The sequence below is a fragment of the Actinomyces glycerinitolerans genome, assembly GCF_900098745.1.
Lineage (GTDB): Bacteria > Actinomycetota > Actinomycetes > Actinomycetales > Actinomycetaceae > Actinomyces > Actinomyces glycerinitolerans.
In genome coordinates this window covers 379910-478744 of sequence record NZ_FQTT01000010.1, presented here as the reverse complement: position 1 = coordinate 478744, position 98835 = coordinate 379910, and the positions used below count along the sequence as shown (strand labels likewise).

Sequence of the window (98835 nt, the reverse complement as noted above, 5' to 3'; positions counted from 1 at the left end):
GGGGTGGTGCTCGGGTGAGGTGGCTGGGGTGGGGGGTGGTGCTCGGGTGAGGTGGCTGGTGGGGTCGGGGGTGTCATTGGATGCACCACTTTCATCTCTGTGACCGCCGCCCGCGTCAGCTGCGTCCGCGGATTTCCGCGGTTTCGGTATGTTCCTGGCAGTGACGCGGTCTGAAAGTGGTGCATTTTGTGACAGGTGCGGGGTGTGTATCGGGTGGAGGCGGCGGCGTGCGTGCGGCGGCTCGGGGAGGCAGGCCCGTCGCCACGCTGAGGGTCGTGGCTCCGGAAGAGCGTCGTTCCTTCGGGGTGCACCCCGATCTCAAGGTTCCCGATGAGTTCTTCTTCGCGCCTCTGGCGGAAGGCAGGGGCGCGAAGGTCAATCTGGCTCGTTGTCCACGTTACCTACGCCGACGATGACGTTCTCGGGACCAGGCTGACGGTCGGCCTGGTCCGGTATCCCACGTGACCTCGGATCACGTCGTTGTAGCTGTCTGCAACGAGTTTGCGCTGACGGGGATTCATGTGAGGAGTGCTCGCGCCGATCCACTTCGGCTCACGGGGCCGAAATGAACTCCACACCCGGTGCTCGCCGGGTAGCCGGGTGTCGGTACGCGCTTGGTGCCCGCCGCGGCCGACAGGCCCGCCGCTGGCCTCGCTCGCCCGTTCCCGATACGCTGCGTGAGACTGGCGGTGCACGGTCGTCTGGGCGCACCGTGACCGCGCCGCTCGGCAGCTTGTCGGCGCGATAGCGGACCGCTGGTGTCATGAGACTCAGCAACTCAGCCAATACCGGACCCCAGGGAGCGCATCCATGAGCCCACGCCGCGAGAACGACGACCATCACGAGCCCGACGATCCCGACATTGCCGAGGCGATGCGGGAGCGCCGACAGGAACTGGGGCTGAGCGTGCCGGTGATGGCAGCACGCGCCGGCGTTTCCGAGCAGACCTGGCGCAACTACGAGGCCGGTCGCACCCAGGTGCGCGGCGACAAGCAGGCGGGCGTGTGGGAAGCCCTCGAATGGGAGCCGCCCGCCCACGTGGCCGCACTGGACGGCCTTCGCGCCTACCTGCAAAGCGGCGCAACGCCAATGGGCATGGCTGGTGGCCCCGGCGACCTCGGCACCGCCTTCGGCGTCCCTGGATACGACATCCCTGACGAAGCCTACGACGCCTTCGAAGGCCTAGACGCCGAGGACCTGGTCGCCCAGGCCGCCGCCGAGCTCCCCATCCCCGACTGGGATGACATCCCTACGGTGTTTTCCGAGGTCTACTCCCCGCGGTTGGCCCGCATGCTCGGGGAGGACGCCGCCCGCTGCTTCGCCCTGGGGACCTTCCTGTTCGACATGTCCGTCGCCGAGGACCTCGAGGGCCTGGCATCGCTTCCCCGCGGCGCCCACCTGGGCCAGCTTGACGAGACCCACATCGGCTCCACCCTGCCGCAGTTGTGGCTGACCCGCTACGACTACGAGTTCGTCTTCCAGTTGCGCGGCACCGCCCGGGACATGACCCTGCGTTTGACCGACGCCGGCCCTACGGACGGTGAGCCGCTGGTGCGCAACCTGGCCGACGCCCTCGTGCTCCACGACATCTTCAACCTCGGCGGCGTCATCGCCGACTCGCGCGGCGCCGACATCGACGAGGACCGTTGGGAGGGCTGGGTGGACGCCCTGTCCGGCCCCGACCAGCCCGCTCACGCGCTGATCGCCATGGGCCTGGTCCCGGCCGCCGACGCGCCCGATCACTTCGACAACTGGTTCGCGCCGCTGCCGGCCCCCTTCAGCCCCGACTGGGACAGCCCATCAGAGGGCACCGGGTCGACGACGGCGACCGACCGGGGCGACGCCACCGTCACCTCGCTGCGCCGCAGTCACTGACGGCGTCGATGGTGGAGTCGCATACCCGCAGGGGCGGCGATGGGTACCACCACCCGCCCTCAGGCCTCCAGCGCCGGCGCTTCGCCCGCGCCGGGCACGTCCCCGCTACGGCGGGCGTGGATCTTGGCGGCCTGCCGCAGCGTCAGCTGCCGGGTCAGTGTCATGACGGCGCCGGAGATCACCGCGAATGCGACCACTTCACCCAGGCGGTAGCTGAGCACCTGGTCCTCCTCCCGCGGAGCCGGCTTGCCGGTTACGGCCTTCCACCCGGCGGCCACGGCCTTCTCGGCAACAGCGCCGGAGACCAGGAGTGACAGGGCGGAGGCAACCGTCCAACCGAGACTGTTCTTCATGGTGGTGACTTCCTGAGATCTGCTTGATGACTGGACACCTGTCGGCGACGTCGGCGCTGTCGCTGGTCGCCGACCCCGCCCTGATCCTGTCACATGCATCGGGCGGGCGGTGCGTGGACGCACCCGGACCAGTGCATTACACGGGCAGTCGGCAGCGTTTTCACAGTTGCCCGTCGGCGGCGCAACGGGACGTGGCCACCGCTGCGCCGCCCGCATGAGTGCCACGCGGGCAGACGCGCCTGGTGCCGCCCGGGCCGGTGCGGGATGTCGGGCGAGCATCGTCGTCGCGGTAGGCTGTTCCCGCAACGACAGGGGAGCGCCCGTCGTCGGCGGGCTTGCCCGCCTGCGGCCACGGCGCTGAGAGTGCGGGCAGCCGCAGACCCTCGAACCTGCCCCGGTTCGCACCGGCGAAGGAAGTCGAGAATCTCCCCGGGCGCACCGGCTGCGCCCGGGCCCTCCGGAGAGCCCATCCAGGAGGACCATCGTGAACACCAACCAGATTGACGGCGCTGCCTCGACGCGCAGCGCCCGGTCGCTCACCACCATCCGCCCCAGCCGCCGCGCCCTGCTCACCGGGGGCGCCGCCACCGCCGTCGGCCTGGCGCTCGCGGCCTGCGGCTCCGGGAACAACGGCCCGAGTACGGGAGGCACGGCGGCGGGCGGTGACACCGTCACCGTCGTCACCTACGACTCCTTCGACCTGCCCGACGAGCTCATCACCGCCTTCAAGGACGACACCGGCTACACCCTGGAGATCGCCCGCTCCGGCGACGGCGGCGAGGTCGCCAACAAGCTGATCCTCACCAAGGACGCCCCGCTCGGCGACGCCGTCTTCGGCATCAACAACACCATGGCCTCCCGCATCCTCGCCGAGGGCGTCATCGACACCACCACCGCCCTGAACCTGCCCGACGGCGCCGCGGACTACCTCGCCCCCTACATCGTCGACGACACCCCGGCGCTCGTGCCCATCGACTTCGGGGAGGTGTGCGTCAACGTCGACACCTTCTGGCTCTCCGACCGCGGCCTGGAGATACCCACCGTCTTCGAGGACCTGACTGACCCGGTCTACAAGGACATGTTCGTCGCCATCAACCCCACCACCTCCTCCACCGGCATGGCCTTCCTGCTGGCCACCATCGGCCACTTCGGCGAGGACGGCTTCGCCCAGTACTGGAAGGACCTGGTCGCCAACGGCACCAAGATCGACGAGGGCTGGTCGGACGCCTACTACACCGATTTCACCGCCGGCGGCGGCGATGGCGCCTACCCGATCGTCGTCTCCTACTCCTCCTCGCCCGCCGCCACCCTCAACGACGACGGCATCCCCACCACCGCCGCAATGTCGCGCACCGCCACCCGCCAGGTCGAGTACGCGGGCGTGCTGGCCGGGGCCGCCAACCCCGACGGCGCCGCCGCCTTCGTCGCCTGGATGCTGTCGCGCCAGGTTCAGGAGGCCATCCCCGACGCCATGTACATGTACCCGGTGGACCCCGATGCCGCCCTCGCGGACGACCTGGCCGATTTCGGTGCCACCGCTGAAGATCCGATCGTCGTCGACTCGGCGGACATCGCCGACCACCAGCAGGAGTGGCTGACCACCTGGGCGGAGGCCGTCGGCCAGTGACGGTGGGAACGGAGGGCTGCCAGTGACAACGGTGGTGGCCGGACCGAGTGCCCGGGGCCCGCGGGCGACAGCGGGGGAGCGGATCGGCTGGACGCTCGCCGTCGCCGCCCCGCTTGCCTTCCTCGGCGTGTTCTTCGCCTGGCCCGTGCTGACGCTGCTGGCCCGCGGCCTGGCCCCTGACGGCACCCTCGACCTGGGCGGCTTCGGCGAGGTGCTGTCCCGGCCGCGCACCTGGCGGATCATCGGCCAGACCCTCATCCAGGCCACCGCCGCCACCGTCATCTGCGTGGCGCTCGGCATCCCGGGGGCGCTGGTGCTCTACCGGCGCCGCTTCCCCGGCCAGGGCCTGCTGCGCGGCGTGGTCACGGTTCCCTTCGTGCTGCCCAGCGTCGTCGTCGGCACCGCATTCCACGCCCTGGTGACCACCGGCGGGCCACTCGGCGGGCTGCACCTGGACGGCACCCGCACCGCCGTGATCGCCGCCCTGGTGTTCTTCAACTACGGATACGTGGTGCGCAACGTCGGCACCATGTGGTGCCGGCTCGACCCGCGCGCCGTGGAGGCGGCCCGCACCCTGGGCGCGTCGGCGTGGCGGGCGTGGCGCACCGTCACCCTGCCGAGCCTGCTGCCCGCCGTCGCCTCCGCCGCCGCGACCGTCTTCCTGCTGTGTGCCACCGCCTACGGGGTGGTGCTGGTGCTGGGCGGCACCGGCGCGGGCACCATCGAGACCGAGATCTATCAGCTCACCGCCCGCTACCTGGACCTGCGGGCCGCGGCCGTGCTGTCGGTGGTGCAGCTGGTGGTGATTGCCGCCGCCCTGTGGGTGGGGGAGCGGGCCCGCCGTGCCCGCCAGGCCCACCTGGCGCTGCGCACCGATGTGCCCGCGACGCCGCTGCGCGCCGCCGACGCCCCGGCCCTGGCCGTGACCGCCCTAACCATCTGTGGTCTCCTGGTGATGCCCATGGCGGTGCTGGTGATCCGCTCGCTGCGCCGGGCCGGGCACTGGACGCTCGCCAACTACGCCGACCTGTCCACCACCGGCGGCGACAACGCCCTGCTGGTATCGGTGTGGGAGGCGGCCGGCAACTCCCTGCGGGTGGCCGTGGCCGCCACGGTGATCGCCCTGGCGGTGGGGGTGGCCGTGTGCCTGGTGCTGTCCCGCAACCCGCGCTCGCGGCTGCTCAGGCGCGGGATCGCGCTGTTCGACGCCGTGTTCATGCTGCCGCTGGGGGTGTCCGCGGTGACGGTGGGCTTCGGCTTCCTGATCACCCTGGCCCCGACCGGGTTGACCCGCAGCTGGTGGATTCTGCCGCTGGCACAGGCCGTGGTCGCCGTGCCACTGGTGGTGCGCACCCTGCTGCCCGGCATGCGGGCGATCGACCCGCGTCAGCGGGAGGTCGCGGCCACGCTCGGCGCCGGTCCGGGCCGGGTGCTGGCCGGCGTGGACGGGCCGCACCTGCTGCGCGCCGGGGGGTTGGCCGCGGGATTCGCCCTGGCCACCAGTCTGGGGGAGTTCGGGGCGACGTCGTTCCTGGCCCGCCCGCAGGGACCCACCCTCCCGGTGGTCGTCTACCGGCTGGTCGGCTCCCCGGGCGCGCAGAATCAGGGCATGGGGCTGGCCGCCGGGGTGGTGCTGGCGGTCGGCGCCGCCGCCCTCATGCTCGCCTGCGAGCGTCTCCAGACCTCCGCGGCGCTCTCCCGTCCCGCCCCTCCCCACCGAGACCGCACCGGTAACACGCTGCGACCGGCACAAATGATGCCCGCACACAACCCAGGAGAATCCGCATGACCGTTGCCCCTGCGGTTCCCGCCCCCGCATCCGAACCCGCGCCCGCCACCTCGGGTCTGTGTGTGCGCGGCCTGCGCGTCGTCTACCCGGCCACCCGCGGCGCGGCACCCCTGACCGCCGTCGACGCCGTCGACCTCGACGTCCCCCGTGGACAGATCCTCGCTCTGCTGGGCGCCTCCGGCAGCGGGAAGTCCTCCCTGCTGCGCGCCGTCGCCGGCCTGGAGGACATCGCCGCCGGCACCATCACCTGGGACGGCGACGACGTCGTCCCGGTGCCCGTGCACCGACGCGGCTTCGGGCTGATGTTCCAGGACGGACAGCTGTTCCCCTTCCGCGACGTCGCCGGCAACATCGCCTACGGGCTGGCCGGCCTGCCGCGTCCCGAGCGGGCGCGCCGGGTGGAGGAGGTGCTCGACGTCGTCGGGCTGCCCGGATACGGGGACCGGGCGGTGACCACCCTGTCGGGCGGGCAGGCGCAACGGGTCGTGCTCGCCCGCGCCCTCGCGCCGCGCCCGCGGCTACTGCTCCTGGATGAGCCGCTGTCCGCCCTCGATCGCGCCCTGCGCGAGCAGCTCGCCACCGACCTGCGCACCATCCTCAAGACGCAGGGCACCACCGCCCTGTATGTCACCCACGACCAGGACGAGGCCATGACCGTCGCCGACCGGGTCGGTGTCATGGCCTCCGGCCGGCTGCTGCGTCTGGACACCCCGGAGCGGCTGTGGGCCAACCCCGGCAGCGCGCGTGTCGCCCGGTTCCTCGGCTTCGCACCGCTGCTCGACGCCGACGCCGCCGCCCACCTCGGCTGGGCCGACCTCCTGGCGGGGCGGCCGGGGGAGCTTCTGGCGCTGGCGCCCGGTGCGCTAGCGGTTGCGCAGGGCGACGCCGGGAACGCGGACGACGGCGGGACTCCAGGTGGTGGGCCCGCCACCTCGGGACCGGCCGGCTACGAACTCAGCGCGCGGGCGCGGGTGGCCGCGGTGCGCATGCGCGGCGGACGGCGCGTAGTGGAGGTCGAAATCGCCGGCGAGCCCGCCATGGCCGTGCTCGCCGATGGCGATGCGGAGCCGGTGCGGGCGGGGCAGGAGATAACCGTTCGCCTGGACCGGCGTCGCGCCGCCGTGGTGCGGGCATGAGCATGAGCCCCGTCATAACTACCGATCTCGGTACGTAACTTCCACCGATCTCGGTACGTAACGTCCACCGATCTCGGCACGTAACGTCCACCGATCTCGGCACGTAAGAGCCACCGACCTCGGTGAGAGGGGCGGGGTGGGGGGCAGGTGAGAGGCTGGTCTCACAATGCCGTGGCGACTCGCGTGATCGCTCTGCACGCTGCTAGCGTCACGCCCCGACGCCGACACCCGGCGGCGACGGTCGAACCGGCTCCCCGGAGCACGTCGACCGCAACCCGATCCCCGGAGGAACCACCTCACATGCTGGCCACGCGAATGTGTTGTTGCTGTCGCTGACGACAGCTCTACGCCCATTCGCCGTCCACTCCGAGCGCTGACGCGTTCCCCAGCCCTTATGTGAGGTTCCCCGTGCACACGTCCACCCGGGACGCCCGTACTCTCTCCGCCGCCACGCCCGCAGAGGGCGCGCCCCTCACGCCCCCGACGCCGCTCGGCCCGGCGGCCCCCTCCACCTCCCGGCAGCTGTTGAACCGCCTGCGCGCCGACCGGGCCGCCACACTCGGCGCGATCATCGTCGCCCTGACCACCCTGGTCGCCTTGTTCGCGCCGTGGATCACGCGTGCCTTCGGCGTGGACCCCTACACCTACGACCTCGACGCGCTGGACGCCTCCGGCCTGCCGCTCGGCCGCTTCGGCGGCATCAGCGCCGCCCACCCCTTCGGCGTGGAGCCGCAGACCGGCCGGGATTTGTTCGCCATCGTCGTCGAGGGCACCCGCACCTCCTTCTCCATCGGCATGGGCGCCACCGTCCTGTCCATGGTCGTGGCCATCGCACTGGGCGTGTCCGCCGGCTACTTCGGCGGCTGGTGGGATGCCCTGGTCTCGCGCCTGACCGACATCACGCTCGGTTTCCCGCACCTGGTGTTCATGATCGCCGTCTCCGCGATCGTCCCGGCCACCGCTCCGCGCGTGCCCATCATGATCCTCATCATCGGGATCCTGGGCTGGCCGTCGACCGCCCGCGTGCTGCGCAGCCGCGCCCTGTCCCTGCGCTCACGCACCTACGTCGGAGCCTCCCGCGCCATGGGCGCTTCTCAATGGCACGTGGTGACCCGGCAGATCCTGCCCGGCCTGGTGGCCACCATCATCGTGTTCACCACCCTGTCCATCCCCGGGAAGATCACCGCCGAGGCGGCCCTGTCCTTCCTCGGCGTCGGCGTGAGCCCACCGACCCCGTCCTGGGGGCGGGCCATCGGCAGCGCCGTCACCTGGGTGAGCACCGACCCCTGGTACCTGCTGTTCCCCGGGGCGGCCCTGTTCCTCGTCACCCTCGCCTTCAACCTCTTCGGTGACGGCCTGCGCGACGCCCTCGACCCCAGGACTGGTGAGGCCCGATGAACCGCCTGCGCTTCCTTGCCTCCCGCACCGGCCAGACGCTGCTGGTGCTGGTGGTGATCGCCTTCATCACCTTCGCGATCTTCTCCCTGTGGCCCTCCGACCCCGCCGCCCTGGCCTGCGGCAAGCCCTGCACACCGGAGAACCTGGCGCGTGCCCGCGAGTTCATGGGATACGACCAGCCCTGGTACACCCAGTTCTGGCACTACCTGACCGGTATCGTCACCGGCCGTACCTTCGGCTCCGGTGCCGCCGCCATCACGTGCGCCGCCCCCTGCCTGGGCTACTCCTTCCGCCTGTCGACGCCGGTCACGGAGCTGATCGCCTCACGGCTGCCGGTCACCGCCTCCATCGCGATCGGTGCGGCGGTGCTCTGGCTGGTCATCGGCGTGGCCGCGGGCGTCGTGTCCGCGCTGCGGCGCGGCACCCGACTGGACCGCACCATCATGGCCGGAACCGTCCTGGGTGTCTCGGCGCCCTCCTACCTGCTCGGTCTGCTGGGCATCCTCCTGTTCGGCTTCACCCTGGACATGGTGCCCGTATCCGGCTACGTGCCCCTGAGTGAAAGCCCCCTCGACTGGGCCTGGCACCTGATCCTGCCCTGGTGCGTGCTGGCCCTGATCTCCGCCGCCGTCTACGCGCGCATGGTGCGCGGAGAGATGCTGGAGAACCTCGGTGAGGACTATGTGCGCACGGCCCGCGCCGTGGGCCTGCCCGAGCGGCGCGTCATCGGCCGCCACGTCATGCACAACGTGTCTCTGCCGGTGGTCACCTATTTCGCCCTCGACCTGGGCGGCATGCTCGGCGGCGCCGTCATCACCGAGCGCGTCTTCTCCATGCAGGGGCTCGGCGCCCTGCTCATGGACGCGGTCAGTACCACCGACCTGCCCGTGATCATGGGGGTCACGCTCGTGGCCGCCGCCTTCGTGATCGTCGCGAACCTCCTGGTTGACGCCTTCGCGGCCGTCATCGACCCGCGGGTCTGAACCCGCCCATTCCCACGCCCTTACTCGCTCTGCGCTCGATTTCTACCCGAAAGGAACACCCATGTCCTCCACCCGCCCGACGACGACGCAGCCGGCCTCCACGCGGCACCCCGAGACCCGGCCCGCCGGCCATGGACGCTTCGCCGTGTCCCGCCGCGGCCTGCTGGCCGGCGCCGGCGTCTCCGGTCTCGCCCTGGCGCTGGCCGCCTGCGGTGCCAACTCCCGCTCCGCGGCCACCGCCACCGCCGCCACGGCCTCCGCCGGCGGCACCCTGTACGTGCTCAGCACCGACACCGACATCAACTGGGACCCCGCCAAGAGCCAGTCCCTGGCCATCACCTCCCTGGGTCTGGTGCACCGCCGCCTGACCACCTGGGACATCACCGCCGACGGCGTCCCCGCCGTCGTCCCGGACCTGGCCACCGACACCGGCACGATCTCCGAGGACGGCCTGACCTGGACCTACACCCTCAAGGAGGGCATCACCCTCGAGGACGGCACCCCGATCACCTCCGCCCACATCAAGTACGGTCTCGAACGGTCTTTCGCCTCCGCCCTGTCCGGCGGACTCGGCTACCACAAGACCCTGCTGGCCGACGCCGAGGGCTACGCCGGCCCCTACGACGGCGAGCACCTGGACTCCATCGAGACCCCCGACGAGCGCACCATCATCTTCCACCTCGACCACCCCTACGGCGACTGGCCCTGGATCGTCTCCCTGCCGGCCTTCGCACCCGTCCCCGAGGACAGCGACGACCCGGCCACCTACGCCCAGGCCCCCGTCGCCTCCGGCCCCTACCGGGTGGAGTCCTACCAGCAGGGCAACTCCGTGACCCTGGCCCGCAACGAGAACTGGTCGGCCGCCACCGACGAGGTGCGCACCGCCCTCCCGGAGCAGATCGTCTTCTCCCTGGGGCAGGATGAGGACACCGTCAGCCAGCGGCTGATCGCCGACTCCGGCGACGACCAGAACGCCTTCTCCGCCCAGCTGCTGACCGCCTCCAAGCTGGCCCAGGTCAGTGCCGACGACGCGGCCTCCGCCCGCCTGGCCACCTCCGACCCCGGCCCGCTGCTGTACCTGGCGATCAACACCGAGCGCATCACCGACCCCGAGGTGCGCCAGGCGATCGCCTACGCCGTGGACAAGACCGCCGTGCAGCGGACCCTGGGCGGGGAGCTCGGCGCCGGGATCGCCACCACCTACATCACCCCGGGCATCCCCGGCCAGGAGGACTACGACCTCTACCCCACGGACCTGGAGCAGGCCAAGTCCCTGCTGGAGGGCAAGGACGTGCCCGAGCTGGTCCTGCTGTCCCAGAACAACGAGGCCCGCCTGGCGATCTCCGAGGCCGTGCAGCAGTCGCTGACCGAACTGGGGCTGAAGGTCACCATCGATCCGCAGTCCTCCGACGCCTACACCGAGCGGGCCACCCAGGGTGACGGATCCACCTACGACCTGACCGTCGTCTCCTGGAACCCCGACTACCCCTCGGCCAACGCCAACATCCAGCCCCTGTACGCCTCCTCCGAGATCGGCCAGGGCGGCTACAACATCTCCCGCTACTCCGACCCCGAGGTGGACCAGCTGATCACCGAGGCCTCCCAGGAGAGCGACCCGGAGGCGGCGGCCACCAAGTGGGCGGCCCTGGACCGGCGCATCGCCGAGGACGTTCCCGCCGTGCCGCTGGTGAACCGCCGCAACTCCTTCCTGCCCGGATCGAAGGTGACGGGGTTCTTCGTCGCGCCCTTCCCGGCCTACCCCAACTACCTGGTGCTCGGGGTGAGCGAGTAGTGCGCGGCGGGGAGCAGCAGAGCGAGTCCGGCCGGACGGCGCCGACCCCCGCGCTGTCGCTGCGCGGCCTGGGCGTCTCCTTCGCCGGCACCGTTGAGCACGCCAGCGCCGACATCGACCTGGATCTGGTGCCCGGTCGGGTGCTCGCCCTGGTCGGGGAGTCCGGTTCGGGCAAGTCCGTGACGGCCATGGGGGCGCTCGGCCTGCTGCCGGACACCGCCGTCGTCATCGGCTCCGCCGTCGTGACCGACCCGCGCCCGGGCGCCCCCGACGCTCCGGGCACGCAACTGGTCGGGGCACCCCGGCAGGTGCTCGACGACGTGCGCGGGCGCCTGGTGGGCACCATCTTCCAGGAGCCGACGACGGCGCTGGACCCGCTGGAGACCATCGCCTCCCAGATCGGCGAGGCGATCCGCGCGCACGCCACCGACCGCCCCCGCCGTCGCCGGGTGTACGCCCGGGTGCTGGAGCTGCTGGGGCGCGTGGGTCTGGGCGAGGGCGAGCAGGTCGAGCGGGTCGCCCGCTCCTACCCCCACCAGCTGTCCGGCGGGCAGCTCCAGCGCGCCTGCATCGCCCTGGCCATGGCCGCCGACCCGCCGGTGCTCATCGCCGACGAGCCGACCACGGCCCTGGATGTGACCGTGCAGGCCGGCATCCTTGACCTGCTGCGAGAGCTGACGGACTCCGGCGTCGCCGTCCTGCTGATCACCCACGACATGGGCGTGGTGGCGGATGTGGCCGACGACGTCGCCGTCATGCGGCAGGGGCGGATCGTGGAACGCGGCGGCACCCGTGAGCTGTTCGCCCACCCGCATCACCCCTACACCCGCGCCCTGCTCGACGCGGTGCCGCGGCTGGAGTCCCTGCGCCGGGCGGCCCCGGCCGACGGGGCGTCACAGGACGAGGCGACCGCGGCGTCGCCCGCCACGACCGCGCCCGACGCCGGAGCTGACATTCCGACGCCCATCACCGGTGCGGCCGCTGACCACGCGTCGCAGGCCGAGCCCGTAGTCGAGATTGATGGCCTGAACGTGGTCTACCGCAGTCACCGACACCGGGTGCACGCCGTCCGGGACGTCTCCCTGCGCATCGGCGCCGGCGAGGTGCTCGGGCTGGTGGGCGAGTCCGGTTCCGGCAAGTCCACCATCGCCGGCACCCTGACCGGGCTGGTGCCGATCGCGGCCGGGTCGGTGCGGGTGTGCGGCGTGGAGGTGGCCGGAGCCGGCCGACGTGCCCTGCTGCCGGCCCGCCGCGCCACCGGCGTCGTCTACCAGAATCCCGCCTCCTCCCTGAACCCGCGGCGCACGGCGGGTTCGGCCATCGCCGAGCCGATGGTGGTGCATGGCGGGTACGACTCCGGGGCTCGGCGGGCGCGGGTGCGTGAACTGCTGGAGGCCGTGCGCCTGCCGGCCGATCTGGCCGACCGCTACCCGCACGAGATGAGTGGCGGGCAACGCCAGCGCGTCGCCATCGCCCGGGCGCTGGCGCTGGAACCGCGCCTGGTGATCGCCGACGAGCCGACCAGCGCCCTGGACGTGTCGGTGCAGGCGGTGGTGCTGGAGCTGCTGCGCGAGCTGCAGTCGGAGCTGGGCTTCGCCTGCCTGTTCGTCTCCCACGACCTGGCCGTGGTCGACTCCCTGGCCACGCGGACCGTGGTGCTGTCGCAGGGGCGGGTCGTTGAGCAGGGCGCGACGGCGCAGGTGCTCGCCCACCCACGCCAGGAGTACACGCGCCGCCTGGTGGCGGCGGTGCCCGTACCCGACCCGGACGCGCAGGCCCGCCGCCGCGCCGCCCGCCGACAGGCCGCTTGAGCGGACGGCCGCCGGGCGGGGAACTGGAGGGGCGGGGCGTTATCGGCCGGGCGCCGGGCGGGTGGGGTACCGGATGAGTGGAGCGTCGGATGGGCCAACCGTCCCGGTCTGTTCACCGAGGTCGGTTGAAGTCACGCGCCCAGTTCGGTTGAAATGGCTCATCCCGGGCCCGGTAGTGCAGTAATCTCACAATGTGGGTTCGCCTCCGGTGAAGGGGCTGACGGGAGGCGGGCACAGGGGCCACCATTGGGTTGAGCCCGTATGACGTTCGTTTCCATGCCCCGGGAGGCACCCATGGCTCTTGCCCACTCGCACCGCTTCACTGAAGGTGATCTGCCGGTAGAGGCCGGCCGCTACCGGCTGGTCGCCTCCGCCTCCTGTCCGTGGTGCCGTCGCGTCCTCATTGCTCGTCGGCTGCTGGGCCTCACGGAGGCGATTCCCGTCTCCTGGAGCTACGGTCGCGGCGCCGACGGCTTCTGGGAACTGACCGGCCCCGACGGCGAGCCCGGCCCCGACCCGGCCCTCGGCGGCGCCACCTCGATCGCCGAGGTCTACGCCGGCACCCCCGGCTATACCCCGCCGCCCACGGTCCCGGCGCTGGTGGACACCACCACCGGGCACGTCGTCGTCGATGACTCCGGGGACCTGCTCTTCGACCTGGCCACCGCCTGGAAGCCGCTGCACCGCGCCGGCGCCCCCGATCTGTACCCACTGGACCGGCGTAACTCCACCGACGCCTGGGACAAGTGGATCGGCGAGCACATCAACCGGCCGCACGCCACCGCCACCCACTCCAAGGACACCGAGGAGGCGACGACGGCCGCCAACAATGTGTTGCTGGCCTTCGACGTGGTCGACACTCTGCTGGCCCGCGCCACCAAGATGGAGGCCTCCCGCGAGGCGGCCCTGACCGTGCAGGATGTGCCGCCGCTGTCTGCCGTGGTGTCCGTGGAGCAGTTCCTGTGCGGCGCCGCCCCTACCGGAAGCGACATCCGTCTGTTCACCACCGTGCAGGCCTACGAGTACGGCGGGCGCGCCTACTACCCCGGCGGCGAGGCGCCGTCGATCGCCTTCTGGCCGGCGCTGGCCCGCTGGTTCCGGGCGTTGGAGGGACGCGTCGGCTGGGTCGGCACCGAGGAGCGCAGCGCGCTCGGACTCTGAGGTGGTGGCGTGCCCGCGCCATTGGCGGCGGGCCATGCGTAATCAGGGGCTATCCATCGCCGTGAATGGCGGACGACGCTGAGGCGCCACGCCACCGACCACCCGAAGACGGGTCACCGGCTTTTGCCGTTGCGCGGGTGGCTATGGGCAGACCTGCCCATTTGATGGATGTACTTGTCCACGTACTCTCCTATGCATACATGATCCTGCATGTATCCGACATTAGGAGAGAACGTGAAACATGTATCCGACCGACGTTCTTACCCGAACGAGCGCGCTCGTAGTCGAGGCGTGCCGCTGGCGCCAGTGCGCGTCTTCGCGAATACACACGAAGCGGCCATGGCGGTCCGGACTCTCGAGCCAATGAACGCGTCCGCCTGCACCGGAAACAGGGGCTAGTCCGATGGCGGAGAATCTGCGGCGTCAGGCGCTCGGACGCCTGTGCGAGTATGTGTCCAACCAGAACACGAGGCTTGGGTTTGACGGCACCTTGGTGCCGCGCTACGCGGGGCCCTCAAAAGGCGCGGAAATAATGGCGACGGTTAATGCGTCGGACACCTGGACGGGGCCGTTGGCGGATGAGATGGCCGAAGACGCCAAGGCGGATGTGGACGCGGTTGATGCCGTATTCAGCAATCTGTTCCGGGATGTCCGGAATAAAAGGGACGCCCTGGAAATGGAGGTGGAGGAGGACGATCCGGACGCCAACTGGCCCAATGGCGGCGTTTAGGTGCGGCGCCGCAACCAGACTGACAGTCCAACCCGAAGGAGGGTAGCAACAAATGGCCGTGCTACATATGGATCCCAGTAAGCTGGAATCAGTGATACAGAATATCCGCAATCTAGCGGACGAGTGTGACGCCGCCAAGTCGAGGATCGATAGCGAGTTCGAGGCGGAGAATGATCCGGAGCCCATCGACTACTTTCCGCCCGCCGCCGATAAAGCGATCGGTAACCTCAACGGCAGGGCAGAAACGTTGGAGGAGGCCAAGAACGCCATCGTGGCTGTCAACGAGTCCGGCGTCGGCAGCATGAACGCGGAAGGAGTGATCAGCTGCGATATCCCCGATAGTGTTAGCATCAACAATGTTGAGCAACTAGTTTCTTGGTCGGATGGCACAATTGATGCGCACGATCTGCAGAACATCGTTGAAACCGGACGCAAGTCCAATGGGCGTGACTACGACCAAGTGATAGCTTCCATGCGGGAGCACGCGGACGACTCCGTGTACGCGCAGGCCTATATCGAGTGCGTGGGCCCGGAGAACCTCACCCAATTGCCCCTGAATGTGGAAGAGCGCGTGTGCACGCACTTCGACGGTATCGATTCCGGTGACGTATGCACAACATTGCTGGACCAAGACGCGGCCGGGGAACTTTCTGAGCTCCAGGGCACACTACTTGCGTCGGCATCTAAAAGGTGGGACGATGACAAATGTCGTTCTGTCGCAGAAGCTATTTCGGAATCTGTTGATGACGAGGCAGGGCGGGGACGGGCCACGGTCCTGAACGCCATGCTCGACGGACACGATGAGAACGGCGATCACGTTAATGACCTGGAGTTCAACGACGCCTTCCTGACTTCTTTGGCGGAGCGCCTTGACGATATCAACTGGGATTGGGATGTCCTGCCGGGCGATCGGTTCCTGGTCGGACAATCGATCGACCCGATGGCCGGCGTGCTTGATGCCATGGGCAACAATCCCGAGGCTGCGCTCGATTATCTAGCCCCTGCGTCTACTGGCGGCGACTTCGATACGACACGGCTGGAGGAGCTGTCGAAGCGCGAGTGGGATGAGCAGGGATTTGCAGGATTCACCGCCGCGGCGGCTGCGGCTTCGAGTTTGCGTTCCTCGAATGCTCCAGATGTGCGAGATCGAGCGAACGCTCTGACGGACAACAGCATTCATTTGCTTGCAGTTAATACCGATGAGAGTATGTACGACGATGATGCGAAGGCTCGCATCGGCCTTCTGCTGGCGAACTGTCCCGGAGAACTGACCAATGCTTGGAACGATGGTATATCTCTGCGAGACAATATGTATTCCAATGCCAAGTTCTCAGTTGCCACGGTCGAAGATGCGAATACCTTGGTATATCGCATTGCTGACTCGACGGATGCCTTGAGTACTATCGCAAGTCAAATTACCAGCTATGCACATGATCGCGGAACATTTGAGGCGATGGAAAATGGCGGCGACCGAGAGAGTCAGATTGAGGTCCTTAATAAGCCATATCGGCAGAGTTATGGGGCGATAGGATTCTTGGTTGGTGTTGCGGACAGTAAAGCGGGGATCGCGAACGCGAATGCAGCGGAGCGGATAGAGCGTGGGAATCGTAACTTCGAAGCAGTCAACTTGGGTGTTGTTGCGGCAATTACTGCGGTGAGTGGTCCGTTCGCGCCGGTGACTCTGCTGACTGAAGCACAGGGGCTGCTAATCTCGACCGGCTACTCGGTGGTTACAACTCTTAGTAAACCGTTGTCCGCAGACATTGAGTCTGTCGATTCTGCTGCTCCTCAAGGCGTTCGAGAAGCGCTTTGGGCTGGATCTATACAGGATGCATCGGAGTTGGGTCTTATCGATCAGAGCACGTATACATATAATAATAAGGACGAGGCGTATACCTGGATAGTTCACGACCCTGATGGTAACTGCAGTATTATGCTGAGCAACACCAATTCAGACGAGGACGGAATCGGTCAACTTAAGGAGTGGTATAATGGCCTTCCGGGCGACTCTGAAGTTGACGACGTCGTTGAAGACTTCGAGGATAACTACGATGATGGTTATAACTCGGCGTTAGAGACTGTGGCTGAGCTGCCAGAAGCTAAGAAGTAGTGATGTACCTTCTATGTGGCCTTAAAGGTTCCGCGTTGTCACCGGGGCGTGCTGGTGCGGTGGAGTCCGGGTCGTTGAGGGATCTGTCAGGATCTGGGTGTTGTGGAGGCTCGTTTGTCTGGTTGCTGTGGTTTGGGAGTACGGGCGGTTCGACGCCCTCGATGACCTTGAAGCCATGCTCGGTCCCGCGGGCGCGTTCGTGTTTGTCTGGGGGAGAGTAACCAGATCGTGGAGTGGGGCCGCACCATGTAGTGCCAGCGGACCCACCCGGCGGTGGTGACCTCGACGCTATCGATGGATGTCCAGGGCCCGCTGTTTCAGATGAGCTTCGCCGTGTACAAGGAGTACAGGGCTTCGGCCAGGGCGAAGCCGAAAGGAGGCCGAACTCGGGGACCCGCCGAGGCGACCGCGTCGGCTTCGGCGCCGCCTACCCGCACGCGGATGGCCTGGTACAGCGGCCCTGCGGTTGGAGTGGCGGGGTCGCGGCAAGGGCTGGCGTCCTCGGTGCTGCCAGATTCCGATTCTCGGAGCACGCTCCGTCAAAACAGGGACGATTCAATACGGGAAATGAGTGATATGAACGGGTGGCCCCTGTCTTCGAAGGTGCGGCTAGGCGGTTGGTGAATTCCTGATCGCCTTCATGGACAGCAGCAGTTGCATGTCATCGACGGGTGAGACGACGAAGTCGCCGTTGGCCAGGTAGAAGGACTTGGCCGCCTCGTCCCGGCAGTGGATCAGCAGGGCGCGAGCTCCCACGATCTCGCTGACCTGGAGGGATCTCAGCATGGCGTCTTTCAGAAGTGCGGCGCCGATGCCCAGACCTTGCGCACGCCGATCAACCGCGAGACGTGCGAGCAGTATGCAGGGAATCTCGCGCGGAGCCTGCTTTGCAATACTGGCCGGAGCGTCTGTCTTCACGATGCAGGCAGTTGCGAGTGCGTAGTAGCCGAGTATCTGACCGTCCTGGACGGTCACGTACGTGACCGCGTTGTCCGCCTTCTGGTTCTGCCATGCGAAACGGTGCAGCCAGTCATCCAGCTCCTCGGCGCCGCTGTGGAATTCGCTTCGGGAGTCGCCGCGGCCCAGGCGCCGAGGAGCCTCGAGGACGCCGCCGACACTCACGCCTCCTCCGGATCCTCTGAAAGCGCAATGCGGGTCCCGAAGGGTGACGGACGGTTCCAGAGCCGTTCGAAGCGTGAGGTGTCGGTCAGGGGAGCGTCGAGCACCTGCATGACTCGCTCGAATGTGGCGTCGTCAACGGTGAACCAGCGGCGGTTCGTCATGACTCGCTCGGCTTCCATGGTTGCGGACGAGAGTATGAACTCGCTGACGTTGCGGTCCGTTTGGGCCGCGGCTTGTTGGATCAGGGCCTCTTGGCGCGGTGTGGCGCGCAGGTCGATCCGCTGGGTCTTAGCTGGCGGCATGATGGTTCCTCCTCGTACGGAAAATGTACGTACGGAGGCCCCACTTGGCAATAGCTGGGCCTCAACGCGTCAGCACCGGGTTGTACAGCAGCCGGTTCGGCGTCGTCGGGCACTCCTCGCCCACCGCCATCGGGGCGATCAGGCGGTCGGCCCGCAGGTCCTCCAGGCGGGACACCACGCGGTCGCGCAGCGTCCACGGGTCGATCGTGTTGAGGTACACCTTGGTGCCGCCCTCGAAGCCAGCCAGGGTGGACACCCGCCACTTCAGGGTGATGTGCCAGGGCATCGGCTGGTCGACGTCGATCGGCTTGTGGTGCCACTCCTCGTTGCTGGGCACGTCCGCGCCCGTAGCCGCATGCAGCGCGTGCAGCAGGTCGGAGACGGCATCCACCTCATCCCGACTCATTAGCCACGGCTCGCAGGTGGGCGACGTCGAATACACCTCCAGCGTCGGGTAGCGGTGCCCGAAGCCGGCGAAGGCCACCGCGTGTTCATTGGACGCCACCAGCAGGCCCCGGTAGGCGGCGTAGTCCACCCCCATCTCGTTGTACAGGTTCGGGTTGGCGCGCACCCGCTGCAACTCCAATTCGGAGGACACGCCCCGCTCGTCGATGCCCACCAGCTGCTTGTGCAGGTGATCGAAGGACGCGCCGGCCGGGCGCAGCCAGTTCTGGAACACCGCCACATAGCGAACCCAGCGGTTGGCCTGATACAGGTCGTGCGTGGCCTGGACGGCCAGGCGGATGTAGGCGCGGTGCTCGGCCGGGGTGAGGGTGCCCGAGCCGGCCAGGGAGGAGGAGTCGACGGCGTCGTCGGTGTAGTGCCGCCGCGCCACGATCACGTCGTGACCGCCGGCGAAGAATGCCGCCAGGTACTGTCGGCGAGCGTCCGCGTCCATGGTCTCCCAGGTGTCGGGGTTCTGGCCGGAGGCGCGCAGCTTGGCGCGGGCCACCCGGGCCACGTGGTCGGCGCCGGCCGGATCGGCCAGGTAGGCCTCCATGCGTTCCCGGGCGGCGTCGGGCACTTCATAGCCGTGGTTGGCGTGCCAGTAGTCGTAGGACAGGATCTCGAACAGGTTCGGGATGCGGCGGAACTCGGCGACCGTGTCGAACAGCTCGGCGGCGGGCAGGGCGTCGATCCGCTCGAAGCCGCCGTCGGGCGTGGCCACGACGCGGGACTTCTCCGGCGGAGTCTCGGTGTAGTGCGCCGGGCAGAACTTGCAGGCGCGAGTGCGCTCGGCCTGCGTGAGCGTGTGGACCTCGGCGGCGGGGTGGGAGATGGGGCGGTTGCCGCGTCCGGGTACGGTCCACACCTCGGTGCCGGTGAAGGGACTGATCTGCTTGACGGTCCCGTCCGCCATGCGGGTGAGTGGTTCGGCGGAGGGGGAGTACGGCTGGAGCATGATCCCAAGTATCGCGCCGTCACGGCCCCGACCGGGCCGATATCGGCGGCCCATCCCCGGCGGCTTGCCCGCACCTCGGCGCATACACGCGTCAGTGGCGGCTCGGCCGGCGCGTCACTGCGCCAGGGTGATCGACGCCGGCAGGTCGGCCTGCCTGGCGAGGAGGACGACGTCGTAGTCGGTGTGTCCGATGACGTACAGGCCCGGCCAGGAGCCGACGGCCGTGTAGTACAGGACGAGCACCTTGCCGGGTTCGTACCAGCCGATGTCGCCCGGCTGCGGGGCGCCGGCGCTCATGCCCGTGGTGTCCAGGTCCTGCGGCAGGGAGGCGGTCAGTTCCTGGCCGCCGTAGTCGGAGAAGCTGAGCTCCAGTGGTAGCTGAGCGAGCAGGGAGCGGGTGGCGGCGTTGTCGTCGAGAGTCGCCTCCATGACGGTGCCGTCGAGGGCGCCTCCGAAGGTGATGCGGATCGAGGCGGGTTGTGTTGCGGGCATGTTGGTCTCCTGGGTGGGTTGTGGGCTGCCGGTGGTAGGGCCGGGGTTTGTGGCTGTCGGGGAAACCGTCGCCGGCGACGCGTTGGTGCCTTCGCCGGAGGCGCATGCCGCCAGCGCCAGGCCGGTCAGGGCGACGGGCATACCCTGCAGTAGACCACGGCGAGAGAGCGAGTGAGCAGAGACGTGCATGACGATCCTTTCGGCTGTGCGCGGTGTCGAGATGGGAGGTTCGCAGCTACTGCGTCTTGCCCAGTCTGGACTCGAGGATGCCGACTCTGGGAGGCACGGGTAGGGCCATCTGGACGCATGGGAGGCGGGAGAAGGCTCTATCGCATGTCCTGCCGGGCTGATGATGGCGTCCTGGTGAGCTTCAAAACGCCGACTCGATTTCGTGTGCCGCGTTACTCGCAGGCGATTCCGTCATTGTCGCGATCAAGTGCGCTGCGGTAGCCGGGTTCGCCGGCATAGATCGGTGCGGCGCCCGCTGCCCTGGCCTCGCTGCAATTCTGGTAGTACGCCGACGTGTCCTGCTGTGGCATCAGAGGCGCTGGCGCGGGGGCGGCTTGTTCGGCCTGTGCAGCCTCTTGAGTGGCTTGTTCGGCCTGTCGTGCTGTTTCTTCCTGGGCGGCCTTCTCGGCCGCAGCAGCGGAGGCCGAGGCCGCGGCGGAAGCGGAGGCTTCTGCCTCGGCCGCCGCTGCCGCGGAGGCTGACGCAGAAGCGGCCGCATCGGCGGCGTCGTGGTTCACCGTGAGGGTGATTACCTGGTCGGCGGTAGCCGTTGTCCCGGCGGCGGGGTTTTGCTCCCTGACCGACCAGTTCTCGGGGATGATGACCGTCTCCTCACCGTCGATGTCGGTGAAGGTAGGCCTTTCGATGAATCCTGCCCGTTCGAGTGCTTCCGCAGCCTCCTTCCCATCCATCCCGACCAGGTCCGGGATAATCAGGGCGGCGGCGGTGGTCTGTGTCGGCTGCGCTTCGGATTCGGGGGAGACGCCGCAGGCCACTAGCGTCGGGCCGGCTAGGAACAACGCGGCAATAGCAGCAAAGAATGCGGCTCGGCAACGTTCACGAAGAAGGACGTGCGGGAACCGGGCCGAAGGGGAGTGGGCGGACACTGCCGACATGGAGACTTCCTGTGGATGGGATTCATGGGAGCTGAGGGGAACTCAGGCGATCAGCACCGTACCGGCCTGTGCACCGGCCGTTGCCCAGAAGCATGGAATCGCAATCGCTCATCAACCCGATGTTGAGAATCGTGATCGGCATGTAGTGCGCCCGGAAAGGTGCATGCCGACACCGCCAGTGTCCACAGGTGCGGTTCGTGCACCCCTAATCCACAGAGATCAAAAGGCCCAGATGCGCCGCCGAGGCGGGTGTCTGACGCTGGTGACGCGGGCACGGCGCCCGCGGGCGCGGCCAACGTCGGCCGGCCCTAACCCCTCCAGGAGGAGATCATGAAGCACACCTTGTTGACCTTGCACAACGCGTGGGTCCTCGCCCACGGCACCCCGCCCGGCTTGAACGAGGCCGACGCCGCCGACCGGGATGGTGAAGCGGGCATGGCGACCGCCGAATACGCGATCGGTACTCTGGCGGCGGCGGCCTTCGCCGGCCTGTTGTTGGCGATCATGCGCTCGGGGAGCCTGACCGGCGTCTTGCAGGGCATCATCGAGTCCGCGCTGTCGGTGGGCTGAGGCGGTCATGTGGACGCCGCAACGCCCAGAGGGAGCCGCGCCCGCGAACCGCCCGCGTGACGCCGCAGAACGGGATCAGGCCGAGCCGGTCGGCCGCGGACACCCCGCGGAACGATGCTGCGAAACCTGCCGCCGGCGCCGCGGCCGTCACTGCTGCCATGGTCCGAGAGGCTGTCGTGGACGCGGACCCCGTGGCGGCGAGTGCGGCATGGTGACGGCAGAGCTCGCCGTGACCATGCCGGCCGTTGTGCTCGTCCTGCTGCTGGTGCTCGCCACCGTCAACGCCGGTGTCACCCAGCTGCGGGTCACCGACGCCGCCCGGGTTGCCGCACGCCAGGCCGCCATCGGGTCCAACGACGTCGCCAGCGCCGCCCAGCGCGCGGGCGGACCGGTGACGGTGAGCGTCGAGACCGGCGACCTCACCTGCGTGACAGCGAGCCGTCGGGTTCCGGGACCGCTGGGCGGCCTGGGCCTCACGGCCCGCTCCCGGGCCTGCGCCTACACCGAGCCGACCTGGGGCGAGGCAGGTGCGCCATGAGTCGGGCCGAGACACCGCCGCCGTCCACCGGCGTCGGCGGGGGCGGTTCGGAGATGAACGGCGCCTGCTCCCGCCGGCCCTGCCTGGGCCACTCGGTGGCCGGACCCGAGCAGGCGGGCGACGCCCTGGCGCGGGCGCCTGATCGTGGCTCGGGCACGGTCATGGTGCTCGGCATCATCGCCGTCGCCCTGTGCCTTGCGCTCGGTGCCACCGGGCTGATTCAGGCCCAGGCCGCCGGCGGTCGGGCCCGGGCGGCCGCCGACCTGGCCGCACTCGCCGGGGCGACGGCGCTGACCTCCGTGGTCGCACCGGCCGACCCCTGCGCCACCGCCCAGCGAGTGGCCCGGGCCAACGGCGCCGAACTCGCCGCCTGTACCGTCGACGGCGAGGACGTCACCGTAGCGGTCGGGGTGCCCACCCGGATCCTCGGAGTTCCACGCCGGGCCGACGCCGCCGCCCGCGCCGGACCGGTCAACCCGCTATGACCGGCGGCCGGGCGGGTGCGTCACGGTGGCGACCCTCGCCCGGTTGACGGTTGGGCGCGCCTCGTTGGTACCCGGCCGGGTTCGCCGGGTGCCGGAGGACCGGCCGACCGGTGCCGGCTGGCTCATAGCGGGCACCGAGCGGCGCAAAACCGTCGCGTCGGTGGTGGCATACCGTGGGTGCCGCCACCGACGCGGGCGGGTTTTGGGGCGAATGCCCCGAGAGATTGGGGCGCAGTGGGGCCGTGCCAGGGCGTCGTGACATGAGAAGGTGGGACGGTGAACGCAACTGCCGTGTTGCCCGTGGTGGCGGTCTGTCTCATGGCCGTCGCATCCGTAGGAGTGGCCGTCTGGCCTGCCTCCGGCTTTGCTCGGGGCTACGTCGACCGGTTGGAACAGGCCTCAGAAGAGGACGCCGGTCGGAGCGACGCTGCCACCGGCGGTGCCGGCGGCAGCGGAGCCGACGAAACCGCCGGCGAGGACGGTCGCGCTGAAGCCGGGGGCGCCGACGGGCGAAGCGCCCAAGCGGCCGGCGCGGAGGCCGAGCCCATCGGCGCGGGTGGGATGACGGATGTGACTGCTGTGCGAGTCCGCTCCCGGGGTCTGCTGGAACGCCGTCCCCAGGGCGTGTTGGCGGCGATCCTGTGCGCGGTGACCCTGGCTTGGGGACTTGGCCACGGGGCGGTGGGCTACACAGCCCTCGCCCTGCCGGTGGTGGCCCTGCTGGGTGTGGCCGGCAGCGTCGACGCCGTCTGCCACCGGCTGCCCAATCGCCTGCTCGGTACCGCCGCGCTCTGGCTACTGGCGGTCATGGCTATACGAGCCCTGGGAAACATGGCCTTGATTGCACCGTCAGCTGCGGAACCATGGACGGTGGGGCGGGCGGTGCTGTGCGCATTCGGAGCCGGGGCCGCCGTCTTCGCGATGTGGCTGATTCCCGCCTCCGGCATGGGACTCGGGGACGTCAAACTATGCGCCTTACTAGGGCTGTGGCTGGGCTACATCGCGGTGGATTGGGTGGTCGCCGGCCTGCTGCTGGGCTTCATACTCGCCGGGCTGGTGGCCATCGGACTCTTGGTCACGCGCCGGGCCGGGCGCAAGGACACGCTCGCCTTCGGGCCCTACCTGGCCGCGGGCGGCTGGCTCGCCTGGCTGCTGGCCGTGGCCTGACGCCGCGTCGAGCGCAGGGTTCCCGACGCCGCCGGGCACTTCCATGAGCTCAGCGACCTGACGCCGAACCGGGCACGGGACGCCGTTCGAGGCGGCCGGGCCAATGCCACCGGCGCTCTACGCCGCCGTCATGACGGCGGCGTTTGCGAGCGCACAACCCGGGAGCAGCATCTCCGCCACCGCGTGAACGAACCCCGACGGAATTACGCGGCCGCGACGTCGTCGGGGATCGCATCCAGCAGCAGTTGCAGCAGTGCGATCGCGCCCGCCTTGTCCAGCGGCTCGTTGTTGTTGCCGCACTTCGGTGACTGCACGCAGCTCGGGCAGCCGGCGGTGCACGAGCACTCGGAGACCACTGCGAGCGTCGCCTCCAGCCAGGCGCGCCCCGCCCTGAAGCCGCGCTCGGCGAAGCCTGCGCCACCGGCCTGGGCGTCGTGCACGAACACCGTGGGCGTCAGCGTCTGCGGGTGCAGCGCCGTCGACAGCCCGCCGATGTCCCAGCGGTCGCAGGTGGCCAGCAGCGGCAGCATGCCGATCATGGCGTGCTCCGCAGCATGCAGGGCGCCCGGCAGCTCCGCGGCCTCCAGCCCCGCGCGGGCGGTGAGCTCCACCGGCACCGTCCACCACACCGACGCCGTCGGCAGCACATGCTCGGGCATGGACAGCGGATGCTGAGAGACCACCTCCATGCCCGGCAGCGCCAGCTTGTTGTAGCCGACCACCTGGCTGGTGACCTCCACCGAGCCGAAGGCCCACACCACGCCGTCGGCCCACTGCTGCCGCTCCCGCTCGGCGACTATGCGCACCGAGCTCTGCTCGCGCGCCCGCGTGCGATACCCGACCGCCGTCTTGCGGCTGACGACGGCCGCCTCCTCGGTCAGCTCCTCCACCAGGTAGGTGCGGCCCTGGTGGATGTAGACCGCCCCGGGATGGACGGTGGAGTCCGCGGACGACCCGGACACGGTGCCGACGACGGCGCCGGTCGACTCCTCCACCACGGGCACGTCCGCCGGCCCGTCGCCGCGCAGGGAGGTCAGGTCCTGCGCCCGGCCCGGCAGGTTGGTGTTCCAGAACCAGCCGGTCGGGCGGCGTCGCAGCGCCCCGCGGGCGGCCAGCTCCGTCAGCAGGGAGTCGTCGGGCAGGCCGAACAGAGGCAGGTCCTCCTCCCGCAGGGGCGACTCCGAGGCCGCCGCGCACAGGTGCGGGGCCAGCACGTAGGGGTTGGCGGGGTCGAATACGGTGGCCTCCGGGGCGGCGAACACATCCTCGGGATGGTGGACCAGGTAGGCGTCCAACGGGTTGTCGGAGGCGATCAGCACCGCCACGCCGCGGCCGCCGGCGCGCCCGGCCCGACCCGCCTGCTGCCACAGGCTCACCCGGGTGCCCGGCCAGCCGGCGATGATCACGGCATCCAGGCCGGTGACGTCGATGCCCAGCTCGAGGGCGTTGGTGGTGGCCAGCGCCCGCAGGCGGCCGCGGCGCAGATCCTGCTCCAGGGTGCGGCGCTCCTCGGGCAGGTAGCCGCCCCGGTAGGCGGCGACCGTGTCGGCCAGCTCCGGTTGGGACAGGCCCAACGTGTGCCGGGCACGCTCGGCCACGATCTCCGCACTGCGGCGCGAGCGCACGAACACCAACGCCCGGGCGCCCACACTGAGTAGGTCCACGAGCAGCTCGGCGGCCTCAACCACCGCGCTGCGCCGCGCCGCCGGATCCTCCGTCGGATCGTCCGTGTCCGGGCCGACGGGCGCGGCGGGCCGGGAGGCGGGGGATGGCGCCGGTGGGCGCGGCGGGCCTGCCTGGCTGGTCGGCGTCTGCGCCGAGGAGGGATCGCCCTCCACCGAAGATGCGGTTACGCCGCCCGGGCGGTTCAGGAAGGGATCGGCGGCGGCGGGGAAGTCACTCGCCTGCGCCAGGGCCGCCACCGAGTTCTCCCAGGCCGCCCAGGGATCCAGCAGGGCCGGCTGCCAAAGGGCGAGGGTGTGCTCGCCGGTGGGGGCGGCGTCGTCGGCGATGGCGGTGATGGCCTCGGGATCCGCCCCGATCAGGCGGGCGGCCGTGAGTGCCGGCTCGGCCGCCGTCGCCGACGCGCACAGCACCACGGGCTCGGGGCCGTGCGGGCGCAGGCGGCGCACCAGCCGCAGCAGCCTACGCAGCACCAGGGCCACGTGGGCGCCGAGAATGCCGCGGTAGGCATGGCACTCGTCGACCACCACGTAGCGCAGCGAGCGCAGCAGGCGGTTCCAGCGCTCGTGGCCGGGCAGGAGCGAGAAGTGCAGGAAGTCGGGGTTGGTGAGTATGACGTCGGCGTGGGCGCGGGCCCAGTCGCGCTCGGGCAGAGGCGTGTCGCCGTCGCAGGTGGCGGCGTGCACAGTGCGCAGTGAGCCGCCCGGGACGCCCGCCTCGCGCTGAACCGACTCCAACTCGGTGATCAGGCGGTCCAGGGCGGCGGACTGGTCGGCGGCCAGTGCCTTGGTCGGGGACAGGTACAGGGCAGTGGGACGACGCCCGTAGGCGGAGATACGGGCATCGGTGTCTGCGCGTTGGGCGGCCAGGACCTCCGAGAGGACAGGTAGCCAGGCGGCCAGAGACTTGCCCGAGCCGGTGCCGGTGGCGAGCACGGTGTGCCGGCCCGCATGAATGGACTCGGCGGCGGCAACCTGATGCGTCCAGGGGCGGTCTACGCCCAGGCGGGTGTAGGCGGCGATCAGGTCGGGGTCCGCCCAGGCGGGCCACTCGCCGTGGCGACCGGGGCGGGCCGGGGTGCGCTGTAGGTGAATCAGCCGGCTGTCGCGCGCGCCGATGCTTTCGAGCAGATCGGTGAGGTTGCGCGCGGGCGAGTGCGGCTGGGTGGTCATGGGGCAAGTGTGCCGCAGGGGTACGACGGGAACCGTCAGCCGGGTGGTCGGGCGGGGTGAGACTGGCTTGGCGGAGATGCGGGGAGAGCGGGACGGGCCCCGAGTGGAGCCGGTTCCAGGCTGGGGCGGCCCCGGGTGGAGCCGGTGCGGGTTGCACACTGGAGCTGTCAGGACAAAGTCGGCCGATCGTGTCTTTTCGTTGAAATCACGCGGAAGTGGTGGCCGGGGCGGAGTTTGGTGTTGACGCTCCAGTGTGCAACGAGGGCCTCGTTGCACACTGGAGGTGTTCTGCCGCCGAGGCTGTTTCAGTGAAACCGCGGAATCATGCGCTTTTTGGTGTTGATGTCGGAGCGGTTGCGTGCAAGTCGGAGCCTTAGGGGCATATACGTGATCGGCGACCGCAAGGCATGGGCGCGATGCCGGTACGTCCGCGACCTCGGCGGCGTCACCGAGTCGTAGCCGGGCGCAGGGCTGTACTTGTGAGCGAGGTAGCCTGACACGCCATCCCGGGATGGGATCCCGGCGATCGTGGGACTGCGTGAACGAGAGCGCCTCCATCGGTTTGAGGAGACGCTGCCGCCGGTCTTCAACGACAGGGGTCTCCCCGTTCGGCAATGCTGCCGCAATCGCGTGTCCGCGGCTGCAGGCGCAGGCTGCTGAAGACCGTACCCCGCTGGCGACGCACTCGCTTATTGGACAATCGGCGCACTCGCGGATGTCGGTGAGCCTTTCTCAGTAGGGGAGGCTGTTGTTCAGGTTGAGGATGACCAGGGCGGCGGTGGTGTCGACGCTTGTGCCCTTGACGGGTGTCTTGATTCCGATGCCGGCGTCCACATCCTGAACCCGATGAGAAGAGTTCAATGTCCATCGGTGACCACTTTGAGTGACGGCCCACGCGTTGCTAGATGAGCAAGTGGCGCCAGAATGGGGAAAGCTCGACATTGCCGATCGGCTTCTGAGCTCACCTTGGACCAAAGTGGTCACGGATGGACAGATTTGGGTTCGCTGGGCGACCTCTGGTGCAGTCCCGGTTGCACCTTGACCGGCCTTTGGCACGATAGGCGTATGCGCATCGAATCACTCGGCTCGCTTACTGAGGCGGCCCTGGCCACGGCCGCTGACGGGGCCGTCTACGGGCGCGGCCAGGGCCTGGTGGACGCGGTCGGCGAACTCCGAATCGCCGACGGCGAGGCTACCGCCACGGTTTCCGGCACCTTCCCCTATTCGGTTCGGCTGACCTGGCAGCAGGATGAGGATGGCGGGGTCGCGGGCGATTGCAACTGCCCGCACCACGCCTCGGGCGCCTTCTGTAAGCACCTGGTGGCCGTCGGCCTGGCCGTGCTGCAGGCGGCCGAGCGTTCCGGTGCCCTGGTGCAGGCCGAGCCCGTGGGGGTGGAGGAACCAGCCCCTGAGGACGAGGCGGCCACCGCCGTCGAGGCCTATCTGAATGGCCTGGATGCGGACCAGCTGCGCGAGCTGATCCTGAATCTCGCCGACTCCAATGCGGAGGTGTTCCGCTCGCTGAGCACGACGGCGTCCCTGGTAGGCGGGGACGTGGAGGCGGTTGCCGCGGACCTGATGGCGCAGGCTAAGTCTGTCACCGGAGTGCGCCGCTTCCTCGGCTACCGGGACGCCATGGACTACGGCAAGGACGTGGGCGACGTCCTGAACGAGCTAGAGCCCCTGCTAGATACTGCCGACGGCGCTAAGGCAGCGGCGCCCGCACTGCTCCACATCACCACCCGCCTGCGCAAGCAGATGGAGAGGAATATTGACGACTCCAGTGGCGTGGTCGGTGATGTCTGCCAGCGCGCTGTGAGGCTCTACGCCCGCGCCTGCTGCGCAAGCCCGCCCGAGCCGGGCAAGCTCGGGCGCTGGCTGGCGAAGTTCCGCCTGGACTCGCCCGGTTGGCCCTCGGTCACCCTGGCGGAGTTCCTGCCGGCACTGGGGAATAAGGGCCTGAACGTCTACCGGCGTGCGGCGGCCAAGGCGGAGGCGGCCGCCGACGCCGAGGGGAAAGACCCGGACTTCGAGCTGAAGCAGATGCTGCTGGAGCTTGCCGATCACGACGGCGACGTCGACCGCGCCGTCCAGCTGCTGAGCCTGGGCGAGCACGCCCAGTACGGGGCGATCGTTGAGCGGCTGCTTGCGGCGGATCGTCGTCGGGAGGCGATGGCCTACCTGGACCGGGCGGTAGCCGAGAAGCGTGTGTCCACCAGCAACCTGGACTACTGGCGCAGACGAGGTGGCGGGTACTGGATTGATCCGCTGCGCGCGGCCGAGCTGTACCGCGAGGACGGGAGCGACGAGGACGCGCTGGACATGGCTCGCGCCCTGTTTCGTCGCGCGCCCACGCCGGAGATGCTCGACGTGCTCACCACGGTCGGCGCCTGGACGGGCCGTGGGAATGCGGAGCGGGATGAGGCGCTGGCCTGGGCCGAGCAGCAGTCCTGGCGCAGCGGCGACCCGATGATCGAGCTGGCACTGCATGTGGGTGACGTCGAGCGGGCCTGGGCCGCCGCCGACCGCTGGGGCGTCGGCTACGCCTGGCGGCAACTTGCCGACGTCAGCCCGCAGCCGCGCCCGGACGACGCCGTCGCCCTGTACCGCCAGGCCATCGAGGAGACGCTCATTCCGGTCGGGCGGAAGGCAGCCCGCGAGGCGGCGGCGCTCGCCACCCACATGATGGCGCTGGCTGCGGCCGCCGACGGCGTGGCAGGCGGCGGGGTGACGCAGCCCTATGACTCCGCTCCGGAGGGCAGCCGCGTGGCGGGCTGCCGCGCTTGGCTCGCCGATCTGCGCGAGCAGTACCGGCGCCGCCCCACCGTCCGCGAGGAGCTCGACCGGGTCGGGCTGTGAGGACGGGGCGGATCGGAGTGTTCCGTGCACTGCCTTTACGGAGGGGGCGTCACTGCTATTACGTACTCTCACGCCCGGCGTTAGAGCGCGTAAGAGTGGCTCCGGCCGGCGTGGCAAAACACCGCGATGCCGCCGAAAGCGGGATGGGTAATGAGGCCTTGAGCTCTTAACTACTCTAATAATGTTAGAGTAACAGCATGTTGCCCGCGGAGGTCGATCAGGCATTGAACCTGACGCCTGATGAGACGGTTGCGCGCCTACTGGCGTTGCCCGAGGACCAGTGGTTCGAGCGTAAGTCTGGCACGATCAGGCCCTTGGACTTTGCGGTCCCGCTAGTTGCGATGGCCAACGCCGAGGGCGGAGTGGTGGTTGCCGGTCTTCATGACGGGCGAGTGGTGCCCGTGGACGACAGAGCCGCTAACGCGCTCAGGCAGGTTCCCGCTGATTTCACGACGCCGTGTGTGCGTGTGGAAGTGACCGAGGTGCTTTCGAGCGAGGGGCGCATTCTCGTTTTCCACGTTCCGCCCGGCGAGCACGTGCATGAGACGAAGCGGGGGTACTGCTACCAGCGCATCGGGGACGAGTCCCGGAGGCTTACGTACGCGCAGCGGCAGGAGTTGGAGTGGGATCGTGGCGCTGCCAGCTTCGATGGCACGCCGGTACGGGACGTTACCGTCGCGGATCTGGACGGTGCGCAGCTCTCTGAGTACCAGCGGACTTTGGGTTCTTCGTCGCCCGAGTTGGCTCTTCGAGCACGCGACCTGCTCACGAGGGATGGCGCTGTTTCCGTTGCCGGATACCTACTGTTCGCGTCCCGGCCCCAGATGCTGTTTCCCAACGCGCACGTCCGCGTCTTGAAATACCAGCAGAACGAGCGGGGAGCCGGACGCACGCTCAACCTTGAGGATGATGCCGACATCCGCTGCGAGGGGGCGATACCCGAACAGATTGCCCGAGCGACCGCGGCTATCGAGGCGCTGGCTCCGCGCCGTCGCGCGCTTACCGACTCCGGGCGATTCGAGGGTGTATCCACGATCCCTAAGGATGTTTGGCTCGAGGGTCTGGTCAACGCCGTCGTGCATCGGTCCTACAGCATTGGTGGGGACCACGTGCGGGTTGAGATCTTTCCGAACCGGATCGAGGTCACCAGTCCGGGCAGGTTCCCGGGGCTGGTGAATCCCGCTGATCCGGCCTCGATCAGCCGCAATGCGCGTAATCCCCGCATCGCGCGGGTGTGTGCCGACCTGGGGGTGACGCAGGAACTCGGTGAGGGCATCCGGCGCATGTTTGCTGAGATGCGGCGGGCCGGGCTGTCCGATCCGAAGTACGTCCAGGGGCAGGAGGCGGTACGCCTGACGCTTATGGCGACTATGGCTCCTTCCGATCGGGTCGCGCGTGAGATCGGTCCGAATACGATGAGGATTCTTGATGCGCTGCGTTTGGCCCAACGTCCGCTGAGTACCGGGCAGCTGGTTGAGTTGGTCGGCATGGCCAGGCCGACCGTGCTGCGCCATTTGAACGCTCTTCGCGATGCCGAGTTGGTTGTGTGGGAGGGCGAGAGCCGTCGGGATCCCCGGGCCACCTGGCGGGCGGTCTGAGGTGCGAGGTCGGTCTTCGCGCGGCGGGCGTTGTGCGTTGCCCACCGGCCTGCACGAGCGGTATCGGTGCCGCCCCGCCGTCCGTGAGGAGCGCGACCGGGTCGGGGCGTGAGGGCGGAGCCGTGGAGACGGGCTGTTAGACCTTCGCCGTGCCGGGACTATGCCGCGGTGGTGATGGTGATGCGACCGCCCAGGGCGCGTACCACTCTGGCGACCGTTTGGAAGGACGGATTGCCTGCGCCCGATAGGGATTTGTATAGGGACTCGCGTCCGACGCCGACCTGCTCTGCTATCCCCCTCATGCCCTTGGCGCGGGCGATATCGCCAAGGGCTGCTTGAAGCAGCTTGGGATCGTCCTGCGCGGCGGCCTCGTTCAGGTAGGCGATGATCGCGTCGTCATCGTCCAGGTAGTCGGCCGCGTCCCAGCGTATGAGGCTCATGTCCAGTCTCCTGTTCTCCTGAGGTCCTCGCGTATCGTGCGTGCCTTGCTGATGTCGGTGCGCTGGGTTCCTTTGCTGCCCCCGAGGAGCAGACCGTATCCTCTGGGATACGGTATGTCATGTCGCCTCCTCTCGATTCGCATCGCGGCCACAGTAGGTCTCGTCTCTGACGTGAATTAGACCGGGATCGCCGTTGCGCACCAGGATGGCGATGGACTCGGGAGCGCCCGCCCCCGCGGCAAGGTCCTCGTAAAGCCACAGGTTCAGCGGTACCGCGGCATCATCGAGTTCGGCGGCGCCGCTCCTGCCCGGCTGCGGCGTCGCGCCCGCCCAGCTCGACGGTTTGGCATATGGCGACGACGGTCTCGGCACCGGGGCCGTCGTTCCGCGGCGTGGCGAGGAGGATCGGCTCGACGAATGATCCTGCTGATGACGCGCGTGCCGAGGCGCTTCGTGTTCGGATGTCGGATGACGGTCCAGAGGAGGTCAATGGCGAACGCGATTAGCTCGCTGGCACAGGGGCATCCGCGCAGGTGGGGCCAAGGTGGTAAGCAGGTGCGCGACCAAGGCGATGAGCAGGTGGTGCTGGATGGAGGAGAGCAGGCTCTGAGGCAATGATGTACTCACGCATGAGTAGTGGTCGGACTACTCTTCACGGCCGTACGTCCGCGACGATGCGGGGGATTCCACCGGGTCGTGCTACGGACAGCCCAAGCTGCGGTCAAGTGCGCGGTAACCAGCAGTCGTGCTCGACTGATGAGGGGTGACTCCGGTTTGGAGGCTGACGATGTCGGTGGTATGCGGCAAACTTGTGCATGAGACCGGGACGCGAAGGAGGACCCCATGGCCACAGTCCGTGTGGATGTCGCGCCCGACCTGCTGCGCTGGGCCGTCAGGCGGGCGCGCTGGGACGAGGAGACCGTCCGCCGTCGTGCCCCCAAGTTCGACGACTGGATTGACGGCACCAGGCGCCCCACTCTCAAGCAGGTGGAGAAGTTCGCTTCTGACACCCACACGCCCTTCGGGATGCTTTTCCTGCCCACGCCGCCGGTCGAGGAGATCCCTATCCCGGACATGCGGACCATTCGCGACGCCGGAGTCCGCGAGCCGTCCGCCGACCTGCTGGAGACGATCTACCTGTGTCAAAGGCGCCAGGACTGGTACCGCGACGATGCTCTGGAGCTGGGCGCTTCCCCGCTCGGATTCGTGGGGTCTGCAACGCTGGTGACTCCGGCGGAGGACGTTGCCGCCCGCATAAGGGATGTGCTCCGCCTGGACGAGCGGTCCGTCTCCAACTCGGCAGCCGCGATGACTGACCTCATCAAGCGTGTTGAGACCATCGGGGTCCTGGTCATGGTCAGTGGGATCGTGGGTGCGAACACGCACCGCGTGCTCGACCCGGAGGAGTTCCGGGGATTCACCCTAGCTGATGACATCGCTCCCCTCGTCTTCGTCAACGGGGCCGATACGAAGGCCGCGCAGATCTTCACTCTCGTCCATGAGCTTGCCCACCTGTGGCTGGGGCGCAGCGCGCTATCCGATGCGGCCGCCGGTGCTGTGAAGGGGACGAAGGAGGAGGAGCGCTGGTGTAACCAGGTTGCTGCGGAGGTATTGCTTCCACTTGACTCCCTCCGTGAGGAGTGGGCAGGAAGCTACGGTGAGGACGAACTTGAGCGACTGGCCGCCCACTACAAGGTCAGCACTCTTGTGGTGCTTGCCAGGCTCCGAGAAGTTGGGAGGCTGACCTGGGACGAGTTCATGTCCCGGTACGACGCCGAACGGCGGCGGGTCATGGAACTCATGCAGTCCAGTCATAGCAGCGGTGCGGGTGGGGAGTACTACAACACTCAGTTGCGGCGTCTCGGCCGCCCCTTCACCCGGGCGGTGGTCTCCTCAACCCTTGAGGGGCGGACGACGTACCGGGATGCCTACCGGATGCTGGGGACAGCGACGCACTCGACCTTCGAAGGGCTGGCAGAGAGAGTGGGAGCAGCATGATGTACCTGGTCGACGCCAACGTCCTCATTGAGGCGAAGAACCGCTACTACGCCTTCGACATCGCGCCTGGGTTTTGGATGTGGCTCGATCGCGCGCACGCGCAAGGCACGGTGTTCAGCATTGAGAGGGTCGGCGAAGAGCTCCGTCGTGGAGATGACGAGCTCGCCGAGTGGGCGAAGAAGCACCGCAAGTTCTTCTATCCGATCGACCAGCAGACCACATCATTCTTCACTCCATTATCCTCCTGGGCGCAGTCCCAAAACTTCACCCCGGCGGCGCTGAACGGGTTCTCGGCGAACGACGCTGACTACCTTCTTGTCGCGTTCGCCGCGGCGCACACGTGCACCGTCGTAACTCACGAGAGTGCGGGGTCAGGTTCGCGCAAGCGGGTCAAGATCCCGGACGCATGCGAGGCGCTTGACGTCGCGTGGGTCAACACCTTCGAGATGCTTCGTCGTACGGGCGCCCACCTCGACCTGCGCCGCCCGGAGTCATGACCTCGGGGTGAGCGGTCGGCGTGGACAACAGTTCGACCGCCTGTCGGAGTGCCCCGCGTTCGTGTCGGAGGTCGGTGCGACACTGTCCCGTGGCGCCCGACCCCGGCGCCGCCCCGACGACGAGAACGAGGAACCCGTGACCAAAGAGACCGAGCGCGCCGAGCTCCACCGGACGATCTGGAAGGTCGCCAACGAGTTGCGCGGAAGCGTGGATGGCTGGGACTTCAAGGCCTACGTTCTGGGCTTCCTCTTTTACCGGTTCATCTCCGAGAACCTCACGGAGTACATCAACGCCGGAGAGCATGAGGCGGGTGACCCGGACTTCGACTACGCCATCCTGGGTGATGCCGAGGTCCGCGAGGCGCGCGACGGCATCATCAACGAGAAGGGCTTCTTCATCGCCCCGTCGGAGCTGTTCGGCAACGTGCGTGAGCGGGCACCGCACGATGAGAACCTGAACGAGACGCTGTCCAGGATCTTCAAGAACATCGAGCTCTCGGCCTTCGGCACCGGGGCCGAGTCGGACCTGCGTGGCCTGTTCGACGACGTCGACGTCAACTCCAACAAGCTCGGCTCCACGGTCGCGCAGCGCAACGAGAAGCTGGTGCGGATCATCAATGCCGTAGGAAACCTCGACCTGTCATACGGCGATTCGACCATCGACACCTTCGGGGACGCCTACGAGTACTTGATGACCATGTACGCCTCCTCGGCGGGCAAGAGCGGTGGCGAGTTCTTCACCCCGCAGGAGGTCAGCGAGGTTCTCGCGCGCATTGCCGTGGCCGGCAAGACGAGCGTGGACCGGGTGTATGACCCGGCGTGCGGCTCGGGTTCGCTGCTGCTCCAGTTCGCCAAGGTGCTCGGCAAAGAGAACGTGCGGGGCGGGTTCTTCGGCCAAGAGATCAACCTGACCACCTACAACCTGTGCCGCATCAACATGTTCCTGCACGACATCAACTTCGCGGACTTCAACATCGCTCACGGGGACACGTTGCGGCACCCGGCGCACTGGGATGACGAGCCCTTCGAGGCGATCGTCTCCAATCCGCCGTACTCAACCCATTGGATCGGAAAGGACGATCCGACCCTGATTAACGACCCTCGCTTCGCGGCCGCGGGCGTCCTGGCTCCGAAGTCGAAGGCCGACCTGGCCTTCACCATGCACATGCTGTCCTGGTTGGACGTCAAGGGCACGGCGGCGATCGTCGAGTTCCCGGGCGTGCTGTACCGGGGCGGGGCGGAGCAGAAGATCCGCAAGTACCTGATCGAGAACAACTACGTGGAGGCGGTCATCCAGCTGCCGCCCGACCTGTTCTTCGGCACGACGATCGGGACCTGCATCATCGTGCTCAAGAAGTCGAAGACCACGAACGACGTCTTCTTCCTCGACGCCTCCGACCAGTTCGTCCGCACCGGAAACAAGAACCACCTCGCCGCCGAGCACCGCGACTTCATTGTTGACGCCGTGGCGAAGCGCGAGGTGGTAGCGCACCGCTCCAGCGTGGTAGGTGCGGAACAGCTCGCGGAGAATGGCTACAACCTGTCGGTGTCGGCCTACGTGGAGGCAGAAGACATGCGCGAGGAGGTAGATATCGTGGCGCTGAACGCCGAGATCGCACGCATCGTGGCTCGCCAGGCCAAGCTGCGGGCCAACATTGACGCGATCGTCGCCGACCTGGAAGGGGGCGCCAAGTGAGCCGCATCGACAACTTGGTCAAGGAACTGTGCCCCGACGGAGTGGACTACAAGCCGCTGGCGACGTTGTTCGATACGCGGAACGGCTATACGCCGCGGAAGACTGACGCCGAAGCATGGTCTGGCGATGAGGTGCCGTGGTTCAGGATGGAGGATATCCGAGCAAATGGAGGGATTCTTGACGACTCGATACAGCGGATATCGAAGTCTGCGGTGAAGGGCGGACGACTGTTCGCCGCAGATTCGATCTTGGTAGCAACATCCGCAACGATTGGGGAGCACGCGCTGATTCGGGTGCCGCATCTCTCGAACCAGAGGTTTACGTGTCTCACGTTGAAGGATGAGTATCGGAGTCGCTTCGATGTTAAGTTCCTGTACTACTACTGCTTCCGTCTGGATGAGTGGTGCAAGAAGAACACTACGGTCTCGAGTTTTCAGTCAGTTGACATGGTCGGCTTCAAACGGTTCCGGTTCCCGATTCCTCCGCTTGCGGTGCAGCGGGAAATTGTGAGAGTATTGGACCAGTTCACCCAGCTGGAGGCGGAGCTGGAGGCGGAGCTGGAGGCGCGTCGTCGACAATATGAGTACTACCGACATCGGGAAATGACGTTTTCTGGATCGGTAACCCGTTCCCCATTGGGTGAGTTGGTGCAAGTCAAAACCGGAGCAGCGGTCAGTAAGCGATTGATTCAAGAGAATCCTGGGCCGTATCCGGTGATCAATAGCGGCAGAGAGCCGCTTGGTTATATAGGTGAATACAATACTGAGGGCAACCCCGTCGGAATAACTAGCAGGGGTGCGGGGGTTGGATCTATAACATGGTGCGAAGGCAGGTATTACCGTGGGAATCTGAATTATGGTGTCACTGTTAAGGATGTGAACGAGCTTGACGTTCGTTTTCTCTATCATTCTTTGCAGTACATGCAGCCTGAATTGCGCGCGCTTTGTTCGTTTCAGGGTATTCCTGCGCTAAATAAGGCAAGTCTTGAAAGGCTTGTCATTCCATTGCCTGACATGGCGGTGCAGATGAAAGTGGTGAGCATTCTTGATAAGTTCGACGCCCTCGTCAACGACCTGAACTCCGGCCTGCCCGCGGAGATCGCGGCGCGGCGCAAGCAGTACGAGTATTACAGAGACAAGCTCTTGGCCTTCCCGGAGAAGGGTGCGGCAGCATGACCATCCGCGAAGCCCACGCCGTACGCATTGAGCTCGTCGTCCTGACCGACGAGGCCACCGTCGTCGGCACCTATGAGCCGAGCGAGCGCACCAGCAAGGCCTATCAGTCCGAGGCGGACCTCGAACGCGCCTTCATCGCCCAGCTCCAGGACCAGGCCTACGAGTACATCCAGTTCAGCCCCGACAACGCCGAGGCCGAACTCATAGCCAACCTCCGCACCCAACTCGAAGCGCTCAACGACTACCACTTCACCGACGCCGAGTGGAAGCGCTTCTTCGAGCACTCCATCCTCACCACGGGCGGCGCGCTCGACGTCGTCGAGAAGACCCAGCGCATCCAGGAGGACCACATCCAAGTCCTCAGCCGGGACAACGGCGAGTCCAAGAACATCCGCCTCATCGACAAGCAGCACATCCACAACAATCGGCTGCAAGTCACCAACCAGTACGTCGCCACCAACGCTGCGCGCTCGAACCGCTACGACGTCACCATCCTGGTCAACGGGCTCCCACTCGTCCACGTCGAGCTCAAACGGCGCGGCGTCGACATCCGCGAGGCCTTCAACCAGATCAACCGCTACCAGCGCGACTCCTTCTGGTCCGGAGCGGGCCTGTTCGGCTACGTCCAGATCTTCATCATCTCCAACGGCACCTACACCAAGTACTACGCCAATACGACCCGCCAGGACCACGTCACCGAGAACCGCGGCACCCAGCGGCAGGTCAAAGCCGCGACATCGGACGCATACGAGTTCACCTCCTGGTGGACCGACGCCACCAACCAGCGCATCACCGACCTCGTCGACTTCACCCGCACCTTCCTGTCCAAGCACACGCTGCTCGCCGTCCTGACCCGCTACTGCGTCTTCACCGTCGCCGACACCCTCGCCGACCGCAAACTCCTGGTCATGCGGCCCTACCAGATCGCCGCCACCGAGGCGATCCTCCAGCGCATCAACACCTCCACCAACGCCCGTCAAACAGGCACCCTCGCCGCCGGCGGATACATCTGGCACACCACCGGCAGCGGCAAGACCCTCACCTCCTTCAAGACCGCCAAGCTCGCCGCCGGAATGGAGGAGATCGACAAGGTCATCTTCGTCGTCGACCGCAAAGACCTCGACCACCAGACCATCAAGGAATACAACCGCTTCGCCGAGGGCACCGTCTCCGCCAACCAGTCCACCACCCAGCTGACAGCCCAGATCAACGATCCCACGGTCAAGATCATCGTCACCACGATCCAGAAGCTGTCCACTTTCGTTGGTCGCAACCGTAAGCACGCCGTCTACACGGGGCACGTCGTACTCATCTTCGACGAATGTCACCGCAGCCAGTTCGGCGACATGCACACCGCCATCACCAAGGCCTTCCGCAACTACCACCTCTTCGGCTTCACCGGCACCCCTATCTTCGCCGAGAACGCCGGCTCCAGCGGCAACGTACAACTGCGCACCACCGCCCAGGCATTCGGCGACCAGCTCCACTCCTACACGATCGTCGACGCCATCGGCGACAAGAACGTCCTGCCGTTCCGCATCGACTACATCGACACCGTGCACAGCCGCGACGACGTCGTCGACGCCGAAGTCAGTGCCATCGACACCGAGCGGGCGCTCCTCGCCCCGGGGAGGATCGCGCAGGTAGTCACCTACATCCGTGAGCACTTCAACCAGAAGACCCGGCGCAACCGGACCTACACGCTCGGACAACAACGCCTGGCCGGCTTCAACTCTCTGCTCGCTACCGCCTCCATCCCTGCCGCGCGCGCCTACTACCAGGAGTTCGCCCGCCAGCAGCAGGGGCTGCCGAGTGACCAGCGGCTCAGCGTCGGCATCATCTACTCCTACGCCGCCAACGCCGAAGCACCCGGCGACTCCCTCGCCGAGGAATCCACCGACCCAACCGCACTGTCCGCCGACGACCGTGCCTTCCTCGACGCCGCCATCGCCGACTACAACCAGCAGTTCGGAACCAGCTACGACACCAGCTTCTCAGGCTTCGAGGGCTACTACGAGGACATCTCCGCCCGCCTCACCAAGCGGCAGATCGACCTGGTCATCGTCGTCAACATGTTCCTCACCGGCTTCGACTCCAAGACCCTCAACACCCTGTGGGTCGACAAGCCACTGCGCACCCACGGCCTCATTCAGGCCTTCTCCCGCACCAACCGCATCCTCAACGCCGTCAAGAGCTACGGAAACATCGTCTGCTTCCGCAATCTTCAGGCCGAGACAGATGCCGCCATCGCCCTGTTCGGCAACAAGAACGCCAGTGGCACCATCCTCCTGCGCTCCTACCGCGAGTACCTGGAGGAGTTCATCGCCAAGGTCGCGCTATTGCGCGGCAAGTGGCAGCCCGGTGAGGTGATCCTCTCGGAGGAAGCCCAGAAGGAGTTCGTGACGCTGTTCGGCCAGATCCTCAGGCTGCGGAACATCCTCGTCTCCTTCGACGAGTTCGCCGACGACAACATGGGTGGCCTCAACGACGCCGACCTCGCCGACTACACCAGCATGTACCTGGAGATCCACGCCCAGATGCGCGCGGCCTCCGAGGCGGAAAAGGAAGTCGTCAACGAGGACCTCGTCTTCGAGATCGAGCTCATCAAGCAGGTAGAGGTCGGGGTCGACTACATCCTGCGGCTCGTGGAGGACAAGCGCACCCAGCGGGGCGACGGCGAGGACCGGGAGATCCCCGTGGAGATCAAGCGCGCCATCGCCTCCAGTCCCACGCTTCACTCCAAGCGGGACCTCATTGAGGACTTCGTCCGGTCCGTGTCCAGCAACGGTGCAGTTGACGAGCAGTGGAAAGCGTTCATCGCGGCGCGGATGACCGCAGAGCTGGACGCCATCGTCACCGCCGAAGGGCTGCGCGAAGCAGAAACCGAGGAGTTCGTCGGCGCCGCCCTGCGTAGTGGGGTTGTCCCTACCGAGGGCACCGCGATCACCCGCCTGCTCCCAAGAGTCTCCCGTTTCCGCAAGGCCGCAGCGGGCCAGAGCCACGACGAGCGCAAGGCGCGCGTCGTCGAGGCGCTGACGGCGTACGTGGAGAGGTTCGGGGACCTCACAAATGAGAATGCGTAAACGGGCTGTTCCGGTTTGAGGGTGTGGGCGGGATCGGGGGGGGCGCTGGCAGCTCGGTGGTAGCGAGGTGAGGTGGCGTCGAGGCCCTGGCGGGTATGACGGCGACATCCCGGTGCAGCCCGCTTTCCAGCCGACCCGCGGGGGTCCCGGAGCGGGTGTGATGGTGCGGGGAACTCCAAAGCTTGTACTGCGCCAAGGGTCATCGATCCAGCAGGCCGAGACGCCGGAGGAGATGTGGCATTGTCGTGGAGGGGCTGGATCCCTGGGTGTTGAGCTGGGGCGCAGAGTCGCCGACGATGAAGCACCGCTGCGCAGCCTCGTCGACCCGGTCGAAGGGGAAGTCCTTAGGTAACCCTTTGGCATCACGTCCGTCCTGACCGGTCAGCTGACGGTAGTGGCGCTGCGCGTCAGTCTGATCTTGGTATCTGCGGACTCGCTCATAGTGCGCAATGAGCCACACCTCGAAACAAGGCACTGAGACGACGCCGACGACCCTGCTGGACTTGAGCCCGGCGCAGTCCTTGAGGAAGCGCTTGCGGTCGGTGCCATCATGGTCGACGACGATCCACACCTCGTCGAAATCCGTGAGTCCTCCGCGTACGCCCGTGAGGTCCTTGAGGATTGTCTCAGGTTCCTTTCCGTCCTCGGGGCGAAGGGTGATTGCCAGGCCGGCATCACGGGGGACCTTCTTCTTGATGACTTCGAGGTACTCCTTCTCCGTTCTCGCTCCGTTCGTGATGATGAGGACGGTGGTCCGTGTCCGGCGGGCGTTCCTCCGGTTGCGCTGAATCGTCCTTCCCATGGCTCACCCTGCTGTCTGCGGGGCTCGTGCGATGTCGATCGCTTCCATGACCCGCGAGAAGTCGACGTCCGGTAGAGCGCCGAAGCGGCCGGTGAGGTAGCGCTTCTGCTCATTGTTGCTGGCGCGGGTGTCGAAGTCCGCCAAGGAGAAGACCTCACTAGACGTTCCATGCTTCTCGCAGAACCACACCTCGCCTGGAGCGAGCACCTTGCTGGGCGCGTTGCCGAGCAGAGACGTGTCATGGGTGGAGAAGAGGATCTGGGCGCCCGTGGTGTTGATATCGGGGTCCTTGAACATTCTCACCATGGCCGCAGCGAGGGTCGGGTGCAGGCTTGCATCGAGCTCGTCGACGACAAGGAGGTCTCCCCGAGCAATAGCGTTGACGGCCGGGCCGGCGGTAGTCAACCAGGTCAGCGTGCCCGTGCTCTGCGCGCCTAGGCCGAGGTCGAATGTCCTGCCTTCGTTGTCTGAGTGAGTGAACACGAGCAGGCGGACAACGGAGGGCAATGCGTCGTCGGGGATCTGAGTCGAGAGGTCGTCGCTGCCGACCGCCAGGAGTGCGCGCATGCGCTCTAGGACTTCTGGCGGAATCTGCTCCTCCTGGACGCGGACGTCGCTGATACCGAGGTCCGCCATATGTGCGAGTGCCTTGACAATGCCCTGCCAGCGCTTCGGGTTCTCAATCAACCGGGAGATGATCCACTGCACCCAGTCCTCGGTGCTCTGATCGCTGCGGTTGACGGAGGCGATGCTGGTACCGGCTCTCAAGCCCTGTGACACCGGAGCGAGCGTCTTGTGCTGGTAGCGCGAGGCTACTGCGAGCAGGAGATCTGTTGCGGTGAGGAGTCGCTTGACTTCCGCGGTCGGGCCCGTGAGGCTCGGTCCGGACTTCACCTCGATGGGTGTGTCGGCGCTCTGCTGGGTTCGCTGGAACAGAAGGCGTGAGGTGCCCTTGGGATAGGCGTGCAGAACCTCGGAACGGATTCCCCACGGCATGGCCTCCACGGTGTAGTGGTAGCGGATGCCCGTGCGGGTGAAGTTGACGTCATAGGTCGTGGGGAGGTCGGCGCTTGCCTGTGCATGTGGTGCGTAGAGTGTGTGACCGGGGTTGGCGACGGCGTGTGCGAGTGTCTGGAGGGCGTCGAGCAGCGTGGACTTGCCGGAGGCGTTGGCGCCGTAGACGGCGGCAACCCGGTAGGTCGAGCTCTCCCACGTCTGGGGTGGCTTTGGTGTCTGCGTCTTGAGCGAGGGGTTCACGAACGATAGGCCGGCCTCGCTGGCGAAGACTCGGAAGTTGGAGGTGGCGATATCGAGCAGCATGCAGCGAGGGTAACCTTTCCCCTCATTTATGTCAAGATTTGGGAGAAAAAGTACGGATCTGATGTAACGATGAGTGGCTGTGGTGGTCCCCTCCCGTCGGGCATGACCGTCGAGGCCATACGCGACTTGCCTGAGCCCGTCGTGCTCGCCGCCTGCGCCAGATCGCGCAGGCGCGTCAGAGCACGCGACTTCTCCGAGGATTCCGGCGCCTCCTCGCTCGCCGCCTGGGAGCGACGTCGTGCCATGCCGTTCATCGATTGTCTGTATCAGGGTGGTCGGGCAGGGCAGGAAGGCCTTCGCCAGAGTTCAGGAGAACAGTGCGTCGCCACGGTTGCCGGTGACTCCCGGGCTGGCGGCACCCGGGGCGACGTCGAGCGACGACGGGGGAGTGGGGGTGGACGGTGCGCTGGTGGGGGAAGGGGCGGCGCTGGCGGGCGCGGTACCGAAGCGAGCGGCGCTCGCAGAGGAGGCGCTGGGAGGAACGGCCGTGGTCACGGGGACGATCCTAAGAAGCGCCGTCGGCCAGGAGGCCAGTACGGACAAGTGTGTTCGAGGTGTGATTCGCGCTTGCCCGCCGGGCCGTGCGGCGGGCACAACAGTGGGGAGCCGCCCGGCTGGGACCCGGATGACTCCCCGATGCGACCGGTCCTAGAACCAGCCGCGGAGGGAATCCATCAGGACGCTAACGGCCCGGATCAGATGAGCGATGGAGTTAACGAACTCACTCATCTTCCGGGCCGTTTCCTGGTCCTGACGAACCTTGCGACGTCCGTCTTTCGACTTGGCGAGTCATCGGCGCGGATGTGTGTGCAGGATCAGGGCTATTCGCTCGAATGGCACGGGAATGTCGGGGTCGATCGGCTCTGGGGCGTGGTTCACGCATGCCTCGCGCTGACAGGCCACGTTGTGCGGTTTACGGCGCCGGGCTGACTCGTATCTGCCCACCACCTGCCGGGAGGCCGGACTCTCCTGGTAGCCCGCAGCCCCACCCGCGTGACCGGCTCTCGCTGTGGGTCGCACCCGTGAGCGCGGTCGCCGACCCCCGAATCACTGATCCGACCGTGTTTGGCACGACCCCGGGCCGCATTCCACGACCTTGGTGCCTGTTGCACGACCACCCCGGGGTCGTGGAAAGCGCACCAAGGTCGTGCAGTACCGCCCAAGGTCGTGCAACCCCGGCCTCCGACACCGGACACCACCACCCATACAAAGGCCGGATCAAACAAACCACCAGCAGACCACAACACGCCCGCACCAAACACACATTAGCGCCGATAACCCGACCCGGCCACAGCCCCTCACCTCCTCCCTGACCTCCTTCTTCCCCGGCCATCAGGACGATGTTTGATCCGGGAGAGGGTGCCGGCGAAGGCGCCCCCAGAGTAACGGTTCGTTATCCGGCTGGGGAGGGTGTGGATGAAGCCGGGAGTCGGCTCGCCCGTGTGCCTGCTGCCGAGATCGTTTACTACGCCTGTTCGGGTTCTTCTGCGCAAGAAGAGTGGCGACCCCCACCGGGTTTCACATATAAGTGAAACTGCGTTACGCTGTAACAGCACCTACGAACCGTGTGCGAGGAGAGGAAGCCTCATGTCCGCCAGCACGCTCACCAGGGTCGGCCTCGCGGCGCAGACCGTGCGTGAGGTCCAGGAGGTCAAGCCCGTAGAAGGAGCCGTACTCGTACTGCGTGACCCTGACGGCCGCGAGGTCGTGCTGACGCAGGGTGTTCAGAGGGCTCTGTTGGCAGCCCTCGCCTCGATCGCCGAGCATGGCGAGGTCACTATCGGCCGTGTCCCTGACGAGCTCACCAGCACTGTTGCCGCCGACATGCTCGGTGTCTCGCGTCCTACGCTGCTGAAGTGGAGCCGCGACGGCGTGATCGACTCCTTCAAGGTCGGTACGCACACCCGCTTCCGGCGAGAGGACGTAGTGCGGCTTCGTGATGAGCGCGAGCGCGAGCGTCGCCGTGCCTTCGAGGAGTTGCGCGCTCTGGATGCCGAAGGAACAGTCAGCATTTGACCGACCGGTCGCGCCGAACCTATTCGAACTCAATCTGACGAGCCCTGCTGAGCCGCGTCTGATAGGTGTCGATGTGCACGGTTTCCCCGCCGATCGTTTGGCCATCGTTGCCTGAGCAGTGCGTGTGGTGGAACTGCCCTCGTTCCGAGATGCGAAGGCGGGTTAGCGGGACTAGGCGGGCGCTAACGTTCCCGCTGACACGTAGCTCAAGCGCGAGAGGGGATCCAAGTGGACACGAGTGGGGCCGGGAGTCCATCACGGGCTTCACAGCAGTCAAGTGAACCCCCTGTGCAGACGGCCGCGGGGGTGACGCCGTCGCCGGCGGATACGGGAGCGGAAGCACCGGCGCATAATGCCGCCACTGAACTGACGCTGCTGGAGGCCGCCCCCGGCGTCGCCGTCCTACTCGCCGAAACGGTGCCGGACGGCTGGGAGATCGAGCCCTTCAACCTGGGGGAGCGAGCCAACACCGAGATCACCAATGCCGTCAGCAACGCCGCCGGTGCACTCAACCTCGTCGCACAAGGGGCGCAGGGGCTCGTCTCCGCCCAGGGGCTGGTGCGACTTGCGCCGGAGACTCTGCACAACCTGCGCACCATGAACACCATTGTTAAAGACGGCTACAACCTCGGCGTCCTGACCCAAGGCGGTAAATTCGCGGCCCAGGTTCGCTGGGTTCCCGCCACCGGAGTTCAGGCCGCCACGGTGGCCGCGAGTGCCGGTCCGGCCTTCGCCCTGATGGCCATCAGTGCGCAGCTGACCTCACTGTCCAAACGGGTCGACCAGAACCTAGAACTGACTCGCGACGTCCTCCAGAGCCTGCTGCAGGACCACTGGAACGCCCTCAGCGGCATGTATGACGCCGTCGTCGGAGCCATTGATGAGGCACGCACGATCGGGGCCGTCACGTCACGGGTATTTGAACCAATCGCGCACCTTGAGGCCGATCTTCGCGCCGAGTACAAGCACTTCGACCGCCGCCTGCAAAGTCACCTAAAGGCGCTGGGCGGGACCGCTGTCGAGCGGCGCGACTACCTGCGGGACCACGCCCAGGAGGTCGCCGCGGACGTCCAAGGACTCGTCATGTCCGCCAACGCCCACTACGGGTACCAGTTGCTCCGAGCGGCCGAGATCGCGGCAGATAGCGAGCGCAGCGAGCAGGATGAGCAGCTCATGCGGTACCGAGCCGAACGTATACCGGCCGAGCGGGCTGAAACCATTGCGAGGATCGCCCAGGTGCTCGGTCAACTCGACGCGTACTGTCACCTGGCCGAGCTCCTGGACGGGCGCGGCGTCGACCTCGGGCGTGCCGGTGCCCGGATCGGTGACCTGGCGGGGCAGGTCTCCGGACGCGTCCCGGCGCTGCGCCGGGCGCGGCGGGGCGCGAGCGCCGAGCAGGTCGTCGCCGCCATGACCCAGTACGTGGCGGCGCTGTGCGTCGGTGCCTATGAGGTCCCCGCGCCACTGGAGCCGAGTCTCGAAGTGGTTGAGGATGACGACGCCGCGGCGCACGTGCTCGACATTCTCAGGTGGGTGCTGCCCAATGGCGGGCCCCTACTCGTCCTAGCCGAATTCGGCCGCGCCTGGGCGGGAGACAACAACCTTAAGGGCGGATACCTGGGGGTGACGCCCACGCGGTTCTTCCTCACCTCACGTTCCACGCTCACCAAAGACGGACTGATCGACGACGACTTCCCGCTGGCGGACGTGCGCTACGTCCGGTTCCGGCAGGGCGAGGAAGGGGCGCGCATCGACGTGATCACGAAGGACGAGAATCTCGCCGTCGACTTCGCCGACTGGGCGGCCTCGGGCGAGCAGGGCGAGCGACTGCGGCGCGTTGCGGATGTGCTGATGACGGCCGCGAACCTGCCCGCGGAGGAGAGGCGCTCCGACCCGCTGCTGGAGGCGGCCGCGGCTCTCCCGTAATAGCGCCCGATCCGTCGCCTGGTACGTACGCAGCACCTCTGGCGGGAATGAGGCGCTCCCCGGGTTACGGCGGGCGCAGGCGTCCACTCCTAGGACGGGTGAGGCGGTACCAGGGCTGGCGAACGGGAGCGGCGGGGCTCCAGACGCGTTCCGGCACTACGCCTGACGTCGGATCCCGCGAGCACCGGGTAATCGCCGCTCCCATGATCCGGTACGTGGCGGGGCATGGCTCAGCATCCATCGGTGTGTGATGCCCGATGGCGAGCCTCCACTCGCCCGCAATCACCTGCGGCTCAGGAGCGAGGCGCCGATGAGGGACACGTCGTCGCCGAGTCGCGCCGGTACGACGGTGCACGCGTCGGAGGACGGGGAGAGGGCGGCGGTCCGGATGGCCCGGGACGCGGCCCCCAGCCACTCCGCATGGTGGGCTGCCACGGACCCGCCGACGACGATCAGTCGGGGGTTGAACACGTTGACGAGGTCGACGCAGGCGGAGCTCAGGGCGCAACGTGCGTCGTCGAGGGCGCGGAGTGCGGCGTGGTCGCCGAGTTCCGCGAAGTGGCTGATGTCGGCCCCCGTGACTTCTCGGCCGGCGGCGAGATGCTCCTGCAGCGGGCCGGCTACATCGGCGGCGAACTCGGCGGCGCGCCGGGCGAGGGCGGGCCCGGAGGCGTAGGCCTCCAGGCACCCCTTCCGCCCGCAGCCACATCGCGGTCCCGCTGGGTCCAGGCTCATGTGCCCGAGCTCGCCCGCGGTTCCGGTGCTTCCGTAGAGGAGTCGGCCATCGACCACTGCGGCTCCTCCGACTCCGGTGGACAGGGTGAGGTAGATGAAGTCCGAGACGTGCTGGGCCGCCCCGCGCGCGTTTTCTGCGAGCGCGGCGGCATTGGTGTCCTTGTCGACCGCGATGGTCAGCCCGGTCGCCTCGTGCAGGCGTGCACCGAGTTCCAGCCCGGCGAAGTTCGAGTCCGTGTTCGGCGGGGTGAACAGGGTGCCGGTGCGCGGGTCGACCGGTCCGGTGACGCTGACGCCGATGCGCCTTACGGGAGCGTATTCAAGCAGGGCTCCCGCATCCTCGAGGGTGCGCACGCACGTGGTGACGACGGACGACGGGTCGGGTCCTCCGGGCGTCTTACGCCGTGCTCGCGTCAGGATCTGGCCTCGGCGACTTACTCGCGCACCGCGGATCCAGGTGCCGCCGATGTCGAGGACGCCGACGTCCCGAGCGCTGAACGCCGCGATCTGATGCTTGTTGACAAGAGGGCTGGCACTGTCCATACTTGATTATAACATTATAATCTTTCGATCCGTGAGGGGGTGTCGGATTTGGCGAAGGGAAGTGCCGACGCGAAGACCGCGCAGGAGTGGAGTCGTATAGGTGGGCCTCTGGTACAAGGGGCATCGCCCCTTTACCATCAGGTCTACCGTGCGCTGCGTACCCGGCTGGAGTCGGGGGAGCTCTCGGCCGGAGATCGGCTCCCAACGGAGAAGGAGCTCGCGAGTTCCTTCGGCTGCTCCCTGGTGACCATCAGGCGGGCCCTGGATGAACTGGTTCGGGAGGGGGCGATCACCAGGACCCGCGGCAAGGGCACCTTCGTCTCCGCCCGGAGAATTGACCGCGAGCTCAACCAACTGACGTCATTCACCGACGAGATGTCGCTCATGGGCCTGTCCCAGGAGACCAAGCTCCTGGGCGGTGAGATCACCGAAGCCATCGCCTCGACCGCCGACAGGCTCGGAATCGCCGAAGGCGCGCCGGTCTACGCCATCGAACGCCTACGCGTGGCCGACGATGAACCGCTCCTCATTGAGCACGTCTTCCTTCCTGCGCACATGTTCCCGGGCCTGCTGTCGGTGGATTTCGGGACCACCTCGCTGTACTCCTACCTCTATGAGCAGTTCGGGGTGGAGCTGGTCCGCGGACATCAGACCGTCGAACCCGCTCTGCCCTCGGCTCGTGAGGCCCGACTCCTAGAGCAGGACCGCAGTCAGCCCGTCCTCCTGCTGCGCCTCACCTCCTACTCGTCAGACGGAAGACCCATCGAATACTGCCGAACAGTGGTCAAAGGATCTCGCGCCAGGTACCACCTGGAAGTCTCCCGCCCGCGCTCTCTCTAACCCGATCCGAGATTGATTCGCAAAGGAGCGAACAATGAACACAGGGAAAACACGTCAGCCATTGAAGGCCGCCGCCCTCGTCGCCGGCGCCCTCGCGCTGTCCGGACTCGTCGGGGCCTGCTCGGCGAACGACGGCGCGAACAGCGACGCAATCGTCGTCTGGGACTATTACGGCTCCTCATCTCCGGTCAAGCCCGCCCTCGACCTGTTCGAGGAGAGCCACCCCGACGTCACCATCGACTACCAGGAGTACGACTACGACACCTTCCAGAACAAGCTGGCGGTCGCCGTGTCTTCCGGTGCGGCGCCCGATCTCGCGACCATCGACATGGTGTGGACACCCGTCTACGCCGCACAGGGCGTGCTCTCCGACATATCGGAGATCTCCCAGGGGGAGCTCAACGGAGAACCCATCGAGAGTCAGTACTCCAAGGGTGCGCTAGAGGCGATGGAGTATGACGGGCGCACGATCGTCCTGCCCTACGACTTCGATGCCTATGCCCTCTACTACCGCAAGGACATCCTCGAGCAGAAGGGCCTCGACGTGCCCACGACGCATGAGGAGCTGCTCAACGTCGTCGAAGAGATGTCCGAGGATACCGACGGCGACGGAAAGGTGGACAAGTACGCCTTCCAATTGCGACCCGACACCTTCGAATTCAGCCAGTTCCTCTTCCAGGAGGGAGGAAGCCTGGTCACCGAGGACGGTACGAAGTCGGCCTTCGCATCGCCCGAGGGAGTAGATGCGCTGGAGTACATGGGACGACTCATGGATGCCGGCTCGGTCTATTGGGGGCCGGACGAGGGCGATTCGGGCGGTCTGGCCGGCATCGCCGACGAGCGCATCGGCATGTTCCTCAACGGCCCCTATATGATGGGAATCCTCAAGGACGGTGTCCCCGAGCAATCCGGGAAGTGGGCGGTCGCCGATGCGCCCTTCTCGAAGGAGCCGGGCAGCTACCTCGGCGGGACAGGACTAGTCATCCCCACCGGCGCGAAGAACCCCGCGGGTGGATGGGAGCTCGCGCAGTTCCTTCTCCAACCCGCCCAGCAGGAGCTCGTCTACACGAAGGCGGGCGCGGCTCCCGCCACTCTGGAGGCCCTCGAACTGCCCGCACTCACGCAGGCGGACCCATTCTTCGACGGGCAGGTCCCCTTCCCCGTCTTCGAGAAGGCCCTCGAGTCCGCCCAGCCCTTCCCCTACGTGGCCGGATGGAGCGATATCGATCAGGCGATCACCGACGGGGTGGTCGAAACCCTTGTCCAAGGAACCCCGCCGGAGGTGTCACTCCGAAAAGCGGCGGCGACGGCCGACGAGGCGCTTCAGAAGTAGGTGACGGCGCAATGAGCGCAAATCTGATCCCATCACTGAGCGGCAGGGGGAGAAGGCGCCGAGAGGGCGGGCGCACGGGAGTGCGCGCCGGCGGATCACGGTTCACGTCGGGTCAGGCCAAGGCGGGCCTGCTCCTGGTCGCCCCGGCGATGCTCATCACCACGGTGTTCTTCTTCATCCCGATGCTTCTCTCCCTGTGGTGGAGTTTCACCAGATACAACGGTATTGCCCCGCCGCAGTTCGTCGGCGTCGACAACTATGTCGACCTCGTCACCGACCCCCTCTTCCTGAAGTCGGGGATCAACACGGGACTATTCGCCCTGGCGACCATGACCACCGGCCCTCTCCTGGGCCTGCTTTCCGCACTCCTGCTGAATCAGGCGCGGGTGCTGCAATCCTTGTTCAGGTCCGCGTTCTTCCTGCCGGTGACCATGTCGCTGGTCGTCGTCGCATCCATGTGGAAGATGCTGCTCAACGAACACGGGGTCATCAACCAGATGCTGGAACTGGTCGGCCTCAACGGCGTGTCCTGGCTGAACAACACGAAGACCGCGCTGATCGCCGTCGCGGTGACCAGTGTCTGGCAGGGATTCGGCTTCGAAACGGTCGTCTTCCTGGCCGCCCTGCAATCCGTGCCCCACGAGCTCTACGAGGCCGCTGCCGTCGACGGCGCGGGCCCTTGGAGACGCTTCTGGGCGGTTACCCTTCCCGCGCTGCGCCCGACGATGCTGTTCGTCTTCATCGTCGGCATCATCGGCGCCTTCCAGGTGTTCGACCAGGTCTTCGTCATGACTCAGGGGGGTCCGGTGTCGGCGACGACGACCGTCGTCTACTTCGTCGTCAAGCGCTTCGAGGAGCTCGACCTCGGGCACGCTTCCGCCGCGGCGTATCTCCTTGCCATGTTCCTGGCACTCGCCTCCGCTGTCCAAATGCTCCTCGAGAGGAGGGACGAGCAATGAAGGACGTACGTGTAGCGCAACCGAGCATGCGGCGTAGAAGGGCCGCGTCTACGACGGCGATTTACGCACTCCTCGTCGTCTCGACAATCGTCATGGTCGCTCCGTGGCTATGGACCCTGTCTACCTCCTTCAAGCGTTCCCAAGACGTATTCTCGCCGGACTCGGGGATCATCCCCTCGCCCTTCTCGTTGCACGCCTACGGGCGGATCTTCACGGAGACCTCCTTCGGCACCTATGCGATGAACTCGGTCATCGTCACCGTGTGCGTGGTCGCACTCAACATCCTCTTCGACTCGTGCGCGGCATACGCCTTCGCCAAACTGAGGTTCCCCGGGCGCAACGTCCTGTTTTGGCTGCTGATGGTGACGATGATGATTCCCATGCAGGTCAACCTCATCCCCCTGTATCGGATGATGGTGTGGGCGAACCGGTATTTCTCATGGTTCGGCGTAGACACGCTTGCGGGCATCATCGCCCCGGGAATCGTCCAGGTGTTCGGGATCTTCCTCATGCGACAGTTCTTCCTGTCGATCCCGGACTCGATGCTGGAAGCGGCCCGCCTGGACGGCGCCTCCGAACTCCAAATCCTGCGCAGAATCGTCCTGCCGATCGCCGCTCCGGGGCTGGCGACCCTGACGATATTCACCTTCCTCGATACATGGAACGACTTTCTGTGGCCGCTGATCGTGTCTAGTTCGGAGTCCACCAGAACCCTGCCCGTCGGACTGGCGCTCCTCGCGCGCAAGAACTCCGTCGACTGGCCCGGGACCATGGCGGGCGCGGTTGTCACAGCCGTCCCGATGGTCATCATCTTCCTCCTGGCGCAGCGCCAGTTCATTGACGGCCTGACGGCCGGCTCCACCAAGGAATAACCGATAAAGGAACAAGAATGCACTCGACATATGAGTCCGCCGAACCCATTGAACGCGACGTCTTCCTAAGCGAGATCTGCGAGAGCGGGGACGCCCTGCGCAGGACGGCCGATGAACTGCGCGCCCAGAAACACGCGCTCAACGAGGTCAGACGCCGCCTGTCCGGGCGTCGTCTGATTCTGACGGGCATGGGCACTTCCGGGGACGCGGTCACGGGTCTGGCGTCCGTTCTCGGTCGATCCGGACGCGAAAGCACCGTCATCAACACCGCCGAGCTTCTGCACTTCCGTCTCGCGTCGCTCACGGACCGGCACGGAGTGATAATCGTCAGCCAGTCTGGTCACAGCGTGGAGGCGGTCAAACTCATGAGTGTTTTGACCAGGGAAAGAGGCATTCCCGTCGTCGTCGTCACGAACATGGCGGGCAATCCGCTCACCGACGCCGCCGACGTCGCAATCACGCTGGGCGCCGGAGTCGAGGTCGGTCCTTCGTCGAAGACCTATGTCTCGACCATGTTCGTCATGCAGGTACTCGCCGAGCTCCTCGCCCTGGACGACGCGGTCGAATCGATCCTCACGCGGGCGGACCGCAGGGCCGACGCCGCCGCGAACGTCCTGGCGGCCTGGATAGACGATGCCGAGGGCGTGGGCGCGCGGCTCGCCGACTGGATGGAACAGGTGGATTCCCTCATCATCGTCGGTCGCGGCGCGGGAGTCGCGGCGGCAGAGGTCAATGCTCTCGTTCTCAAGGAATCGGCGCATGTCTCCGCCCAATCGATGGACTCCGCCGAGTTTCGTCACGGTCCACTCGAATTGGCCGCCCCCGGACTCGGAGTGGTGCTCATGTGCGTCGAGCCGTCGGTCTCCGATCTCGATGCCCGGCTCCGCAACGAACTGCTGAGTAGAGGAGCATCGACCATGACTATCGGTGTCGATGCCTGCCGGGCCGGTGACCTGCCGATCGACTATGTCCTGCCCGACAGCGAGCCGCTGATAGATGCGGGACTCGTCGCCCTGCCGCTGCTCCTCGCCGCGTGGGCGGAGGCATCCCGTAAAAGCGAGACCCCCGGAGTGTTCAGCGTCGGAGCGAAGGTGACGACATGCGAGTGAATCCGTTGAACGACGGCCCGGGGCGCTTCCGCATGGGGCCACACTTCATATATGACCAGGGCCGGGCGGTCGTGCCGGTCGGCGTTCACTACGTCCCGCGCTCGGGGCCGGATTGGCCGTGGCGCACGGGGTCCGGGGAATTCGCCCGAGCTTTCCGCGACATCGCGGCTCACGGACTGGACACGGTCAGGATCGACCTGCTGTGGGCGGCCCTCGAACCGCGTGAGGGCGTGCTCGACGAGGAGCACCTGAAGACCCTCGACCGGATCCTCGACGCGGCGGCCGCTAACGGACTGACACTTCACCCGACGCTGTTTGTGGGCGGCGAAGTCGGCGACGCCTACTGGGACCTTCCCTGGGCGAGCGGAATCAACCCCCATTCGGATCGGCATCTGCTTGACGCGCAGTGCGCGCACGCCGCCCGTCTCGCCGAGCGCTGGTCCGGTCGCCGCGAACTCATCGCTTGGGACCTCACCGATGAACCGCCCTTCTGGATCTATGGGGACTCCACCTCGGATGAGGACGCGCGCCTATGGACCCATCGCCTGGCCGAATCGTTGCGCTTGAACGACCCGAACCACCTGATCACCGTGGGAACCGCCTCCCAGGAGGTCGACGGCGGGCCATTCCGCTGCGACGTCGTGGCCGACGAACTCGACTTCTGCTGTGTGCACCCCTACCCGATCTATTCGCCGGAGCTCTACGCCGATCGGCTGGAATCGCGTCGCATGACGCATGCGGCGGCATTCGAGACCGCATTGGCGCGCGGCGCCGGCAAATCCGTGATGATCCACGAATTCGGTGCTTCGTCGACCCAGCACGCCCCCGATGTCATTGCGCACTACGACCATCTGTCGTGCTGGTCGGGTTTTGGGGCGGGCGCCATCGGCTTCTACGCCTGGTGCTGGATCGACGCCGAGGCCGACGCCTATGGGCGCGCACCGTATGTGCGGATGCCACACGAGACCCAGTTCGGACTCGTCGACGCCGACAACGTCCCGCGCCCGCGGCTGACATCCCTGTCCGACCTGCGCGCCTGCCTGGCGGGTTTCGACCTCGAGCGCTGCGCCTCGGACGGCCCCCGAGCCCTGGCCTCGATACCGGTGCCGCGCGAGTACGCCCACCCCTACGCGCAGGAGAACTACGGACTCGACGATGCGCCGGCGGGACCCTACGTCCCATCCGAACAGTCCTGGGACTCCACCCGCGACGTCAAACCCCTCATCCGCGGCCTTCTCAACGCCTTCGTCTACTCCGAGCGGGCGGGGATGCCCGTCCAGTTCCCCCGGGAGACCCTCGACGACGCCTGGCCGACGACGCCTGTAACCGTGCTGCCCGCGCCGCTAACGTCGACGACGAACTCCCTGCTGCACGTGCGTACCTCCTTCTGGCAGGGTGCGTCGAACTACGTGGCTGACGGGGGAGTTCTCTACCTGTCGCTGTCCGCGGAGAGCGCGATCCCCGAGCTGCACCGGTTCGCCGGTGTACGTATCAAGGACCGGGCTCCGGTCGATGAGGATCTGAGGCTCACTGTCGTTCGGCCCTTCGGCGGCTTCGCAGTAGGCGATGAGCTCTCCCTTCCCGGAGGCAGTGCCGACCTGCATGGACGCGGGGTGGAACTGGAGGCGGAGGGCGCCGAGGTCCTGGCGTGCACGGCGGCTGGTGCCCCGGCGCTGACGCTATTCACCCGTGGGGATGGCGCCGTGGTCGTCAGCGCGTATCCGCTCGAGCTTATGGCCGCGGCCACTCCGGACGCCCACGACGACGACCGCGTCTGGCGCCTGTACCGCTTCGTCCGCGAGCTGTCGGGATGTCGCCTGCCGGTGGACTTGGACGACGGCGAGCTGACCAGGGGAGTACTCACCGGTAACGGGGGAGGCATGCTGGTGGCCACCAATCATGGCCCGGACGCCGTCGAAGTCCCCATCCGCGTACACGCACCCTCCGAGGTCCACACGGACTCCCTGGTCGTCCACTCGCCCGACCGCACGGGCGATTCCGACTCGACGCCGGGCATCCGCGAGGGCATGACCGTTACGGTTCCCGCGTTCGGCGCGCGCATTGTCACGTGGAACGCGCGGCCGGGGGCCTGACCGAGCAGCAGCACCACATCGGCGACAATGCGGCGAGAGACCCCGGAGGCTCGCGGGCGAACACTGAGAAGACGCGCGAGCCTCCGGGATGTCTCTGCACGAGTCCGATCAGTCCTCCTTTAGCTCCGGTTGTATGCGCGCGAACTCCTCTGCCGTGGCATAGGAGGTCTGAGTTCCCCGCCGCGTCACCGAATCGCCTGCGTAGGCGTTGGCCTGGATGAGGGCCCGGCGAATGTCGCCGGTCTGGACGAGGAAGTGGCTGAAGCAACCAATAAACGCGTCACCGGCGCCGGTTGTGTCAAGAGGTGTGACATGTGCCGCCGGCAGGAGCTCTTCGCCCTGCGTGTTGAGCCACAGCGCACCCCGGGAACCCAGGGTGACTATCACGTGCTTGACCCCGACTCTCAGCAGTACCGAGGCGGCGCGACGTATATCCTCCAAGGAGTCAACCGGCATGCCCGTCAAAAGGGACAACTCGGACTCGTTAGGAACAAGGAACTCGCAGCCCTTGATCTTGTCAAGAACGAGGTCCGGCTGAGCGGGCGCTGGGTTCAGTAGCACCGGAATACCGAGGCGCGTACCCATCTCGATGGCTGCATACACTGTCTCCAGTGGAATCTCGAGTTGAAGGACAATGAGTTTGCACTTTGCGATGTCAGACTCGGCGGCGTCCAGATCGTCCGGGGTCAGCAGAGCATTAGCGCCCTTGATGATGAGTATCGAGTTGCGAGACTGTTCGTCGACGAAGATGGGCGCAACCCCGCTCGTCGCCTCGGTCGGCAGAACGTACGTCGTGTCAATGCCGTTGTTCGCAAAGTTAGCTATCGTGTTCTCTGCGAAGATATCATTTCCGACGCGCGTCACCATCAAAACCTTGGATCCCAGGCGTGAAGCTGCTACCGCCTGGTTGGCGCCCTTTCCTCCGCATCCCATTGAGAAGTCGGGAGCCTCGAGTGTTTCCCCCTCTTTCGGCATTCGGCGAATGTAGGAGATGAGGTCGACCATGTTCGAACCGATGACCGCAATCTGCGGCGCGGAATCAGTTTGCCGCTCATTCGAGTTAGTGGACACGGATCAGTCCTCCTTGACTCCAGTGGTGACGACGAAGTGGCGGGAGTCTCCTGCCTGCAAGTGAATGAGCGTGCACGCCTTTTCCGCCGCAATTCTCCCCTCCGGTCGGGAAGTCCCGGGAAGAACGAAGGCGGCGACCTTCTGGTCGGCGTTGTGAAGAATCCAACGCGTGGCCACCGGGAACTGCGAAGAAGCGAACCTCGTCAAGAAGGTTCTGCCCCCGGGGGACTCAAGAGTGAACTCTAGATCATTCCCGTAACGGGGTAGATCGTCGGCGAAGTACACGATCTCCGGGTCGAACGCCTCGGCGCCTTCAAGCGAGTTCGCATCGAGGCTACCTGCGAGGATAGCCTTGTTCAGCTCGGTCCATTCTGGGGTCGGATGTACATGCGCAGGTATTGTTCTACGCAGCTGAAACGTGCCGTCGGGGAGGGTTTGGTGCATGTGTCCACCGGGGATGAATGCATAGTTCATGTGACACATGTACTGCAATGGCATCTCCGCATATGCGGAACAATTGGTAACGTCCAGTCCAATGTCGAACAAAGATGATGTTGGTCGTAGCTCGACGTACGGTTTGGCCACATAATGGTGGCCGAAGCCCATAACGTACTCGTAGCGAGAGACGACGCGAATGCGGTCATTGTCAAGCTCGAGCCATGCTTCTTGCATCGGAGCGCATGCGAACTCTCCGTGGAGCGGGTGATCGTCTTCCGGGGAAGGGCAGCCTGCGGCGAGGAGCCCCGAGTGGAAGGCAAAGCATCCGTACGTAGCGGAGATCTCCTTGGCGGGTAGCGGCTGACTGAACATGTTCGTCATTCGGAGGCTTCGCCCGTCGAACACGGCGTCCCAGATGATTTGGCCCATGAAGGGCAGCACCTCGACGTGTCCGCGTGTATTCCTGACGGTGAGGGACGATACGCCGCTGGGATAACTGCGGGCGGTGACGGTGAAGAGATCATCTTGTAGAACGACGGTGCTTTCCGTGTTGAAAACGGAACGGTGTAGGGGGATTGTAAACATTGCTAGTCCGCCTTGTCGGAGATCGTTGTGGAAGAACGGCGTGGTGTGCTCCGGCGATACGCCGCTGCGAAGTACAGCAGCACGGCGCCGAAACAAACGATATTGACTACGAATGATAGCTGCATTGAGCCCGTCAGGTCGGAAATGAGTCCTTGGACTGCCGGGATGACGGCTCCGCCAATGATGGACATGACGATTATTGCGCCGCCGGTCTCGGTGTGTCGCTTGTCCTCGATCGAGTCCAGAGTTCGCGCATAGATGGTCGCCCAGCACGGGCCGAACAGTCCGGAGACGAGTATTGCGGCGTAAACCGCGGTGATGTTAGGGACGGCGATCACGTAGACGAGTGTTAGTACGCCGGCGATCGCGTAACCGACTAGAACTAGGTCCTCGTTGAACCTGGTCATAAGCAGGTTCGCCGTGAATTTCCCGATGAAGAACGCCGCGTACGCCCAGACCATGTAGTTTGAGGCTGTGCGCTCGTTCAGGGAATCGTCGAGTGTCAGGGCCAGCCGAATCGTGAAGGACCAGACCGCCGTTTGCATGCCGACATACAGGAACTGTGTCACGATTCCCTGGCGGAAACGCCCGTTGTGCGCAAGGTAGGACAGTGTTTGGAGTATCGTCGCGCGATCCTGGTTGACGCCTGTGTCGGAGACGTGCTGAGGCTTGCAGGAGGGCATCTGTGTAAGTGCTATCACCAGAAGAAGAGCGAGCAGAACCACGATCAGGAATCGGTATGGCTGAAGTGTGCGCAGCAGCATTTGTTCGGCCAGCTGGTGTTGTTCTTCGGCGGAAAGCCCACTCAACTGCTTGTCCAGAGACTGCCCCTCGGTGAAGATGAGGTACTTTCCGAGCAAGATTCCAGCGATTGAGCCGAGTGGGTAGAAGGTTTGTGAGATATTCAAGCGGAGAGTTGCCAGCCGCTTCGGCCCTACCATTGATGAGTATGTGTTACAAGACGTCTCGAGGAAGGACAGGCCGACCGCGATTGCGAACAACGCGGCAAGGAACACGGAGTAGGTCGCGACCCGGGATGCGGGGAAGAACATCGTGCATCCGATGATATAGAACGTTAGACCGGTCAGTATGCCAGTCTTGTAGCTCCACCGCCTGATCACTCTCGAGGCCGGAATCGCCAGCACGAAGTATCCCCCGTAGAATGCGGATTGAACGAAGGCGGAGGCGAAGTCTGAAAGTGTGAATACAGACTTGAACTGCGTGATCAATATGTCATTCAGTGCGGCTGCCGCGCCCCACATCGGGAAACAGATGGATAGCAGTACATATTGGAAGAGCGGAGTTCGGTCGAGATACCCATCTGCGAGCTGGCGGCTGGGGTCGCGAATGACTCCGATCGACTTGGGGCGGGTGACGACTTGAGCGCTCATGCCCGGTCACCCCGGCCGAGAAGTTTCCGTCCTGCTGACGCGCCGATGCGGGTTGCGCCGGCCTGGATCATAGCGTCCATCTGCTGAGGCGTACGGATTCCTCCGGACGCCTTGATGCCGAGGCGTCCGCCGACGGCGTCGTTCATGATCGAGACTGCGTGCACCGTTGCTCCTTCACCCAAGTATCCGGTGGAGGTCTTGACGTATTTTGCGCCGGCTCGTTCAGCGCATTTGCATGCAGCACGGATCTCTTCGTCGTCTAGTAGGCCGGTTTCCAAGATCACCTTCACCGTATGTTCTGGGGCGGACGTTACCACTCCATTTATGTCTGCTTCGACGGCCTCCCAATCGTGATCCTTCACTGCGCCGATGTTGACGACCATGTCGACTTCGTCTGCGCCGTCTTCGATTGCAATGCGTGTCTGTGCGGCCTTGGAGTGCGGTGAACTGGCGCCGAAGGGAAAGTCAATGACGGTGCACACCAGGGTCGACGACTGTGATAGGAGTGCTACGGCATGAGGAACGTGCACGGGGTTTACACACACGGAAGCCATGCCTAGCTCGTCGGCCTCGTGACACAAACGGTCGATCTGTTGTTTTCGTGCCGCGGGATCCAGAAGCGTGTCGTCGATTAAGGACGCGCGTGTTGACATGTGAACTCCTTTGTTCTGCATAACCTCTGGTGAAGAGGTGTCAACCGGCAGGATACGTGCGCCGTCGTGTTCGTACACAGTGCGCTCCGAGTCGCGCTGAGCTCTGGGTTCGCCCCGAGATTCCAACGATAAGTCGGTGCTAGGGGGGCGGTCGTCGACGGAGATTGGAGCGAAGGTGCCCAGATGGCACACATGTTCCGGCGGTGCTGGCTGTGAACGGCGTCTAGCGCGGTATGAGCGTTTGGGGCTCACATCGTGTGTCCACGGATGCAATCCGGCGAGCGGTCTCGACGTCGACGACTAGCCTGTCTACGTATCGGTTGAGGAGCGCTGCTCGGACCACGGGCGCACTCTGCTCTCCTCCGGCAATGAGTATCTTTTGTTCTATGTGGCGGAGGTCGGGCAAAGTGATACTGATTGTTCGATTATTGAGGTCGGGTACGCACACGCGCCCCTCCGCGTCGATTATGCGTGCGCATAGTTCTCCGACGGCGTGTTGCATGATGGTTTCCGCCTCGCGGTGGTTCAGGCCAAGCTTGCCCACCGTGGGGGTGATGCCGCCGATCGGCGCCGCGAAGAAGACGGCGATGCGTGCAGAGGCTAGCCGAGTAAGGATGTCACGCGTCTTCGCTTCGGCGCGTAACCGGTTTGCCTCGGGGACGGAGTGGACGAGCAAAGGACATGGGAGGGTGGCCAGCTCGGCGTGTAGCTGGCTCGCCAGGAGGGGCAACACTGCCGTGTCTTCGTTGCCGCGAAGATATTCCGACAAGGTTCTTGCCATTTGCCAGACTCTTATTGATCTGCAAGGGGCTGGGTCCAGGTGCTGCGCCAGGTCTTTCAGGGTTGATGATGTTTGGACGGCTAGAGTGTCGCCGTCGCGGAGGATTGAGCTGAGCATGTCTGCGCCTTGTGCGCCGAGTTCTGAACGCATCCGACCGGGAAGGTGGTGGGACGTGCCGACGAGCCTGACCTCGGTTAGGTCGAACCGCTCGCGCAGGTGTTCGATCAGTGCCTCGTCCTGTTCTCGCGGATCACATATCTCGATACGAACGAATCCCCTCCTCTGAGCGTACGCGAGCAGTTTTGAGACCGTTGGACGGGAGACGTGGACCCGTTCGGCCACCTCCGCCTGCGTGAACCCCGCGTCGTAGTAGAGGTGCGCGACGTCGATCGCGAGTACCTCCTTGCGTGTCAGCTTCACGCCCGTGACGTGCACCGTTGCTCCTCTTGGCGTATCTGTCTGCTTCGGTGGCAAGCCTATGTCGTTGGCTCCGTAGGTGGGAGGCGGCCGGCGGGCCGCCGCGGTGTCGCGAAGGCGCTTGCTTCGCACCGGGCGACGTATGACGGTAGTGCATGATGCGGGCGGATGTATGACATGGATCACATGCGGTTCGGGTTCGGGGTGGACCACAAGAACGAACTCTGAGCCCCTCCCGGGATGCCGCGAGAAACTCCCGCTCCCTCGGCGGCAGTCAGGTTCCTTAACCACAACATGTTGTGGTTATACGGCCGCGACATGCCCACATGATGTGTTCCACGCGTGTAATTCTCGGGGTAGTGTCTGAGGTGTCAGCGGAGCTGAGCCGCCAGCCCAGAGCCGTCCGTCCATAGAAGTACTGGAGCCCTACCCGTGTCCGATAGCACTCAGACCCCGTCCGCCGCTCACCTGGCCGCCGCGCACCCCGAGCTCGTGGCCCGAGGTTCTGCCGACTCCGCTGTCGCCCACGGCTCGCGGCCCCAGATCGACGCTGTCTCCACCATCACCGAGTACCTGGACCGCTCCGACTGGCGCGTGAACGCCAACGCCAACCAGGGCTACTCCCTGGGCGGCATGATCCTGAACACCTCCGGCAAGGTCATCGCCAACTACTGGCTCAGCCAGATCTACCCGCAGGCCGCCGGCGACGCCCACCGCAACGGCGACATCCACATTCACGACCTGGACATGTTCGCCGGCTACTGCGCCGGCTGGTCGCTGAAGAACCTGCTCCAGCAGGGCTTCAACGGCGTCCCCGGCAAGATCGCCTCCGGCCCCGCCAAGCACTTCTCCTCCGCCGTCGGCCAAATCGTCAACTTCCTCGGCACCCTGCAGAACGAGTGGGCCGGCGCGCAGGCCTTCTCCTCCTTCGACACCTACATGGCCCCCTTCGTCCGCCTGGACAACATGAGCTACGACGAGGTCCTCCAGTGCATGCAGGAGCTCATCTTCAACCTCAACGTCCCCTCCCGCTGGGGCACCCAGACGCCCTTCACCAACCTTACCTTCGACTGGACCTGCCCCGCGGATCTGGCCGACGAGCACCCGCTGATCGGCGACGAGCTGTGCGACTTCACCTACGGCGACCTCGCCGAGGAGATGGGCATGATCAACCGTGCCTTCATGGAGGTCATGACCACCGGCGACGCAGACGGCCGCGTCTTCACCTTCCCGATCCCCACCTACAACATCACCAAGGACTTCGACTGGGACAGCCCCAACGCCGACCGGCTGTTCACCATGACCGCGAAGTACGGCCTGCCCTACTTCCAGAACTTCATCAACTCCGAGCTTGACCCCGGCATGATCCGCTCCATGTGCTGCCGCCTGCAGCTCGACCTGCGCGAGCTGCTCAAGCGCGGCAACGGCCTGTTCGGCTCGGCCGAGCAGACCGGCTCCGTCGGCGTCGTCACCGTGAACATGGCCCGCCTGGGCTACCTGCACGCCGGCGACGAGGAGGGGCTGGTGAAGGCGCTGGACCGCCTGATCGACATCGCCTCCGAGACGCTGGAGCTCAAGCGCACCGTCATCCAGCACCACATCGACACCGGCCTGTTCCCCTTCACTAAGCGCTGGCTCGGCACGCTGGACAACCACTTCTCCACCATCGGCGTCAACGGCATGAACGAGATGGTTCGCAACTTCACGCACGACGCCTACGACCTGACCGACCCGCGCGGTCACGCCATGTGCGTGCGCATCCTCGACCACGTCCGCGGGCGCATGGTCGAGATCCAGGAGGCCACCGGCCACCTGTACAACCTGGAGGCCACCCCCGCCGAGGGCACCACCTACCGGTTCGCCAAGGAGGACCGCAAGCGCTACCCCGACATCCTCCAGGCCGGCACCGACTCCAACCCGTACTACACCAACTCCTCCCAGCTGCCCGTCGGCTACACCGACGACCCCTTCGAGGCACAGGAGATGCAGGAGGAGCTGCAGACCAAGTACACGGGCGGCACGGTGCTGCACCTGTACATGAACGAGCACATCTCCTCGGCCCAGGCCTGCAAGGAGCTGGTGCGCCGCTCGCTGACCGCGTTCCGCACGCCCTACATCACCATCACCCCGACCTTCTCGATCTGCCCGACCCACGGCTACCTGGCCGGCGAGCACTTCACCTGCCCCAAGTGCGCCGAGCTGCACCCCGACGCCGAGCCGGTCGAGTGCGAGGTGTGGACCCGCGTCATGGGCTACTTCCGCCCCGTGAAGTCCTTCAACATCGGCAAGAAGGGCGAGTACATGGAGCGGCAGATGTTCACCGAGTCGGCGGCCGGTGCCCACGGCACCACCACCTCGCGCCTGACCTCCATCAGCGCCTGACATTCCGCCCGAGGCGACGCCGGGGCGCTGGGACCGGGGAAGATCCTCTCCGATCCCAGCGCCCCGCGCGCCCAGGCACTCGATCCCCACAGGGAGACACCGTGAGCAGCGAATCCGCGCCCGGCGCCCGTCGCCCCGGAGGCGTGGACGTCGAAGTCCCCGCGCACCGCCCCGCCGACGATCTGCAGATCGCCGGGCTCGTGCCCATGTCCACCGTCGACTGGCCCGACCACCTGGTAGCGACGGTCTTCCTGCAGGGCTGCCCCTGGAACTGCTTCTACTGCCACAACCAGGCCCTCATCCCCACGCGCACCCCCGGCGCGGTCGCCTGGGATGAAGTACGCTCCCTGCTCGCCCGCCGTCGCGGCCTGCTCGACGGCGTCGTCCTGACCGGTGGGGAGGCGCTGCGCCAGGACGCCCTGGCCGACGCCGCCGCCGAGGTGAAGGAGATGGGTTTCCAGGTGGGCCTGCACACCGCCGGCCCCTACCCGGGTCGCCTGCGCGACATGGTGGCGCGCGGGCTGGTCGACTGGGTCGGCCTCGACATCAAGGCGCTGCCCGAGCACTACGACGCCGTGGTCGGCCGCCCGAACTCCGCCGCCAAGGCCTGGGAGAGTCTGCAGGTGCTGGTAGACGCGGCCACCCGCGGCGACGGCGTCGACTTCGAGGTACGCACCACCGTGGTTCCCGGGGATGTCACCGCCGCCGACGCCGTGGAGGTTGCCCGCCGCGTGCACGACGCCGGCGCCCGGGTCTACGCCCTCCAACAGGCCCGCGGCGCGGGCACCACCGGCGACTTCGCCGTGTCCGCGCCCGGCTGGGACGCCGAGTGTGAGCGCATGGCCGCCCAGATCGAGGCCCTCGGCTGGGACCGCTTCACCTACCGTCCCGCCTGACGCCTAGCCGCCCCCGCGCCTCTTCTTCCGCCGAGACCGGCATCTGTGATACGCCGAGACCTGTACTAATGCCGGGCGGAGCTCGCACGCGCTTCTATGGAAATGGCTCGCGCTCCCGTAATGGGGCGAGGGCGCAGCTCACAACGAGGGGGCGATGGCGCTGAGGTTGTTGAGCACGTGCAGTGCTGCCGGGAACAACACGTTGCCACGTGTTCTCACGAACAGGATTCCGGCCGCGACGCCGAAGCAGGCGTGCGGAATGATGCCTACCCATTCGGACAGCGTCCAGGAGTGCATGTGCAGCATGCCGAACAGCACACCGGAGACCGTGATCCCCACCCACGCCCGGGTGCGGTCGGCAATGGCGGTCAACAGGAACTGGCGGAAGAACATCTCCTCCACGACCGGTCCCGCGAACACCAACACTCCCAGCACGGCCCAGGGCGGGAAGGCGACTATTGCCCGACCAACATTGGCGTCATTGGCCAACTCGGCCCCCACGCCGGGCAGGACGCCGGCGAGCCAGTCGGATGCCAGGACCCCTACGCTCTCCAGCGCCACCGCCCCGACGGCGCCGAGCGCCAGCCAGGCCACGGCCCGCAGCGGGCCGGCTGTCAGTAGGCGCCCCTGCTCGGCCAGCTCACCGCCCCAACCGCCGACCGCCAGCATGAGCAGCACCGCGTAGGCCCACATGGTGAAGGCGCCCTGTCCCGACGCAGGCAGCCACGGCGGCGACAGGTGCAGCAGGAACGCGCCGGTGTAGCCAACGACGAAAACCAGCCGGCACGCCGTCGCGGTTTTGGAGGGCGGCCCCGCTTCGCGGCTTGGGTAGGCGGTGGTCTTCGGGCAGGCCCATGAACGGGAAGACATCATGAGTTTCTCCTCCAGTCGAGGTGATTCAGCGGTGTCGGCAGGTGAACTCGGCGGCACCGAAAGGTGCCGGTGATGCCGTTTACCGATCGCCCCGAGTCTGGAGTCATGCCCACTGCCAGCGACTCGGCCGCGGGAGGGATCTCGCATCTTCTCCTCGGACCTGCGGATGTAGAACCCAGGTTCGATGCCCGGCACGAGTCGTCCCCCTAGACTGCAATGGTGCCGAAATCGCCAATTCACTCAGCTCGCGCTCCACGCCGACACTCCGCCGTGGGCCGTGTGGCGGTGGCCTGCGCACTGCTGTTCCTGGTCGCCTCCCTGGCGGCCACCGCCGACTCCGGTGCTCCCGGGACGGCAACGCGCACAGTGGTGTGGGGCGTGCTGCTTGGTCTGACCGGCTCGGCGTGGTGGCTGCGGCACCGCGATCGTGCAGCATTCGAGCGGGCGCTTGCCCGGGAGGCGGCGGCCCGAGCCGTCGCCGAGGATCGTCTTGAAATCGCTCGCGATTTGCACGACACGATCTCCGGTGCCCTGGGGGCGATCATGGTTCGGGCGGCCGTCGCACAACGCCTAGAGCACGACCCGCAGGATCTGCGCGTCGCCCTGCAGGAGGTGGAGCAGGCCTCGCATGAGGCGACTGCCGGGTTGCTGCGCATGCTGCGCGTGTTGCACGGCAAGGGTTCGCCGGACTCCGCCTTCCCCGTCCCGCCGCCCGCAGACGCGGATCGCGAGGGTATCGACGCCGGAGACTCGCCGTGCGGTACCGGCTGGCGCGCCACGGACACCGCCGGGAGACGGGCATGACCGGCGAGATCGGCGTGCTGGTGGCCGAGGACCAGCGCCTGTTACGCGCCTCTCTGATAGCGCTGTTCAACGCCGAGCCGGATATGACCGTACTGGGCGAGGCCGCCGACGGGGAACGCGCCGTCGCCGAGGCGTCGCGACTGCGGCCCGATGTGGTGCTCATGGACATCCGCATGCCTGCGCTCTCCGGTATTGAGGTCACAGCGCGCATCTGCGCCGATCCGCGGTTGGCTCACACGCGCATACTCATACTGAGTATGTATGAACTCGACGAGTACGTTCTGGGCGCCCTACGTGCCGGCGCCTCCGGCTTCCTCCTCAAGGACGCCGACCCGAGCATGCTTCTCGACGCCGTGCGCACCGTGCACTCCGGGCAGTCGTTACTTGCCCCAAGCCTGATGGCGCGCTTGCTCGATCACTGCGTGCCCGCCGCGACCTCCTCAACCGCTCGGTTGGAGACGTTGACCCCGCGGCAACGCGAAGTTCTTACGCTGATCGCCCGTGGAATGTCTAACACCGAGATCGAGGAGGAGCTGAGGATCACCCGCGCCACCCGCCGCAGTCACATCAACGCCTTGCTAGCGCGACTGGGCGCTCGGGACCGGGCGCAGTTGGTGATCGCCGCCTACGAGGCCGGGCTGGTGCGACCCGCCCGCCAAGGGCTGTAGGCCCGATCTGCCACCACCGACGCTGACGGTGCGACCCGCGCGCCACGAGTTGTAGTTGTCATAAACTGCACCACTTTCACGTGTCGGCTGTACTCGACGAAACGCCGAACCGCATGATTGCGCGCCTGCTGTGCCCGAAGCGGGTCTGCTGTGCAGGGAAAGTGGTGCATTCCGTGCCACCTTCGTCGCTGCTGCCCACTGCTCGACCGTGTGCTTGAGCCGGGCCCCTTGAACACCTATGCTTACCGAGTAAGCGTTACCCGGTAAGCATCGCCGTTTGCCGGGATTCTCACGACCCGGGAGTCGGCAATGGCCGTGAAACACGCCCTGCTCGCCCTACTCGCACGCGGTCCCGCGGGCACCTACCAGCTGCGCAAGGACTTCGAAGCGGCCACCGGAACCACCTGGCCCCTCAACATCGGGCAGGTCGCCACCACGCTGGCGCGCCTAGAACGCGACGGCCTGGTGATACGCCTCGATCCCGGCCGGCCCGTGAACGGCCCCGGCGCGCCGGGTTCCGCAACCGCTTCCGCCGCATCCACCTCCGTCCCGGCGGCAGCGGCGCAGCCCACGCCGCGCAACTCCGACGCCGCGCCGGCTGCTGCGGACGCGGCTCCCGTAACCGGGCCTTCCAATACGCAGACGCTGCCCACCGCCAACCGGGACGTGGCCGCCTGGACCCTGACCGACGCGGGCCGAGAGGAGCTCGCCCATTGGTGGGCAAGCCCGGTGGCCCGCCGCGCCCCCGAACGCGACGAGCTCGTCATCAAGCTCGCGCTGGCCACCGCCTCCCCTGACGTCGACGTCGCTGCGCTGATCCAGCAGCAGCGCCAGGCCACGCAGACCACCCTCCACGAGATCAACCGCGCCCGCCGTGCCGCCGCCGACGAGGACCTGGCCACCACGCTCGTCCTGGACCACCACGTGTTCATCGTCGAGGCCGAGTTGCGCTGGCTCGACGACGCCGAGGGCCGCCTGACCCGCGCCGCCGCGCTCCGCGCTTCGGCCGCGTCCACCACGCCTGCCGCGTCTCCCGCCTCCACCGCGCCGGTCTCATCCACCGGGAGGCGGTCCTGATGCGCGCCTCGCGTCAGCAGCCCGTACTCGAGCTCCGCGGCGTCGGCCGCATTCACGGCACCGGCGCCCGCGCCGTCACCGCCCTGGACGGGGTCGACCTCACGGTCGCGCCCGGTGAGTTCGTCGCCGTCATGGGCCCGTCCGGATCCGGGAAGTCGACCCTGCTCAACCTCGCCGGTGCCCTGGACCGGCCCACCTCCGGCAGCGTGATCCTGGCGGGCCGCGACCTGGCCGGCCTGGACCGCACCGCCCTGGCCGAGGTGCGCCGCCGCGCCGTCGGCTTCGTCTTCCAGGACTTCAACCTGCTGCCTTCTCTGACCGCCGCCGAGAATGCCGCCTTCCCCCTGGAGCTTGACGGCTGGCCCGCCCGTCGCGCCCGGGCGGCCGCACTGAACGCGCTGGAACAGGTCGGCTTGGCGGATCTGGCCGACCGCCTGCCCGGCGACATGTCCGGCGGCCAGGCGCAGCGTGCCGCCATCGCCCGCGCCATCGTCGGCCCGCGCCGCCTGCTGCTCGCGGACGAACCCACCGGCGCACTCGACTCCGCCACCGGCACCGCGGTCATCACGGTGTTGCGGGAGCGCGCCGACGACGGCGTCGCCGTCCTCATGGTCACTCACGAGCCCCGCTTCGCCGCCTGGGCCGACCGCACGGTCTTCCTGCGCGACGGCCGCCTGGTAGGCGCCTCCGACCCCGGCGACGTCGACGCGCTGCTGGCCACGCCGGGGGAGGGCCGGTGAACGCGGCCCGGCTGCGGGCCCTGCGCCCCGTGGTCCGCCTGGCCGTGCGCGACGCCCTGGCGCATAAGGCCCGCAGCCTGCTGGCGATCCTGCTGGTGGCGGCCCCGCTGGTACTGATCGTCGGTTTCCTGGGCACCCGCCTGTCCACCCCGCCCACCCGGCAGGCGGCCCTGGCATCCATTCCCGACGGCGCACAGGCACTCGTGACCGGCACGGCCGTCGACCCCGTGGAGGCCCCGTTCCGGCAGGTGCCCGAGGGCGCGCCCGGGCCCTGGATGGACTCGCCGGACACCGTGCCCCTGACTGCTGAGGAGTTGGCCAGCTACCTCCCCGCGCGCGACCGGGTCCTGCAGTTCTGGGACTCTGAGGACCTGCTCGCCCTGGCCGACCCCGACGCCGAAGCGGGCGCGGCCACGCCCGCCGCCGCAGGGGACCTGCAGGGCGCGGACTTCGGCGCAATTGGAACCTTCACCCTGCGCGAGGCAGACGCCGCCGGCCTGGAGCTGCTCCTGCCCCCGCTGGTCGCCGGCGCCGCCCCGACCGGCACCGCCGACGTCGTCATCACCACCGCCCTGGCCGGGCGCACCGGCGTGGAGGTGGGAGAGGCGATCATCCTGATCGCCCCGCCCTTCGACGGCTGGTACTCCACCAGCGGGCGCATCGCCGAGGTCATGCAGGACTCCCGGCGCACCTACCGCGTCACCGGCCTGGTCGACGACGGCGCCGCCCGCGCCTGGGCGCTGCCGGACTGGCTGGCGCCGGCGGTCCAGGACGACCCGGCCGGCGTCGACACCCACTTCCTGGTCACCGGCCCCGACCCGATCACGTGGGAGGTCGCCAAGCAGCTCAATGGCGAGATGGCCTTCGCCGTCTCCCGCCACGTGCTCACCAACTACCCGGACGCCTCCGAGCTGTATCCGGTGGCCGTCAGCGCCGACTACCTGGCCACCGCCCTGGTGATGACCGTGATCGCCTGCGCCGCCGCCGCGGGCCTGCTGCTGGGGCTGGTGACCCCCGCCTTCGTGGTCGCCGCCGAGCAGCAGCGCCGCACCCTGGCCCTCGCCTCCGCCACCGGAGCCGCACCGCGACAGCTGGCCCGCACCATCACCCTGCAGGGGATTGCGATCGGCTGCCTGGGCGGAGTGCTCGGCGCCGGTGGCGGACTCGTCGCCGCCTGGGCGGCCTACCGCATCTTCGAACCCGAGGTACAAGCGCTCGCGGGCCTGCCGGGGTGGCTGCCGGTGCTCGTTGTCGCGGGCGCCGCCTTGGCCGGGTGGCTGGCCACACTCGCGCCCGCCCGGCGAGTGGCGCGCATGGAGCCGGTCCAGGCGCTCAAGCGCGGGAACTGGCCGGCGGACGCGGTCGGCGCTCAGCAGAGTCGGGCCGGACGCAGGTGGCGCCTGCTCGGCGGTGCGTGCCTGCTGGCGGCCGCGATCGGCTGCGCCCTTGCCTCACTGCGCATACAAATACCCGTCGCCGCGCCCGGAGAGGCGCCGGCGGTGCCCGGCACACTGCCCGGGGGAGCCGCCGTGCCGCTACTGGTGGTGGCCCTGCTGCTGGGTGCGGTGGGGCTGTTCGTGTTGGCCCCGGTTGCGCTCGACGCCGCAATCATGGTGCTGGCCAAGGGGCCGCTGGCGCTGCGCGTGGCCGCCCGAGACGCCGCCGCCCACCGCGGCCGCGCCCTGCCGGTGGTCGGTGCGATCGGTGTCGTCGTCGCGCTGGCCGGCGGGCAGACCGTCTACCTGGCGTCCTCAACAGCCAACTACAACGACACCTCCACGGTTCTGGTGGCGCCCGGGCACCTCGCGCTGGGACCACGCGTGCCGGTTTCCGACGACTTCGACGCCGCCGTCCTGGCCGACGCCGCGAGTGTGCTGCAAGACGCCGGTCTGCCCGTCACCGGCTCCGCGCCGGTTCGCGCGATGGACTTTCGTAAGGAGGGCGTGTCGTACACCCTCAGAGTCGAACCCCCGGCCGACTCCCGCTGCCCCGACTTCACCGACCCGGACGTCGCGGCCTCTCTGGGACTGGTGGACACGGTGACTTGTGTACCTGCGGGGCAGGGATACAACCCGGGCATCACGGCCCCCTGGATGCTGGGAGACGATGTCTTTGTAATGGAAGGGCAGGCGCTGCGCGCCACAGGCCTGGACGGGGCGCAGGAGGCCGCGGAGCTCCTGGAGGCGGGCGGTGTGGTGGTCAACAACGCCACCTGGATCGATGATGACGGCACGGTTCGTGTAGGTCTGATGGACTACAGCGATGCCGCCATGACCGTCCAGCACCCGCAATCCCGGGACGCCTACTTCCTGCCACGGATGACCGCCACCATCACGGTGTCGCCCGCCACCGCCGCCGAGCTGGGGCTGACCGGCGCCGACGCGCCGATATACGTGGGGGAGATGGTGCAGCTGTCGCGACCGCTGACCGCGGCGGAGACCGCCACTGCACGGCGAGTTGTTGAGGAGCGGAGCGACCTGGTGACTGTCGGGACCAACTCGGATCTGCCGCCTTGGGGCGGCGTGGCCGACTTCGCGGTCCTGGCCGTGCTAGCGGCGGTGGCCCTGTTCGCACTGGTGGTGAGTCTGCTACTGACCCGCACTCAGATGCGCGCCGACATGGTCACCATGCACGCGGTGGGAGCCTCGCCGCGTTTCCTGCGACGACTCACGGCCGCCCATGCCACCGTCATCCTGGCGCTCGGCGTGCCCGCCGGGGCGGTGTGCGGCTGGGCGGTGGCCGCGTATCTGGTGGCCTGGAATCGGCACGTGGCCATTGACGGTCCCTGGCTGCGCCTGGAGGGCCTGTGGGGCTGGCAGCTGGTGGGACTGGCCGGCTTCGTCGCGGTGGGTCTGGGCGTGGCGTGGCTGATGGGTCGCCCGCCGCGCCATCTGGCGCGCTCCCGCGACGACTAGCCGTCACGTTCCACGACCTTGGGGGCGTTTCACGACCTTGGGGTGCATTCCACGACCACCCCGGGGTCGTGAAACGTGCACGGGGGTCGTGGAACGTGCACCAGGGTCGTGGAATGTCATGGCCTCCGTCCGGCGGAGGATCGGCGCGGGTGCGTCTCGGCGTGCGGGCGCCTCGGCTCGGGCGCACAGCAATGCTCCGTCCTCAGCGCCGCTCCCGGAACACCGCCCGCCGTTGCGCCAGGTAGCTGACGGCGTACAGCACGCCGTCGCCGAGGGGCTTGGCCAAGCCGAGCGGCACCCCGATCCCGGTCAGCGCCCGCAACAGCACATAGCTGGCGGCGAGCAGCGCCAGCGCGAGCGCCATGTAGCGCACGGCCGTTCTGCCGACGGTGCCGGGCGCCGCCCGGAACACGCGCCGGTTCATGAAGAAGTTGGCCGTCCCGCTGACCAGCCGTGCCCCCACCACACTCGCCAGCAGGTTGCCGGTCAGCAGGTGCAGCGCCATCACCCCGACCCAGTCGATGCCGAAGCTCGCCAGGCTCGCCCCGACGAATCCCAGCAGCGGCGCGTAGATCCGCGCCGAGTCCTGCAGCGGCCGGAAGTGACTGGAGGTGTTGCCCGGCTCGTACACCGTGGCGATCTCCACCTCCTCGACCTCCAGGCCGAGTTCGTGAGCGCGCAGCAGGGCGCTGAGTTCCCACTCATAGCGGTCTCCGGGCACATCCGCCAGCCAGGCGGTCTGCCCGGCAGGGTAGCCGCGCAGGCCGGTCTGGGTGTCGCCCAGTCGCCAGCCGGTCGCCAGACGGAACAACAGTGCGGTCACGCCATTGCCGATCCGGCTGCGCGCCGGCACCGGCCCGGTCAGGCGCCGCACCCCGAGCGTCATATGCCCAGTGGTGTGCACGCGCCGGGCCACCGCGGCGATGTCCGCGGGCCGGTGCTGCCCGTCGGCATCCGCGCACACCACGTCCGCCTCCGGCCACAGCTCGGCCACCTGCGCCAGCCCGGTGCGCAGCGCCGCCCCCTTCCCCCGGTTACGGCCATACCCGACGACGTCCGCCCCGCGTGCGCTCGCCGCCCGAAACGCCGGCGCATACTCCGGCCCGGAGCCGTCGTCGACGACGAGCACCCGGCATCCGGGCAGCTCCCGCACCAGGTCGCTCACCAAATGCGCCAGCCTGTCGTCGGGCTGATAGGCGGGTATGAGCACGACCAGGCCCACGCGGGAGGGGCGTCCCGACGCCGGTCGCATCCCCGGGACGGGCGCAGGCCCGCCGCTGCGTTCGGCCTCATTCTCTCGGGCCGACGCCGCCGGGCGTCGCGGTGCGTAGGCGGTGTGCGGTCGGGCCACGGCGTCGGACCGCAGGCGACGTCGCGGGAAGGAACCGGTGGCGGGGCGCGCAGGCGTACTCATCTCAGGCCCCCTGTGCGATGTAGAGGATGTCGGAGGTCTCGCGCTCACCGCCGTTGGAGGGCTGGTTGATCACCTCGCCGTTGAACCAGAGCGTCGAGGAGCCGCCGCCGTCGAGGTTGTATGCGCAATCGCAGCCCAGGTCCGCCATGATCTGGGCGAGTTCGGTCATGGTCACCCCACGCGAGTAGCCCTTGTCGCGCCCGTCGACGACGACGAACACGTAGTGCCCGTCCGCGATCGCGCCCAGCGCCGTGCGCGGCTGGGTGCCCTGGATCGAGTGGTTGCCGACGTTGGTGTCCACCTCCACCGCGTCGATCCCGTCCAGCACCGAGCCGCCCTGCACCAGCGCCGGCCCGAAGGACAGGGTGTTCCACACGCCGGCGTCCAACAGCGTCTGGGCGTCGGTGTTGGTCTCGTCGTAGACCTCGACGCGGCCGTCGGTGTAGAAGGCGATGCCGTCGCGCACGCCGTCGTCGCGGTAGATGACGCCGTTGCGGATGAGGATGCCGTCGGAGCGGAACCCGTAGTAGTCGCCGTTGACGGCGAGGATCGCGTCGTGCTCGGTGGCCATGGCGCTGGGCAGGGCGGTGATGTTGGTGCCGTAGGCGTTGTTGGCGAAGGCGCTGCGCACGGCGGTGGCGTCGCTGGCCTGGATGTCGGCGACGTAGTAGGTGACCGTGTCATCCCCGGAACCGTTGGAGACCCGCTCAATGCTGATCGAGGTCAGCGAGGAGGTGTAGCCGGTGTCCGTGATGTTGACGTCGGTGGCCCGTGCGGTGGAGGAGACCGAGGAGTTGATGGCCTCGTAGGCGGCTACGTCGTCGACCTCCACGTGGTCGATGACGAACCGGTTGAGCGCCCATGCGGCCGTACCGATCAGGCCGGTCCCGACTAGGGCGCCGCCGCCCAGGAGGACGCGGCGCCGGGAGTGACGGCGGGGCGGGTCCGGGCGGGTGGCCGACGGCGTCTGGGACTGCTGTGCTCGGGGCGCGGAGGACTGTTCGGCCGGTGTCGCGCCGAGGCGGCTGTCTGTTGCCCGGGACTCGTCCCGGGCGTTACCGGGCTCAGGAGTTGAATAGCTGAACATGGCCTCAACCCTTGCGGGCGGTCATATGCCGCGGCCGGGTCTGCGCTATGGGCCGCCTGTGGATCCGGGGGCCGGCCGTGTCGGACGGCGAGTGCTCTGATTGTCAGCGGATCGACCGTATGAGTGCGAACAGCAGCGTGGCTACCAGCGCCGCTGCAGAAGCAACCACGAACAGCATGTGGTAGCCGAAGGCGCTAATGGCGGCGGCCGCTACCAACGGCCCAGCGATTTGCCCACCCGTGTTGGCAAGGTTGAGAATCCCCAGGTCCTTAGCGGCCGTATCCGGATCGGGAAGGACTGCGATATTGAGGGCCTGGTCGACGGCGTTGAACATTCCTAACCCAGTTCCGGCGATGACGGCGTACAGCACCATCATCATTGGCGTTGCCGAGAAGAATGGTACGAGTACGCCCACGGCAATGAGTAGGGAGGAAACGATGACCGGCAGCTTGATCAGCTTAAGTCGGTCCGCAACCGGCCCGGCGACGAATGCCATCACGATCCCCGCGACCATGATGATCAGGGAGATGATGGAGATGTATCGGGATGAGTCATCCTCCCCGAGCAGCATGTAGTCGGTAAGGATGTACAGGACATATCCCTGGATGGCGAACTTCGCGAGGATGACGAAGAACTTGCCCAGCAGTGCGAGGTAGTAGTCACGGGCATTGTGACGTGCGAACACGAAATGGTCCAGCACCATATCCTTGGTGAACGGCCGCTTGGGCATGTCAACCGAGGAGGACTCTCGGAAGAACCAGGACGTTGCGGGGGCAACCAGCACGGTGAGTCCACCCAGGACGAGCAGACCCGTGGCGGTGTTGCCCAAGAACTGGGCGCCGATGACCTGCCCCAGGCCCGTGCCCAGACCGTTGCCGAGCGCATAGCCGGATGCGGCAGTGCCGCGGAACTGTGGGGAGACGCGATCCGAGAGTGTGCCCAGCAACGGGGCGATGATCGAGTTGAGGAAGACCTGGTACACCGCCCAGGTGGTCACGAGGGCGGGCACGCTTTGGACGTGACCGAGCACCGTCAATGACAAGAGGGATCCGACAGCTCCCGCCCAGATCCAGGGAGTGCGGCGACCGAAGCGTGATCGGGTCAGGTCCGAGCCGGCGCCGATGAGAATGTTCGCGATGGCTGCCACGATCATCGAGATGGTCGAGTTGAGCGCCACCACCGCTGCCTTGTCGGCTGGGGCGATTTCGGCGATTCGGGCTGGGAGGAGGACGCCGACCGCGCCAAGGTAGGCGACGATCCAGCAGAAGGCTCCGATCGCCAGTCCGATTACCAGGCGTATCGGCAGTCGAGGCTGCTGCTCATCACTGGTGGTGCCGGACCACTCGTGCGTGGAAGGTGCTGTTGTGGGTGTTTCGTTGCTGGCCATGATTGCTCCATTGCTTGTGTTGGCCGGTATTGATGGACATGGGACGATTCAGAGCGGGGCATCGAGGTATGGAAATCGGCTGACTTCAGATGAGCGTGGTGCTTGAGACGGCGTCCGAGTCGCCCCAGAACTGTGCGGCCTCGAAGCGGACGTTGCCCGCGGGGAGGAGCAAATCGCGCTCGCGGCTATCCCAGCGCGACAGCGGTCGAAGGGAGGCGGCGATGCTGGCGGTCGCGCTCTGCCCAGGGGACAGACTCGCCTGGGTGAAACCGATCAGTTCCCGCTGTCCGGCACGGTCCCCGTCCAAGCGGGTGGCGTACAGTTGAACGGTTGCGGTTCCGGCGCGTTCACCGGTGTTACGGACGGTGGTGGATGCACGCACTCGGCCTTCCGAGACGACGACATCGAGTCCGGTCAGTGCGAAGGTGGTATAGCTCAGGCCCTGACCGAGGGGGATCAGCGCCTGCACGCCTTTGTGCGCGAGCAGGCGTTGCCCGTACCAGCGGTCGTAGACAACCTCGGTGGCGTCTGCACGGAAGTCGGGCAGGTCATCCACGCTGCGCGGGATCGCGTAGGGCATGCGGCCGCTGAAGTTCTCCGTCCCCAGCAGCAGGTCTGCCAGCGCGTGCCCGCCTTCCATGCCGGAGTACCACCCCATGACGACGGCAGGTGCGGACTCGAACCACTCCTCCATGAGCACTGCGCCCGCGGCCACGATGATTACGACGGTACGTGGTTGCGCGGCTGCCACCGCGCGGATCAAGGCAATGTCTTCCTGTGGCAGGTGCAGGTCCGTACGGTCGCCACCGATCTCCGACTTGCCGGCTGCCGCCTCGAGACGGGCCATCATCTCGTCGAGCACCGCTTGTTCGTCTGCCGTGTGCGGTTTGGGGTAGAGCTGCATGAGATCGTCGCGGGCGTAGATGCGTCCGTTGACCCATTCGCCTTCTTCGGCCGCCGTGTAGCCGACGACGACCACGGCGGCATCGGACTCGGCGGCCCGGGCCGCTGCCCGGGCAGGGTCGGAGCCGTTGTCATGAACGACTTGAGACTCGGGCAGGGCCGCGCGCAGGCCGGCCAGGGGTGTCACCTGGTGCGCATGCACATTCGAGGATCCGTGGTCGCCTAGGTTCTGGGTGTCGGCGAGCCGTCCGATGACGGCGAGTGATCGTAGTGATCCCGGATCGAGCGGCAGGGCGGGGGCGCCGGCCACGGCTTCGTTGCGCAGCAGCACCATGGAGCGGACGGCCGCCTCGCGGGCCAGCGCGTGGTGCTCATCGTTCGCGATGACGGTCGTCGGCGGGCACTCTTCGGAGCGGTGCGCGTAGTGGTCCAGCAGCGTGCGCAGCAGTCGCCGACCGGAAGCGCGTACAGCGTCGCGGCTCACCTTTCCGGTGGCGAGAGCATCGGGCAGGTGTTCGGCGCGCAGCTGGGCGAAGGGCGTCTCCACATCGAGTCCCGCTTCCAGTGAGGCTTCGGCGTCGCGGATGGCCCAGATGAAGTCGGAGATGGTGAAGCCGGTGAAGCCCCACTCCTCCCGCAGTACCTCCGTCAGGAGTTCCTTAGAGGCGCTGGCCCAATGGCCGTTGACCCGGTTGTAGGCACACATGAGTGAGCCGGCTCCGGCGCGCACGCAGTCGCGGAAGTGAGGCAGGAAGTCCTCGTGCAGTGTTTCGGGATCGCAGTGCACGTCGACGTCGAAGCGCGCATTCTCCATGGAGTTCAGAGCGAAGTGCTTGACGCAGGCGATGGCGTGAGCACTCACGCCACGAGTGAGGGCCGCCCCCATGGCGCCGAGCAGCACGCTCTGATCCGAGTACGTCTCCTGCACGCGCCCCCAGGCGGGGTGACGGGGCAGGTTGATGCACACGCCGCCGAAGAAATTGCCACCCGAGGCCCGCACCTCCTCACCGATCGCCCGGCCGATCCGCTCCTCCAGGTCGGGGTCCCAGGTGGCGCCGCGGGCCATGGACACGGGGAAGGCGGTGGCGGAGCCGACTACGACGCCGCGTGGCCCGTCGATGAAATGGATACCGGGGACACCCAGTCGCGCGTTGGCGCCGGCCGGATAGGGGAAGTGGTTGTAGCCGTCGTGCATGATGCTGCGGCGCCCCTGCCAGAAGGGGACGTTGCCATGTAGGAGTGCCAGTTGCTCGGCGTCCGTCATGAGGTTCAGGAGAAGGTCGGCTTCGACGTCGGGATCGCCGCCGTCGCCTACGCGGTCGACGGCTTGGGCGAAGGGTGTGCCGGGAATGAGCTCCGGGCCGAGGGTGGGCTGCGGGCGTCCCGACTCCAGGGCGGATCGGGGATCGGGTGTGGGTGCTGTGGAGGCGGATGGGGCTGTGGACATCTTGAGTCTCCTCGACGTTGAGGAACTGAGTACTTGGTGAGCACCAAGTTAACTGTGAGTGTAGCGCGTTGCTGGGCCTGTCGCTAGCCCCGAATGGCACGCGTCGTGTTCACAGGTTGTTGGTAGTAGCTGCTGGATCGGCGGCCAGGTTCGGTGAGACAAGCGGCGAGAACCAACCTCCGCGTGCGAGTCCGGGCAACGCGATAGCCTGAACTGGCGGCCAGTCGTCCGGCCGCTACGAGGGGAGCACACGTGAGCGTCGCGAGACGGCAACGGCTCAGAGGGGCCGAGCGCAAGGCGCAGATTATTGATGTCGCCACCGACCTCATCGGCGAGCGTGGCTACTGGGGTATTTCCATCCAGGACATCGCCACCCGGTGCGCCATTACCGACAGCGCAGTGCTGCATCACTTCGGCAGCAAGGAGTCCCTGCTGCTTGCGGTGCTGGAGAGTCGCGACGAGCGCGACCGGAGGGCGCTCGCGGATCTACTCGGTCTGGCACGCAGCGAGTTGTATGACCGACTTCCCAACGTCTCACTTATCGATTTCTGTGACGCGCTGGTGCAGCGCAATGCATCCCAGCCCGCCATCGTCGCGTTGTACGCCGTCCTTGACGCCGAGGCGCTCAACCCCGACCACCCCGCCCATCAATACTTCCAGGAGCGCGAGCGGCTTGTCATCGAGAGTTTCGCGCGTACTGCTTCAGATCTGCCGCTCGAGCCGCTGATGCGCGGCCGGCTCGCCCTCTCGTTGATGGATGGGCTGCAGCTGCGGTGGCTGCGGGATCGAAGTATCGACCTACTGGCTCAGTGGCGCCTATTGGCGAAGACGCTGCTGCGCTGAAACAGACGGGAAGGCAGGAGAAGGATCTTTCCGGTCCATGCTTGGCGATGCCAAGGGGCGGGGTGATCCGTGGCGCGCTCACAGTGAGCCCCGCAGACGAACCGGGTGCAAGATCTCACGCGCCCCGCATACATGACTTCACGCCACCCGGTTTCATAATCTCGGTCCATGACCACCTCCCCTTCGACCGGACCCGCCTCTGCCCAGCAGGGGAAGGGGGTCACTCCAGAATCCGCATCCGCCGACGCCCAAACGGCCGAGGGCCGCGCCGCCGCGTCCGCAGACCCGCGTGACGCCGGCCTGCGCACCTCCTTCGCCCCCACCCTGCTGGTGGCACTGGCGGCGCTCGCGGCCATCGCCCCGCTCGCCATGGACGCCTACCTGCCGGCCTTCAACCAAATGGCCGCCGACCTGGGCGTCTCCGCCTCCACCACCCAGCTGACGCTGACGGCATTCCTGGTTGGTGTAGCACTGGGCCAGCTGAGCATCGGCGTGCTCTCCGACCGCTTCGGCCGCCGCCCGCTGCTGCTATGGGGCAGCGTGCTGGCCTTCGTCGCCGGCGTCGGCACCGCGCTCGCGCCCAGCGCCGCCTTCCTGCTGATCGCGCGTTTTCTGCAGGGACTCGGCGGCGCCGCCGGCATGGTGCTGGGCCGCGCCGTCATCTCCGACCGTTCCCGCGGCATCACCGCCGCCCAGGCCCTTTCCCTGGTGATGTCGATCCAGGGCGTTGCACCCGTCATCGCCCCGATTCTGGGCGGCGCCCTGGTCGGCCCGGTCGGCTGGCGCGGCATTCTCGGCGTGGTGGCGGCCTTCCAGGGCATCCTCGTGCTGCTGGTGGCCGCCTGGGTGCCCGAGACGCTTCCCGCCGAGCAGCGCCACGAGGGCGGCTTCGGCGTGCTCGTGGACGGCACGCGTGCGCTGTCCAAGGACCATGTGTTCGTCCGCCTGATCCTCATCAATGCGCTGGTCTACGCGCTGCTGACCTCCTACCTGTCCGCCGCCCCATTCATGTTGCAGGGCGTCCTCGGCATGAGCACGGCCGCCTACACCGCCGTGTTCGCCGTGTGCGGCCTGACGGTGACCCTGACCGTGGCGGCCTGCGGCTCGCTCGCCAAGCGGATCTCGCCGGAGCGGCAGATCCGCCTGGGGCTGATCGCCATCCTCGTCGTCGACGTCGTCTTCGCCGCCGTCTGCCTGACGCGCCTGACCGGTCCCGTGTCCTCCACTGCGCTTACGGTCGCCACCGTCGCCCTGTTCATCATCCACGTCATGGCTCTGGGCACCTGCATGGGTAACCTGCCGGCCGTCGCCCTGGGCCGCACCGGACGCTGGGCCGGCACCGGCTCGGCGCTGCTGGGCTTCATCCAGTTCGTCTTCGGCGGCATCGCCAGCCCGATGGTGGGGCTGACCGGAGAGGCCTCCGGTGTCGCCTTCGGCGCGACGATCGTGGTAGTGGCGTTGGCGGCGAACGTGCTCGGTGCCTTCGGCGTGCGCGACCGCGGTGAGAAGGAGCGCCTGCGCGCCGAGGCGGCGGCCAAGCGCGCCGCCCGACTCGGCCGCGACCAGCTTCCGCAGGTCGACCAGAACGGCGCCGACGGCGGCCCCGCGGCCGCGGACGCCGTCGCCGAGCCCGCCAAGGAGGCGGCCGGAGCCTGACGGCCGCACGCATCCCACCCGCGGTCACGCGTCCGTCCTACCCGACGACGCCGCGGCATGCTCCTGCCGCGGCGTCGTCCTTACTCCTCCTCGGAGGCGTCGAAGCGATACCCGACGTTGCGGACCGTGCCGATCAGGTGGTCGTACTCGGTGCCGAGCTTCGCACGCAGGCGGCGGATGTGGACGTCGACCGTGCGCGAGCCGCCGATGTAATCCTCACCCCACACCTCGTCCAGCAGCGCCTGGCGGGTCAGCACCCGCCCCTGGTTGAGGGCCAGCGCCTTGAGCAGTTCGAACTCCTTGTAGGTCAGGTCCAGCAGTGTGCCGCGGATGCGAGCGGTATAGGCGGTGGTGTCGATAACCAGGTCGCCGGCCTCGATGCGGTCCTCGGCGATCGGTGCCGCCTCGGCGATGTGCACGCGCACCAGCCGCAGTCGCGCGCCCAACTCCGCGGGCGTGGCCCCGGCCATGACGAAGTCGGCGGCCCCCCAGTCGGGCTGGACGACGGCGGCGCCGCCCTCCTCAAGCACCAGGATGATCGGCGGGCAATCCATGGGGCCCGACAACAGCTGGCATAGGGCGCGGGCACGCATCAGGTCCCCGCGGGCGTCGATCATGACGACGTCGGCCTCGGCCGCCGAGGCGTAGGAGGCGGGCACCGGCTCCAGGCAGTCGACCTGGCAGTCGAGGAATGAGATCGCGGGGACGACGGCGGTGGCGTCGTGCTCACGGGTGAACATGATGACGCGCACGGCCGTCTCCTTCCGGTCCCAACTGGGCCCGAAGCTCAGTGAACCACATTTGTATTTGCGAGCGGATTACATGACCGGGCACGCGTGAGTACATGCACGGCCCGCGGGTGTGGGACGATGCGACCGTGAACACGCAGGATGTGCCCGGCACGGTGGACCCCGGCAGCTACGGGACGCGCCGCGGCGCCAACCTACCCATCGAGGTGGGGCTGGTGGACCCGGCCTGGACTCGACTGGCGGTGGCCAGCGTCGTGCCCGTGCTCCTGGCCGTCTCGGCGGCTCTGCCCGCCTGGGTGCGGCTGATCGTCGTCGTCCTGCTGGTGCCACTGACGGCCCAGGGCTGGCCCGCGCTGGTGCGCACGCGGCACGATCAGGGCGCCACCGGCGTCATCACCCTGACCGGACTGACCGCCGCCGTGCTGGTGGCCATCACCAACGACTTCGGCATGGCGGGGGTGGTCATGGCCCTCAGCGTGCCGGCGGCCTTCAGCGCGCAGATGGCCCGGCGCGACGGCCGCAAGCATTTGGTGGAGGACCTGTCCGCCACCGTCGCCGGCAATCTGGTGATGATCTCGGGTGCCGGCTGGTGCGCCCTGCGCACCGGAATCGCCGACCCTGCCGTGATCGTGCCGTGCACGTTGGCACTGTTCACCGGCGCCCTGCTGACCACTTTGAACGTGCGCGCCACCGTGCTGGAGGTGCTCACCATGACCGTCCCGGCCCTGGTGGCGGGCGCCGCCGGTGGGGCATTGGCCATGGTCGGCTTCTTCGGGGTCAGCCACGTCGGGCCGGAGCCGGCCCTGCAGTCGGCGGCCGCGTGCCTGGTGACCGGGTTCGTGGCCGGGGTGCTCATGGCCGCGGCCAACCGCGTGCTGTGGACTCACCGCTGGGTTCCCGGCGGGCGTGCCGCGGTGGCCAGCGCGATCGTGCCGATCCTGTCGCTGGGTGCCCCGGTGTACGCCATCGCTCGCCTCATGGGCGGTTTCATCGCGGGCTGACGCCGGCGCCTTCGCGTTCGTCGCGGGCTGACGCCGGCGCCGTGGCGTCGGCCAAGCCCGGGCCGTACCCTGCACCCATGGCGTTCATGATTCCCGACGATCTCGCCCCCGAGCTGTACCCCCTGGCCTGGCTGGTGGGCACCTGGCGCGGCTACGGCATCCTCACCTATGGGGAGACGGTCCCCGAGCAGGCCGTCTACCAGGAGATGACCTTCGACCACGACGGCGGCCCCTACCTGCGCCAGACCAGCACCATCTGGACCGTGGACGCCACCCGCAGTCAGGACCTCGACTTCGAGATGCCCGGTCTGGAGGGCGCCGCGCGCCTGACCCCCGCGCAGATCTGGTCCACCGAGACCACCTTCTGGCGTCCGGTGGGCCAGGAAATGCCCGCCGACGACGGTGACGCCTCCGGAACCGCCTCAAAGACTCCGATCACCTCTCTTGAGTTGGTCTCCACCGACCCCGCCGGGCACGTCGGCGTCTGGGAGGGCTGGATCCAGGGGCCGCGCGCCCAGGTCGGCACCCAGGCGGTGGGGCGTACCCGGACCGCCGCCACGGTCACCCAGATGAGCCGCATGTTCGGGCTTGTGGGCGGGGAGCTCATGTGGACGCAGGACATGGCCGCCTTCGGTGAGGAGGAGCCGAAGTCTTACGCATCCGGCCGCCTGGGTCGAGTGGAGGAGGCGGGGGAGACCGACCCCGGCGCCGCCCTGCGCGAAGCCATCGCCGCCGACGAGGCCGCCCGCGCTGCCGACACTGCGACGGACGCTCCCGCCTGATGCGCCGCAGCCCCCTCCTGGACCGGTCCGACGCCGTCGCCAACCCCGCCGGCGATCTGGACGCCGCCGTGCCCGCCCGCTACGGCGACCCTCTGCGCGAGCAGAACGCGCTGCTCGACGGGCGTGCCGCCACCGCTCTGGCCCGCGACGTCGTCGCTGTGACCGGTCCCGACCGGCTCGGTTGGCTGACCTCCCTGTCCAGCCAGGAGTTGACTCGCCTGACGCCGGGCGACGGCGGCGCGGAGACGCTGCTGCTGGACGCCCAGGGACACATCACCCATGCCCTGGCCTGCGTCGACGACGGCGAGGTGTTGCTACTGGTGACCGAGGTCGGACGCGGTCAGGCGCTGGCCGAGTTCCTGCAGTCCATGCGCTTCATGCTGCGCGTGGAGGTCGCCGTGCGCGAGGACGCGGCCGTACTGGCGGCGCTGGGTGAGGGCGGCGGCGCCCTGGAGGAGGCTTCGCGGGCAGCGGGCGCGTACCTGGCCACCTGGCGCGATCCCTGGCCGGGCGTGGTCGAGGGCGGCACCAGCTACGACGTCGGCGTGGAGCGGACCCACCCCGGGGCGGGCTACCGGGCCACCTGGGTGCTGGTGCAGGCCGACGCGGCCGGCACCGTCGCGGATGCGTTTCTTGCCGGCGGGAATGCGGCTGCTGACGTCGGCGGTGCCGAGCGCCGCAACTCCATGCCGGGCGTCCCCGGGCGGAGCCTGGCCGGCTCACTGGCCTGGGAGGCGCTGCGCGTGGAGGCCGGGAGGCCACGATGGGGCCGGGAGGTGGATGCGCGCACGATCCCGCACGAGCTGGACTGGCTGCGCACCGCCGTACATCTGAACAAGGGCTGCTACCCGGGGCAGGAGACCATTGCGCGCACTCTCAACCTGGGCCGACCGCCGCGGCGCCTGACGATTCTGCAACTCGACGGCTTCACCGGGCAGCTGCCGGTGCCGGGCGCGAATGTGCGCCTGGGGGAGCGGCCGGTCGGCGTAGTGACCTCCGTGGCCCGGCACGTCGACTACGGTCCCATGGCGTTGTCGCTGCTGCGCCGGGGCGTGCCCGCGGATGCGCCGCTGACCGTGGACATTGCTGCTGAGGCCGAGGAAGAGGAGACCGACTCGGCGACCGGCAGCCGTGAAGAACCCGAGGCGGTCGCCGGTGTGGACGCCGCCCAGGAACCTCTGGTTTCCCCCGAGGGCCGGGCGCAGGCCACTCCCGCCGAGCGCCCCGGCCTCGGCTTGGGCCGCCGCGAGGCGCGTGGTCAGGAAGTCAACCGGCGCCAGGGCGCCGGCCGGGGCCTGCTGCGCTGACCGCCTCGTCCTTGTCACCGCGGTCGGTCGATGCAATGAAAGTCGTGCGAGTGGGTCGTGCTCGTCGTCCTCCCAGGCGGAACGCGTGATAGCTGCCGCACGCTTACGCTGGTGGCAGGAATTCTGCCAATCAGGGATTTCCGTTGAGATGATGCGGAATTGCAGGAAGTGGCTGGGGTCGTCAGGATCCGCTTGAAATGCTCCCATGTGCGCCGGAGGCCTCGCCGCACGCAGGAGCTCTCCTGACGTTCTGCAACTGCCGTGTGAAACCGCAGAATCGCGGGGTTTGTGGTCGGTGGTTGGTTTGTTAAGCGTGCGTCGGGTCGGATGACACGCGACGCGTGCCGATGCTCAACCTGCGACTGCGCGCTCAGCGCATTTGACAAGCGGGGGGGGCATATTTCGGCTCGTCCTAGCAATCCTGATTCATAGGAGAATCGCTGCCATGACTGCCATGCCACGCCGGGTTTTCGCACTGGGAACCGTGGGCGCCGTCGCCGCCTTTACGCTTTCCGCATGCGGCTCCTCAGACTCCGCGGACTCCTCCAGCGCTGCTGGTGGAGGATCGACGAGTGAGACGGAAACCTCGGCTACCTCCGAGGAGACCGCCGAGGAGTCCGATGTTGCTGCTGGAAACGACGCGGGTAAGCATACGATCGTATTTGAAGTCACCAGCGATACGGCGACCACCGCGGACATCACGCTGACCAGTCTGGACGCCAACGGCAACATCAGCCAGGAGCAGCTGAGCGATGAGGCCCTCCCGTTCAGCAAGACGGTTGAGATTGACGGTGCCGTCGTCTTTGACGCCTCAAACGCCAATGTGCTCGCTCAGGCCAAGGACGGAACGGACATCACCGCATCCATCGCCATTGACGATAATGAGCCCGTCAGTTCGTCGGGATCCGGCGAGTTTGCTACCGCGATATCGCAGGCCACCAACTGAGAATCGGGCGTCCGAGAACTTAGGATCGCCCGAGCCGGCGGAACCGTTTGGAGCGGCTTGCGAGGCGCGTGGCGTCTCGTCTACTGCGAGCTTTTGCCCTCTGGTGTGCGGCAAATCGGCGCACACCAGAGAGCAAAAGCTCGTACCAGGGTGCGAAGGGTCGCTGGGTTCGCACCGGCCAGACGAGCGCGGCCGCGGAGTGCGAGCGCGGCGCCCGCCATGATTTGGCGTTGTTGTCCTTGTGGGAATGTTGCCCCTGTGGGAGGGTGAGCTCATGAGCGAGCGCAGCCGCTGGATCGTGCCCATCGCCCTCGGGGCCGCTGGTGTCGCCTATGTGAACGGGCGCCTGCGCCCGCGCGGCGACGCTGCCGAGCCCCTGCCCGGGGACGAGCTCCTGCCCGACGCCGAGATCGTTGAGACGCACGAGACGGTGCTGCAGGCGCCCGTGGCCGACGTATGGCCCTGGCTGGCCCAGATGGGCTACGGGCGCGGCGGCTTCTACACCTTCGATGCGCTGTGTCAGCTTGTCGGTGTGGGCATCTCCAGCGCTGACGTGATCAACCCGGCGTGGCAGAACCTGACAGAGGGTGACTCGGTGGACCTGGCGGAGAACATCTCGCTCGTCGTTGCCCGCCTGGAGCCGGAGCGCTACCTCATCCTGTCCAGCGAGGGTGGAAGCGCCCCCGCGGGTAATGAGATGGAATTCGACTTCACGTGGGCGTTCGTCCTCACCTCGACGGGGCTGCATGCCTGCCGTCTCACGGTGCGTGAGCGGTACGTGCCCCAAACGCCGGCCGCCCGCCGAATGCTGCGGGCTATACGCCCGGTCGCGCGGCTCATGACGCACGGCATGTTCCATGGCCTGCGGCGTCGTACCCGGGGCTGAGGACAAGGGCCGCAGACGACGGCCATCGGTGTGCCGACTCAGATGACATCCCGACGCACTCCGGCGCGCAGCCGGGCGACGGCGTGCCGGGTGGCTGCCAGGTCCGTCCTTGGCACGGCAGACGGAGAGGATCGCGCGGTCGCTTCTGAGCCCCGTTGCACACTGGAGCTGTCAGGACAAACTTGTGCGAGTCGGGTTTTTCGCTGGAATCATGGGGAAGTGGCGGGAGTAGCCGAAGTCGGCTCCATGGCTCCGGTGTGCAATGAGGGGATGGTTGCACATGGGAGCCTCCTCGGTACTGCAAGGGGAATCTGCGAAACCGCGGAGTTATGCGCTTCTTGGACGATTGCTCGAGATTCGAGTGTGCAACGCGTGGTTGTTGGCATGCGCGGGGTCTGCCGCAGGGCACCCGGTGGAGGCTCCGAAGCGCCGCGGGCGCTGTTCCCTGGGCGATGTGGGTACGAATCCCACTGGCCCTACCGTGAACGTGATGCGCATCATAGAATCGGCGCGACGCATCCCATACGCCCTGAGGAGGAGCCATGAAGATTCTGCACTCGCAGTTCACTGCCAAACCCGGATTCGAGGACGAGGTTGCCCAGATGATCTGCGACTTCGGCGAAAAAGTCCGTACCGAGCCCGGCAACCGCGTCTTCGACGTTTACCGCCACAGCGATGACCCCGCGAAGTTCTTCGTCATGGAGGCCTACGTCGACGAAGACGCCTTCCAGACCCACCTGGGCATGCCCTATGGCGGCCCGTTCAACGCCCGCCTGGAGGAGCGCATCGAAGAGCCGCACTCGGTATTGACCTTCCTGGACCAGATCGGCTGACGGCATTTCATGCATTGTGGGCTATCTGCCACCGTGAGACGGTGGGCACCCTGTTAAGCCGTCCAGCGGCCGGAGTCGGTGGTATGGCGACGCGGGGCGGGGGCCGGACCCGTTCGGAGTTGACCCACGCCCGGTTGCCGCTCAGAGGTTCGGGCCCGCGGCGCCCTCGTTGATTCGCTCGGTGAGGATGCGGGCGAAGGTCGAGGCGGAGGCGTCTCCTGTGCTCAGATAGTTCTTAACGGCCTTGAAGAAGCCGTCCTGCATCGCCGGAGAAATCACCTCGCCGTAGGAGATCGCATTGAGCACCGTCTGACTGCGCAGGTCCGCGGCTGCCTGCTGCTGGTAGGGGGTGAGCGTGGTGACGTCGGCGTCATTTCGCACCGGCACACAGCCCTTTACCTCACACACGGCGGTCTGCACCTGCGGATCCAGGACCGTAGCCAAGAAGGCGTCCGCGCCCTCACCGTCCGCCGAAGCGGAAGAGCGCACGAATGTGTCTACCACGATCAGGAAGGTTCCCTCGGTTCCGGGGAAGGTCACGGAGGAAACCGGGGACTGCCCGGTGGTGGAGCCGGCGAGCGCCTCGGACTCGGTGAGCGCGCCGTCGTTCATCTGGTAGAAGCCGCACTGACCGTCCGCCAGCCGCCCGGCCGCTTCGTCCCAGGTGCGGTCGGCGTCGGCGGGGTCGGTGTAGTCCATGAGCTGTCCGAAGGTCTTCAGGGCCTCGGTCACCTGCGGGCCGGACCAGTCGAAACGATCGGCCTCGATCTGGGCCCAGCCCTCCTCACCGACGGTGGCCAGGAGCACGGACTCGAACAGTCCTGCCGTGGTGATGGAGTCGGCCCCGCCGATGCACAGCGGTGTGGTCCCCTGTTCCTCCAGGGTGCCCAGGTCGGCGAGCAGATCGTCCAGGGAGTAGCCCGTGCCCGGCTCATCGATACCGGCATCCTGCAGCACGTCGCGGTTGAACATGAGGATGTTCGCCCGGTGCACGGACAACGGGGCTGCATACTGGCTGTTACCCACCGTGACGGAGGCGAGTACTTCCTCGGGGAGCTGACTGGTGACCTCGTCGGTGAACAGTGAGGACACGTCCTCGACCGCCCCGGCCTCCCGCCACGCCGTCACGTTCCCGGCGCTCAGTGACTGCCACACATCGGGGGCATCGCCGCGTGCGAGGCGCTGGGCCAGTGTCACGTGAGCCTGTGAGCCGGCGCCGCCGACGACGGCCAACTGGTCCACGGAGGCGTCGGAGTTGCGTTCCTGATAGGCGTTGACGAGCGTGTCCAGGGCGACGGACTCGGAGGCGGAGGTCCACCAGGACAGGACCTCGATGGAGCCGGACGGGGCGGAGGAGCCACCGCAGGCGGTAAGGGCGAGGGCGGTACTGACTGCCGCGAGTAGGGCGGCGGCACGTCTTCTCAGGGAAGTCATGACTGATTCTTCCTTTCTGAGGCGGTGCTCGAAGTTGTGGCGATTTCCTGCGCCGGTGCACGTAGGTCGTAGATCGCGTAGGCGGTCACCATGGCGAAGCAGACCGCCGGAACGATGAATGAGGTGGCTGCGCTGGTGGCGTCCATTACCCGGCCCTGAACCATGGGCATGATGGCCCCGCCAACGATCGCCATGACCAGGCCGGCGGCCCCGAACTTGGTGGCGTCCCCGAGCCCGGACAGGGCTACGCCGTAGATGGTGGGGAACATCAGCGACAGACAGAAGGAGGCGGCAATAATGGCCACCACGCCCGTGAGGTCCGGGCGCAGCGAGGCGTAGATGCATAGTCCCACAGCCACCGCGCCGAGGACCGCCATGACCTTGGTGGCGCGGATGCGGGCAATGACGGCGGTCATCAGGAACCTGGCGATCAAGAAGACGATAAGGCTGATCTGCAGCATCTGCGAGCCCAACTGCAGGGAGCCGTTAAGCGCCTGCTGGGTGTACTGGATTATGTAGGTCCAGCAGCACACCTGGGCGGCTACGTCGAAGAACTGGGCAATGACGCCGTAGCGGTACCGTTTTGAGCGCCACAGGGTGGTCAGGGGGCTCGCCGGGCGGGCGCCGTCGTCCGTCGGGGCGGTGGGTGGTGCCTTCTGAATGAAGATGATGACCAGGATGACGGCCAGCAGCACACCGAGCCCGATGTAGGGGCCGGTCACGGCGCGCAGCTGCTCGGCGCGAATGGCACGCTCGGTCTCCGGGCTGACATCGGCCAGGTTCACCGGGGTGTCGAGCTTGGGGAGGATGAGCGTGGAGGCGATCAGCACGCCGATGTTGGTACCCAGCGGGTTGAAGGCCTGGGCGAGGTTCAGCCGCCGGGTGGAGGTCTCCTCCGGGCCCAGTGAGATGACATAGGGGCTGGCGGAGGTCTCCAGCAGTGAGCAGCCGGCGGCGATGGCGAACAGGGCGGCCAGGAAAGCGCCGTAGGTCATCACCTGGGAGGCGGGCCAGAAGCCGAAGGCGCCCAGCGAGGCCAGCGCCAGGCCCGAGACCATGCCCGCCTTGTAGCCCCAGCGAGAGTTGATCAGGGCGGCGGGGATGGCCAGCAGGAAGTAGGCGCCGTAGTAGGCCATCTGCACCAGAGAAGCCTGGAAGGAGGACATGTCGAAGATGCGCTTGAAGCCGGAGACCATGGGGGTGGTCAGGTCTGCGGCGATGCCCCAGGCCGTGAAGCAGCCGATGACCGCAACGAGGAGCATGGTGGCGCCCGGATAAAGGATCTTTGAGGTGCTGGAGTCGGGTGGTCGGGCTTTAGTTCGGGCCGTCATGGGGTCTCCCGGATCGGCTGTGATGTTGATGGAGCGGGTGTTGGGCGGGTGGTTCCGGTAGGTTTCGCCTGGGCGCAGGGGATGAATCGCCTCAGGAACGCGGATATGTGATTGGCATCATATCACGCTGCGGTAATGCGGATGGGGCGAGCCGCGTGCCAGCGCATGCGGACTCGGCCAGCCGGACGTTGGGGCGCGCCGACACGTTCGTTATTCCCCGCTGTGGCGGGCTTCGCCCAGGGATGACGGCGCTCGCGGCGCGGCAGGGCGGCGACTACAGTGGAAACGTGCACATTCTGGGACTCGTCGCCGCCTACCTGTCACTGGCCGTCGGCCTGATCTGGCGATTCGCGCAGATCACCGCCGTGGGCCTGGGCGTCTGGGCGCTCATCGACACCCTCACCCGCGACCCCTCGCATTTCATCGCGGCCGGCAAACGCACCAAGGGCTTCTGGCTCGCCGTCAATGCCGCCGGGGTCGTCGTGGTCCTGCTGATGGGGCCATCCTCGATGCTGGGCCTGCTCGGCGTGGTCACCAACGCCGTCTACCTGGCCGACGTCCGCCCCGCCCTGCAGTATTACTCGCCGGTGCGCGTGCGCTCCTCGATCCGCTTCCCCGGGCATGAAGGTGGCCAGGGCGGCCGCGGTCCGCGCGACTGGACTCCCGGCCGCTGATGCGCGCCGTCCTGCAGCGCGTAAACCGGGCGGCGGTGCGCGTGGATGGCGCGGTCGTCGGCGCCATTGACCGTCCCGGGCTGCTCGCCCTGGTGGGCGTCACTCACGACGACGGCGCCGCGCAGGTCGCCACGGTGGCCCGCAAGATCGCCGAGTTGCGGCTCTTCGACGGCCCCGGCGACGACGGTGGCGCACCGGGTCGGGAGGTCTCGGTCACCGACCTGGGGGCGCCGGTGCTGGTCGTCTCCCAATTCACGCTGTACGCCGACGTGCGCAAGGGGCGGCGCCCCTCCTGGAACGGCGCGGCTCCGGGCGAGGTGGCCGAACCACTGGTGGATGCGGTAGTCGCCGACCTGCGCCGGCGCGGCCTGGAGGTGGCAACCGGCAGCTTCGGCGCCCACATGGACATCGACGCCGAACTGGACGGCCCGGTCACCATCCTCGTCGAGGCCTGATGCCCGCGGCGGCGCGAATGACTCAGACGCCCCTACTGGCGGGGCTGGCCCCGCCGTCGGTGATCGTTGCCGAGGCATTCGGCGACGTCGACGCCTCGCTGCTGCCTGCGGAGCGCGCCCATATCGCGGGAGCCTCGTCCCGCCGCCGCGCCGAGTTCACGACCGTCCGCCACCTGGCCGGGCGGGCGCTGGCCGAGCTGGGGCTGGAACGTCCGGCGATGGTGCCGGGGCCGATGGGGGAGCCCGCCTGGCCCGACGGCGTCGTCGGCTCTCTGACCCATTGCCGCGGCTATCGGGCGGCGGCGGTGGCCCGCACCAGCCAGGTGGCTGCGCTCGGCATTGACGCCGAACCGAACCGGTCGCTCGCGGGCGGGGTACTGGCACGGATCGCCTCGCCGGCGGAGCGCGAGAACGTCCGCGAGCTGGTCGAGGCGCTCCCGGACGTCGCCGGGGACCGGCTGCTGTTCAGCATTAAGGAGTCCGTCTACAAGGCCTGGTTCCCCCTGGCTCACCGCCCCCTGCGTTTCGGTGAGGCCGCGGTGACCATCCGTTCGGACGGCACCTTCACGGCTCGGCTCGCGGCGGGAGCCGACGACGATGCCGACGGCGCAGGCCCGACCGGCCGCTGGGCGGCGGCCGGCGGCCTGCTGGCCAGCGCCGTCGTCGTGCTTGTTGACATTGACGGCTTTCGCAGTGTCAGCCCCATCAAGAGCCGTCAGCATTGACCAAGGCGTAGAAGAAGCTGCTCGAGCCCTGCGCACATCTGAGATGTCGCCGGGCCGGCCTGCGTGTTCACGCCTCTGCCGGAGCTCGCGGCGAGTCCCGTCGAAGTCTTGACGCGAGGAAGAGGTAGACACGATACTGTAACAAGCGCCACGGTCGGCGGATCCTTGAGAAGTGACTGGTGCGGAGATGTCCGAATCGTTAGCGAGCATCATACTTGCGGTCGTAATGGCCGCGTGCGGAGTTGTGCTCACAATCGTCGGCCTCAAGATGAGGCACGGTACCCTGAAGCCTAACTCGTTCGCCGGTGTGCGCTCTCCTGGCGCCTTTCGCTCCGAAGAAGATTGGTACAGGATTCAGGCAAGGTGCGCCTTTTCGACATTGCTGATGGGTGGCGTAGGATTTGATTCCGCACTGCTCTTTATCGCTCAGGCGATACTGTCGGATATCGTCTCCATATTAGTGCCATTGGCTATCATCACGGTTCAAGCTCTTCTGGGTTTGGTTTATATGAGTTACACCGCGGCGAATGCCAGCAGGCAAAAAGAACATCACGGAGAGAGTCGAGGCATCTCCGATGTTCACTACAGTAACTGAGGCAAACGTCGGCGTCGGCTACCATCTCGCACGACTGTGACGCCAACTGATGGCGGTTGATGGTGAGGTTTAGGAGTCTCGAGGGTGATGCCTTGAAGGTGTTCTGGACGTTCGTTGACGGCCTCGGCGGTGAAGGTCTCGCGCCGGTTTGGGTCGCTTCCTGGGCGCTCTCAGACGGTCCAACTGAGAATCGGGGTCCAAACTGAGGGACGGGGTCCAAACCGGCTCTTCCGGTTCGGGGGTGAGGTGGTGGGGGTGAGGTGGTGTCTGGGGTGTGTGGTTGTTTGCGGTTCGGTCGGCCGACCCGCGCAGGCTCTACTTGGACCGCCCAGCTCTGCTTGGACCGCCCTAGACGCCGTCTCAGGCGGTCCAACGGGGGGAACACGGTCCAAGTAGGGGGCCCGTCCGTCCGCGGCCCGCCGTTGGCGGCGAATCCCGTGTGCGGTGGCCCAAAGTGTCCAGGATCGGCACAAACGGCTCCGACGTCGCAGACAGCCACAGGCAGAACGTTGGAATCATGCGGTTTCAGAAACGACCCCAGCGGTCGCCGACGGTCTTTGTGCCGAATTTGGACATTCCGCCCCACCAGCACACCCGGGCACACACCCCACACCCACCAGCACCCAACCCACAACACTCACCAACCCCCCAAACCGCAAGAGCCTCCAAACCGCGGGATGAAGGCCGGCCCGCCGGGACGCCGCCTCGGTGGGCGTCCTCGACGGCCCCGTCCCGCAGCCTCAACGTTCCAAGTATCTCGAAGCTCACTGTATGGCAAGTAAAGGCTCGCCTATTCCGGGTATTCCGGTGGGCTCGCGGGGATCATATTCCGGAAGATCCTGCGATCGTCGCGAACGGCGGCGGCGCCCCTGCTCCTTATCCCTGGTTCTCGCCTAATAGCGGGTGTTACGATTGTTATCACGCCGCATTTCGGATGCGCCGAGTTCAAGGAGGAACCGGTATGTCCACGTCCCTACAAACCGAATTACCGCACGCGGAGTTATTCGAACCCACCCGTGTGGGCAGCATCGAGGTCAAGAACCATTACGCCATGGGGCCGATGGGTCCGTTGGGATTCTCCACCGCCGAGGGCGGTTGGAACCAGCGGGCCATTGAGTTCTATACGACGCGGGCGCGCGGCGGCATCGGGTTGATCATCACCGGCGTGTGCCAGGTGACCAATCCCGCCGACGGCGTCCCGCCGGGCCTGATCCCCAACCCGACGCAGTCCCCCGGTCTATTCATGACCACCAGCCGCGACCTGACCGAACGCGTACACGGCTACGACGCCAAGATCGTCCTTCAAGCCGGGGCCGGCTTCGGCCGCGTGATCACCAAGGCGATCCTCGGTGGCCGCACGCCGGTCGCTCCGTCGGCGATCCCCTACCGCTGGGACCCCTCCATCACCTGCCGCGAGATGACGGTGGAAGAGATTCAGGGCGTCGTCGAGCAATTCCGTATTACCGGAGCGGTGGCGCGCGAGGCGGGATTCGACGGCATTCAGGTGCACGCCGTCCACGAGGGCTACCTGCTCGACCAATTCGCCATCTCCTTCTTCAACCACCGCACCGACGAATACGGCGGCTCCCTGGAGAACCGGTTGCGCTTCGCGCGCGAGGTGGTCGAGGCGATTCACGCCGGCGCCGGCGACGACTTCCCCGTGCAGCTGCGCTTCTCCCCGAAGTCCATGATCAAGGCCTTCGGTGTGGGCGCCATGCCGGGGGAGCGCTTTGCCGAGGTGGGCCGGGACATCGACGAGGGCATCGAGGCGGCCCGCCTGCTCGTGTCCTACGGGTATGAGGCGCTCGACGTCGACGTCGGCTCCTACGACTCCTGGTACTGGAGCCACCCGCCGATGTACCAGGCCAAGGGCCTGTACGTCCCCTATGCGCGTCAATTGCACGAGGCCTGCCCCGACATCCCGCTGATCGTCGCCGGCCGCATGGATGATCCGGAGCTCGCGGCCGCGGCCACCGCCGACGGTACCGCCACCCTGATCTCCCTAGCCCGCCCGACGCTCGCGGACCCGGAGATCGTCAACAAGCTGCAGCGGGGCCGGCGCGACCTGGTGCGCCCCTGCATCTCCTGCCAGGAGGGCTGCATCGGCCGCATCGAGCACTACTCGTCGCTGCGCTGCGCCGTCAACCCGCTGGCGGCCCGGGAGACCGAACGCCCGCTGCCGCAGGCCAACGACCGCACCCGCATGCGCGTGCTGATCGTGGGCGGCGGCGTAGCCGGCATGGAGGCGGCCCGGGTACTGGCCGAACGCGGCCATACCCCGGTGCTGTACGAGGCCTCCGACCGCCTCGGCGGCGTGGTCATCGCCGGCGGGCAGCCGTCGTTCAAGGAGGACGACCTCGCCCTCATCGCCTGGTACGAGCGCCAGCTGGAGGACCTCGGGGTCGAAGTGCACCTGAACTCGCCCGTGGATGCCGCCGTCATCCGCGCCTCCGGAGCCGACCACGTGCTCATCGCGACCGGCTCCAACCCGCGGCTGCTGGACCTCGGTGAAGGCGTGCCCGTGGTTGAGGCCACCGACGCCCTGCTCGACCAGGACGCCCTCGGCAAGCAGGTCGTCATCATCGGTGGCGGCCTGACCGGCTGTGAACTGGCGATCTCGCTGCGCGAGCGCGGCGTCGAGGTCACGATCGTGGAGGCGCTGTCGGACGTGCTGGAGAAGAACGCCCCGCTGTGCATGGCCAACCACGCCATGCTTCACGACCTGGTCCCCTACCGCGGGGTCGAGGTGCTCACCGACGCCCGCGCCGAGCGCGTGACCGACGCCGGCCTGCTGGTCAGTGTCGACGGCGAACAGCGCCTGGTCCCGGCGCAGACGGTGGTCACCGCGATCGGCTGCACCCCGCGCCACGAACTGGAGACCGAGGTGAAGGCCGCCGGCATCCCCTACCACGTGGTGGGTGACGCCCGCCGATGCGCCAACATCATGTACGCGATCTGGGACGGCTTCGAGGTCGCCAGCCAGCTCGCCAAGTAGCGCCTACGTCGCCTGCGGGATGCGCGCCCGACGGTCGATGCGGCTGCCACAATGGGGGCATGATGCGGATAGAAGCGGTACGCGGAGACATCACCACCCAGGAGGTGGACGCCATCGTCAACGCGGCCAACTCCGGGCTGCTCGGAGGCGGGGGTGTGGACGGCGCCATTCACCGCGCCGCCGGGCCGCGCTTGCTCCAGGCCTGCCGCGAGCTGCGCGCCACCAGCCTGCCCGATGGGCTGCCGGTGGGGGAGGCCGTGGCCACCCCCGGCTTCGACCTGCCCGCCCGCTGGGTCATCCACACCGTGGGACCCAACCGGCATGCGGGCCAGACCGACCCCGCCCTGCTGCGCGCAGCCTTCCGCTCCAGCCTGGAACTGGCCCAGGAACTCGGCTGCCGCAGTGTGGCCATGCCGGCGATCTCCGCGGGCGTGTACGGCTGGGATGCCGACGCCGTCGCCCGCGCCGCCGTGACTGAGACGCGCGCGCTCGCTGCCCGGGCCGACACGACCAGTGGCGTGGAAGTATGCGGAACCGACGTCGTCGACGCCGCTGCGGAGCAGGCGCGCGAACTGGAGCTGGTGCGCTTCGTGCTCTTCTCCGACCGGCTGCTGCGGGCCTTCCAGGCGGCGCTGGATGCCTGAAGCGCGGTGATCGGCGGCTCTCCCGCCAGAGCTGCCAGGCGTTGACGCACATGAGGCCGGTCGGGTTGGTCGGGTGTGTGGTGGGTGGGGTGTCTGCAACGCGGGTTGGGCGTTAACAACGCTACTTAACGTTCTGCTGTGTGCCTCGGAGCCCTTCAGCAGACCGTTAACTGGCGTTGTTAACCCCGAAGTGGCGTAGTAGATGACCCGACTTCCATGCACGGGGACGCCAGCAGCCACGTCCCGCGCTCTTGCTGCTCGGTCCTTGCACGGCAGCCCGGCGTCAGCGCTGGGGGAGAGCACCACGTTTGGACTCCCACGCGGTGCAGGCGCTGGCGAGGGTTTCGAGGAAGGCTTCTTCCCCGAAAGTATTGATCTTCATGAAGAGTGCCTGGCTGCCGCCGACGGTGATACCGACGACGTGGACGGCGTCGCCGTCCTCGACGGCCGTTAACGTCATGCCGACGCGGTTGCTCCCGGTCCAGGAGTAGCGCTCGAAGGCGCGCACCGCCACCCGCCCGGCGGCGGTCCTGACGTCGGCGGAGGGCTCCTCCGACGCGGAGATGGACTGGCCGACGATGGAGTCTGTGAGGAAGGGGATAAGCTCGTCGTAGGGGCCGATGAGACTGCGGGTGTAGACAGACATTTGGATTCCCATCGAGTACAGCACGTGAATCGAGCAAGCGGTAACGGACGCAGCGAGCCTATACGACTGTGTGACTGTATGAGCGAGCTCGCTGCGCCCGCGTAGGGGAGAGGATTCCGGGGTGACCGGCCCCTGCGACGAGGGTCTGCATGCGCCCGCCCCTCCCTTATTCCTGAGTCGGCCCGACTCAACCCTGCTCACGCCCACTGCGAACAGGGGCATCGGCGCCGGCCTCGCGCCGTTAGCCTTATCAGCGCGTGCCCCGCGTTCCCCCAATCCGGGCAGTGCCCGAACCCGGGCAACGCGATCACCAACCGCACGTGCCGAGGAGCAATCAGCGATGTTCGAACGCTTTACCGACCGCGCCCGCCGCGTCGTCGTCCTGGCCCAGGACGAGGCCCGCGCGCTCAACCACAATTACATCGGCACCGAGCACCTCCTTCTGGGCCTGATCCACGAAGGCGAAGGTGTCGCCGCCAAGGCGCTGGAGTCGATGGACATCTCCCTGGACGCCGTGCGCGCCCAGGTCGTGGAGATCATCGGCGAGGGCCAGTCGGCCCCCTCCGGACACATCCCCTTCACGCCCCGCGCCAAGAAGGTGCTGGAACTGTCCCTGCGCGAGGCGCTGCAGCTGGGCCACAACTACATCGGCACCGAGCACATCCTGCTCGGCCTGCTGCGCGAGGGCGAGGGTGTGGCCGCCCAGGTGCTGACCAAGCTCGGCGCCGACCTGTCCACCGTCCGGCAGACCGTCATGCAGATGCTCTCCGGCTACGAGGGCAAGGAGACCGTCACCGCCGGCGGCTCCAACAAGGAGGGCACGCCGTCGGGCTCCGCCATCCTGGACCAGTTCGGCCGCAACCTCACCGCGGCCGCGCGCGAGGGCAAGCTGGACCCGGTCATCGGCCGCCACAAGGAGATGGAGCGCGTCATGCAGATCCTCTCCCGGCGCACCAAGAACAACCCCGTACTGATCGGCGAGCCCGGCGTCGGCAAGACCGCCGTCGTCGAGGGCCTCAGCCAGGCGATCGTCCACGGGGACGTGCCCGAGACCCTGCGGGACAAGCAGTTGTACTCCCTGGACATGGGCTCGCTCGTGGCCGGCTCCCGCTACCGCGGTGACTTCGAGGAGCGCCTGAAGAAGGTGCTCAAGGAGGTGCGCACCCGCGGCGACATCATCCTGTTCATCGACGAGATCCACACCCTCGTCGGGGCGGGCGCCGCCGAGGGCGCCGTCGACGCCGCCAGCATCCTCAAGCCGATGCTGGCCCGCGGCGAGCTGCAGACCATCGGCGCCACCACCCTGGACGAGTACCGCAAGATCGAGAAGGACGCCGCCCTGGAGCGCCGTTTCCAGCCGGTCACCGTCGAGCAGCCCTCCATCGACGAGACCATTGAGATCCTCGGCGGGCTGCGCGACCGCTACGAGGCCTTCCACCACGTGGTGATCACCGACGAGGCCATCGAGGCGGCCGCCAAGCTGGCCGACCGCTACATCAATGACCGCTTCCTGCCGGACAAGGCCATCGACCTGATCGACGAGGCGGGCGCGCGCCTGCGCATCCGCCGCATGACCGCTCCGCCGGAGCTGCGTGAGATCGACGAGAAGATCGCCGCCGTCAAGCAGGAGAAGGAGTCGGCCATCGATGATCAGGACTTCGAGCGCGCCGCCTCCCTGCGCGACGACGAGCGCCGCCTCGGCGAGGAGCGCGTCGCCAAGGAGAAGGCCTGGAAGTCCGGCGACCTCGACCAGGTGGCCGAGGTGGATGAGAACCTGGTGGCCGAGGTGCTGGCCATGTCCACCGGCATCCCGGTGGTCAAGCTCACCGAGACCGAGTCCGCCAAGCTGCTGGGTATGGAGACCGAGCTGCACAAGCGCATCGTCGGCCAGGACAAGGCCATCGAGGCCCTGTCGAAGTCGATCCGCCGCACCCGCGCCGGCCTGAAGGACCCCAAGCGCCCCGGTGGCTCGTTCATCTTCGCCGGCCCCACCGGCGTGGGTAAGACCGAGCTGGCCAAGGCCCTGGCGGAGTTCCTCTTCGACGACGAGGACGCCCTGATCCAGCTCGACATGTCCGAGTTCGCCGAGAAGCACACGGTTTCCCGGCTGTTCGGAGCGCCCCCCGGCTACGTCGGCTACGACGAGGGCGGTCAGCTCACCGAGAAGGTGCGTCGGCGTCCCTTCAGCGTGGTGCTGTTCGACGAGGTTGAGAAGGCCCACCCGGACATCTTCAACTCGCTGCTGCAGATCCTGGAGGACGGTCACCTCACCGACGCCCAGGGCCGCGTGGTCGACTTCAAGAACACCGTCATCATCATGACCACCAACCTCGGCTCCAAGGACATCGGCAAGTCCGTGGCCACGGGCTTCCAGTCCACCGAGGGCGGCACCATGGACTACGAGGAGATGAAGGCGCACGTCAACCGCGAGCTCAAGCAGCAGTTCCGGCCCGAGTTCCTCAACCGTGTGGACGACCTGATCGTCTTCCCGCAGTTGACCAAGGCGGAGGTGCGTCAGATCGTCGACCTGATGATCGGTCGCCTGTCTCAGCGTCTGGCCGAGCAGGAGATGAGCATCGAGCTGACCGATGCCGCCAAGGAGCTGCTCGCCGAGCGCGGCTTCGACCCGGTGCTCGGTGCCCGCCCGCTGCGCCGCGCCATCCAGCGCGACATCGAGGACGCCCTGAGCGAGAAGATCCTCTTCGGGGAGATCGAGCGGGGCCAGAAGGTCCTGGTCGACGCCGAGGGCGAGGGCATCCTGGGTGAGTTCACCTTCCGGGGCATGCCCCGTGAAGAGGCCGAGGACGCCGTGCGCGAGGCCGAGGAGATCGCCTCCGCCGCGGCCGAGCCGGCGCAGTGAGCCCGGACCCGGAGTGACCGCCCGTCACCGCCGCGCCTGCACAGGGGCCCGGCACAGTGGCCCGCGCCGGCACGCCGGCCGGCCGGGCACCTGACTCCGGTGCGCTAGCGCGCAGTCGCTGACACGCTCCACCAACGCGGCGGGGCCGTCCCACAGGGGACGGCCCCGCCTTCATGCCTGTGGCCGAGGTTGAGGACGTCGGTCATGCCGGTGCGCGGATCGCCGGTACGGGCGTCGCAAGATGCTTGTTATCGCGGGACTGTGAAAACGATGTGACCTTTGTGGTACTTGCCGGATTTCATTAATGGCGAGCGCATTCTCGGCTAATGTGTGCGCGGTAGTAGCACGCAAGTACTTGGCTACGCATGCGTTGATGGGCTCCACCGGCGCGGCGTGCCGCCTCACGCACCAAGGAAATACTTCTAATGACTGCGAACGTGCCTGTCGTTAGCCGACAAGCGTCTCCGCTTCCCGGCTGGATCAGGCCCCTGACCGGCCCCGATGAACCCCGCTTGAGATGTAAGGCCACTTGGGTCGTCAAGACCCTGCTGCTGGCCATGTCGCCCGCCATTCTCCTGGGACTGTCCTATCCGCTGGCCATCCGCCGGATGGAGGGGCACGCCGTCGCCGGCGTCCCCATTGCCTCCCTGATCGTGAGCGTTGCGGTGGCCGTCCCCTGGCTCAGCCAGGTCACCTGCGGGCCCGTCTACCGGCTCATGGGCTCGGTCGCAGACACCGAGCCCGGCCAGTGCGTCCGGCAGTTCGCCCGGCTGTGGCCGACCGTGCTGGCCTTCTCCGTCGTCCCGGTGCTTCTCGTCAGCGCACTGG

80 protein-coding genes (1 of these 80 running past the window's edge) are annotated in these 98835 nt (G+C 67.3%); 53 read left to right on the top strand and 27 right to left on the bottom strand.

Annotation, left to right across the window (positions count from 1 at the left end; translation table 11 throughout):
• Positions 1-810: 810 nt before the first annotated feature.
• On the top strand, positions 811-1875 hold the full coding sequence (locus ACGLYG10_RS08510) for a helix-turn-helix domain-containing protein (RefSeq protein WP_073330406.1): 1065 nt from the start codon (positions 811-813) through the stop codon (positions 1873-1875).
• Positions 1876-1934: 59 nt separating this feature from the next.
• Here ACGLYG10_RS08510 and ACGLYG10_RS08505 read toward each other — a convergent pair whose 3' ends face one another.
• Positions 1935-2228 carry a DUF4235 domain-containing protein gene (locus ACGLYG10_RS08505; protein WP_073330403.1) on the bottom strand — a complete coding sequence of 98 codons (294 nt, stop codon included), beginning with the start codon at positions 2226-2228 and terminating at the stop codon, positions 1935-1937.
• 484 nt (positions 2229-2712) lie between these two features.
• Here ACGLYG10_RS08505 and ACGLYG10_RS08500 point away from each other — a divergent pair, with 484 nt between their 5' ends.
• From ACGLYG10_RS08500 to ACGLYG10_RS08455, 10 genes are all read left to right on the top strand, one after another.
• On the top strand, positions 2713-3855 hold the full coding sequence (locus ACGLYG10_RS08500; protein ID WP_348520436.1) for a thiamine ABC transporter substrate-binding protein: 1143 nt from the start codon (positions 2713-2715) through the stop codon (positions 3853-3855).
• Positions 3856-3877: 22 nt separating this feature from the next.
• The gene (locus tag ACGLYG10_RS08495) at positions 3878-5644 is read left to right on the top strand and encodes an ABC transporter permease (protein ID WP_083565780.1); all 1767 of its coding nucleotides are present in this window, start codon (positions 3878-3880) and stop codon (positions 5642-5644) included.
• On the top strand, positions 5641-6780 hold the full coding sequence (locus ACGLYG10_RS08490; protein WP_073330401.1) for an ABC transporter ATP-binding protein: 1140 nt from the start codon (positions 5641-5643) through the stop codon (positions 6778-6780). The genes ACGLYG10_RS08495 and ACGLYG10_RS08490 overlap by 4 nt, the downstream gene beginning before the upstream one ends.
• Positions 6781-7188: 408 nt before the next feature.
• Entirely contained in the window at positions 7189-8178 is a 990-nt protein-coding gene (locus ACGLYG10_RS08485; RefSeq protein ID WP_083565779.1) for an ABC transporter permease, read from the top strand.
• The gene (locus tag ACGLYG10_RS08480) at positions 8175-9161 is read left to right on the top strand and encodes an ABC transporter permease (RefSeq protein ID WP_073330398.1); all 987 of its coding nucleotides are present in this window, start codon (positions 8175-8177) and stop codon (positions 9159-9161) included. Before ACGLYG10_RS08485 ends, ACGLYG10_RS08480 begins: the two co-directional genes overlap by 4 nt.
• Before the next feature lie 61 nt (positions 9162-9222).
• Positions 9223-10953: an ABC transporter substrate-binding protein gene (locus tag ACGLYG10_RS08475; RefSeq protein WP_083565778.1), complete on the top strand. Its 1731-nt coding sequence runs from the start codon at positions 9223-9225 to the stop codon at positions 10951-10953.
• Positions 10953-12764 (top strand): dipeptide ABC transporter ATP-binding protein, encoded by a 1812-nt coding sequence (locus ACGLYG10_RS08470; RefSeq protein WP_073330396.1) that lies wholly within the window; start codon positions 10953-10955, stop codon positions 12762-12764. Before ACGLYG10_RS08475 ends, ACGLYG10_RS08470 begins: the two co-directional genes overlap by 1 nt.
• Positions 12765-13058: 294 nt before the next feature.
• Positions 13059-13925: a glutathione S-transferase family protein gene (locus ACGLYG10_RS08465; protein WP_083565777.1), complete on the top strand. Its 867-nt coding sequence runs from the start codon at positions 13059-13061 to the stop codon at positions 13923-13925.
• A gap of 403 nt (positions 13926-14328) precedes the next feature.
• Positions 14329-14655, top strand: coding sequence for a hypothetical protein (locus ACGLYG10_RS08460; RefSeq protein WP_073330390.1), 327 nt, complete (start codon positions 14329-14331; stop codon positions 14653-14655).
• A 52-nt stretch (positions 14656-14707) separates the two neighbouring features.
• Positions 14708-16765, top strand: a complete 2058-nt coding sequence (locus tag ACGLYG10_RS08455) for a DUF6571 family protein (protein WP_073330388.1) — start codon at positions 14708-14710, stop codon at positions 16763-16765.
• Between the two features lie 609 nt (positions 16766-17374).
• Here ACGLYG10_RS08455 and ACGLYG10_RS08450 read toward each other — a convergent pair.
• The 5 genes from ACGLYG10_RS08450 to ACGLYG10_RS16645 all read right to left on the bottom strand — a co-directional run bounded on the left by ACGLYG10_RS08450 (position 17375) and on the right by ACGLYG10_RS16645 (position 21207).
• Entirely contained in the window at positions 17375-17887 is a 513-nt protein-coding gene (locus ACGLYG10_RS08450) for a GNAT family N-acetyltransferase (RefSeq protein WP_073330386.1), read from the bottom strand.
• Positions 17884-18189: a type II toxin-antitoxin system TacA family antitoxin gene (locus tag ACGLYG10_RS08445; protein WP_073330384.1), complete on the bottom strand. Its 306-nt coding sequence runs from the start codon at positions 18187-18189 to the stop codon at positions 17884-17886. Before ACGLYG10_RS08445 ends, ACGLYG10_RS08450 begins: the two co-directional genes overlap by 4 nt.
• Positions 18190-18250: 61 nt before the next feature.
• Positions 18251-19591 carry a DUF4921 family protein gene (locus ACGLYG10_RS08440; protein WP_073330382.1) on the bottom strand — a complete coding sequence of 447 codons (1341 nt, stop codon included), beginning with the start codon at positions 19589-19591 and terminating at the stop codon, positions 18251-18253.
• Between the two features lie 114 nt (positions 19592-19705).
• On the bottom strand, positions 19706-20272 hold the full coding sequence (locus ACGLYG10_RS08435) for a cyclophilin-like fold protein (RefSeq protein WP_083565776.1): 567 nt from the start codon (positions 20270-20272) through the stop codon (positions 19706-19708).
• 212 nt (positions 20273-20484) lie between these two features.
• Positions 20485-21207, bottom strand: a complete 723-nt coding sequence (locus tag ACGLYG10_RS16645) for an excalibur calcium-binding domain-containing protein (RefSeq protein WP_083565775.1) — start codon at positions 21205-21207, stop codon at positions 20485-20487.
• A gap of 330 nt (positions 21208-21537) precedes the next feature.
• On the opposite strand from ACGLYG10_RS16645, the gene ACGLYG10_RS08425 reads away from it, so the two are divergent.
• The 4 genes from ACGLYG10_RS08425 to ACGLYG10_RS08410 all read left to right on the top strand — a co-directional run bounded on the left by ACGLYG10_RS08425 (position 21538) and on the right by ACGLYG10_RS08410 (position 23967).
• Positions 21538-21777: a DUF4244 domain-containing protein gene (locus tag ACGLYG10_RS08425; RefSeq protein WP_073330380.1), complete on the top strand. Its 240-nt coding sequence runs from the start codon at positions 21538-21540 to the stop codon at positions 21775-21777.
• A gap of 208 nt (positions 21778-21985) precedes the next feature.
• Positions 21986-22315, top strand: a complete 330-nt coding sequence (locus tag ACGLYG10_RS08420) for a TadE family type IV pilus minor pilin (protein ID WP_073330377.1) — start codon at positions 21986-21988, stop codon at positions 22313-22315.
• Complete coding sequence (locus ACGLYG10_RS08415; RefSeq protein ID WP_348520433.1) at positions 22312-22800, top strand: Rv3654c family TadE-like protein; 489 nt, start codon at positions 22312-22314, stop codon at positions 22798-22800. The genes ACGLYG10_RS08420 and ACGLYG10_RS08415 overlap by 4 nt, the downstream gene beginning before the upstream one ends.
• Positions 22801-23076: 276 nt before the next feature.
• On the top strand, positions 23077-23967 hold the full coding sequence (locus ACGLYG10_RS08410) for an A24 family peptidase (RefSeq protein WP_073330375.1): 891 nt from the start codon (positions 23077-23079) through the stop codon (positions 23965-23967).
• A 203-nt stretch (positions 23968-24170) separates the two neighbouring features.
• On the opposite strand, the gene ACGLYG10_RS08405 is transcribed toward ACGLYG10_RS08410, so the two are convergent.
• Entirely contained in the window at positions 24171-26822 is a 2652-nt protein-coding gene (locus ACGLYG10_RS08405; RefSeq protein WP_073330372.1) for a DEAD/DEAH box helicase, read from the bottom strand.
• 732 nt (positions 26823-27554) lie between these two features.
• A complete protein-coding gene (locus ACGLYG10_RS16855; protein WP_258522159.1) occupies positions 27555-27683 on the bottom strand; it encodes a hypothetical protein in 129 nt (42 codons plus the stop codon).
• 204 nt (positions 27684-27887) lie between these two features.
• Here ACGLYG10_RS16855 and ACGLYG10_RS08400 point away from each other — a divergent pair, with 204 nt between their 5' ends.
• Together ACGLYG10_RS08400 and ACGLYG10_RS08395 are read left to right on the top strand one after the other, a co-directional pair.
• On the top strand, positions 27888-29681 hold the full coding sequence (locus ACGLYG10_RS08400) for an SWIM zinc finger family protein (RefSeq protein WP_073330369.1): 1794 nt from the start codon (positions 27888-27890) through the stop codon (positions 29679-29681).
• A 197-nt stretch (positions 29682-29878) separates the two neighbouring features.
• Positions 29879-31279, top strand: coding sequence for an ATP-binding protein (locus tag ACGLYG10_RS08395; RefSeq protein ID WP_073330367.1), 1401 nt, complete (start codon positions 29879-29881; stop codon positions 31277-31279).
• A gap of 158 nt (positions 31280-31437) precedes the next feature.
• On the opposite strand, the gene ACGLYG10_RS08390 is transcribed toward ACGLYG10_RS08395, so the two are convergent.
• A complete protein-coding gene (locus tag ACGLYG10_RS08390) occupies positions 31438-31719 on the bottom strand; it encodes an addiction module antidote protein (protein ID WP_073330364.1) in 282 nt (93 codons plus the stop codon).
• Positions 31720-32562: 843 nt separating this feature from the next.
• Here ACGLYG10_RS08390 and ACGLYG10_RS08380 point away from each other — a divergent pair.
• The 5 genes from ACGLYG10_RS08380 (at position 32563) to ACGLYG10_RS08360 (ending at position 40168) form a co-directional block, all read left to right on the top strand.
• Positions 32563-33717 (top strand): ImmA/IrrE family metallo-endopeptidase, encoded by a 1155-nt coding sequence (locus ACGLYG10_RS08380; RefSeq protein ID WP_073330359.1) that lies wholly within the window; start codon positions 32563-32565, stop codon positions 33715-33717.
• A complete protein-coding gene (locus tag ACGLYG10_RS08375) occupies positions 33714-34214 on the top strand; it encodes a DUF4411 family protein (RefSeq protein ID WP_244542624.1) in 501 nt (166 codons plus the stop codon). The genes ACGLYG10_RS08380 and ACGLYG10_RS08375 overlap by 4 nt, the downstream gene beginning before the upstream one ends.
• A gap of 136 nt (positions 34215-34350) precedes the next feature.
• Positions 34351-35910: a type I restriction-modification system subunit M gene (locus ACGLYG10_RS08370; protein ID WP_073330556.1), complete on the top strand. Its 1560-nt coding sequence runs from the start codon at positions 34351-34353 to the stop codon at positions 35908-35910.
• A complete protein-coding gene (locus ACGLYG10_RS08365; RefSeq protein ID WP_073330353.1) occupies positions 35907-37085 on the top strand; it encodes a restriction endonuclease subunit S in 1179 nt (392 codons plus the stop codon). Before ACGLYG10_RS08370 ends, ACGLYG10_RS08365 begins: the two co-directional genes overlap by 4 nt.
• Positions 37082-40168, top strand: coding sequence for a type I restriction endonuclease subunit R (locus ACGLYG10_RS08360; RefSeq protein WP_073330351.1), 3087 nt, complete (start codon positions 37082-37084; stop codon positions 40166-40168). Before ACGLYG10_RS08365 ends, ACGLYG10_RS08360 begins: the two co-directional genes overlap by 4 nt.
• A gap of 199 nt (positions 40169-40367) precedes the next feature.
• Here ACGLYG10_RS08360 and ACGLYG10_RS08355 read toward each other — a convergent pair whose 3' ends face one another.
• The 3 genes from ACGLYG10_RS08355 to ACGLYG10_RS16360 all read right to left on the bottom strand — a co-directional run bounded on the left by ACGLYG10_RS08355 (position 40368) and on the right by ACGLYG10_RS16360 (position 42785).
• Positions 40368-40970: an RloB family protein gene (locus tag ACGLYG10_RS08355; RefSeq protein WP_083565774.1), complete on the bottom strand. Its 603-nt coding sequence runs from the start codon at positions 40968-40970 to the stop codon at positions 40368-40370.
• A gap of 3 nt (positions 40971-40973) precedes the next feature.
• Positions 40974-42290: an AAA family ATPase gene (locus ACGLYG10_RS08350; RefSeq protein ID WP_073330348.1), complete on the bottom strand. Its 1317-nt coding sequence runs from the start codon at positions 42288-42290 to the stop codon at positions 40974-40976.
• Positions 42291-42596: 306 nt separating this feature from the next.
• On the bottom strand, positions 42597-42785 hold the full coding sequence (locus ACGLYG10_RS16360; protein WP_211483001.1) for a hypothetical protein: 189 nt from the start codon (positions 42783-42785) through the stop codon (positions 42597-42599).
• 1092 nt (positions 42786-43877) lie between these two features.
• Between ACGLYG10_RS16360 and ACGLYG10_RS08345 the strand changes: the two genes are divergently transcribed.
• Together ACGLYG10_RS08345 and ACGLYG10_RS08340 are read left to right on the top strand one after the other, a co-directional pair.
• Positions 43878-44306 carry a helix-turn-helix domain-containing protein gene (locus tag ACGLYG10_RS08345; protein WP_073330346.1) on the top strand — a complete coding sequence of 143 codons (429 nt, stop codon included), beginning with the start codon at positions 43878-43880 and terminating at the stop codon, positions 44304-44306.
• 288 nt (positions 44307-44594) lie between these two features.
• The gene (locus ACGLYG10_RS08340; RefSeq protein WP_073330343.1) at positions 44595-46232 is read left to right on the top strand and encodes a hypothetical protein; all 1638 of its coding nucleotides are present in this window, start codon (positions 44595-44597) and stop codon (positions 46230-46232) included.
• 282 nt (positions 46233-46514) lie between these two features.
• Here the strand turns inward: ACGLYG10_RS08340 and ACGLYG10_RS08335 are convergent, their stop codons facing one another.
• Entirely contained in the window at positions 46515-47510 is a 996-nt protein-coding gene (locus ACGLYG10_RS08335; protein ID WP_073330340.1) for an ROK family protein, read from the bottom strand.
• Between the two features lie 39 nt (positions 47511-47549).
• Here ACGLYG10_RS08335 and ACGLYG10_RS08330 point away from each other — a divergent pair, with 39 nt between their 5' ends.
• The 6 genes from ACGLYG10_RS08330 to ACGLYG10_RS08305 are packed head-to-tail and all read left to right on the top strand — an operon-like array spanning position 47550 to position 54716.
• Entirely contained in the window at positions 47550-48350 is an 801-nt protein-coding gene (locus ACGLYG10_RS08330) for a GntR family transcriptional regulator (RefSeq protein ID WP_073330337.1), read from the top strand.
• Positions 48351-48384: 34 nt separating this feature from the next.
• Positions 48385-49683: an ABC transporter substrate-binding protein gene (locus ACGLYG10_RS08325; protein WP_083565773.1), complete on the top strand. Its 1299-nt coding sequence runs from the start codon at positions 48385-48387 to the stop codon at positions 49681-49683.
• Between the two features lie 11 nt (positions 49684-49694).
• Positions 49695-50642 (top strand): carbohydrate ABC transporter permease, encoded by a 948-nt coding sequence (locus ACGLYG10_RS08320; RefSeq protein WP_083565772.1) that lies wholly within the window; start codon positions 49695-49697, stop codon positions 50640-50642.
• Positions 50639-51514: a carbohydrate ABC transporter permease gene (locus ACGLYG10_RS08315; protein WP_083565771.1), complete on the top strand. Its 876-nt coding sequence runs from the start codon at positions 50639-50641 to the stop codon at positions 51512-51514. The genes ACGLYG10_RS08320 and ACGLYG10_RS08315 overlap by 4 nt, the downstream gene beginning before the upstream one ends.
• Before the next feature lie 17 nt (positions 51515-51531).
• Positions 51532-52623, top strand: coding sequence for an SIS domain-containing protein (locus tag ACGLYG10_RS08310; RefSeq protein WP_073330328.1), 1092 nt, complete (start codon positions 51532-51534; stop codon positions 52621-52623).
• A complete protein-coding gene (locus ACGLYG10_RS08305; protein WP_073330325.1) occupies positions 52614-54716 on the top strand; it encodes a glycoside hydrolase 5 family protein in 2103 nt (700 codons plus the stop codon). Before ACGLYG10_RS08310 ends, ACGLYG10_RS08305 begins: the two co-directional genes overlap by 10 nt.
• A gap of 108 nt (positions 54717-54824) precedes the next feature.
• Here the strand turns inward: ACGLYG10_RS08305 and rbsK are convergent, their stop codons facing one another.
• The 5 genes from rbsK to ACGLYG10_RS08280 all read right to left on the bottom strand — a co-directional run bounded on the left by rbsK (position 54825) and on the right by ACGLYG10_RS08280 (position 60070).
• Complete coding sequence (rbsK, locus tag ACGLYG10_RS08300) at positions 54825-55787, bottom strand: ribokinase (protein ID WP_073330322.1); 963 nt, start codon at positions 55785-55787, stop codon at positions 54825-54827.
• A 3-nt stretch (positions 55788-55790) separates the two neighbouring features.
• Entirely contained in the window at positions 55791-56810 is a 1020-nt protein-coding gene (locus tag ACGLYG10_RS08295) for an aldose 1-epimerase family protein (RefSeq protein ID WP_073330319.1), read from the bottom strand.
• 2 nt (positions 56811-56812) lie between these two features.
• Positions 56813-58201: an L-fucose:H+ symporter permease gene (fucP, locus tag ACGLYG10_RS08290; protein WP_073330316.1), complete on the bottom strand. Its 1389-nt coding sequence runs from the start codon at positions 58199-58201 to the stop codon at positions 56813-56815.
• Entirely contained in the window at positions 58198-58854 is a 657-nt protein-coding gene (gene deoC, locus ACGLYG10_RS08285) for a deoxyribose-phosphate aldolase (protein ID WP_073330312.1), read from the bottom strand. The genes fucP (ACGLYG10_RS08290) and deoC overlap by 4 nt, the downstream gene beginning before the upstream one ends.
• 223 nt (positions 58855-59077) lie before the next feature.
• Positions 59078-60070 (bottom strand): sugar-binding transcriptional regulator, encoded by a 993-nt coding sequence (locus ACGLYG10_RS08280; protein ID WP_073330309.1) that lies wholly within the window; start codon positions 60068-60070, stop codon positions 59078-59080.
• Between the two features lie 414 nt (positions 60071-60484).
• On the opposite strand from ACGLYG10_RS08280, the gene ACGLYG10_RS08275 reads away from it, so the two are divergent.
• Positions 60485-62434: a ribonucleoside triphosphate reductase gene (locus ACGLYG10_RS08275; protein WP_395994448.1), complete on the top strand. Its 1950-nt coding sequence runs from the start codon at positions 60485-60487 to the stop codon at positions 62432-62434.
• A 182-nt stretch (positions 62435-62616) separates the two neighbouring features.
• Positions 62617-63330, top strand: coding sequence for an anaerobic ribonucleoside-triphosphate reductase activating protein (locus ACGLYG10_RS08270; protein WP_083565796.1), 714 nt, complete (start codon positions 62617-62619; stop codon positions 63328-63330).
• A 138-nt stretch (positions 63331-63468) separates the two neighbouring features.
• Here ACGLYG10_RS08270 and ACGLYG10_RS08265 read toward each other — a convergent pair whose 3' ends face one another.
• A complete protein-coding gene (locus ACGLYG10_RS08265) occupies positions 63469-64203 on the bottom strand; it encodes a CPBP family intramembrane glutamic endopeptidase (RefSeq protein WP_073330304.1) in 735 nt (244 codons plus the stop codon).
• Positions 64204-64473: 270 nt separating this feature from the next.
• On the opposite strand from ACGLYG10_RS08265, the gene ACGLYG10_RS08260 reads away from it, so the two are divergent.
• From ACGLYG10_RS08260 to ACGLYG10_RS08240, 5 genes are all read left to right on the top strand, one after another.
• A complete protein-coding gene (locus ACGLYG10_RS08260; RefSeq protein ID WP_073330301.1) occupies positions 64474-65007 on the top strand; it encodes a histidine kinase dimerization/phosphoacceptor domain-containing protein in 534 nt (177 codons plus the stop codon).
• Positions 65004-65675 (top strand): response regulator transcription factor, encoded by a 672-nt coding sequence (locus tag ACGLYG10_RS08255; protein WP_073330298.1) that lies wholly within the window; start codon positions 65004-65006, stop codon positions 65673-65675. The genes ACGLYG10_RS08260 and ACGLYG10_RS08255 overlap by 4 nt, the downstream gene beginning before the upstream one ends.
• Positions 65676-65984: 309 nt before the next feature.
• Positions 65985-66752: a PadR family transcriptional regulator gene (locus tag ACGLYG10_RS08250; protein ID WP_073330295.1), complete on the top strand. Its 768-nt coding sequence runs from the start codon at positions 65985-65987 to the stop codon at positions 66750-66752.
• Positions 66752-67492 carry an ABC transporter ATP-binding protein gene (locus ACGLYG10_RS08245; RefSeq protein ID WP_073330293.1) on the top strand — a complete coding sequence of 247 codons (741 nt, stop codon included), beginning with the start codon at positions 66752-66754 and terminating at the stop codon, positions 67490-67492. Before ACGLYG10_RS08250 ends, ACGLYG10_RS08245 begins: the two co-directional genes overlap by 1 nt.
• Positions 67489-70407 carry an FtsX-like permease family protein gene (locus ACGLYG10_RS08240; RefSeq protein ID WP_073330290.1) on the top strand — a complete coding sequence of 973 codons (2919 nt, stop codon included), beginning with the start codon at positions 67489-67491 and terminating at the stop codon, positions 70405-70407. The genes ACGLYG10_RS08245 and ACGLYG10_RS08240 overlap by 4 nt, the downstream gene beginning before the upstream one ends.
• Before the next feature lie 202 nt (positions 70408-70609).
• Here the strand turns inward: ACGLYG10_RS08240 and ACGLYG10_RS08235 are convergent, their stop codons facing one another.
• The 4 genes from ACGLYG10_RS08235 to ACGLYG10_RS08220 form a co-directional block, all read right to left on the bottom strand.
• A complete protein-coding gene (locus ACGLYG10_RS08235; RefSeq protein WP_083565767.1) occupies positions 70610-71821 on the bottom strand; it encodes a bifunctional glycosyltransferase family 2/GtrA family protein in 1212 nt (403 codons plus the stop codon).
• A 1-nt stretch (position 71822) separates the two neighbouring features.
• Complete coding sequence (locus ACGLYG10_RS08230) at positions 71823-72908, bottom strand: phosphodiester glycosidase family protein (protein ID WP_083565766.1); 1086 nt, start codon at positions 72906-72908, stop codon at positions 71823-71825.
• A gap of 103 nt (positions 72909-73011) precedes the next feature.
• Positions 73012-74295 (bottom strand): MFS transporter, encoded by a 1284-nt coding sequence (locus ACGLYG10_RS08225; RefSeq protein ID WP_073330288.1) that lies wholly within the window; start codon positions 74293-74295, stop codon positions 73012-73014.
• A gap of 85 nt (positions 74296-74380) precedes the next feature.
• Positions 74381-76645: a glycoside hydrolase family 3 protein gene (locus tag ACGLYG10_RS08220; RefSeq protein ID WP_083565765.1), complete on the bottom strand. Its 2265-nt coding sequence runs from the start codon at positions 76643-76645 to the stop codon at positions 74381-74383.
• Between the two features lie 252 nt (positions 76646-76897).
• On the opposite strand from ACGLYG10_RS08220, the gene ACGLYG10_RS08215 reads away from it, so the two are divergent.
• Together ACGLYG10_RS08215 and ACGLYG10_RS08210 are read left to right on the top strand one after the other, a co-directional pair.
• Entirely contained in the window at positions 76898-77488 is a 591-nt protein-coding gene (locus tag ACGLYG10_RS08215; protein WP_073330285.1) for a TetR/AcrR family transcriptional regulator, read from the top strand.
• Positions 77489-77656: 168 nt separating this feature from the next.
• A complete protein-coding gene (locus tag ACGLYG10_RS08210; protein ID WP_083565764.1) occupies positions 77657-79144 on the top strand; it encodes a multidrug effflux MFS transporter in 1488 nt (495 codons plus the stop codon).
• An 80-nt stretch (positions 79145-79224) separates the two neighbouring features.
• On the opposite strand, the gene ACGLYG10_RS08205 is transcribed toward ACGLYG10_RS08210, so the two are convergent.
• The gene (locus tag ACGLYG10_RS08205; RefSeq protein ID WP_073330282.1) at positions 79225-79896 is read right to left on the bottom strand and encodes a winged helix-turn-helix transcriptional regulator; all 672 of its coding nucleotides are present in this window, start codon (positions 79894-79896) and stop codon (positions 79225-79227) included.
• A gap of 92 nt (positions 79897-79988) precedes the next feature.
• Here ACGLYG10_RS08205 and ACGLYG10_RS08200 point away from each other — a divergent pair, with 92 nt between their 5' ends.
• The 6 genes from ACGLYG10_RS08200 to ACGLYG10_RS08175 all read left to right on the top strand — a co-directional run bounded on the left by ACGLYG10_RS08200 (position 79989) and on the right by ACGLYG10_RS08175 (position 85648).
• Positions 79989-80894 carry a tellurium resistance protein TerC gene (locus ACGLYG10_RS08200; RefSeq protein ID WP_073330279.1) on the top strand — a complete coding sequence of 302 codons (906 nt, stop codon included), beginning with the start codon at positions 79989-79991 and terminating at the stop codon, positions 80892-80894.
• 77 nt (positions 80895-80971) lie between these two features.
• On the top strand, positions 80972-81676 hold the full coding sequence (locus ACGLYG10_RS08195; RefSeq protein ID WP_073330276.1) for a heme-binding beta-barrel domain-containing protein: 705 nt from the start codon (positions 80972-80974) through the stop codon (positions 81674-81676).
• Positions 81676-82983 carry a CAF17-like 4Fe-4S cluster assembly/insertion protein YgfZ gene (locus ACGLYG10_RS08190; RefSeq protein WP_083565763.1) on the top strand — a complete coding sequence of 436 codons (1308 nt, stop codon included), beginning with the start codon at positions 81676-81678 and terminating at the stop codon, positions 82981-82983. The genes ACGLYG10_RS08195 and ACGLYG10_RS08190 overlap by 1 nt, the downstream gene beginning before the upstream one ends.
• A gap of 445 nt (positions 82984-83428) precedes the next feature.
• Positions 83429-83929, top strand: coding sequence for a hypothetical protein (locus tag ACGLYG10_RS08185; RefSeq protein ID WP_073330273.1), 501 nt, complete (start codon positions 83429-83431; stop codon positions 83927-83929).
• A 274-nt stretch (positions 83930-84203) separates the two neighbouring features.
• Entirely contained in the window at positions 84204-84815 is a 612-nt protein-coding gene (locus ACGLYG10_RS08180) for a hypothetical protein (RefSeq protein WP_073330538.1), read from the top strand.
• A 542-nt stretch (positions 84816-85357) separates the two neighbouring features.
• Positions 85358-85648 (top strand): putative quinol monooxygenase, encoded by a 291-nt coding sequence (locus ACGLYG10_RS08175; protein ID WP_073330270.1) that lies wholly within the window; start codon positions 85358-85360, stop codon positions 85646-85648.
• A gap of 141 nt (positions 85649-85789) precedes the next feature.
• On the opposite strand, the gene ACGLYG10_RS08170 is transcribed toward ACGLYG10_RS08175, so the two are convergent.
• Together ACGLYG10_RS08170 and fucP (ACGLYG10_RS08165) are read right to left on the bottom strand one after the other, a co-directional pair.
• Entirely contained in the window at positions 85790-87082 is a 1293-nt protein-coding gene (locus ACGLYG10_RS08170; RefSeq protein ID WP_073330267.1) for an ABC transporter substrate-binding protein, read from the bottom strand.
• On the bottom strand, positions 87079-88413 hold the full coding sequence (fucP, locus tag ACGLYG10_RS08165) for an L-fucose:H+ symporter permease (protein WP_073330265.1): 1335 nt from the start codon (positions 88411-88413) through the stop codon (positions 87079-87081). Before fucP (ACGLYG10_RS08165) ends, ACGLYG10_RS08170 begins: the two co-directional genes overlap by 4 nt.
• A 287-nt stretch (positions 88414-88700) precedes the next feature.
• On the opposite strand from fucP (ACGLYG10_RS08165), the gene ACGLYG10_RS08160 reads away from it, so the two are divergent.
• From ACGLYG10_RS08160 to ACGLYG10_RS08135, 6 genes are all read left to right on the top strand, one after another.
• Positions 88701-89087, top strand: a complete 387-nt coding sequence (locus ACGLYG10_RS08160; protein ID WP_073330535.1) for a DUF2516 family protein — start codon at positions 88701-88703, stop codon at positions 89085-89087.
• Complete coding sequence (dtd, locus tag ACGLYG10_RS08155) at positions 89087-89542, top strand: D-aminoacyl-tRNA deacylase (protein WP_073330262.1); 456 nt, start codon at positions 89087-89089, stop codon at positions 89540-89542. The genes ACGLYG10_RS08160 and dtd overlap by 1 nt, the downstream gene beginning before the upstream one ends.
• A gap of 17 nt (positions 89543-89559) precedes the next feature.
• Entirely contained in the window at positions 89560-90267 is a 708-nt protein-coding gene (locus ACGLYG10_RS08150) for a 4'-phosphopantetheinyl transferase family protein (RefSeq protein ID WP_073330260.1), read from the top strand.
• A 172-nt stretch (positions 90268-90439) separates the two neighbouring features.
• Positions 90440-90862 carry an SdpI family protein gene (locus ACGLYG10_RS08145; protein WP_139240910.1) on the top strand — a complete coding sequence of 141 codons (423 nt, stop codon included), beginning with the start codon at positions 90440-90442 and terminating at the stop codon, positions 90860-90862.
• A gap of 961 nt (positions 90863-91823) precedes the next feature.
• Positions 91824-93857 carry an oxidoreductase gene (locus ACGLYG10_RS08140; protein ID WP_073330254.1) on the top strand — a complete coding sequence of 678 codons (2034 nt, stop codon included), beginning with the start codon at positions 91824-91826 and terminating at the stop codon, positions 93855-93857.
• Positions 93858-93919: 62 nt separating this feature from the next.
• Positions 93920-94501 carry an O-acetyl-ADP-ribose deacetylase gene (locus tag ACGLYG10_RS08135; protein ID WP_073330532.1) on the top strand — a complete coding sequence of 194 codons (582 nt, stop codon included), beginning with the start codon at positions 93920-93922 and terminating at the stop codon, positions 94499-94501.
• Between the two features lie 283 nt (positions 94502-94784).
• On the opposite strand, the gene ACGLYG10_RS08130 is transcribed toward ACGLYG10_RS08135, so the two are convergent.
• Complete coding sequence (locus ACGLYG10_RS08130) at positions 94785-95147, bottom strand: DUF6054 family protein (RefSeq protein ID WP_073330251.1); 363 nt, start codon at positions 95145-95147, stop codon at positions 94785-94787.
• 340 nt (positions 95148-95487) lie between these two features.
• Between ACGLYG10_RS08130 and ACGLYG10_RS08125 the strand changes: the two genes are divergently transcribed.
• Positions 95488-98007, top strand: a complete 2520-nt coding sequence (locus ACGLYG10_RS08125) for an ATP-dependent Clp protease ATP-binding subunit (protein ID WP_073330248.1) — start codon at positions 95488-95490, stop codon at positions 98005-98007.
• A 512-nt stretch (positions 98008-98519) separates the two neighbouring features.
• On the top strand, positions 98520-98835 hold the 5' end (the start) of the coding sequence (locus tag ACGLYG10_RS08120) for a hypothetical protein (protein WP_083565760.1). 908 nt of this gene lie beyond the right edge of the window; 316 of the gene's 1224 nt are visible here — the first part of the coding sequence; the start codon lies at positions 98520-98522; its stop codon lies beyond the right edge, outside the window.

Coding starts and splice junctions, on each gene's coding strand:
- ACGLYG10_RS08420 (WP_073330377.1), top strand. CDS start 21,986: ATGGTGACGGCAGAGCTCGCCGTGACCATGCCGGCCGTTGTGCTCGTC.
- ACGLYG10_RS16645 (WP_083565775.1), bottom strand. CDS start 21,207: ATGTCGGCAGTGTCCGCCCACTCCCCTTCGGCCCGGTTCCCGCACGTC.
- ACGLYG10_RS08460 (WP_073330390.1), top strand. CDS start 14,329: ATGGCGGAGAATCTGCGGCGTCAGGCGCTCGGACGCCTGTGCGAGTAT.
- ACGLYG10_RS08475 (WP_083565778.1), top strand. CDS start 9,223: ATGTCCTCCACCCGCCCGACGACGACGCAGCCGGCCTCCACGCGGCAC.
- ACGLYG10_RS08465 (WP_083565777.1), top strand. CDS start 13,059: ATGGCTCTTGCCCACTCGCACCGCTTCACTGAAGGTGATCTGCCGGTA.
- ACGLYG10_RS08305 (WP_073330325.1), top strand. CDS start 52,614: ATGCGAGTGAATCCGTTGAACGACGGCCCGGGGCGCTTCCGCATGGGG.
- ACGLYG10_RS08135 (WP_073330532.1), top strand. CDS start 93,920: ATGCGGATAGAAGCGGTACGCGGAGACATCACCACCCAGGAGGTGGAC.
- ACGLYG10_RS08400 (WP_073330369.1), top strand. CDS start 27,888: ATGCGCATCGAATCACTCGGCTCGCTTACTGAGGCGGCCCTGGCCACG.
- ACGLYG10_RS08220 (WP_083565765.1), bottom strand. CDS start 76,645: ATGTCCACAGCCCCATCCGCCTCCACAGCACCCACACCCGATCCCCGA.
- ACGLYG10_RS08315 (WP_083565771.1), top strand. CDS start 50,639: ATGAAGGACGTACGTGTAGCGCAACCGAGCATGCGGCGTAGAAGGGCC.
- deoC (WP_073330312.1), bottom strand. CDS start 58,854: ATGTCAACACGCGCGTCCTTAATCGACGACACGCTTCTGGATCCCGCG.
- ACGLYG10_RS08480 (WP_073330398.1), top strand. CDS start 8,175: ATGAACCGCCTGCGCTTCCTTGCCTCCCGCACCGGCCAGACGCTGCTG.
- ACGLYG10_RS08175 (WP_073330270.1), top strand. CDS start 85,358: ATGAAGATTCTGCACTCGCAGTTCACTGCCAAACCCGGATTCGAGGAC.
- ACGLYG10_RS08125 (WP_073330248.1), top strand. CDS start 95,488: ATGTTCGAACGCTTTACCGACCGCGCCCGCCGCGTCGTCGTCCTGGCC.
- ACGLYG10_RS08435 (WP_083565776.1), bottom strand. CDS start 20,272: ATGCACGTCTCTGCTCACTCGCTCTCTCGCCGTGGTCTACTGCAGGGT.
- ACGLYG10_RS08225 (WP_073330288.1), bottom strand. CDS start 74,295: ATGGCCAGCAACGAAACACCCACAACAGCACCTTCCACGCACGAGTGG.
- ACGLYG10_RS08490 (WP_073330401.1), top strand. CDS start 5,641: ATGACCGTTGCCCCTGCGGTTCCCGCCCCCGCATCCGAACCCGCGCCC.
- ACGLYG10_RS08355 (WP_083565774.1), bottom strand. CDS start 40,970: ATGGGAAGGACGATTCAGCGCAACCGGAGGAACGCCCGCCGGACACGG.
- ACGLYG10_RS08510 (WP_073330406.1), top strand. CDS start 811: ATGAGCCCACGCCGCGAGAACGACGACCATCACGAGCCCGACGATCCC.
- fucP (WP_073330265.1), bottom strand. CDS start 88,413: ATGACGGCCCGAACTAAAGCCCGACCACCCGACTCCAGCACCTCAAAG.
- ACGLYG10_RS08415 (WP_348520433.1), top strand. CDS start 22,312: ATGAGTCGGGCCGAGACACCGCCGCCGTCCACCGGCGTCGGCGGGGGC.
- ACGLYG10_RS08265 (WP_073330304.1), bottom strand. CDS start 64,203: ATGATGTCTTCCCGTTCATGGGCCTGCCCGAAGACCACCGCCTACCCA.
- ACGLYG10_RS08335 (WP_073330340.1), bottom strand. CDS start 47,510: ATGGACAGTGCCAGCCCTCTTGTCAACAAGCATCAGATCGCGGCGTTC.
- ACGLYG10_RS08320 (WP_083565772.1), top strand. CDS start 49,695: ATGAGCGCAAATCTGATCCCATCACTGAGCGGCAGGGGGAGAAGGCGC.
- fucP (WP_073330316.1), bottom strand. CDS start 58,201: ATGAGCGCTCAAGTCGTCACCCGCCCCAAGTCGATCGGAGTCATTCGC.
- ACGLYG10_RS08190 (WP_083565763.1), top strand. CDS start 81,676: ATGCGCCGCAGCCCCCTCCTGGACCGGTCCGACGCCGTCGCCAACCCC.
- ACGLYG10_RS08405 (WP_073330372.1), bottom strand. CDS start 26,822: ATGACCACCCAGCCGCACTCGCCCGCGCGCAACCTCACCGATCTGCTC.
- dtd (WP_073330262.1), top strand. CDS start 89,087: ATGCGCGCCGTCCTGCAGCGCGTAAACCGGGCGGCGGTGCGCGTGGAT.
- ACGLYG10_RS08170 (WP_073330267.1), bottom strand. CDS start 87,082: ATGACTTCCCTGAGAAGACGTGCCGCCGCCCTACTCGCGGCAGTCAGT.
- ACGLYG10_RS08200 (WP_073330279.1), top strand. CDS start 79,989: ATGCACGGCCCGCGGGTGTGGGACGATGCGACCGTGAACACGCAGGAT.
- ACGLYG10_RS08345 (WP_073330346.1), top strand. CDS start 43,878: ATGTCCGCCAGCACGCTCACCAGGGTCGGCCTCGCGGCGCAGACCGTG.
- ACGLYG10_RS08425 (WP_073330380.1), top strand. CDS start 21,538: ATGAAGCACACCTTGTTGACCTTGCACAACGCGTGGGTCCTCGCCCAC.
- ACGLYG10_RS08185 (WP_073330273.1), top strand. CDS start 83,429: ATGACTGCCATGCCACGCCGGGTTTTCGCACTGGGAACCGTGGGCGCC.
- ACGLYG10_RS08440 (WP_073330382.1), bottom strand. CDS start 19,591: ATGCTCCAGCCGTACTCCCCCTCCGCCGAACCACTCACCCGCATGGCG.
- ACGLYG10_RS08375 (WP_244542624.1), top strand. CDS start 33,714: ATGATGTACCTGGTCGACGCCAACGTCCTCATTGAGGCGAAGAACCGC.
- ACGLYG10_RS08390 (WP_073330364.1), bottom strand. CDS start 31,719: ATGAGCCTCATACGCTGGGACGCGGCCGACTACCTGGACGATGACGAC.
- ACGLYG10_RS08395 (WP_073330367.1), top strand. CDS start 29,879: ATGTTGCCCGCGGAGGTCGATCAGGCATTGAACCTGACGCCTGATGAG.
- ACGLYG10_RS08455 (WP_073330388.1), top strand. CDS start 14,708: ATGGCCGTGCTACATATGGATCCCAGTAAGCTGGAATCAGTGATACAG.
- ACGLYG10_RS08195 (WP_073330276.1), top strand. CDS start 80,972: ATGGCGTTCATGATTCCCGACGATCTCGCCCCCGAGCTGTACCCCCTG.
- ACGLYG10_RS08210 (WP_083565764.1), top strand. CDS start 77,657: ATGACCACCTCCCCTTCGACCGGACCCGCCTCTGCCCAGCAGGGGAAG.
- ACGLYG10_RS08255 (WP_073330298.1), top strand. CDS start 65,004: ATGACCGGCGAGATCGGCGTGCTGGTGGCCGAGGACCAGCGCCTGTTA.
- ACGLYG10_RS08180 (WP_073330538.1), top strand. CDS start 84,204: ATGAGCGAGCGCAGCCGCTGGATCGTGCCCATCGCCCTCGGGGCCGCT.
- ACGLYG10_RS08325 (WP_083565773.1), top strand. CDS start 48,385: ATGAACACAGGGAAAACACGTCAGCCATTGAAGGCCGCCGCCCTCGTC.
- ACGLYG10_RS08150 (WP_073330260.1), top strand. CDS start 89,560: ATGACTCAGACGCCCCTACTGGCGGGGCTGGCCCCGCCGTCGGTGATC.
- ACGLYG10_RS08505 (WP_073330403.1), bottom strand. CDS start 2,228: ATGAAGAACAGTCTCGGTTGGACGGTTGCCTCCGCCCTGTCACTCCTG.
- ACGLYG10_RS08235 (WP_083565767.1), bottom strand. CDS start 71,821: ATGAGTACGCCTGCGCGCCCCGCCACCGGTTCCTTCCCGCGACGTCGC.
- ACGLYG10_RS08245 (WP_073330293.1), top strand. CDS start 66,752: ATGCGCGCCTCGCGTCAGCAGCCCGTACTCGAGCTCCGCGGCGTCGGC.
- ACGLYG10_RS08445 (WP_073330384.1), bottom strand. CDS start 18,189: ATGCCGCCAGCTAAGACCCAGCGGATCGACCTGCGCGCCACACCGCGC.
- ACGLYG10_RS08140 (WP_073330254.1), top strand. CDS start 91,824: ATGTCCACGTCCCTACAAACCGAATTACCGCACGCGGAGTTATTCGAA.
- ACGLYG10_RS08295 (WP_073330319.1), bottom strand. CDS start 56,810: ATGTTTACAATCCCCCTACACCGTTCCGTTTTCAACACGGAAAGCACC.
- ACGLYG10_RS08310 (WP_073330328.1), top strand. CDS start 51,532: ATGCACTCGACATATGAGTCCGCCGAACCCATTGAACGCGACGTCTTC.
- ACGLYG10_RS08380 (WP_073330359.1), top strand. CDS start 32,563: ATGGCCACAGTCCGTGTGGATGTCGCGCCCGACCTGCTGCGCTGGGCC.
- ACGLYG10_RS08360 (WP_073330351.1), top strand. CDS start 37,082: ATGACCATCCGCGAAGCCCACGCCGTACGCATTGAGCTCGTCGTCCTG.
- ACGLYG10_RS08230 (WP_083565766.1), bottom strand. CDS start 72,908: ATGTTCAGCTATTCAACTCCTGAGCCCGGTAACGCCCGGGACGAGTCC.
- ACGLYG10_RS08130 (WP_073330251.1), bottom strand. CDS start 95,147: ATGTCTGTCTACACCCGCAGTCTCATCGGCCCCTACGACGAGCTTATC.
- ACGLYG10_RS08350 (WP_073330348.1), bottom strand. CDS start 42,290: ATGCTGCTCGATATCGCCACCTCCAACTTCCGAGTCTTCGCCAGCGAG.
- ACGLYG10_RS08250 (WP_073330295.1), top strand. CDS start 65,985: ATGGCCGTGAAACACGCCCTGCTCGCCCTACTCGCACGCGGTCCCGCG.